Origin of the sequence: Bacillus cereus group sp. BfR-BA-01311 (assembly GCF_022664295.1) — a bacterium.
GTDB lineage: Bacteria > Bacillota > Bacilli > Bacillales > Bacillaceae_G > Bacillus_A > Bacillus_A cereus.
Map to the genome: position 1 here is coordinate 1 of NZ_JAKUHC010000010.1, position 115,343 is coordinate 115,343.

The window sequence follows — 115,343 nt, forward strand, 5'->3', positions numbered from 1 at the left end:
CACAAAAGAATTAAGGCAAAACTAAAAGGCATGAGTCCGGTACAATATCGAACTCATGCCCTAAAGGCTGCCTAATGAAACGACCTGTCTAACTTTATGGGGTCAGTTCAATGGATAGCTGTCTTTTTATTATTTGTGTTGACTTGACTACTTATATATATTCACAAGCAAAACAACATAATATTAATACGGAAAAATATATTAATATGAATTTTTGCATATTTTAAAATTCAATATATCCCTTGAAAACTTTTAATTGTATAATATATTTTGTCATATTTTTAGATTTTTCGACATAAACCAACAAAAATAGAGAACGTATTGGGAGAAGACATTATGTACACAAAACTATTAAAATCAATTACATCATTATCACTGATTGGTGGTGCGTTGTTATATACAAATGGCAGCGATGTAAAAGCTGCTGAAGTGGGTGTTTTTTCTGATGTGCCGACATCACATTGGTCATATCCTGCAATTAAAGATTTAGCGAGTAAAAATATTATTTCCGGTTATGGAAATGGGATATTTGGTTTTGGAGATGTTGCGACAAGGGAGCAAGTTGCGGCTTTAATTTATCGAGTGTTAGTACCGAATAAACAAGGCGGTTCGTTTAGTAATGATGGAACTCGTTACGTATTAAAGGATGGATCTACGTTTAAAAATCCTTACGGTGATATTAATCAAAGTTCTACAATGTTCCCAGAAGAGGTGTTAACTTTAACGAATTTAGGAGTTTTTAAAGGTGATGAAAATGGCCAATTTAGACCGAAAGCTTCTGTGAGTCGTGCGGAAATGGCACAAATTCTTACAAATGCTTTCCATCTTGCGGCAAAACAAAAACATACCTTTAAGGATGTTCCAAATCCATTTTGGGCAGAAAATGCAATTAGTGCGGTGCAGTCAAATGGAATCGCAGATGGCACAGGGAACGGGAATTTTGAACCGTATGGCACAGTAACACGTGAACAGTATGCGCAGTTTTTATATAAAACTTTGAAATATAAAAATGCCGATGTGAAAGACACAGGAGATGCGGCATTATTAACAGCTTTTAAAGAGGAAGTACAAAAGCGTATTAATACATACGAGACAAATATTACACTTCCATATAAAACGAAAAATAATAATACAGAAGAAGTGATGAATACACTTTTTAACGCATATAAAGAAGTTGCAAGTAAAAATGAGTATACAAATAATAATAGATCGAATGTTTCATATGGACTTTCTGGATCACCTGGAAATTATACGTTTACGCTTAAGATTACATATCGTGAAACGAAAGAACAGACGGAATATGTCATGAAACAAGCGAAAGCAATCGTTTCTTCTATTACTCAAGTTGGAATGGATGATCACGAAAAAGTGAAGGCGATTCATGATTACGTAGTAAAGCATGTTTCTTATGATACGTCTTATAAAGCTTACACAGCATATGAAGCACTTGTAAATCGTTCTGCGGTTTGCCAAGGTTACGCACTATTAACTTATCAATTATTAAAAGAAGCAGGAATTGAAAATCATTTTGTGACAGGAACTGGGGACGGACAACCTCATGCTTGGAATTTAGTGAAAATCGAAAACAAATGGTATCATCTTGATACAACATTCGATGATCCGGTTCCAGATGAGCAGGGCCGCGTAACGTATTCGTATTTCAATTTATCAGATGAACAAATCGCAAGAAATCATGAGTGGAACCGCGGAGACTACCCGCAAGCTACAACAAATTATTATAGTACACTGACAAACAAAATTGCGGCAGGTAGTACGAAAACGCCTGCATATCAGCAAATATTAAAAGATACAAAGTTAAACTATTTAGGAACTGAATATATCGCAAACAACTATACCGAATTAAAAAATAAAATGCAGCAACGCTATAGTGCAAAACCAGAGAAAATTGAAGTGCTATACAAGCAATCAATGAATGGTGCACTGCAAGATGTGAAGAAGGCAATTGGCGAAATCGATTATCCGCAAGGGGCAAATCGAGTTTCTTATAAAGCGGAGCCTTACAATGCGAAAGAAGGGTATTCTTTAGTAACAATTACGTTTACGTATTAAGAATGAGAAAAAGCATCTGTTTCAGATGCTTTTTTTTATTGTATTGATTCGACAAAATATGACAGGAGAAAGCGAATTGGTCTGTTATGATAATTTTTGAAATTTTACATTTTGGATGATTAATCATGAACAAAAAGAAGATTTTCGGTGCGTTAATAGGAATTGTAGCCTTATTTGTAATTATTAATGTAGTTGTTATGAAAGAGAAAACGACATCAACTAGTGAAAAAATGTACTCTGAGAAAGAATATAATAAATTAGTAGATGAACATTTTGAAGAAACGCAAAAGTTGAAAAGTGATATGAGTGTGTTAGAAACTGAAAAAAAATCTCTTGATGAGCAAGTGAAGAAGTTAAAAGATGAGTTAGCGAAAAAAGAGCAACAAGTAGCGCAGCAGCCGGTTCAACAAGAACAACCAAAGCAGGAACCACAACAACCAGCACCAGCGCAACAGCCGGAAAAGAAAGAAGAGCCAAAACCAGAACAACCTACTGGAGCATTCGAAAATCCAATGAAAAGCATAAACAAAACAGAGGCAATGAATAAAGTAAAAGAAAAGGCGAAGAAAGACTTCCAAGATGATTATATGACACAAAACTTTGTTGCGGAGGAACAATCAAAAGCATTTGATTTCTTAAACAGTATTGAAATTAAATCACAAGAAGAATTAAATGTAATGAAGAATGCATTGAAAGATTTTTCTAACGACTTTATGACCGCGAAGTTTGTTTATGAAGAGCAAATGAAGGCGAAGAATAAGCAAGGGTAAAACAAAAACGCTATCTTTTAAAAAGGTAGCGTTTTTGTTTTGGGTTATAAAGTTATTCCTACATTTGACAAATACAGTCTAACTGTATATAGTTAAACTATACAGTTTAACTATATATTTATCGTTACATTGGAGGTCTTTATGAATAGAGATAAAAATTTACCATTAACGGAAACAACGTATTACGTTCTTTTAGCTTTATTAGAGCCAGCTCATGGATATTTAATTATGCAAAAGGTGGAGGAACTGAGTAATCATCAAGTGAAAATCGCAGCGGGTACATTGTATGGTGCGGTTGAAAATTTATTAAAACAAGGGTTAATTGAATCGGTAAAAAGTGAAGATAAACGAAGAAAAGTGTATGTCATTACGGAACGCGGGAAAGAAGTATTGCATTTAGATTTTATGAGAATGCAGCATATTATTGCGGTTACAAAGAGTTTATTACGCGTATAGTTAGGGGGAAACGATGATGTGGAGATTGAAATTCTTTTTAGATTTTGAGAAAGAGGAAAAATGGTTAGAAGAGATGGCTTGGAAAGGCTATCAACTGAAAAGCACTACATTTGGTTATACATTTAGATATACAGAGCCGGAAGATGCGACGATTAGAATAGACCATAGAGTATTTAGTAGAAAAAGTGAATTTATTAATTACTGCACGTTATTTGAAGATAGTGGTTGGGAGCATATAGCCGGTAATCGTTGGTCAGGTACGTACTATTTTAAAAAGGTAAATGAAGAAAGTGAAGATGACATTTTTTCAGATCCAATGTCACGAGCAGGGAAGTATAAGCGTCTATCTAAAACATTTTTAGAATTAGCGATCTGTTATTTGCCGATATTATTTTTATTTGTGTATAGTAATACAATGAATTTAGGAGCCTTTGTAAATCCGAAAGAACTATACTTGACGCCAGGATTATGGGATAAGCAAGGTGCATCATTTCTATGGTCATTCTTATTTGAAACGCCATTTGCATTAATGAGAGGACTTTTTTTGACATTTATCCCCGTTGCGACATGTATGTTTTTCGTTTGCTCGTATAAAGCAAATCGATTGTATGAAGAGAGAAGATGATAGGATGGGGTCTCTTAAAGCTGATGCTTTGAGGGGCTTTTTTGAATTTAAAAATGCAACATCTGGGTTATATTGTAAAATATTTACTTTATAAACATTTGAATGTGATATAACTTTAATAATAATATTACTTAGGAGGATGATCATCATTCATACACTTTTAGGTATTATTGGAGTAATTGTTTTACTAGCTTTTGTTATCCACCCCGGCGTCCCAGACAAGCGTGTCCCTCTAAAAAATAAACTCGCAGTAATCCTTCCATTGATTGTTATAGCCGGTTTCATTTCCTTTTATATATGATTAAAATAAGAACTTATCAAGTAGAAAGAAGTATATATATTTTTCTACCAATGTGTAGTTCCACTAGGAGGTTGCTTATAATGAAATTTCATAAATACACAGTAACGCTTATGTTTCTAGCCATCAGCTCAAGCAATGACTTTTAGGTGTCATCACTGCTATTGTCCTCTTGTTAATCGCTGCATGGACCATACAGACGACCAACATAAATAAATTATTGTATTTCTCAATAAACAAAAATAACTTAACATAGTAAAATAATAGTTGGATGGGAGTCTAATACATATTATTAAAATTAAAGTGGTTCAAGTCGGAGGAAGGCACCTTAGGGTGTCTTTTCTTTATTTTGCTAATGAATAGCTTGTCCTCTTCTATATAACTCTTTAAAATATAAAATGTGCCATCTTTGCCCTTCCCTTATGAAGGGAGGGACAGGAATGAAAAAACGTAAAAAAAAGGCGACCAAAAAGACAGAATCCCAGTCTTTCGTAAGTAATCTAGCATCGTGGACGACAGTACTGAGAAATATTCATTACTTCTTCACGCAAAGCCAGTTTGTAAAACATATAATTCAATTCATCAAAGAACAAATTGGAATGTAAAAAAGTGCTGCTATGATTAGCAACACTCAACTCAAAAACTAAAGTAGATCGAACACTGAGCTGAAAGTACTGACCATACTTTCTTCGCACAAGACCAAAGTGATTTAGAAGCGGTAAAGATGTCAGTGTTCTATCTTCTACTAAGATTATATTTTATTTTGTCCATAATAGACCTATATATACGTTAATAAAAAAGAAATACCCTAGCGACCAACCGGGGTATTTCATGACCGATAGGAATGAAAAAACTTGGCGACCAAACCTAGCTTTTGTGTTATTCCCATAAAATTTAAAAACTAAGCAACATCTTGTTGCACTTTTATTTTATCATTATCTTTCTCTTATTGGAATACATTAGATTATTTTTTAGATAAGAGTCCAATACATATTATTAAAATTAAAGAGGTTCAAGTCGGAGGAATGAACTTTAGGGTGTCTTTTTTTTTCTAAAAGAGAGTTTTGCTTTCAAGAAGATACATTTTCAATGGATTACTGCCATGAGTATATAGATAAAGTCCATCAAAACATGTATTTTTATGAATATGTATAATTACATGAAATTTCAGTGAAAAAGAGAGTATACTTTCGTATTGTGTAATAAAGATAAAGCCCGCCTACGGAAATAGGCGGGCTTTTTTTACTTATAAAGAAAAGACAACCTTTAAGGTGTCTTCCTTCGATTTGAAACATTTTACTAGGTTAAGTTTTTGTGATAATAAACTTTTTTAATTGGAATGAACCTACGCAGTACATCACTTTATTCTTAAGCATCATTCTCAACAAAAGTGAATATTTTCATTATCCTTTTCACTACAAAGGGTAGTAATTTAGAAGCTAAAAATGCAAGTACGAAAGCAATTGCCCATGTTTTTATCCATGATTTGAGAAATAAAGCTGTATATCCAACATTCATTGAAACCATGACGAAAGAGATAATACTAGATATACCTAAAATCATAAAGAAATTAAAAATTATCGGTTCAAATTTTTTATTGATTTTCAAAAATAACACCTATTTTCTATATATACTTTGCTGCCCAATTTCACCAACATCTAATCTTACAGTTTGAAATCTAGGTTGTCCAGTTTGTTTTACTTTGGTGCAATAGCGATATTGTTTGGAATAAAGTTTCACTTTATTATTTAAGAGCGAATAAATAAAATATCCAAAAATATAGATAGAAATCCGCTTTTATACCGTTCAATAAAAGAATACTAGCATTATATATTATAAGGAATACTTGTCCTTAATTGTAAATGAAAGGGGGGAATTGGTATGAGTTATGGCTATGGTCACCCTCCAAAAAAATGCTTTGAACATCATAATGAAACTTTATCAACGGGTGTATTACGTAGACATCCCGCTACGTTATTTCTTACTGTTGAAGCTATGAATGTTGATCCAGATGATACTCGTAGAGTAACAGTTGAAATGTTTGATTGGTCATCGGGTTTTCCGGTATTGTTACCATTAATAGACCCTTCAACACAAACATTGCAACCTAATCGATATGTTACTTTTCGTTCAGCAGCTCTTCCTCCAGCACTCTTTGCTTATGAAGTAAGAATCATTCGTCCGAAAGATAGAGATGTTGTTACAAATGTTTTTGGTCTTAGTGCAATCGTATTTAACCCACAAGAAGGAAATAATGTTTTACAACATGATTTAGCAAAATTAGACCTTAAATAGATTTTATAAAGGTCTATTTATTGAGCATGATTAAACAAAAGAGTAGGGTGTAATCCTACTCTTTTTTTAACGTTAACTAGAATTTTAAAAGAAATCCTTCATCATTTTAGCATCTTTAATATTTACTATCACACCTTCTACCTTATCTTTCTTCTCATCTTTAGCAATTGTAATTTGTTCCTTATTATCAACCCAAACAAGAAACTCTTCTTTTGCGTCATCTTTATATGTAACGGTAATAGTAGAATGTGCAGATTCTCTCTTTTTTTGATCTAAAGTAATTGTTGTAGGTGTTCCATTTTGAACTGCTGAAACGATAGATTGTATCATTTCTTTGTTATCTGTTTGAGATTTGGAAGTAGTATGATTTGTTGTTTTCAGTATTTCAATGTCTGTAATATTTGCGGAGTTTAATTGAAAGGTATTTTGTGTATGTTCTTGCTTAGCTTGTGAAGCTTTATCTGTAGCTGAGGTGCTTGTACAGCCTATTAAAGTGAAAGATAGAGCGGTTAGAGCGCATATAGATATGATTTTTTTCATAGTATCCCTCCTTAAGTTTAATTATAGAAATTTTCTGTTAATTTAGGTAGTTATTGTAAGGTGGGTGAGGTGTGTTGAAGTGGTAAATCACGCTATTCTTTCTCTATCAAAAACAAAATTTAGATATTTTTTTAGATTTTATGTTTAACATTTCGAGAATAGGTGTACTACATATAATATAACAAATAATTCATTTTAAAGGAGGAAGTTAAAGATGGAAACGAAGTATAGTAAACCTTTTGTATATGAATTTATTACGGAGAAAGAGGTCATGAATGCGGCGAATGATCTAGTGAAGAAAGGGATAGACCAAAAAGATATTTACGTATTAACACACGAGAAAGAAAGGACAGATAGAATCGCAGACAATGCAGACTTGAATACAATTGGTATACAAGAGGAGGGACTTGGGACAAGTATTATTAACGTCTTTCAAAAAACGGGAGATCAGTTAAGAAATAAGATGCAGGAGTTAGGGCTTAATGAGGAAGAAGCGAACTTCTACGAAGAAAAGCTAGATGAAGGAAAAATCTTGTTATTCGTTAAAGATTTAGAGAGAGTCGGTGAATGGTTACAAGAAAGAAGATGCATGTATTCTATTTAAATTTGTATCCTGTAAATCTATAAATCTATTACGAAAAGGAGATGGGAAATATGAGTGAGAACGGACTAAAAGAACAAATTACGGGTAAAGTGGAAAAGACAAAGGGACAAGTAAAAGAAGGAATTGGTGAGGTTACAGAAGATAGAAAGTTGAAAAATGAAGGGAAGTGGGACAAGACGAAGGGAACGATAAAAGAAAAAGTCGGAAAAGTGAAACAAAAGATAAGTGATGGGTTGGATAATAAAGAATAATACATGTTTATCAAGCTTTGGTTACATACTAAAGCTTGATAAATACAATATAAAACGAATATAGGAGGGTTAATTGTGGGACTTATTATTACGTGTATTGTAGGTGGACTTATTGGTGCGTTAGCTGGAATGATTACGGGAAAAGACTTTCCTTTAGGTATAGTTGGTAATGTGATTGCCGGATTAATCGGATCTTGGGTAGGTAGTGCATTATTTGGACATTGGGGTCCTGAATGGGGAGGCATCTTTGTTCTTCCAGCGTTATTAGGTGCAATCGTCTTTATTTTAATCGTAACATTTTTCTCTAGAATGCTGCGGAAAGCGTAAGTATGATCATGAATAGTAATCTTAAGTTTTTTATATATAGCTATAAGGTTAATAGAGTGATAAATATACATAAAAAAGCATCCAATTAAACTAATTTGGATGCTTTTTTAATGTAATCTACATAGGAATAAGCGGGGGATGAAGGCCCCCACTCATTGAAATTACAATTTCTATTATGTATTAAACCATCGTTACTTTTTTACAATTATTTATTCTTACGACCTGCCTTGGTTCTATATGAGATAAGTCCTCGTTATTACCTATATCCACTACAATTGTATTCGTTAGTATATTAATAATGGAACCAACTAATTTTGTAGCATGATCGTGTCGATAAGAAAATTGAACAAAATCTCCCTTTTTAAAGCTGTGCTCTTCCATAGATAGATCCCCCTAAAAATAATGTTTATACATTATATATACACAAATTTATAAGGTTTAAACATTTGGTAGTATTTTTTACGTGTTAAGCCGAGAAAGCTGTAGAAAATTTATTTATAATAAAAATAAAAAAATATGTTTAAAACTAATTTTTATGGGTAATTAACATAGTAGTAGTTCGAGATAAGGGGGCGGAAATGATGAATTTGGCAATAAATATTTTGCAAAATGATGTAGGTTATACGGTACAACTTAATGGTGAAATTGATGCATATACGGCATCAGATTTAAAAAATAAGATTATGCCTATTACAAGCGAAAAAGAGGTTCATATTGTAGTAGATTTTCATAACGTAGATTATATGGATAGCACCGGTTTAGGTGTTTTTATAGCGCTATTAAAAGCGGTTAAGAAAAATGATGGAAAACTAGAGTTTATTGGTGTATCTAAAAGGTTAAAAAGATTATTTGATATTACAGGGTTAACAGAAATATTAAATTTGAATTCCGATTTTGAAAAAGTAGAAAGAAGGTGACTAGGGATGATGGAGAGATTTGAAAAGATAGAAATGAAAATTCCTGCAAAGGCAGAATATGTGGCTATTATTCGTTTAACAATGGCTGGTGTTGCGAATCGAATGGGCTTTGCTTATGACGATATAGAAGATATGAAAATTGCTATTAGTGAAGCATGTACAAATATTGTACAACATGCATATAAAGAAGACGTTGGAGAAATTGCAATTGTCTTTGGACTATATGAAAATCGATTAGAAATTATGGTTGCGGATAATGGGGTTAGCTTTGATTTTAATAACTTAAAAAGGAAAGTTGGTCCGTATGATATTAGTAAACCAGTAGAACATTTGCCGGAAAATGGTTTAGGTTTATATTTAATTAATACGTTAATGGATGATATACAAATCATGCATGATGAGGGCATGACAGTTTTAATGACAAAATATATACAAAGAGAGCAGGTGGAGAATGATGGAAATCCAATCTCAACCTACGAATCTTACTAAAGAAGACGTTATTAAACTAATTGCAGACTTCCAACAAAACCAATGTGATGAAGCGCAGGAAAGGTTAGTTGAGCATTATAAAAATCTTGTCTATTCCATTGCATATCGCTATTCAAAAGGCGGACCGATGCATGAGGATATTATACAAGTAGGCATGTTAGGGCTCTTAGGCGCAATAAGAAGGTATGATTATTCGATAGGGAATGCCTTTGAGCCTTTTGCAATACCTACAATAGTAGGCGAAATAAAGAAGTATTTACGTGATAAAACTTGGGGCATTCACGTTCCAAGGCGAATTAAAGATTTAGGCGGAAAAATTAAACTTGCGATAGAGGAGTTAACAGATCATCTGCAACGTTCACCGAAGATAATAGAAATTGCAAATCATTTAGGACTATCGGAAGAGGAAGTTCTAGAGATTATGGATGCGAAAAATAATTATCGAGTATCTTCCTTAGATGATGTAGTTGAAAATTCATCTGATGGAAGTTCGGTAGCGAGAATTGAATCTGTAGGTGAAGTAGAGCAAGGATATGAAGAGACAGAAAGGCGTCTCGTTTTAAAGGATATTTTTAACGTATTAAATGATACGGAAAAGAGTGTTATTCATTATATATTTAGAGAAAATTTAAATCAAAAAGATACAGGGGAACGGTTAGGTATTTCACAAATGCACGTTTCTCGTATTAAAAGACAAGCGATAAGTAAATTGAAGCAAGCCGCATTTTTAGATACATAAAAAATTTAAAATAATGATGTTTAAAACATGAGAAAAGGGGTACTTATTAAGTATAGGAGGAGATATGAAAATGTCACACGATGTGAAAGAACTAATCGAAGGATTGAATGAAGATTTAGCAGGAGAATACTCAGCAATTATTATGTATAACCATAATGCAGCTACAGTTTCTGGTATATATAGACAAGTGTTAAAGCCTTTCTTTGAATCTGAAATTAGTGATGAACAAAGACATGCCCTATATTTAGCGGAGAAAATTAAGACGCTAGGTGGTACCCCCACTACGATCCCTTTACCAGTGAAACAAGTAGAAGACGTTAGAGAAATGTTAGAATCCGCTAGACAATCAGAATATGAAACAATTAAGCGTTATGAAACGAGAAAAGAACAGGCAACGAAATTAAATATGACAGAGTTAGTTGTAAAACTAGAAGATATGATTGCCGATGAAACAAATCATATGGAAGAATTAGATCGTCTTTTAAATGATAAAGCAATGGTGTTAAATTAAAAGTAGAAATTTATAGAGTGAAAGAACAAATTCCTATTTCTAGGGGTTTGTTCTTTTGTTGTATAAATATGTTTGAGTAAGAAATTTTCATTTTGTAACTGAGTATGTAATACTAGAAAAATAGAAAATGATAATAGATTTACATTTTAAATAAGAAAAGGGGAAATAACTTGTGTCCATTTTAATTGTTGATGATAATCCGGTTAACATATTTGTAATTGAGAAGATTTTAAAACAAGCCGGATATCATGATCTTGTATCACTCAATTCTGCACAAGAGCTCTTCGAATACATACATTTTGGAAAAGATTCTTCCAGGCATAATGAAATTGATTTAATATTATTAGATATTATGATGCCTGAAATTGATGGACTTGAAGTTTGTAGGCGATTACAAAAAGAGGAGAAGTTTAAAGATATTCCTATTATTTTTGTTACAGCTTTAGAGGATGCAAATAAATTGGCCGAAGCTCTTGATATGGGGGCAATGGATTATATTACGAAACCTATAAATAAAGTTGAATTATTAGCACGTATGCGTGTAGCGTTACGCTTGAAATCAGAATTAAATTGGCATAAAGAACAAGAAGAAAATCTTCGGAATGAACTAGATTTAGCTACGCAAGTACAAAGAAACTTATTAAGTAGCCCATTAAGAGAAGATCATATAAAAATTGAAGCAAGTTACTTACCTTCATTTAAACTAGCTGGAGATATGTATTATTGGTATAAAATCGATGAAAATCGCTACGGTATTATATTATTAGATGTGATGGGACATGGTGTATCTGCTTCATTAGTTTGTATGTTTATTTCGTCTGTATTACGTGAAACAATTAAATGTTTAATTGATCCAGAACTCGTTATTAAAGAATTAAATAAATATATGACCCTTTTACATAATGAAAATGATAATATTCCCTATTATTTTACGGCCATATACTTAGTTGTTAATACAGAAGATAGAACAGTTGAATATGTCAATGCAGGGCATCCTTCTGGATATGTTTTAGTTGATGAAACAAATGTAGTTGAACTAGATCGCGGGAGTTGTGCGGTAGGATTTTTTGATGAAATAAAAGTTAAAAAGACAGTTATACCTTTTGAGAAAAATGCTCAAATTGTATTATTTACAGATGGTGTTCTTGAAGCAATTGCAAATGATGAATTTGAGTCTGAAGAGAAATTACGTACTTTTACAGAAAGAAAATGGGGAGATTTAGAAGGCGAGATAGAAGGGTTTTACAAGGAAGAACAAAAGAAAGCGCAATCAGATGATATGTGTCTAATTATGATACAAACGAATGCGAAATAAAAAGCGTATGAAATCCAAACAGAGGATTTCATACGCTTTTTATTGTATTTTTTGATAAATTTGTTCGCTAGGATTAAATTGCGTATAATGCGGCATTATATTTGAAAAACGAAGAGTTTCTTTATTTCCTAAACATAGAAATCCATTGTGACTTAAACTTTCATAAAATAGTTGCTGCACTTGATTTTGAAGTTTACTTGTAAAGTAAATTAAGACGTTACGACAAAGTATAATATGAAACTCGTTAAAAGATTGATCGGTTACTAAATTATGCTGTGCAAAAATAATGTTTTGTAAAAGTGATGGATTAAAATAAGCAAAACGATTATCTGTTGAATAATAGTTAGAAAACGCTTGTGTACCGCCAGCTTGTAAATAGTTTTTCGTATAAGTTTGCATTTTATTTAACGGGAGGATACCTTGTTTTGCTTTTTCTAACACATTTGTATTCATATCTGTTGCGTAAATAACCGACTTTTCACTTAATCCTTCTTCGTGAAGTAAGATGGACATTGATAATACTTCTTCACCAGTTGCGCATCCAGCATGCCAAATTCTAATTTCGGGATGCTTTTTTAATTCAGGAATAACATGCTCTCTAAGCGCTTTAAAAAAGGCAGGGTTACGGAACATCTCAGTTACATTAATCGAGAAATCATTTAATAACTGTTCTAAAACCCCTTCCTCGTGAATTACTTTTTCAATCAATTTTGAAATGGTTGGGATATTAGAGAGCTGCATTCGATTACAAATCCTTCTATAAATAGATGTGCGAGCATATTGGCGAAAATCAAATCCTGATAGTTTAAATACCGCTTCCAATAGTAATTCAATTTCTAAGTTCGTGCGCTCATCTGTATCTACTGATGGATCAAAATTATAATACTTATTTTCCACTCCAACTAAACCTCACTTATTTTATTAACCATACACTCATTACCGAATAGAGTTGATGTAGATTTAATGGTTTACTTATATAATCTGAAGCGCCAGCAGATAAACATTTTTCCTTATCATTTGGCATTGCTTTAGCAGTTAATGCGATAATAGGTATTTCATGTAACCCTAAGTTCATTCGGATATTTTCCATCGTTTCATAACCGTCCATATTCGGCATCATAATATCCATTAAAATAAGGTCGATATTTGTATTGCTTTTTAGTATTTCTAAACACTCTATGCCGTTTTGGGCAGTAATAATGTTGGCATTTTGTTTTTTTAATGCATTTTGTAACGCAAATATATTTCGATGATCATCATCGACAATTAAAATGGTTTTCTCTTGGAAGACGTTATTTGTTTCGGTAGTAACGATAGTTTCTTCAACAACTTTAGCAGGAATAACATCTTCTATCGTTGCTGCGACTTCTAAATTGGATAACTGTATATCATGTAATCCATTTGGAAGGTTAGGAATATATACGGTGAAAGTACTACCTTCTCCTACATTACTCTCTAACGTAATCCAACCACCTAATAATCTCGCAAACTCTTTACAAATAGATAAACCTAACCCTGTACCACCATACTTTCGAATCGTTGCTCCATCTGCCTGTTGAAAGGCTTCGAAAATAAGTTGATGCTGTTCTTTAGCGATACCAATACCAGTATCTTTTACTGAAATTGTAATCCAATCTTTACTGATAGACTGCATATCATGACTTAAATTGGTTGTTTCTATCGAATCAAAATGTAAAGAAACGGATCCTTTTTCTGTGAATTTAAATGCATTGGATAATAAGTTTTTAATAATTTGCTCAATCCGTTTTGCATCTGTATAAAACAGATCAGGAATCGTAACACTGTCCTCAATAGTAAATTCGACATTTTTTTGTGCAGCTATATGTAAAAAGTTTTGATGCATATTGGCTGCCATGTCACTTATGTTCGTTGCCTCAAAAATGATGTCTAGTTTGCCTGCTTCTACTTTAGATAAATCTAGTATGTCATTAATTAAAGTAAGTAAGTCTTTCCCTGATGAATGAATGACAGTTGCTAATTCAATCTCATCGTCGGATAAATTGTTATCATGATTTTCTCTTAACATTTCAGATAATAGTAAAATACTATTTAATGGTGTGCGTAATTCATGTGACATATTTGCTAGGAATTCTGATTTGTATTTTGAGCTACGTAACAACTCGCTTGCTTTTTCTTCTAATTCTAATTTAGTAATTTGTAAGTCAGCTGTCTTCTGCTCAGCCTCTTCAGTTCTAGACTCTAATTGTTCATTCGTTGTTCGTAATTCTTCGGCTTGCATTTGTAGTTCTTCCGCTTGTGTTTGCAATTCTTCTGATTGAACTTGCAACTCTTCTGTCATTGCTTGTGATTCATGTAAAAGAGTTTGAATTCGCATACGTCCCATAATACTATGGATTGTTAAACCTAAATTATCAACAGTTTGGTGAATTAAATCTTGATGTAAATCTGAAATCTCAGTTACACTTACTAACTCCATTACTGCAATCACTTCATCTTCAAATAAGATAGGGATGACTAGTATATTTTTAGGACGTATTTCTAATAATCCAGTAGTAACGTAACGAAACTCTTCAGGTATGTCCCTCAGAATAAAACTTTTCTTTTCTAAAGCAGACTGTCCAATGAAACCTTCACCCATTTTAATGGATTGTTTTCCAACATCAGCACCTTGATCGGCGAAAGAAGCTTTTTTCACATAGTAGACAGTTTCTTCATATTCTTCACGTACATAAAATGCACCACAAGAAGTTTGCGTTTTTTGTATAATTCCACTAAGAAGTTTTTTACCTAACATCTCAATAGAAGATACACCTTGATACAGTAAAATTAATTCTGCAAGCTCAGTTTGTAACCACTCTCTTTTCGATATTTCGTCTAGTAGGTGATTTGTTGTATGAGCAAGATCTTTTATTTCATCATGTGTATTTACGTGAATTCTCTCCGTAATTTTTTCTTTAGAAGAAATGGATTTAATAGCTTGAATTACATTTTTAATCGTTTTTGTAATGGAATTCGAAATATAGAGTGAAACGATAATGGCAACACAAGAAAGTAAGAACAGTAAACTGTATAACCAAATCTCTAATTTATTATTTTCAATATCTAATTGTGCAGCTCTTTTTTTCGTTAGTTGCTCCTCAGTGCTCCGGAAGTTAGTTAGCTGTGATTGTAATGACTGAATTTGAGTCGTGTCGATTGTTTGTACATTATTACTATTATTATTTGTAATTAACGGGTGAATCTCTTTATTAATCCAACTAGTAATGTTTTCGTTAATCTGTTTTAATTTTTCTTGCTGAGAGGGGTTATCCTCTAATAAAGCAAAAAGATCTTGATAATGTTTTTCGTAATCTTTTTCCGCAGAGTTAAGGGATTGCACGTAATTAGGGTTATTAGAAATGATAAACCCTTTTGCTTTATTTTCAATTGTTAGTAACTCTTTCTCCACTTGATTCGTTAAATTGAGAACTTTAAAATCGTGATCAATAATAAAATTACGAGATTTTTGTAAGCTGGAAATCTCATTGTTTAACATAATGAAAGAAACAAGTAAGAACAAAATGATAACTAAATAACCAGCCATAATTTTGTAGCGAATACTAAATTTTGCTTTCGAGTTCATTAAAAATTCCTACCTTCAAGGTTATTAAAACTTTTCTATTTTAAAGAATGAAAAACGTAATATATATTATATCAGTTTTCATAAGGTCAAACTAGAAATCCCCCTATTGTATTAGGGGGTTCTTTTTTAATAGAGGAAATCATTTTGAAATATAAAAACATATATGAAAGGTAGTAAACGAGGGAATAGAGGATAACAAACATTCTAAGAAGGGAAGAGTGTTCTTAAAGCTCTTTTTGCATCTATTCCTTCAAAAATAAATAATACAAGATCTCTCTTTTTTACAGTAAGGAAAAAGGATACTAGAGTGCTTAAATTTTTGATTGATGTCATTGTTCCATGTTTACTTATAAATAAATTAGCTTGAAATGTTGTCATTAAAGCATAAAAATGATGAATCTGAGTTATTGTAGGTGTTTCATTATAAGAAATAGTAGTAGAGTGAATGGCGTTCATCGTAATATTCCTTTCCATATAGTAAGCATAACAATATAAACATACCCGTTTAAAAAAATGTTAAACATATAAATAAGAAAAAATATAATTATAGTTTTTTACGTTTAGAAAAGGTTAGGAAGGGTATACATATACTACAAAGAGATTAACTGAAGATGAATTGTAAGATGTCTATGTTTAGTAGATTAGTCTATCAAAATATACTTTTACTTTAAATAAAAAGGAGCCTGGTATACATGAATGAAATGATGATTAATATTACATTTGATTTAATTTACTTGTTAAGTAGTTCACTTGTAGTGCTTTTACTATTCGCTTTTTTCGTAAATGGTTATGTTAATAAGAAGATTAGTGTATACAGAAATGAAGAAAAATAAAGATACATTATATAAAACTTTAGGAGGTTAATAGTTATGAATGTAGATAGAAAAATAGTAGGTGTTTTTAGAACAATTGATGATGCGGCACTCGTTATTAAGGAATTAAATGAAAAAGGATACTCAGCAGATAACATTTCAGCTATTGCGAAAGATCAAAAGGAAATTGAACATCTGGAAGAAAAATCGGGTGAAAAAGTGAATAGCGAAACTGCACATAAAGCAGATATCTTTTCAGCGACAGGGCTTGTAGCTGGAGGAGTAGCAGGCGGACTCGGTGGTTTATTAACAGGTCTTGGTATACTTGCCGTTTCTGGAATGGGTCCAATCGTAGCAGCGGGACCGATCGCAGCAGCTATTGGAGGAGCTGGTATTGGCGGAGGAGCTGGAAGTTTAATAGGAGCATTTATAGGATTAGGAATTCCAGAAGAACATGCTAAAAAGTATGAAGAATATATTTACGATGGAAATATATTAATTTTAGTAGATGCAAAATTAGATAATAAGTTAGAAATCTATAAAATCTTTGATAAGCATCATGCTTATAACTCTGATTTCTTTAAATAAAATGTAAACAAAGTAAATATCGTTTTTTGATCTTACAAATTTGGCGCGGCCGAGGAGTCGTATGACTATAAGAGAGGAAGGGCTTATAGTAAAAGATCAAGTTCTATCATGCTATTTAAAAGGGAAGAGGTGTCTTTTCGTGATTGTAAAAATATTAAAGGATAGCAGTAATAGTTTCCTTTGTACAGTTCAAAATAAAAATGGAGACCAGTATGTGAAGAAGTGGTTTCGTAAACATGAAAATAACAAAGAATTAGGGCGACCAACTTTTAAAGAAGTAGAAAAGGATTGGAAAGAAAATAAAGAGTCGTTTATGTATCCTAATTTTAAAGCGCTTTATTAAAATGAAACATAATGCGCGTTTCATTCTTACAAAACTGTCACATTCCTGTAAGGTAATTCAATAGATTAGTTGTTTGTTCCATGTCATAATAAAGACATAAGAAAGCTAATTAAAACTACAACTTATTAGGAGAGTGTCAGTCATGATTGTAACAACAACGTCTGGAATTCAAGGTAAAGAAATTATTGAGTATATCGATATTGTAAATGGTGAAGCTATTATGGGTGCAAATATTGTCCGCGATTTATTCGCTTCTGTTCGTGATGTTGTCGGTGGTCGTGCTGGTTCTTATGAAAGTAAGCTAAAAGAAGCTCGTGATATCGCAATGGACGAAATGAAAGAACTTGCAAAACAAAAAGGTGCGAACGCTATCGTTGGTGTTGACGTAGATTACGAAGTAGTTCGTGATGGAATGTTAATGGTTGCTGTAAGTGGTACAGCTGTACGTATATAAGTAAATAAAAAACAGGCTCACCCCTTGAAGTTTATGCTTTGAGGGGGTTTTTTATTTTTCTTTTGTTCATGACTAAAGTTAAAATAGAGAAGGGCCGATGTACTAGCTCGCTTATTTCAAATGTAGTATATTATTTCTTAAGAAAAAGCAAGTGAATGGAAGTTTTTGTATTTAAAGAAGGTGTTAATTTTATGACAAATAATAAAACTGCTATTTGAGGTACGAAGAGAATTAGTGGTATGAATAATTTTAGAAAGTGTATAGTTAATAGAAATAAACGATGGAGTATGTAAAGAGTTATATTACATAAAATTTATTATGAATGGAGGCGGTTACACTATGTTTTGGTTAGGATGTTTTTTAGGATACATTGTAGGTTCTATTATTACATGTGCGCTACTTTACTTTGGATATAGATCCAATGAAAATAAAAAAGCGGATATGCAAAAAGGGGAGGAGAGAAAAATCAATAAAAGAGGTGTATAGTAGGCGAAAGGTAAGGTGATAACATTGATGCAAAAATAAAGGACAGTTACATATTTCATATGATTACTATGTACTGTCCCGCTTATTCCTTTTGGATTAGGAAAAATTGTTTCCTGTCTTGCTGTAAAATTCATAGGCGAAATATCCAAATAAATAGCCTATTCCAGCTCCTAAACTAACTGAAAGCAGGGCGAAGTTCGGGAAAAATATACCGAAAATCAAACCGATCATACAGCCAACAAGCATTCCTATAGGTATTAAACTGTCTAATAACAGTTGAGCCTCTTTTGATTTTTTCTTACCTAATGTGCCGTTGTCATATTTATGTTTAAGCCTTCCGATTACATAGACTACAATTCCCCCGACTATTAAAACAGGCGCAATTGCCGTGAGTAACCACATGTTAGAATCTCCTTTCGCTTTTTTAATTAAATTACATAAGCTACTTAAAATTCTATGCTACTAAATGGATTGATAGTTGAATGTACTCAATTTAATAACTCGTCAAAAATACTTTCCCTTTCGTTTTCTCCGCAGATTGCACAACATCAACCGCCGTTTTCACATCCGCTAAGTCATATGTAGAATGTACTTTCATAAAACGTAATTGCTTATTTTCTACTAAGTGAATTAAATGACGAAACGTCTCTTGCCATTTATATGGTGACACTTCTTTATTCCAATGTCGTAAATGAAATATGTTCGCGCGCACTTTTGCTTTCGTGACAATCTCTGCCCAGTTTACTTGTACACCTGATAGAAGACCGATCGTTAAAAAGTGCCCGTTTGGACGTAAGGAGAAAGCTAATTCATTTCCATCCGGTCCCCCAATAGAATCAATCGCAGCGTCTGCACCTCTGCCGTTTGTTAATGTCATAACTGTTTCATAAAGCGGGGCAGTCGAAGTATCAATTACATGATGAGCGCCAAGCTGAAGTAATTCCTCTGTATGTTTACTATTTCTTGTCACGGCAATGAGTTGGAAATTTAAAATTTGTGATAACTGCGCAAAAAGATGACCAATTGCGGATCCACAAGCATTCACTAATAAAACATCATTACGTTGTAAGTTTAGCGTTTCTGTACATGTAACCCACGCCGTAAGAGGATTAATATACATTTGTGCCGCTGTGAAATCATCGATGGAATCAGGAATAGGAACTACAAAGTCAGCTGATGTTTTCACATATTCTTGCCAAGTACCTTCCCCACGTAACGGTAACACACGTTTACCGATAAGCTCTCTAGAAACAAAAGCTCCTACATCTTCTACAATACCAACACCTTCATAACCAGGTATGTTAGGTAAAGTGATTCTATGTGCGTACGCTCCGGTTATTGGAATTAAGTCAGATGGATTAATCGGTCTAACTAGCATACGGACGAAAACTTCATTATCTTTCAGTGGTTCTATATTTTTATATTCAACTTGTAATACGTCTTTTGGATTGCCAAACTTATGAAATTGAATGTGTTTTCCACGCAAGATAGATGTTCCCCCTTAGTTTGATTGAGTTTATTATAGCATTTTTGGTTTGGTTGGTTATTTTGTTAATGATAAATAGGGTTTGTACAATGGTAAGTAAAATAGATTTTAATTTACGTATTTATCAGAATTTTATAAAATGTGTATATAACTATGAAATGGGGGAGATTTCTTCATGTGTACTAGTTTGACGTTACAAACTAAAAATTTCCAACATCTTTTTGCGAGAACAATGGATTTCACATTAGATATGAATCAGGAAGTAATAATCATTCCTCGGCGTTATCAGTGGAACAATATAACTGGTGAAACAATCCGAACGAAAAAGGCTGTTGTCGGAATGGGAATTAATTTTGGAGGAAGGGTCATGATGGCAGATGGAGTAAATGAAGCTGGTATGACATGTGCAACTCTCTATTTCCCAGGATTCGCTACTTATAGTAATCATATAGATAGCAATAAAACGAATGTAGCACCATTTGATTTTGTGACTTGGAGCCTCACGCAGTTCAATTCTGTTGAAGAATTAAGAAAATCTATTGATAGCATTGCCTTTATAGATGTGCCATTACCAATTTTAGGGGTTACTCCACCGCTACATTGGATTTTAGCAGATAAATCGGGAGAATGTATTGTACTTGAGCCGACAGCTGATGGAATAAAAGTGTATGACAATCCAATAGGAGTGATGACTAATAGTCCGGAGTTTAGTTGGCATTTACAAAATTTAAGACAATATATTGGTCTTAAATCGCAGCCATTTGCGCCAACGGAGTGGGGCGATGTACCATTAAGTGCTTTTGGCCAAGGTTCAGGATCGATGGGACTTCCTGGAGATTTCACACCGCCATCAAGATTTGTACGGGCAGCGTATGGCAAACAAAACATTCAAGGTATAGAGAACGAAGAAGAGGGTATATCGGCTATTTTTCATATTTTATCGAATTGTGAGGTTCCTAAGGGGGCAGTAATAACAGAAGACGGTATATTAGATAATACGATCTATACAAGTGCAATGTGTATGGAGTCTGGAACATATTATTACCATACTTACGATTGTAGACAAATTATAGCCATTCATTTATTCAATGAAGATTTAGATACAGCTGAGATTAAAACGTATCCGTTTCAGCGGAAACAAAAAATATTTTATGAAAACTGAAGCGCCCCTGAAAAAGTGAGACTAATAAAAACACCTCCATTTAATTTGCATACTTAGTATGCGAATTTAGGAGGTGTTTTTTATCATTTACCAATATTCAGGTTTACTTCTTGCTATTCTATTAAGCCGAAGCTCTCTTCATTCTCTCAAGTAAACTAGACAACACATGCGTACGATAAGATTCTAGTTTTTTACCTTCATAAGTACGGATACCTAATTTTTTAAGTTCTTTTACATACCAACCTTTGCTTCCGAAATACATGTGATCGCTCCCCTTCAACTTTGTTTTTATTTATCCTGATTGCATATGGAGGTACAGGAATTATAATGAAGGAAATGAATTTCGCGCGAAAATGGTTAACTTTGTTGCAAAAGACATATATACTAAAGATAGTATACAACGAGGTGGACAAGACGTGATTATAGAGAAGCACGAAATTCAAATTGACCAAATTACTAGCGGTAAAGTGAATATCTTTACTTTCTATAGAAATAGAAAGCAAATTGATGATCATTTTTTACGATTGCAAGAACCATCGCTTACAGCAAACTACTTCTTCCATTTTCATTTTGATGCAGAGAGCTTGCATCTACTGCAGAAAGAGTTTCCGAGCGTATATCCGTACGACGGTAGTGAAACGATTCACGACTGGACGGAAAAGATGAAAGCTGAATTGCAACATCAGATCCAAACAGGAAAATGGAATAAACGCGTACGTATCGGTAATCGCATTCTAGATGTGGTGTTTACGTGGTGTGACGAAGATATAGTAGAGTGAAAAAGAAGCGGATGACGCTTCTTTTTTTTAGCGCTGGAATAAAACGAGCTTACCTGCAGTAGATGTACAGCGATGTGTTTTTTCATACAATCCTTTTTCTTGTAAGATAGATTCACCTTTTGCTTTTGCTTCTTTTTCAGTTGCCGCCTCGAATGATTCGTCTAATGCTTTTGAACCATCTTTTTCAAAGACTGTTAGAACGTATACTCCCATGAAAATTCCCTCCAATAATTAAAATCAGAATCTTATAATTATTTTGACATAAAACGCTACAATATGCAAAGAAATATATGACATTGCGTGGTAAAATAGAATGAAACTTTACTCATCGAGAATATTTTTATTCTCGATGAGTATTAGTTTTCAGCAATTTTAATTTTAATAAAATGAAACTTTTGAAAGATAGAAAGGATCGTTATTTGTGAAACAAGTAAAGTTTATACATGCGGCTGATTTGCATTTGGATAGTCCGTTTAAAGGGATGGAGATGAATGTTGCGCAGTCTGTTTGGGAGAGAATGAAGCAAAGTACGTTTGAATCATTTGAGCGTATTGTTGATAAAGCAATTCAAGAGCGCGTTGATTTCGTATTACTAGCTGGGGATTTGTATGATGCGGAGACGAGAAGTTTGAGGGCGCAAGTGTTTGTGCGTGAGCAAATGAAGAGACTTTCGCAGTACGATATCCCTGTTTTTATTATTCACGGTAACCATGATCATTTAGGAGGAAGCTGGGCAGCAATTGAGTTTCCGGAAAATGTTCATGTATTTACTGAGCCTTATGTAGAAGAGAAATCATTTTATAAAAATGGTGAGCTATTAGCTTCTATTTATGGGTTTAGTTATTTGCAGCAAGCGGTAACGGATAATATGACAGCGCAGTATACGAAAATGAGTGATGCGCCTTTTCATATTGGCATGCTTCACGGAAGTGTGGAAGGAGATGCAGAGCATAATCGCTATGCACCGTTTCAAATTCGTGAGTTGAAAGAAAAACAGTTTGACTATTGGGCTCTTGGCCATATACATAAACGTGAAATTTTATCAGAAGAGCCATACATTATTTATCCAGGGAACATACAAGGTCGTCATCGTAAGGAAACAGGCGAGAAGGGTGCGTACCTTATTGAACTTACGAAACAAGGAACGCAGTGTTCATTTTTCCATACGGCAGATGTTGTATGGGATGAGATTGAAGTTTGTATTGATGGACTTGAAACTGTTGATGAACTTATGACGAGCCTATCTGCTGCGATGAATGAATGCAGAAGAGAAGAGGAAGGGACGCTTTTAACTGTCGTATTCACAGGGCAGGGCCCACTTTCTCCTTATTTGCGTGACGAAAAGCGTGTGGAAGAGATTTTTCACATTTTAGCATCTAGCGAAGAGCGAAAAGATTTTGTATATGCGATGAAGTGGAAAAATGAGACAGTTTCTTTTGCGGAAATCGAACGTTTGAAAGCGGAAAATCATTTCGTAGGTAGTGTGCTAAAGGAGTTAGAAGCTTTCAGCAATATGGACGGCGTATTGCGCACTATTTGGACATCTCCTGTAGCGCGTAATAGTATTGAATCTTTTACAGAAGAAGAGAAGAAAGAGATTCAAAAGGAAGCAGAAAATATTATTTTAGAGCAATTATTCCAGCAAGAGAGGGATAAAAAATGAGAATTGAAAAACTCCATATTTATGGGTACGGAAAATTAGAAAATGTGGAAATGGATCTTTCATTGCTGACGGTGTTATACGGTGAAAATGAAGCGGGGAAATCGACAATTCGCTCATTTATGAAAAGTATTTTGTTCGGTTTTCCGACGAGAGGACAGCGCCGTTATGAGCCGAAAGAAGGCGGGAAGTATGGCGGCGCGATGACTGTGCAAACAGAGCAGTACGGTCGTTTGAAAATTGAGCGATTGCCAAAGACGGCAGCTGGCGAGGTGACCGTTTATTTTGAAGACGGGAAAACGGGCGGAGAAGAAATTTTAAACGATATATTAAGCGGGATGAATGAAAGTTTATTTGAATCTGTCTTTTCATTTGATATGCATGGTCTTCAAAATATTCATCGGCTAGGCGAAGCGGATATTGGCAATTATTTATTTTCGGCAAGTGCAGTCGGAAGTGATGCGCTATTGCAGTTAGATAAAAAGCTAGAAAAAGAAATGGATCAGCGCTTTAAGCCGAGCGGGCGTAAACCAGAAATTAACGTGTCACTGCAAGAGATGAAGAAACTTGAAGAGAAGATGAAAGAGTGGCAAGGAAAAATTGGCACGTATGAAAAACAAGTAGAGCAGTTAAAAGAAAGTGAAGAGAAGCTTGCTTCTGTTCGCGTGGAGAAAGAGAGTGCAGAAAAAAGAAAGCAAGATTATGAAATATTAGCAGCGCTTGAGCCACTCGTTATTGAAAAACGTGCGCATGAGAAAGTGTTAGAGAACGAGAGCGGGCAGTTTCCTGTAAACGGAATGGCGCGTTATGAAGCAATGAAGGCGAAGATGGAGCCGCTTCAATTACAAGTTGATTCGCTCCACAAGAAAATTGAGACAGTGCAGTCGGAAATTGCCTCGATTCAAATAGATGAAGAGTTTTTACAAAAAGAAAGTTATGTAGAAGAACTTCGTATGCAGCATATGTCTTACGAAAATGCACGCCAAGAAATGCGTGATATGAGCGGGAATATTACGAATATAAAAGAAGAAATCGCAGAACTAGAACAGCAAATTGGTACTACTTTTGAAAAGGAAACAGTTCTTTCATTTGATATGAGTTTGGCAACGAAAGAGTTAATTACGCAAACGGTGCAAAAGGCGCGCGAATTAGAAACGCAAAAAGCACAGCTCGATGATCGTTTTAAAGTAGCGCAAGAGCAATTAGAAGAACAAGAAGAAAATATAAGACAGATTAAGAAACAAATGTTAGTGGATGAAGAGAGAAATGTGTTAGTTGAGAAAGAGAAATCGTTCCAAGATGCGGCGTTTATCGGTATGGGCGCAGAGAGAATGAAGCGCAAGTATGAGGAAAAAGCAGGAGTAGCTAAGCAAAAGAAAAAGCAGTGGCAAAGGGTTTGTCTTCTGTTACTTCTTATTAACACAGGCGTTTTATTCACAAGCTTATTTATAGATAACCGAGCGCTCTTATTTATTAGTGTCATTGTTTTTGTAGGGATTGTTCTCGCCCTTGTTTTATATAAAGATCCATCAAATGGATTACAAGAAGAGCTCCTTACACTTCAGCAAAGTGCCGGCGGGAGACAAAGTGAAGAAGCGATGTCTGTTCGCTATCAGTTAGAAAAAGATGAAGAGATACGTAAATTATTTGAGCGCGAGTCTTATAAGTTACAGCAGTTGGAACGAGCGTATGATAAAGTCGTTTCATCGTATGAGGAATGGGAGAGAGAAACGTTCCAGGCGGGAGAACAAGTCGATGCATATAAAACGCGCTATATGTTTCCTGAATTTTATACGTATGCACACATATTGCCGGCGTTTGAGCGTATTGAAAAAATGCAGCAATTATATCGTGAATTAGAGAAACAAGGCACGCGAAAATCTTCATTATATGAAATGATTTCGCAATTTGAACATAAACTAGAAACTGTTATCGGTAGTGCGGAGTATAGTAAGCTACACGAGGCACAAAGCCGTATGCAAAATGAGAAAGAGAAGCGCCAAACTTGTAAGCAGTTAAAAGAAAAACTGGCGGAATGGCAAGAAGAATATGAGTTTATGCAAGAACAATTAAAGCAATTACTAATAGAACGAGATGGTTTATGGCATATTGCAGCGTCTACAGATGAAGAGATGTTTTTAGAAGCGGGTAAACTAGCGGAAAAACGTGAAGATGCAGAGAAACAAGTGGGGCGTTTATTACCGCAAATTGATCTGTTAGAACAGCGTTTAATGAGTTTATCATTAGCTGAACATTACGAAGCTGACGGTTATGACGGAAAATTAAAGCAAGAACTGACAGTCGTGCAAAACTGTCTGGCGCAAGAGAAAGAACTGACAGAGCGTATTGCGAAACATCGTATGGAAATTGCGAATTTAGAAGAAGGTAGTACGTACGGCGATTTAATGCATGAATGGGAAATGAAAAAAGCGCAAGTGCGTGAACAAGTGAAGAAGTGGGCTGCTTATGCGGCCGCAAAAACGGTGTTAACGAAAACGAAGCAATATTATCATGAAGTACATCTTCCTCGTATTTTACAAAAGTCAGAAGAGTATTTCGTCTATTTAACAGGCGGACGATATAGTAAAATTTTTTCACCGTCAGAGTCAGAGCCGTTTATTGTAGAGCGTAACGATGGTATGCGTTTTTACAGTCATGAACTAAGCCAAGCGACAGCGGAGCAGTTATATTTATCGCTGAGATTTGCACTAGCAAAAACATTTGAGCATGATTATCCATTTATTATTGATGATAGTTTCGTGCACTTTGACGCGGTAAGGACGAATCGAACGATTGAACTTATAAAGGAAATTGCAAAGGATAGACAAGTCATATTCTTTACATGTCATGCGCATTTACTCGCCTATTTTACAGAAAAACAGATTATAAAATTAACACATATGCGTAAAGAAAATGAGTTGTAGTGTGCTATACTAAAAGTAACTGATTTGGTGGAGGAATTCGAATGAAAAAGAAAATTGCAGAGTATGAAGTTGGTGAACAAGTCGATATTTTCTTGTTAATTAAAACAGCGACAAAAGGTATCGCAAGCAATGGAAAGCCATTTTTAACAGTAATCTTACAAGATCCAAGTGGAGATATTGAAGCAAAATTGTGGGACGTATCACCAGAAGTTGAGAAACAATATGTAGCGGAAACAATCGTGAAAGTAGCTGGAGATATTTTAAACTACAAAGGACGTATTCAATTACGTGTGAAACAAATCCGTGTTGCTAATGAAAATGAAGTAACAGACATCTCAGACTTCGTAGAAAAAGCACCAGTGAAAAAAGAAGATATGGTTGAGAAAATTACGCAATACATATTTGAAATGAGAAACCCGAACATTCAACGTCTAACAAGACATTTATTAAATAAGCATCAAAACGAATTTTTAGACTATCCAGCAGCGACAAAGAACCATCACGAGTTCGTATCTGGACTAGCTTATCACGTCGTATCAATGCTTGATTTAGCGAAAGCTATCTCAAATCTATACCCATCGTTAGATAAAGACTTACTATATGCAGGCGTTATTTTACATGACCTTGGTAAAGTAATCGAACTATCTGGCCCAATTTCTACAACGTATACGTTAGAAGGAAATTTACTAGGCCACATTTCTATTATGGTGAACGAAATTGGTAAAGCGGCAGACGAATTGCAAATCGATGCAGAAGAAGTATTAATTCTTCAACACATCGTCCTTTCTCACCACGGAAAAGCAGAATGGGGTAGTCCAAAACCACCATTAGTAAAAGAAGCAGAAATTCTGCATTACATCGATAACTTAGATGCAAAAATGAACATGATGGACCGCGCATTAGGACGCACAAAACCAGGCGAATATACAGAACGTGTCTTTGCTCTTGATAATCGTTCGTTCTATAAACCGTCGTTCCATAATTAATAGTGTGAATAAAGTGGCCTCATTAAGTTTTAAAAGCTTAGTGAGGCTATTTTTATAGGAAGTAAATAATATGATACAAAAAATATCTCGAATTTGAGATAAATCTCTTACTTTTTAATCACTTGAGGTGTAAAGTGATAGTAACGAAAGCGATTGAGTCATATGAAAACATACACTCAGTTGTTTTTGATTAAAACAAAGTAACTTATACAGTAAAAACTAAGATGAATTTACAAAAATATAATTAAGAATAAATTGAAAAGCTAAAAACCATATTAGTTGTGGGAAATGTTATTTTTTTAGTTGTCACTTGACTAGTAAAACGAAACGGAGGAATAACCAATGTATGAAATTAAAGGGCATCATCACATTTCAATGGTTACGAAAAATGCAAATGAAAATAATCACTTTTATAAAAACGTGCTTGGCTTACGTCGTGTGAAAATGACAGTAAACCAAGATGATCCGTCAATGTACCACTTATTTTATGGAGATAAAACAGGAAGTCCAGGTACGGAATTATCATTTTTTGAAATTCCATTAGTAGGAAGAACATATCGCGGTACGAATGCGATTACTCGAATTGGATTACTCGTTCCTTCAGAGGAAAGCTTACATTACTGGAAAGAACGATTTGAGAAATTTGATGTGAAACATAGTGAAATGACAACATATGCAAATCGTCCTGCTTTACAATTTGAGGATGCTGAAGGTCTTCGCTTAGTACTACTCGTTTCAAACGGAGAAAAAGTAGAGCACTGGGAAACTTGGGAGAAATCAGAAGTTCCTGCAGAGCATCAAATTCAAGGAATGGGTTCTGTAGAAATGACCGTTCGTAGACTTGATAAAATGGCGAGTACACTTACAGAAATGTTTGGTTATACAGAGGTTAGCCGCAGCGAAGAGGAAGCAATTTTCCAGTCCATTAAAGGAGAGGCTTTTGGAGAAATCGTTGTGAAATATTTAGATGGTCCTACTGAAAAACCGGGCCGAGGCAGCATTCACCATTTAGCAATTCGCGTGAAAAACGATGCAGAGCTTGCCTATTGGGAAGAACAAGTGAAACAAAGAGGCTTCCATTCTTCAGGAATCATCGACCGTTTCTACTTTAAAAGCTTATATTTCCGTGAATCAAACGGAATCCTATTTGAAATTGCGACAGATGGACCAGGGTTTACAGTTGATGGAGATGTAGAACATTTAGGAGAAAAACTTGATTTACCACCGTTCTTAGAAGATCAGCGAGCAGAAATTGAAGCGAATTTAGCACCGCTTGAAGAGAAGTAATAGAAGAAAATATACAACTTTAACATATAAATGAAACCCATTGGAGGAATATAAAATGAACCAATTAAAAGGAATTCACCACGTTACAGCGATTACAAGTAGTGCAGAAAAGAACTATGAGTTTTTCACTCACATTTTAGGAATGCGTTTAGTTAAAAAAACAGTAAACCAAGATGATATTCAAACGTATCATTTATTCTTTGCAGATGATAAAGGTAGTGCAGGAACAGATATGACATTCTTTGACTTCCCAGGTATTCCAAAAGGAGTACACGGTACGAATGAAATTTCAAAAACTTCATTCCGAGTGCCAACTGATGCAGCGTTAGCATATTGGGTGAAACGTTTTGACCGTCTTGAAGTAGAACATACAGGAATTAAAGAGCAATTTGGTAAGAAAACTCTTTCTTTCGTTGACTTTGATGACCAACACTATCAATTAATCTCAGATGAACTTGATAAAGGGATCGAATCAGGTACACCATGGCAAAACGGACCAGTTCCATTAGAATATGCAATTACTGGTTTAGGACCTGTATTCATTCGTATCGCAAACTTTAGTTTCTTCAAAGAAGTGTTAGAAAAAGTTTTATTATTTAAAGAGGTTGCGCAAGAAGGAGAATTCTATTTATTTGAAGTGAACAAAGGCGGAAACGGTGCCTCTGTCATCGTAGAACATAATACGATTCTTCCAGAAGCACGACAAGGTTTTGGTACAGTGCACCATGCTGCATTCCGCGTAGAAAATCGCGCTGTATTAGAAGAATGGATCGAGAGAATCAGTAGTGTTGGTCTTCCTTCATCTGGTTACGTAGACCGTCATTTCTTTGAATCATTATATACAAGAGTTGCACCACAAATTTTATTTGAATTTGCAACAGATGGCCCAGGATTTATGGGAGATGAGCCATACGAAACACTTGGCGAAAAATTATCTTTACCTCCATTCCTAGAGCCAAAACGTGAAGAAATCGAAAAATTAGTTCGTCCAATTGATACAGTAAGAAGCACGAAGGAATTTATTAAAGAGTAAAAATAGAGCAAGTAGTTTTAGCGGAGTGCTGGAACTGCTTGCTTTTTTATTTATTCTAGTAAGTTTTCTGACAATTGTTTCTCAAGTTATTAAAAAGGAAAACTTTGGTATAATTAATTAAAATATTAAATTTTCTGATAATTATTTTTCAATGCATAGAAAAGGAGTGGTAATATACAATTTTGATAATTGTATAAAAATCCTAATTTTGTAATTTTGGAGAAAAGGGGATGCGAGTGTATGGGAGCAGATGTAGTAACAAGGGAGCAAATGAAACATTCTTTAGATGATTGGTATCGTGTAATGTTGCAGCAAAATATAGAGAAAGCTACGGAAATGAAAGAGGAGATTGAAAGTAAGATTAGTGGTTTGGACGTGGATCAGGATGTATTGCTTTATCATGCGTTGTTGAATTTTAGATATGATGCATTAGTGGATTGGATTGGGGTTAGAGAAGATAGTTTTGATAAAGTGGAATCTTTTGAAATCCCGGCAGAAGGTGTTCTAGCTTATTACTATCACTTTTTTAAAGGGTTTCATTGCACATTAATTTCAAATTATAACGAAGCGAAAGAACAGTATGAGCAAGCTGAGAAGTTATTGAAATATATTGCAGATCCGATAGAACATGCGGAGTTTAATTATCGGATGGGGAATTTCTATTATCAAAAATATGACCAAGTTCATGCAATAGATTACTTGAATAGGGCAAAAGCAGCATTTTTACAATATCCAGGTTATGAAATAAAAGTAGGATTATGTGAAAATGCTTTTGGACTATGTTGTGTAGACATAGATCACTATGAATTAGCGGAAGAAAACTTTAATTCTGCTATGGAAGTATTGCAAAAAGCAGATCAAAAAAAATATATGCTAATGGTTCGGCATAATTTAGCTTGGCTTTATGCTAGTCAAAATCTTTCAGAATTAGCAATTCGTCATATATCTGAGGTGACCAAAAACTACCCAGAACACTTTAAAGCCTTATTTGTAGAAGCGCGTGAACATTACAAATTAGGACAATATAATTTAGCGAATCCAATCGTTGAAAAAGGTTTAAATATTTGTGTTGATTTAGGAGAAAAAGAATTTCAACATCGGTTTAAAATTTTGAAAGAACTCAATGGAAAATCTTCAGTATCAATTATTGAAGATGTAATTTTAGAAGGACTTTCTTATTTTGAGAGAGAAAGATTATGGGATTGTATTCAAGAATACACTGAAATTTTAGCACTGAAATTTTATGAATTTGATGATCATGTTAAGGCAAGTAAATATTTTTATATGAATAATAAGGCTCAAAAAAATATATTGGAAAAGGGAGCGTTAAAATAATGAAGAAATTTCGTTTGGCTATTGTTGGGACTGCATTAGTAGGGGTATTATCAATTGGGTTCAATAGTTCTTTTACAAATCAAGCTGTAAATATTGGTGACACAGGAGGGGCACCAGCAAGACCAGACTACGTTAATATTGGTGACACAGGAGGAGCACCAGCAAGACCAGACTACGTTAACATTGGCGACACGGGCGGAGCACCAGCAGATAATAAAGGCGGTGGCGGTATTAGCAAGCAAGACTCACACGCTGATCATTTTTAAATTAAATAATAACAAAGAAAGGGATCTCACAACGAGGTCCTTTTCTTTGTTATTAGGCCATGTAGAGAAAAGAATTGACTTACTTTAAATATGTAACTATAATAGTTACAGGATAACCATTAGTAATAGAAATGAGTTATATTTTTTTAGTTTAATTGTAACTGTATTAGTTACAATTAAAAAGAGAACATAAAATAACCAAAAAATGTAAAAACTTTTAAATAGCAACAAGAGAAAGGAGACGGGAACTTTGAAACGGTTTAAGTTTTATATGATTAGCGGTATTGTGCTCGTTTTGTTAATTGTTTGTAACTTCGTTGATAAGCCGATTGCGAAGGTTGGAGAAGTGAAAGATACTGTTATGATGAAGCTGAATACGAAAGAGAGTATGGCGCAAATTGATGGGCAGACGATTTATTTTAAACAAATTGGTGAGGGGAAACCTCCTTTACTTATGCTGCATGGGTTTGGTGGTTCTTCTGATGGGTTTAGTGATATTTATCCGGAACTAGCGCGAGACCATACGATTATTGCGGTTGATATTTTAGGGTTTGGGCGTTCTTCTAAGCCAGTTGATTTTCAGTATTCGTTTCCTGCGCAAGTGAATTTATATTATAAGTTAATGAAGAAGCTCGGATACGATCAGTTTGCGGTGCTCGGCCATTCAATGGGCGGAGAGATGTCCCTCAATTTAGCGTATTTATATCCAGACGCAGTGACGCATCTCATCTTGGCGGATGCTACAGGGATAGAGTCTTTCCAGCAAAAAGAAAGTTATGAAGTACCACCGCTATCGACGGACTTACAAACTGTAACTGAGATTACGAAGTATAATAAAAATGAAGTGAAAAATAGTCGTGATGATAAAGAGCATTATGATCAGCTTACGAAAATGAGAGAGCGCCGCATTGCGATGGAAGCTGATAAAATTAAGGTACCGACTTTAATTATATGGGGACGACATGATAAGAGTGTTTCTTGGAAAAATGGTGAACTGTATCATGGGCTATTTGCGAATAGTACGTTTCATATTATTGAAAAAGGATACCACGCACCGTTTCGTCAAGAACCAATTGAGTTTATGGAATATGTACAAGCATTTTTCGCGAAGCATCCACAATAAAAATTTTAAGCATAAATCCACTTCTTTCCTCATAGAGTGAAACTAATAAGGCTTGTCTAAGGAAAGGAATGAAGTGATTTGGAAACTTTACCATGGTGGGTGTATCTTGTAATTGTCGGGATTGTACTAAGTGGCTACATGGTTTTATATACTTCGAAAAAAGAGCAAGATATGGATAATGAGTTTATCGAAAAAGAAGGCGAAGTATATATGAAGCGCTTAGAAGAAGAGCGCGAGAAACGTAATCAGGATAGTGATAAGGATTCTGTATTGCTTTAATAGAAATTTTGAAAGGCTACCACCTAGTAGAATTTTACAACTAGGTGGTAGCTTTTTTTCTTCTGGGGGAGCAGTATATGTTCATCAAGCTAAGGTTATATTAGTTTAATTTTACATGTATAAGAGAGTCATCATAAACTTTTATTGATGGTATTTATATATATTTTTCCTCATAAGAATGGAACTAGCGGGGATTTTACTGGGGGGGATTAACAATGCATAGGGATGAAACTTCATTACATCCTGATACAGGCGTTACGTCTGTAATGTTTGTTGAGCGTTCATTAAATGAAATTCGTTTTTGGTCTAGAATCATGAAAGAGCATTCTTTTTTTCTTCGCTTGGGATTTAGGTGCGAGGATACTCAATTAATCGAAGAGGCGAATCAATTTTATCGATTGTTTGAACATATTGAACAAATAGCGCATTCCTATACAAATGAAACAGATCCTGAGCAAATAAAAAGATTTAATGCAGAAGTACAACAAGCCGCAACTAATATTTGGGGATTTAAACGAAAAATTTTAGGATTAATTCTCACATGTAAATTGCCAGGACAAAATAACTTTCCACTTTTAGTTGACCATACAAGTAGGGAAGCTGATTATTTTAGAAAACGTTTAATACAATTAAATGAAGGTAAATTAGATGCCCTTCCTGATGCTATTATTAAAGAAAATGTTTTCTTTTTACGGATTATGGCAGACCATGCTAAATTTATTGGCCATCTTCTTGATCCGTCGGAAAGAAAGCTTGTAGATACAGCACGAAATTTTAGCAATGATTTTGATGAATTGATGTATCAAGCAATTGACTTAGAATCTATGAAACCACAATCCCAAACAGCCCCTCTTTTAGATCAATTTTTAGATCAAAATCGTGTGTCGGTTGCATCTCTTCGGGATTTTAAGAAAACAGCACGTGATTTAATTGAGCAATGTAAAATAAAGAGTATCATTCATCCATTATTGGCAGACCATGTTTTCCGTGAAGCTGATAGATTTCTTGAAATCATTGATATGTATGATGTTCATCTTACAAATATTCAATCACAACCTAGATATTAGAAGATAAGGAAAGATACTATTTTTCCTTAAGCGGAGAAGTTAGCAATTTATTGTTAGCTTCTTTTCTTTGTCATTAAAATTTCCTTTTAAGGACTACATAAATCCCTTTGACCAAATATGTAATTCTTTGTAAAATGTTATATATGGAAAGATTATGAATATACAGGAAATCTATGGGTAGTAGATTTTAATAAATTACTCGGGGAAAATTTATTAATTAAGTATATTAACTTTTTCACACTAAATTTTACAACTAAAGGGGTAGTAGTAATCATGAAAGCAAAGAAATTAGTAAGTTTAGCATTACCAGTTATGTTATTGAGCGGTTGTATTACAATTGAAACGGATGGTAAGAAAGCTGATGAACCAAAGAAAGAAGAAACACAACAGGTAGAGAAAGAGAATAAGGCTTCTGAAAAAGAGAGTAAGTCAACTGATAGCAAGAAAGAAGATAGCTTATCTGTAGCGAAAGGTGAAGGTACAAACAGTAGTTCATCAAGTAGTCAACCAAGTTCTTCTTCAAATAATTCAACTTCTTCACCTGGTAAGGTAACTGGTTCAGATGTTGAAAGGTACAAGGCAGATATCATAAATAGTGCTACTCAAATTGAAGATACAATGAAATTAATTGAAGGAATAGCAGATTCAGACGTAAAATCATACAAACAAAAGAAAAGTGAAGTACAACTAAGTTTAGGTGGAGCAAAGGCAACAACGAAGAAACTGAAGAATTTACAAGCGCCCCCTGAGTTACAGGGAGAACAGGCGAAGATAAAGCAATCGATGGAACTGTATGCGGATTGTTTTCAACTTCTTTTTGATGCATTGGACCAAGAAGACGAGAGTAAAATGCATCAATCATTAAGTAAAGCACAAGAAGGTTCAAAACTGTTTGAAGAAGCAGCGAAGAGTATTGGTAGTAAAACCAACTAAAAATAAAGTATTTAAAGGGGTATTTGTAAGTGCAGTTGGTGCAAGTGAAGAGTTAGGAATTAGTTATGGAAACACATTACAAATTTATCAAATGGACGATAATGTTCGTATTCGATATGTAAAACAATAAATAATTGGTGAAAAACTCTGTAATAAATTTTACAGGGTTTTTTATTAGTTTTAATTTAATTTCTTCATTATCTTTCCAGACGCTGTCCATACTAGTATAAGTTGAGAAATGAACAAAACGATAATGATAGGAAGATAATGTAACTCCATAGTAACTGTAACCATCTAAAGCCCAATTCATACACTATGATGGAGGATTTTTACTTCATAACCGGATGAAAAAGGAGTGTAATCATGAAGAAACGTACTGTTAATGAAGCGGGAGGGAATGTGCCGCAACCAATCCGTAGCGATGGAGCAGGTGCGATTGATTCTGGACCTCGTAATGTTATGAGGGATATTCAAAATCCGAATATGCTTGTTCCGCCTATAACGGATGCAGGGTTAGTTCCTAACTTGAAGTTTTCATTCTCGGACACTTCTATGATTTTGAAACAAGGCGGGTGGTCTCGGGAGATTACTGCTCGGGAACTACCGGTTTCGACGACGATTGCCGGAGTAAATATGAGTTTAATGGCCGGTGGAGTACGAGAACTACATTGGCATAAAGAAGCAGAATGGGCGTATATGCTTTTAGGACGGGCACGCATAACGGCTGTTGATCAAAATGGACGGAATTTTATTGCTGATGTTGGACCAGGTGATCTTTGGTATTTTCCTCCTGGTATTCCGCATTCCATTCAAGGATTGGAACATTGTGAATTTCTACTCGTTTTCGATGATGGGCATTTTTCAGATTTATCTACTTTAGCTATTTCTGATTGGTTTGCACATACGCCGAAAGAAGTGCTATCGGCTAACTTCGGAGTGCCGGAAAGTGCTTTTCATTCCATTCCTTCAGAGCAAGTGTATATTTATCAGGGAGAGGTACCAGGTTCGCTTGAGAGTCAGGAAGTTCAGTCGCCGAAAGGAGAAGTTCCTTTAACGTTCAAGTACGAACTTTTAAAACAAAAACCGATTAAGACTCCTGGTGGGAGCGTTCGAATTGTTGACTCTACGAATTTTCCTATTTCAAAAACAATCGCAGCAGCGCTCGTTGAGGTTGAGCCTGGTGGAATGAGAGAACTTCATTGGCACCCGAATAATGATGAATGGCAATATTATTTGACAGGGGAAGCGAGAATGACTGTGTTTCTTGGAAATGGTACCGCTCGTACATTTGATTATAGAGCTGGCGATGTCGGATATGTACCGTTTGCGACGGGGCATTATATTCAAAATACAGGTACCGAAACATTATGGTTTTTAGAGATGTTCAGAAGCAATCGTTTTGAAGATGTATCGTTAAATCAATGGATGGCACTGACTCCTAAAGAAATAGTGGAGAGTAATATACATGTTGGCCCGCAAGTAATGGATTCTCTGCGTAAGGAGAAGTGGCCTGTTGTGAAATATCCGGGGTTTTCATATAGTCCGAAAAATGATGAGTAAAATGAAAATTTGCGTTATTCTTTCTGGAGACTGACAAGAAGGGATGGCGTATTTTTTATGCCTAATCTAGTCTTTATCCCGCTATTTGCCGGGCAGTAAGACCCACCTCAAAATTCAGCGGAATCAAAGAAGTTAGGTGGGGCGCGGGCTGTCCGTAAAAGCCCGATTAGTGAGGGCTGATTAAAGTTTCACTTTATTAGTATCCGTCCCTTGTATTATTGTTCGGGAAATTATTATTGGAGCATAGTATAGGGAAGATACATATAAAATAGCGCCATTATAAGCTGTAACGCATAAGTTGCGCAGGAAATGCAACGATAACTAGCTTTACTCTTCATCATTTATTTGAACATAATGGGCATAGAGAGGTGATAAACACAGTATGATTTTTAGTGAGCGTTTAAAAGAAGAAAGGGAAAAAAGAAATTGGTCGCAAAATGATTTGGCTGAAAAAATTTATGTAAGTAGGCAGTCGGTTTCGAAATGGGAGACGGGAAAGAACTATCCGAGCATTGAAATTATTATTCATTTAAGTGATTTATTCAGTATTACGATTGATGAATTGTTAAGGAGTGACGAAGAGTTGACGCAAAAAGTAATTGAAGATAGTAAACAATTAGCATATCCAAAATGGAAGGTGTTTTTCGATAGTCTATTCACGCTTGGAGTATTTTTGTTTCTTATCAAAATCGTTGTATGGATGCTAAATAAGTTTGCAGGAGCAAGTATTACAATTGTAGCAGATGCGCCATATGTAATGAATCTTTTGCCCCTTGTATTCATGATTATAGGTGGTATAGGTTCCGATAAGTTGAAGAAAATATATAAATAGAGGAAAGATTTGAAAGAAATCCCCAACACTGGCTGTTCTTTTCACTTAAATTGTGTACTATAAAGGATAGGATGACATAAAGAAGGGGACATTTAGAATGGAATTTCATGAACAGAAGATTTTGCCGGCAGTGAGGCAAATTAAAGATTTGGAAAAGCTATTACATAGTTCGTATGAATATATCGTTATTTTAGATATTCATGTCGGTCAATTGAAGAGTGTTATATCACTTGCGAAGCAATATTGTAAAAAGGTATTTTTACATGTGGATTTAATTCATGGTTTGCAGAGTGATGGGCATGCGACGGAATATTTATGTCAGGAGTTTAGACCGTACGGGTTACTTTCAACAAAGGCGAGCGTTATTATGAAGGCGAAGCAAAAAGGTGTTGTGGCAATACAACGCATCTTTTTAATCGATTCGAGTGCGATGGAGAAGAGCTGCAATCTTTTAGATAAGACGAAACCGGATTATATTGAGGTACTTCCTGGAGCATTAACGGATGTTATCGCTGAAGTGAAAGAGCGTACTGGTGTACCGATTTTAGCAGGTGGTTTTATTCGTACTGTAGAAGATGTGGAAAGAGCATTAAACGCTGGTGCGACAGCAATTACGACATCAAAACGTGAACTATGGAAACATTACCAAAAAAAGTGACGAAAATGTGAATTTTTCGTTGACACCGCTTTCATTTACGGTTAACATTATAGACAAGTTAATAAACGTGACGGAGAAAAGTAGAGATCCACATTTCATTGTTTCTATATAAATTTATATAGAAGCGTGCAAGCTGTGGGTCTTTTTCTTTTGACAAAAACGAATGGCCATTCATTTTACCTCTATCACATTTGAAAGCGTTTAAATTGATTGTGGAGGGATACTATGTCAGCATTTTTAGGAGAGTTAATAGGGACTGCGTTGTTAATCGTACTTGGTGGCGGCGTTTGTGCTGGTGTAAGTTTAAAGAAATCGTTTGCGAAAGATTCAGGTTGGATTGTTATTACAATGGGCTGGGGCTTAGCAGTAGCGGTTGCAGCGTATGCGGTTGGATCAATTAGTGGGGCACATTTGAATCCAGCTTTAACGATAGGATTAGCATTTAAGGGAGCGTTCCCATGGAGTGACGTACCAGGTTATATCGTAGCACAAATGATTGGGGCAATTATCGGGGCAGTTATCGTATATTTACATTACTTACCACACTGGAAAGAAACAGAAGATCCAGGAACAAAGTTAGGTGTATTTGCAACAGGTCCAGCAATTCCGAACACATTTGCAAACCTTTTAAGTGAAATGATTGGAACATTCGTTTTAGTATTTGGTATATTAGCAATTGGTGCAAATAAATTTGCAGATGGATTAAATCCATTTATCGTAGGTTTCTTAATTGTAAGTATTGGTTTATCATTAGGTGGGACAACAGGATACGCAATTAACCCAGCGCGTGATTTAGGTCCGCGTATCGCACACTTCTTCCTTCCGATTGCAGGAAAAGGCGGTTCAAACTGGAAGTATGCATGGATTCCAGTAGTTGGTCCAATTTTAGGTGGATCACTTGCAGGTTTATTCCATCAAGTTGTATTTGAAGGAAAACAAAATTCAGCACTTATTTATGTGATTATCGCAACTGTGATTGTACTAGCAATCTCTTATATGACAAGTAAAAAAAGCGGAAGCAATACAAATAGTAGAAAAGTAGCATAAGGGGGAAACCGATATGAAAAAATATATTCTTTCATTAGACCAAGGAACAACAAGCTCACGCGCAATTCTTTTCAATAAAAAAGGTGAAATTGTTCATTCAGCTCAAAAAGAGTTTACACAACATTTTCCAAAGCCGGGCTGGGTAGAGCATAATGCACAAGAAATTTGGGGATCTATTTTAGCAGTTATCGCAACTTGCTTAAGCGAAGCAGATGTAAAACCAGAACAAATCGCAGGTATCGGTATTACGAACCAACGTGAAACAACGGTTGTCTGGGATAAAACGACTAGTAAACCAATTTACAACGCAATCGTATGGCAATCTCGCCAAACAGCTGAAATTTGTGATGAGTTAAAAGAAAAAGGTTATAGCGAAATGGTTCGCGAAAAAACAGGTCTTTTAATTGATGCATACTTCTCTGGAACGAAAGTAAAATGGATTTTAGATAACGTTGAAGGTGCAAGAGAAAAAGCAGAAAACGGCGATCTATTATTCGGAACAATTGATTCGTGGCTTGTATGGAAACTATCTGGTGGTAAAGCACACGTAACAGATTACTCAAACGCATCACGTACGTTAATGTTTAACATTCACGACTTACAGTGGGATGATGAGCTTCTAGAAATGTTAACAGTACCAAAGAGCATGCTTCCAGAAGTACGCCCATCATCTGAAATTTACGGAGAAACAATTGATTACCACTTCTTCGGCCAAAATGTACCGATTGCAGGTGTAGCTGGTGACCAACAAGCAGCATTATTTGGACAAGCTTGTTTCGGTGAGGGTATGGCGAAAAACACTTACGGAACTGGTTGCTTTATGTTAATGAACACTGGTGAAAAAGCAGTAGCGTCTGAGCACGGTCTATTAACAACAATTGCATGGGGAATAGATGGTAAAGTAAACTACGCATTAGAAGGAAGTATTTTCGTAGCAGGTTCTGCAATTCAGTGGTTACGCGACGGAATGCGCATGTTTAAAGATGCAAGTGAGAGTGAAGTATATGCCTCTCGCGTTGAATCAACTGACGGTGTATACGTTGTACCAGCATTCGTTGGACTAGGAACACCTTATTGGGATAGTGAAGTACGCGGCGCTATGTTTGGTGTAACGCGCGGTACGACGAAAGAGCATTTCATTCGTGCAACGCTAGAATCTTTAGCTTACCAAACGAAAGATGTATTATGCGCAATGGAAGCAGATTCAGGTATTGAGCTGAAAACATTACGCGTTGATGGCGGAGCGGTTAAAAATAACTTCTTAATGAAGTTCCAAAGTGATATTTTAGATGTTCCTGTAGAGCGTCCAGTAATCAACGAAACAACGGCTCTAGGTGCAGCATACTTAGCTGGTCTTGCGGTTGGATATTGGAAAAACCAAGATGAAATTAAAGAACAGTGGCATATGGACAAACGCTTTGAACCAACGATGGAAGCGAAAACAAGCGAAGAGCTATATGCTGGATGGAAAAAAGCAATTGAAGCAACAAAAGCTTTCAAATAATCATAAACAGTGTTATAATGGTGACAAGTTAATAATTCGGTAGGAGATTTGGAGAGACCACAACGCGCTATAGAGGCGAAATCTATAGCGGAGTTTGTGGTCTCTTTTTTCGTTATCAAAGGGAGGAATTACCATGAAATTTTCAAGTAAACAACGTAAAGACGTATTAAACGGAGTAAATAAACAAGAGTTAGATGTGATCGTAATTGGTGGAGGTATTACTGGTTCTGGTATTGCATTAGATGGAGCAACACGCGGGTTATCAACAATTGTGTTTGAAATGCAGGACTTTGCAGCAGGTACATCAAGTCGTTCAACGAAGCTTGTACACGGTGGTCTACGTTATTTAAAACAACTTGAAGTGAAAATGGTAGCAGAGGTGGGGAAAGAGCGTGCGATCGTATATGAGAACGGTCCCCATGTAACAACACCAGAGTGGATGTTACTTCCGTTCCATACAGGCGGTACGTTCGGATCATTTAGTACATCAATTGGTCTTCGTGTATACGACTTCTTAGCAGGTGTAAAACGAAGCGAGCGCAGAAAGATGTTTAACCGTGAAGAAACATTAAACAAAGAGCCTCTTGTAAAAAAAGAAGGATTAAAAGGCGGCGGTTACTACGTAGAATATCGTACAGATGATGCGCGTCTTACAATTGAAGTAATGAAAGAAGCAATTGAGCACGGCGCAAAAGCTGTTAACTACGCAAAAGTAGATAGTTTCTTATATAAAGATGGAAAAGTATGTGGTGTACGTGTAATCGATTTACTAGACGGAGAAGTATACGAAGTTTACGGTAAGAAAATTGTAAACGCAGCTGGCCCTTGGGTAGATACACTTCGTGAAAAAGATAACTCGAAAAAAGGAAAAGTACTTCAGTTATCAAAAGGTGTTCACTTAGTAATTGATCAAAAACGTTTCCCATTAGGTCAAGCGATTTACTTCGATACACCAGATAAACGTATGGTATTCGCGATTCCACGCGGCGGAAAAACATATGTAGGTACAACAGATACGTTCTATGATAAAGACGCAGCTGTACCACAAATGACAACAGAAGATCGCACGTACATTATTAATGCGATTAACTACATGTTCCCAAGCGTGAAAATTACAGAGAAAGACATCGAATCAAGCTGGGCTGGTGTACGTCCGTTAATTTACGAAGAAGGTAAGAGTGCATCTGAAATTTCTCGTAAAGACGAAATTTGGACTTCTGAATCTGGTTTAATTACAATCGCAGGTGGTAAATTAACTGGATACCGCAAAATGGCTGAAATGGTAGTAGACTACGTAACGAACTTACTACAAAAAGAAGGTCATAGCGCATATCCGAAGAGCGACACGAAACATATGCCAATCTCTGGTGGACATGTAGATGGTTCACACGGATTCCCAGCATTCGTTGCGAAAAAAGCAGGAGAAGGTACGAAATACGGTTTAACGACAGCACAAGCAGAAGAATTCGCAAAATTCTATGGCTCTAACGTTGATGTACTATTCGACTTAGCGAAAAAACATAAAGACGAAGCGAAAGAATATAACATGCCGCTAGACGTTCTAATCCCACTTGTATACGCAATGGATTACGAAATGACAGCAAAACCAGTCGACTTCTTCGTACGCCGCAGAGGCGCTGTATTCTTCAACATCCACTGGGTATACGAGTGGAAAGAAGCAGTAATTAACTACATGGCTGCGAAACTAGGCTGGAGTAAAGAAGAGCAAATGAAATACACAGCTGAATTAGAAAAAGCATTAACAGACGCTGTAATTCCTGTAGATCAACAAGAACAGGCAGCTGCGTTAGCGTAAGATAGGGAACCACCTGAAGGGGGAGCCTTTAGGTGGTTTTTTCTCTTGACTAAAAATAAATAAAATGTGTTACAATGATGATAGAGTATTTAGTGTGAATTTTGCATAAAATAAAGAAGACAGAAGCCTGAGAAACTTCTGCCTTTGTAACCTAACTTGCTATTGTGGTGGTAGTAGGTGCGGTTATAAGACAATTACATTAACGTTTTAGCCGAGAACCGCCCTTACCTTTTCCACGAAGCAGGGTGGTTCTCGCTTTTTTGTATACAGAAATTAGCCATGGACCGACGTATCTTCTACCGATGACAACGCCAGCTCCGGTTAGGATACCATACACTAATTTAATGACAAACATCGCGATCATTTTATCACCTCCCCCTTTTTTCAAAATGGAAGAGATGATTACCACACCTACTAGTTATAGTTTATTAAGTTACATTTTAATTGTATTATGTTTTAAAATAGGGAACAAGACATATAGATAAAAAGCCCTAGCGTTCAAACTCAAACCCCCACTGAAAGGCTTTGACTCCTTGTTAAATAAACATAACTAAAAAAATAAAGATACTGATAACAATATCCAAATGAAATACACGGCAGAACTAGAAAAAGCAATAAATCAACAAGAACAAACAGCTGCGTTATGTATAGAACTTCAAATACTACACTTGTATGAAGAATGTATCGGTTTTGATATTATCGATCCATCTTTGTATGGCCATGAAATATTAGATTCTTTAAGTGAGTGTTGGAAAGAAGGAGGACTCGATTAAATCGGTTCTCTTTTTCATTTAGCGATAGGAAACGAAGACGCCCCTCTTATTGCAAACTTAAAGAGCGCCGTGGGAGAAAGACGCTCTTTAGGTGAATGCATTGTAACGACTATTCGGTTTATTATATGTAATTTACTGAGGAAGTGCTTTATAAAAAATGTGATTGCCGATCATATTTTTTTATACATTTATAAAACTTTTCCATACAGTGCGTCGTCTAATATATGGGAAGGAGGAAATGATGTGGATGAATTAACGATAGAAGCGTTTGAAATAGAAGATAAGGAGGACCTTATCGACGAAATAATGAACAAGTATGGACAAGAAGTTCTGCAGCTTGTGTATTCGTATGTGAATAATAAAGAGGTTGCGGAGGATGTAACGCAAGATATATTTGTGAAATGCTATAAATCTCTTCATACATATAAAGGAAAATCGGATGTGAAAACATGGTTATGGAGAATTGCGATCAATCAATGTAAGGACTATATAAAAAGTTGGTATAACAAAAAGGTAATCGTTACAGAGGATGAATTTGCGTATATTGGGATTCAAAATGATAGTGTCGAACAAACTGTCATTCAAAATGCTGAGGATAGTAGGTTAGCTTCTGCAGTAATGAATTTACCGATAAAATATCGAGAAGTCATTTATCTATTTTATTATGAAGAATTATCAATTAAAGAGATTACTATGGTAATAGACGTAAAGGAAAACACGATAAAAACGAGACTGAAAAAAGCGAAGGAACTTTTGAAGGAAGGATTGGAGGAATAATCAAATGGAAGATCGATTAAAAGGCTTGCGAAAATCAATGGAGAACACAACGTTTAAACATTTGAGTTTTTCTGATCAGCACCAGAAGCAGGTGCGCGAAAAAATTAAGCAATCGTCCGAAAAGGAAGAAGATATCCTTTTAGCAGTGTTACAACTTCTTATGAATGAAAAAACAGGTTATGAATTGATGCAGTTACTAAGAGGAAGAGGGATTCAAAAATTCGAAGGTGATGAAGGGTCTCTATACACTTTATTACATCGTCTAGAACAGAATCGCTTTATCCAATCTAGCTGGGATCACGCAGGAGCTAAATATTATCAATTAAATGATAAAGGAAACAAGATGCTGCGAAAGGCAGAGAAAAATGCTACAAAGGCACGATTTATATTAAAAGGCTTAGTACAGGGGTGAGAAAAAAATGAACAAAAAAGGAGAGCGTTTTTTAAAAGAAGTTACGAACCATATTAAATCAAAAGAAGCGAAGGACTTAGTAGCAACGGAACTAGATTTTCACTTGAAACAGACGAAGAATATGTGGATGGATAAAGGATTAAGTGAGGAAGTTGCTGAAGATAAGGCTGTTGAACAAATGGGAAGTCCAATTAAGCTTGGCCAGGAACTTAATAAACTACATAAGCCAAAGGTTGATTGGTTCTTAATTGGTTTATTAGTGGCTGCGATGGGGCTAGGGTTTTTGCCAGTTATAGCGCTTGGACATGCTGACTTATTAATGAATAAGGTGATATTTGTAATTCTCGGTGTTACAACAGCGATTGGGATGATGCTATTTGATTATCGGAAGTTAGAGAGAATCGGGTGGCTGTTTTATACAATTGGTGTACTTATCTTGTTAATAATAAAGTGTTTTCCTACTGCTTTTTTGAATGGTGAGCCATTAATGAAAATTGGTTCCATCATAATTGACTGTCTAATGACAATACCATTCTTCCTTCTAGCCTGGGCTTCTTTTTTCAATAACAGTAGATTAAAGTTTATACATCTTCTCATGTTGTATTTATTTTCTTTATATTTATTTCTAACTACATCAACTCTTTTACCACTGTTCATCTATATCACGATGGTATTTGTTATGCTTTGGTGGAGTAGGCTAGGAAAGAAAACGGCATGGCTCATTACAATGTTACCGATTTGTTTCTTTATTATTAGGGATTTATTTTCCTGGTCTGCCGTAAAAGAATACCGGATAGCTAGAATTTTAGGTTTTTTAAACCCAGAACATGATCAATGGTATTTACGTTTAAAAGAGGCAATGGCATCGGCAGGTTGGTTTGGTACATATGGAAATATAAAGTCTATCCCTGCTACCCATACTGATTTTGTATTTGCAAGTTTGACTTACTATTATGGATATGTACTTGCGCTAGTTCTTGTCGTGATTCTTTCTCTTTTTGCAGTAAGAATAATGACCATATCTTATAAAATAAACGATCGATATGGTAAATTGCTACTCGTTGGTGGAGTAACTCTTTTTGTATTCCATTTCATTTATAACGTGGGCATGATTTTAGGATTATTACCACGCGTTTCTATATCATTACCTTTTATTAGTTATGGATTAGTACCAACTCTGTTTCACGCATTTATAATTGGAATCGTGCTAAGTGTATATCGGCGTAAAGATATGTCGTTTAGAATGAGAAAAACACCTTGAATCATCAAGGTGTTTTCGTTATAAGCTCAAAACTCTCCGAATCAGCCCCAAGCACAAAAGGACTAACCTCGCCAACACTATAAAGTTGCAACTCATGCATCGCGCGCGTACAAGCAGTGTAGAACAATCTACGAACGCTCTCATCCCTGTACACATCTTCAGAAGCATCGTAAATAATAACAGCATCAAATTCGATACCTTTCGCTAAGTAAGCAGGGATCACGACAATACCTTGCTCATACTCGGCTGAGTTACTTTTCACAAGTTTAATATTCTCGATATGATTAAGTGCTTCGTAGGCAGCGGCGCTTTCAGTTGCAGATTTACATATAATTGCGATCGTATTGTGCTGCTCTTTTTGTAGTTCAGCAACTTTAGCAGTAATATGTTCGTGTAGTTCGTTGTGATTAGCTACTTTCGTCACTGTAGGTTTCGCGCCGTCACGTTCAAAGGCGTGAATGTTCTTCCCTTCCGGTACGAGAGCACGTGTAAATTCAATAATCGGTTTTGTTGAGCGATAGCTACGAGTTAAGTTAATGCCGTTTGTTTCGTCTGGCCCGTATAAATTCGTAAGTGTATCGAAATTCACCGTTTCACTCGCATGGGCAAATATCGCTTGGTTAAAGTCTCCGAGTACCGTCATTTTTGCGGCAGGGAAGAGACGTTTTAAAAACTCGAACTGGAACGGAGAGTAATCTTGTGCTTCATCTACGAGTACGTGTTTAATCGATCTGTTCGTTTGGAAGCCTTCAATTAATTCTTTTAAAAGTAAAAATGGAGTCGCATCCTCGTAATATAATTTTCCTTCATCAAGCATGTTTACTGTTAATGAGCAAATGTCATCCCATTCTTTCGGTTTTTCCCCAGTAACCCATGATGCATCTGTGAAAAGTTGTTTATATATGCCTGTAAAATTGATGAAACGCAATGTTTGAACGCCTTTACGAAGTGGCTTCATTTTTTTACGGACAATCATACGTCCGAGTACTCTTGTTTCTTTCTCAAAGTCTTGAAAGGAGTTATCGTCAAACTCGCCTTTTTTCTGCAAGTATTTATAAGCCTTTTGATATTCATCTTTACTAAGTAGTTCAATTTCTTCTTCTACCCAAGGCTTTTTCAGTTCTGCTTTTTCAAGTGCATCTATTTGCTTATTTAGCCAATCCGTTAACTTTTCAATTCTATTATTGAAACGAAGGGAGGAGTCTGTATTGTAAAATTGCTCTGTAATTTCTTTAGCTGAGGCGATTAGTTTCCCTCTAAATTTCATTCCTCTAAATAGCATGCCTGAAGATTCAAGAGATTGTCTGTACGCTCTAATCATCTCGAAAAATTGAGTGGATGCTTTAAATCGGATGCTCGCATTTCTCGTTTTATAGGTAGGGCTATTCGTTTCAGTTAGCATATATTCTAATTGCTCATAAGGGTCTTCAACGTCAAATGACTTACTCAGTCTATGATTTAAATATTCTTGGAATGTCACTTGCTGCATATTTTCTTCACCGAGTTCAGGTAGTACGTTAGAAACGTAGCTATTGAACATAGAGTTAGGGGAGAAGAGAATAATTTGATCCGCTTTTAGCCATTCGCGATATTTATATAGTAAGTAGGCGATTCGCTGCAGGGCAGCTGACGTTTTACCACTACCAGCAGCTCCTTGCACGATAAGGAGTCGGCCTTCATCGTGACGAATAATTTCATTTTGTTCACGCTGAATTGTAGCGACGATACTTTGCATATGTTTGTTCGTACCTTTTCCGAGCGCTTGTTGCAAGATTTCATCGCCAATTGTAAGGCTCGTATCGAACATAGAATCAATCTCGCCATTTTGAATAATGTATTGTAATTTTTTCTCCACATTGCCGTGAATTACGCCTTCTGGTGTACTGTATTCAGCCGGTCCTGGTGGATAATCGTAGTATACACTCGAAATGGGTGCGCGCCAGTCATATATAAGAAAGTTTTCTCCGCTAGCATCAGTAAGTGTAGCAACACCGATATAAATTTGATCCGCAGCAGATTCGCCTTCTTCTTTGAAATCAATTCGTCCGAAATAAGGTGCTTTATGCATGCGTTTTAGTGCGGCAAGTCGATTAAAGGTGTGCTTATGGGTAATTTGTGTGACAGCTAGTGACTGAGCTTGTTGTCTTAAGTTGATAACTGTTTCAAGATAATCATCAAAAGTATCCGTGTTCACTTTCACATCATCCCAAAAGTGTTTACGAATATTGATTACTTCTGCCCGGCGTCTGCTAGTTTCGTTTTCCAGTTTATCAATTTGCTCCTTAATCGTTTCGATTACGGTATCCAATCTTTTTTGCTCTAAATCAAGTTTTTTGTTCATACGGTAGCACTCCTTTAAAAGTGAAAAATAGAGGTTGACTGAAGATGTGTTTTGGTGTACAATTAAGATACGGATAAATACGTTCCTTTCGTTTTAGAAAACGTGTTTCTGTACTAATTTAACATAGTTTTTGAATTTAATCAATGATAATAAGATAAACCTTGGTTCTGCGTGGCGTGGATCAAGGTTTTTTTGTGTTTTTCTTTAAGGAAGAATTGCAATTTTATTGAGGAGAATGTAAGTAAAGCAAAGAAGAAAATCAGGAATAGGGGGATACTGATGCAAAAATATTTTGAGGAAGCACATCGTTTTTGTTCTCGTAATAGAAAGCACTTAGAAAAGGATGTTATATGTGGTTGTTTCTATTGTTTAGAAATTTTCCATCCAGAAAAAATTACAGAGTGGTGGGATGATGATAACACAGCAGTTTGTCCGCATTGCGGGATTGACTCTATTATAGGAGAAAATTCTGGATTTAAAATTACAGAAATGTTTTTAAGTGAAATGCATAAAAGATGGTTTTAGTTAAACGAATGAAAAAATAAACTTTCATTAACGAAGAGGATACATAAAAAAGCTCGGGCCGAAGCCCAAGCTTTTTTTTTACTTCATTATTTCTTTTCTTCTTTTTTATCGTCAGCTTTTTTCTCTTCGAAAAGATCTTTTAAATCTTTATCGTCAACTTTTACGTCAGCTTTTTTGATTTCTTTCATCATAAGATCGTTCATGAATGCGCCATCTTGCACTTTCTTCGCAACAAGTTCTTTTTTGATGTCAGCTTTAGATTGTTCGAATGATTTTTCTGGCTCTTTAATGTCTGTAACTTTAATGATGTGGTAACCGAATTGTGATTTTACAGGCTCACTTACTTCATCTTTTTTCAGTTTATAAGCAGCATCTTCGAATTCTTTAACCATTTTACCAGGTCCGAAGAATCCTAAGTCTCCACCTTTTTCTTTTGAGCCAGTATCTTCAGAGTATTGTTTCGCTAACTCTTCGAAAGATTTACCTTGTCCAAGTTCTTCTTTTACCTTTTTCGCAGTAGCTTCATCTTTTACAAGAATGTGGCTTGCTTTAATTTCAGGCTTGTAGTTGTCTTTTAATTCTTTATCAGTGATTGTTTTTTCAATTGCTTTTTCTTGAGCTAATTGAGCACGTAACATATTTTTAAATGTTTCTTCTTTCAGACCTTGTTGTTTTAACAGTGTATCGAATTGATCACCAACTTGTTTTTTCGTTTCATCGAACTTTTTATCTACTTCTTTGTCGTCTACTTTGTAGTTTTTAATAAGTACTTTTTCCATAACCATGTTGTTTAGTACTTGTTTACCAGCTTGTGTCTTCATTTGATTGTAAAATTCTTCTTTTGTAATGTCACCAGCTTTAGATGTAACAATTTTGTCTGATGATGATGTTCCACATGCTGATAATGCGATTACACTTGTTGCGGCTAAGGCAAGCATAGCTTTCTTCATTCGATAAACACTCCTACTATTATGTATTTTTAATTTATCCTACACCAATGAATTTTGATTCATAAGAGCCCGATTAAGTCTCACTGATACTTTTGCTTTTTTATATTGGTAAAGCGCGCTTAACAGGGCTTACCGAGGCTGAGGATAAAGTTTTGATGAATGTTTTGTTCTATAGTATAAGCAATATGTACAAAATTTAATATATCATATTTCGAACCGTTTTCATATTGATAAAGAAAAATTAACCAGCACGTGTCAGATTTTGAAAGTGTGCCATATTGGGCGTATGCCGCATATACAGAATAGAGGAGGGGATGGGGATGAATTCTCAACTTATTTTATTACTTGTACTGTTTATTTTATTGGTTATTGTAGGTATAATTTGCTTATAGAGGAAAAAAGTGAGGAAGGGGCTTTCCTTCCTCACTTTCCATGAAATATAATTTCTATATAACTAGAAATTAATAAAATTGTTATACATACATTAATAACCCGAAAGACACCGGGCTGGCGGCTCGCAGCTATTTGTTTTCGTTCACACAGTGTATGTGTCATGAAATTCGTGTAAAATATAACAAGAAGTGCGAATGCGACAAAAACAACTGTTATAAGTGTCATGAGGCGAGACCTCCTTTTGGCTAAAATACATATACATATATTGTATCACACGATATTTTGTTCGTGTTACAAAATTCAGAAATAGAAGACTTTGTGTTAGAAAGTGAGGGAGAAAATGGACGTTGTTAGAAGATTAGAACAAGCTGAATACTATGTAGACCTACTATTTAAAATGATTGATGAAGAGAAGTGTCCATTTTATTCTTTGATCATAAAGAAAAAAGCTCGTAAAAAAGATATTGAACGTATACTAAATCTTTGTGAAAAACTGAACGAGCAATATGTAGTAGAGAAAGCAGAAGGGCTTCTTTTGTTCGATGCGCTGTTAGATCAATTTGAAAAAGCGCTTCCACATCAGCTCGAAGTACACGAAACTGCGGAAGCGCTAGCAAAACAAGGTTTATTTAAGCCGCTTATGAATGAATTCTTAAGCATGATTGCGAAAAAATAAATAGATTATTTCTTAACTAACTTTTGATCGGATTCTGTAAAGTTCTCTTCAATATCTTCTAATGATTTCTCAAAAATATCGATAAAGTCTTGTCCGTAAATATTACGCAGGATTGCAATCAGTTCGATATTTTCTGGGAACTTCCCATAAAAATTACGAAGTGCAAGAGCCCCATTAAACACTGAATTATTTTCAGGATCATACTCCTCCATTAAGCGAAGTAGTAATTCTTCCCCTTTGTCTGTAATTTCAATGTACGTATTTCGTTTATCATCTTCCTTTTTTGAGAATACAAGATAGCCGCGTTCTTCCAGCTTTTTAGAGAAGTTAAACGCCGTTGATACGTGCATAACTCCAAACTTAGCAATCTCAGAAATAGAAGCCCCTTTTAAATGATAAGCGATAGTTAAAATATGATGTTCATTAATATTTAAATCGTAAGGTTTAATCCACTGCTGCCAATCTTTCTCTACACATTTCCATAACGCTTTCGATAATTGAGCAATGCGTTGGCTGAAAATCATCGCTTCTTTTACCGAGTAATCTTTTTCTCCACTTTTCATTTACTCACCCACTTTAACATTCTTTTTTCATTACTATCTATTATGCCAGTAAAATAAAAATTAATAAAGTCTTTTTGTGAGAATTGTGAAAATTTTTCGGAAAAATGACATTCTATACAAATCATGCATAACTATGGAAGCGTTTTATGAGTCGTGAATACATACGTTGTCCTTACATGTTAAGTGATAACATATATTGTAAATGCATAAAAACACGGCATATCTATATGACATGCCGTGTCAAGGTCAATTTATATAAAAAATATTTGTTATATGCAAAAAACTAAGCAGGAATTTGTTTACGCTTTTTCTGGAACAGCTTCTTGTAGTTTCTCAATTGACTTTTGGATGTCCAAAATTTCTTTCTCAATATGGCGCTTGTTTTGAGAAATATCTTGCTTCCAGTTAGAAAGTGTATCGTGCATATCGTCTTTTAATTCTTGGAACACTTCTTTACCTTCTGAAGCAGTTTCAACGATTTGACGTTTTAATAATTTCGTATCAGCTGTAATATCAGCTAAAGTCTTTTTAATATCATTTCCTTTTTCTTTTAACTTGCCGCGCATGTCTTTACCGGAAGAAGGAGTTGAGAAAAGAACAGCTAGTCCAGCAACTGCTCCGCCGCAAATAACACCTGTAATAAAGGATTTAGCTTTTGACATAAAAGGAGACCTCCTTATTTTTTGTTCGTATTCATGATGGGAAAATATGCATCTCTTTCTTATATGTGCTATGCACAAACAATCATCCCTGAGCATTTTAAGTAAAGAAACAAGCCATGCGGAATTTGATGACTTCAGGGAAGTGGCTTGTTATGTATTACGCCTTCTTATAGTGTCATTATTTCACACTATTTGCAATTGTACTTGCGATGTTTTGTAAATTTTCCATAGTGTATTCATTTTGGTGTGATTTCCAAACAGCACCGAAACCATCTTTTTCACCGTAGCGTGGAATTAAATGAAGGTGGAAGTGGAACACAGTTTGTCCAGCTTTTTCACCGTTATTGTTAAGTAGGTTAAAGCCAACTGGATTAAACTCTGCTTTAATCGCATTTGCGATTTTTGGAACGACAGAAAAAATGTGTGATGCGATTTCTGGCGTTAACGCAAAAATGTCTTGTTTGTGAACTTTCGGAATAACAAGAGTATGTCCTTTTGTTACTTGACTAATATCTAAAAATGCAAGCACATGTTCATCTTCGTATACTTTTGAGCAAGGGATTTGCCCGTCAATGATTTTACAAAAAATACAATTGTCTGCTGTATGATTCATTGATCTCATCCTTTCAAATATCCTTAGCCGTATTTTACCATAATTACATAAGAGAACAAACACGAAAAACAGGAAGCTGACTCAGCTTCCTGTTTTCTGAAGAGGGATTGAAAAAGCATTATCGTAATTTACGTTTCGCAGACACCTCATTTATTTAAGAAATGCACGGTAAATCGGCTAAAGTTTCTGCCGTAGACACCCCATTTTCAAGTGAAATGAATTGCAATCTTTTTTTAAATGAAATTGTTTATTTTTTAAAACAGTATATGCTCTTTCAGAGACACCCCGTTTCGAAAATGAAACAAATGATCTGGTTATGTGTAAATTTCATTGTCCAACTTGGACACCCCATTTCATGATGACTTCACTATGTTGTTGTACTCATCAATTGGTGGTTGCTTTTTCAATGTGTTCCTTCTTCAATAATTATGATGTCCGCTTTCGGGAAATTATATGCTAATAAATTTAAAAATTTTTTTTGAGTACATGGATACTATGTAGTACAGCATAATTTTTGGTAAGATGAATATAGAATGAATACTAATGAAGAAAGTGGTGTCGTATGAGCGAGTTATTGCGTGTAGAAAATGTTACAGGAGGATATACGAAACGACCTGTATTAAAAGACGTTTCGTTCTCTGTTAATAAAGGCGAACTTGTCGGCTTAATCGGTTTAAATGGAGCTGGTAAAAGTACGACGATTAAACATATTATCGGTTTAATGGAACCGAAAAAAGGAACTGTCACAATTAATGGGAAAACAATTCGTGATGATATGACAGCGTACCGTTCTAGCTTTTCATTTATTCCGGAAACGCCGGTATTATATGATGAATTAACGTTAGAAGAGCATTTGAAATTAACAGCTATGGCGTACGGCGTGGATGAAAAACAATATGAAGAACGTGTAGGACAACTACTACAAGAGTTTCGTATGAAAAATCGTTTAAAATGGTTTCCATCTCATTTCTCAAAAGGGATGAAACAAAAAGTAATGATTATGAGCGCATTTTTAGTGGAGCCATCTCTTTATATAGTAGATGAACCTTTCGTTGGATTAGATCCGTTAGCGATTCAATCCCTTCTTCAAATGATGGACCAAATGAAAAAGAGTGGTGCCGGTATTTTAATGAGCACACATATTTTAGCGACGGCAGAGCGTTATTGTGATTCGTTCATTATTTTGCATCAAGGTGAAGTAAGAGCGAAGGGAACGCTATCTGAACTGCAATCACAGTTTAATATGCCAGGTGCAACGTTAGATGATATTTACATCGCGCTAACGAAGGAAGAAGATTATGAATAGCACAGCGTTATGGAAAGAACGATTTCGTCACTTTCTAAAAGAAGTTCGTACATATAGTAAATACGTATTTAATGATCATTTGAAATTTATTTTCGTGTTCATCATCGGTGCGGGAGCGTATTATTACCAGCAATGGTTACAAACGTTAACAACTTCGTTTCCAACTGCGCTCGTAATGGCAGTATTAATTGGACTCGTGTTAACGGCTGAATCCATTCAAACGTTATTAAAAGAAGCGGATCTCGTTTACTTACTGCCAGTTGAAGAAAAGTTAAAACCTTACTTCACAAAGGCATTTCTTTTTACATTTATGATTCAGTTATACATAATCGCAATCGTAGCAGCTGCGCTTGCTCCGTTATACTTCCAACAAATGAAGCAAACAGGAGCTGGCTACATATGGATCGTACTCGCATTTGTCATTGTAAAAGCGTGGAATTTATTTGTAGCGTGGGAAAAGTCATTTTTAACAGATCAAAATATACAAAGGGCTGATTGGTTTATTCGTTTTATCCTAAACGGTTTATTTGTATATTGCCTTGTAGAACGTACTTCAGTTCTTTTCATTGGTGGAATCGTCCTTCTCATGGTGTTATACCTTGCTATCATGCATCAAATGGTCAAAGGAAAGCCACTAAACTGGGAGTATTTAATTTCCGAAGAAGGTAAGAAGATGATGCTGCTGTACCGCATTGCGAATATGTTCGTTGATGTACCAGCATTAAAAGAAAGAGTAGCCCGCAGAAAATGGCTAGATTTCATTCTGTCGATGATAGGCGAAAAGCGTACATATTTATACTTATATACGAGAACGTTCTTAAGATCTGGTAATTATTTTGGCTTATATGTGCGCCTGCTCGCTCTAGGCGGAGTTATTCTTTACTTCATTCCGTTTTTATATGGACGATTTATCGTAAGCCTTATCTTCCTATACTTAATCGGTTATCAGCTATTAACTTTATGGAAACATCACCGCATGAAAATTTGGCTTGATTTGTACCCAGTAGGCGGAGAAGAGAAGAAGAAAGATTTTCTTACTTTATTAAATGCAATTCTTATTACAGGTAGCGTTATATTTACAATTATATTTGCACTAGCAACGAAAGATTTCATGATGACAGGAATTTTACTTATCGTAAGCATATTATTTAGTATCGGTTTCGTTTACCAATACGGGGCGAAGCGCATTGAGCGTTTAAATTGAAAGGAATGAACCTATGATTACATACGAAGAGAAGGTTATAAAAGAATTGGAGCAGTGGAAAGCTACATTCATGAAAGATTCTTCTATGATGACACGGTTCTCCAAAAAAGTGCAGACGAAGGTGCAACAGCTCATTCCGGCGAAAGTACAAAAGGTACTAACAGAGACGATTCGTATGATGGTGCAAACGATTAGCGCCGGGTCAAACTTTATAAAGCCGAAGCTAAAAGAGACGACATGGTCACTGCAAAGACGTGACGATGAAGTTCGTAAAAAAATGGATGAGTACAAAAAAATAGCAGCGGCAGAAGGAGCAGGGACTGGAGCTGGTGGTATTCTCCTCGGTCTTGCTGACTTTCCGCTTTTACTTACAATTAAAATTAAATTTTTATTCGATGCAGCGACATTGTACGGATTTGATACGAGTAAACAAGAAGAGCGTCTTTTTATCCTTCACGTTTTCCAACTTGCCTTTTCAAGTGACGATCACAGAAAAGAAATATGGAAAGCAATCGAAACGTGGGATACAGAAAAAGAAAATCATATGGACTGGGAAAAGTTCCAAACAGAGTACCGAGACTATATCGATTTAGCGAAAATGCTTCAGCTCGTACCAGTAATCGGTGCCCCAGTCGGCGCATATGCGAACTATCAATTACTGCAAAGGCTTGGAGAAGTGACGATGAATTGTTATCGTATGCGATTGCTGAATAGAGATTAAAAACAAGGCGTCCTACATATGTAATGTAGGACGCCTTTTCTTAGAAGCTAAGTCCGATATAGCTAATTCCAGCTATAATCAATACGATAAAAAGTACAATGATTAATGAAAATCCGCTCTTACCAGCTTGTCCCGCTTCACCGCCGCCATTACCACCACTACCGCCATTACCACCAAGTCCCATATGATATCCTCCTTATTCTTATATGTTGCTTTTACTTTATAACTTTCTTTATTTTCCAATAAATACCTTCTGTAGTGCTAACTAAATTGAAAATCATTTCGTTTTGTTTTATAATTTACTTACCGAACGGTAAGTAAAAATAAGTGAGGTACAGTATGACGAAGAATTTACAAACATCGCAGAACATTGTAGAGGCATCATTTAAACTTATGGCAGAACACGGCATTGAGAAGATGAGTCTTTCCATGATTGCGAAAGAGGTAGGTATTTCAAAACCGGCTATTTACTATCATTTTTCTTCTAAAGAAGCGTTAGTTGATTTTTTATTTGAAGAGATTTTTTCTGATTATCATTTTACAAAATACTTTAATGAAGAGCGGTATACGAAAGAAAACTTTGCAGAAAAGCTAATCGCAGATGGTTTACATATGCTCTCTGAGTATGAAGGGCAAGAAGGAATACTACGCGTTATCAATGAATTTATCGTAACTGCATCGCGAAATGAAAAGTATCAGAAACGTTTATTTGAAATACAAGAGGATTTTTTGCATGGTTTCCACGATTTATTGAAGAAAGGCGCGAGACTGGGCGTTGTGTCACAACATGAAACGGAAGAAAATGCTCATACGCTAGCGCTTGTGATCGATAATATGAGCAACTATATGCTCATGGGATTCCATTTAAAGTATAAAGAAATTTGGATTCGAAATGTGAAAAACGTCATGAAGGAGGAGTAAAGATGAAAATGCAAAAAAACTGGTGGCTCGGTTTTCTTGGATTTATTGGGATTTATAAAATACCAGGTATGATTGAAGCTTTTCAAGCGGATGGAAGTTGGATGAAGTTAATCGGTTTCATTTGGTTACTTTGGTTCGGATATTTTATTCCTGAGAAGAAAGAAGATTAAATTTCAATTTTCTGTAAAGTTATGTAAAATGTAGATTAAGAGTATTCATATATTAGATTACTAGATTTGGAGTGGTTACATGGATCCATTGAAAAATGAAATTCACCCTGACATGGTCAAGGTGTGGAAAGTTCGTGCTGTAATTGAAGAAGGGATCGGTATACTCGTCATTTTAGCTTACCTTTTCCTCATGATAAAGTTTGATTGGTGGGCGTGGATTTTGTATGTAATGATTGGGCTGACAGTTGTGTTCGCACCATTTTCGTACTTCTTATTCCCGAAACTACGTCAACGTTATTACAGCTACCAACTAAATGAAGAAGAACTTGAAATTCAGCATGGCCTTTTCGTTGTTAAGCGCGTATTAGTGCCGATGATTCGTGTACAGCACGTAACGATTGAACAAGGGCCAATTATGAGAAAATACGGATTAGCAGAATTACACATTTCAACAGCAGCAACTTCTCATAGCATCCCAGGTTTAACGATGTATGAAGCTGAAATGTTGAAAACGAAAATCGCAGAATTAGCGAAAGTGAGTGATGAGGATGTATAAGAGGCAGCATCCAATCACGATGTTATTAGAATTAAAAATAACAGATTTTATACCACTCATTATTTTCATGTTTAGCTTAAACGGAAAATTCCCGTTTTGGTATTTAATTCCTGCAGCATTTGGTTTACTCACCGTTTTTTCAGCGTTTGAAAAATGGTATTACACAACATATTGGGTTGAAAATAACGTATTGCATGTGAAAAAAGGTCTCTTCGTGAAAAAGGAGAGCTACTTAAATAAAGAACGTGTTCAAACGATTAATACAAGTTCTAACGTACTATATCAAATGCTCGGTTTGAAAAAAATTCAGATTGAAACAGCTGGCGGAGGCGATGGAGCAGAAGTTAGCTTAGCTGGAATTACGGTAGAAGAAGCGACAGAGCTTATCGCAATGTTAAATGAGTCGGCTTCAGAATTGAAAGTAGAAAAAACATTAGAAGAAGTAGAAGTAAAAGAAATTATTACAGAGGAAAAACAAGCGAGAGAATACAAATTAACGTGGAAAGAGATTTTAATAGCCTCTGTTACATCTGGTCAATTTGGATTATTATTCTCATTAATCTTTTTTGTGTATCACCAAGTAGATGAGTACATTCCGAAATGGATAGAGAATAGCGTAAAGTCGTATGTAATGGAACATGATATATATGGCTGGATTTTGATGATAGCCATTTTGCTCGTCCTTTCGTGGATTATATCGACAATTGGTTATGCGCTAAAACATGGAGATTTCACAGTGAATCGAAGAAATGACGAAGTCCGTATTTCGCAAGGATTACTGGAGAAAAAAGAACTCGTACTAAAATTGCACCGTATTCAAGGGATTACGATAAAAGAAGGTATTTTACGCCAACCGTTCGGTTATTGTGCTGTGCAAGTAGAAGTCATTCAAAGTAAGGGAACGGGTGACGAAAAAGAAAAAGTTACACTGCACCCTATCATTCGAAAAGATCGAGTGCAACAGTTACTCGCGCATTTACAATTACCATACGAACTGAATGCAAATATTACTTCGTTACCAAAAGCAGCATTGCGCCGTTATCTCATTGATAGTTTCATCTTTTTCGCTATGCTCGCAATCCCGCTTACTGGAATAAGCATATACTTTGAAAAGTATTACATCATGTGGGCATTATTACCGCTCGCAATCCTTATCTTTACACTTGGATACGCAACATTTAAAACAAATGGTTACAGTGTTAACGGAGAACAAATTACACTTGTCTATCGTAGCGTCGGAAAATATACAGGACTTATTAGAAGAAGACACGTCCAATCAATGGAGAAGACACAATCATATTTCCAGCGCCGTGCGGATTTATGTACGTATAAGTTTTCGAGTGCATCATCTAGTTACAAAATAGAGCATACGAGAGTAGAAGATGCGGAGAGAATGCAGGATTGGTATAAGAAGAAGTTAAGTGAGAATTAAGTGGAACGGCTCGTCTTTCGCGGAAGACGGGCTATTTTTTTATGCGAAAATAATGAATAATATATGTAAAGAAAAAAGCGAGGTGAATGAGAGTGAGCAAATTTTTAATACCGTATTCATTTTCTATATTAAGTTTCTTTATTTTAGCAACAGCACTTGATTTATATGATAGGATGGGAAACAATAGTGAGCTGGTTTCGCCGAACATAATTGGAAAGATAATTCAATCTACTGCGCAAATGGGAGTCCTTACATTGTATTTCGGAGTACCTATTATTTTAGGTGGCTGTCTACTTGGTGAGCTATTGTTTAGAGGTATCATTTTACGATTTAGACTCAGCTATATTATATCTTTATTATTATATCTACTTTTAGCTTTTAGTATTGTTTTCGTAACGGTTGGAATTCCAACTACATATGAGGATTCTAATACTACTTTCATGGTAATAACTATGATTTGCGCTGTTACATTCTTTATGGGCCGGAATATATGGGAGAAAAAAGAAATGAATAATGGAGTGACAGAATGAAATATACATGTCCGTGCTGCGGGTATAGAACAATAGAAGAAGAACCACCAGGTACATATGAAATTTGTAATATATGTTACTGGGAAGATGATGAGGTACAGTTTAACAATCCTGACTTTGAAGGCGGTGCAAATGAAGTCTCGTTAAGACAAGCACAGAAAAATTTTATTGTATTTGGTGCTTACGAGGAATGTTTTATTGGATTAGTTAGAAAACCGACTAGTGAAGATGTGAAGGATGCTAGTTGGCAGCGAATTTGTTAAGTAAAATGTTATTACTCAATTCAATGGGAGTAATAACATTTTTTATTTAGTGCTGAAAGAATTACTGCCGTCTTATAAGGTAATAAGAAGGACTAAATTGGTAAATTTTATTAATGGATATATTTTCAATAAATACAAAAGTATAGATGTATAGTCAGCTTTGTGTGTTTAATGTTATCATATTGAATGATATGGAAATTTTTAATAGAATAAGTAACTAAAAATTCAAAGGTAATGAAGCTTTTGTTGTATAAAGAAAATACTTAGTAGTAATCAACAATATTAAAAATAAGATTCGTATTTATATAAATTTAGTAGAAATGGGGTTTTAAAAAGGAATGAGTATAAGCATAACGCGGCAAAAGATTTTGGCGGCCGCTTCTCAAATTGTGCAATGTAAAGGGGTTGCTAAATTAACCTTAGAAGCAGTGGCAAAAGAGGCGGGTGTAAGTAAAGGTGGATTATTGTATCACTTTTCAAATAAAGAAGCTTTAATAGAAGGTATGATAGTCAGAGGGGTAGAGGATTATGAGGGAGCCATTTACAATAAAGTAGCGGAAGACGCAGAGAAGAAAGGGAGATGGGTTCGCTCTTTTGTAGAGGAAAGATTAAATAATGAGAGAAGAACAGAAGAGTTATCTAGTAGTATGATGGCAGCATTCATGTTAAAACCTGAATTACTTGAGCCATTACAACAATCATTTCAGCAACTGCAAAAGAATATAGAAAACGATGAGATAGATGCAGTTTGTGCAACAATTATTAGATTAGCAGCAGATGGATTATGGTATTCGGAATATTTAGGGGTTGGAAGACTAAGCCCCGAGTTAAGAGAAAAAGTGATTCAAGCTCTTATTAGGAATTCATATAAATAGAATATACGAACTATATAATGTGAAAATAATTCACCGTTGCTTCTTTAATGTAGTGGTGAATTGTTTTTTTTATTAGAAAAATAGAACAATTTTATAGAGTATTGAATTATAACCGTCCAGACGGTATAGTAATATTTGGTTTAAGAGGAAAATGAAACAAAAAAAGAATAAAAGATATTTTTAGCACACTATTCGAAAGGATAGGCCGCAAAGCTTAGAGTCTACGGTAATACATATTGGTTACTAAGATCGTCTGGTTGCACATTTTTGATGCAACCGGACGGTCTTTTTTTGTTATATAAATATAAAAAATAGGAGGGAACTATGCAAATGAAAAGTACTAAAAGACATATTTCAATGGTTTCATTAGTTTTTCTAGTATTATTTTCAGTGCTGAATGTGTGGGCTCCAGTTATTCAAGCTGCTGTGATGAAAAGTCCAGTGGACGAAATTAATATTTCCCGTACTGATGGCACGACATCTGAACCGTATCAAGCCTCAGATGGTATGAAAGTAGAAGTGAAGTGGTCAGCTAAAGAAAAAATAAAAAGTGGAGATCAATTCACAATTGATATGCCAAAAGAGTTTCGAAAAGACCTTATGAATATGAGTTTTCCTTTAAAAGATGCTGAAGGAAAAACAGTTGGTACATGTGAGATGAAAAAGGGTCTATTAACGTGTACTATGGGTGATTACGTAGAAGGAAAGAATAACATTAAAGGTTCTTTATTCGTAGAATTCTACTTTGGTCTAGAAGCATATGATGGTGTTAAAGAAATTCCATTAGAATTTAACGTTGATGGTCAAATCGTCAATAAAGAAGTAAATGTAAGTAATACGACAGAGAGACCGAAGCCACAGCCCAATACAGATAATCTATTGAAATGGGGTTCTTATAATCAAGAAGATCCTTCGGTTGCTGATTGGCTTGTATATGTAAATGCAACTGGAACAGAAATGCAAGATCTTAAATTAACAGATACATTAGGACCTGGGCATGAGTTAATTACAGACAGCGTAGTATTAGAAGAGGCTGTATTTGAAGATGGTTATGCACCAACAAATATTAAGCCAGCAGATTTATCTAACATTAAAATTAATGCAACAAAGGCTGGATTTACAATTGAGTTTCCAGACAGTTCAAAAGGTTATATTTTAAGATATAAAACAAAGATTACTAATCCTGCTGCAAAGCCTCATAAAAATACTGTGAAATTAGAAGGTAAAAATATTAAAACTGAAGAAAAAGTAGGACAAGTATTCGTAAGTGGTGGAGGGGGAACCGGTTCAGGTGACGATAATCCACCTAGTATTGAAAAAAATATAGTTGATGAGAATGGCAAGCTTGTAGAGAATGAGCAGCTAACACAAATGGATCAAGTGATTCAATACCAAGTTGGTACACATATACCGAACGATCCTCCTAAATACACATCAATGGTAATTCGTGATGATTTAGAAGATGTTTTAGAAGTATTAGAGGCAAAAGTATATGATCAAAATGGCCAAGATATTACTTCTAAAGGGACGTTAAAGATAGATAAGCAAAGAAGTGAAGTAACATTTACGTTTGGTGAGAGTTTTGACTATAAGTCATATGAAGACCAGAGAATCAATCTTAGTATCAAGGCGAAAATTAAAAATAATGCAGACTTATCTTCTTACGTAGATAAGAAGATTCCTAATAAAGCGGAATTACATTTTGATGATAAAACATTAACATCAAAAGAAGTAACTATTACGCCGCCTGAAGCTCCAAAAGACGGTACAGTATCGATTCATAAAATAGATTCTGAGGATCTGAACAAAGGGTTAAAAGGTGCCGAATTTGAAGTTCGAAATAGTGCAAATGAAGTTGTTGCAAAACTGAAAACGGACGAAAAAGGTTTTTCAGTACCTCAAACTTTAGCTCCTGGAACGTATAAAGTTTATGAAACAGTAGCACCAGAAGGATATCAAAAATTAAAAGAACCAGTAGAGGTTACACTTCAAGCTGGAGAAACAAAAACAATTGAAATTAAAAATACTATGCAAAAGGGTCAAATTGAAGTAAAGAAAATTGATTCGGAAAATGGTGAAAAACCATTAGCAAATGCAGAGTTTGATATAGTAAAAGACGGTGTAGTAGTCGAACATATTGTTACAGATAAAGATGGTAAGGCAATCTCTAAACCGTTAGCACCAGGAAAATATATTTTAAAAGAAACGAAAGCGCCTGAAGGCTACCAATTAAAAGAAACAGAGTTCGAAGTAAATGTAACAGGGGACGGCATATTCCCAATACAAGTGGAAAATGCAATGGTAGACAAAGGTAATATAGAAATTACAAAATTGGACAAAGAAAACGGAGCAGTATTAGCGGGTGTCGAATTTGAAGTCCAAGATGAGAAAGATGAAGTAGTAAGAAAAGTAGTAACAGATAAAGAAGGAAAAGCAAACGTTTCAGATTTATCAGTAGGAAAGTACAAATTAGTAGAGACGAAAAGTTTACCAGGTTATAAAAAGCTAACAGAACCAGTACCATTTGAAATAAAAAAAGGTATGACAAAAGCTTTAGCAATAAAAGTAGAAAATGAGCAGTTAGACAAAGGCTCAGTAGAAATTACAAAAATAGATAAAGATAGTCAAAAAGTATTAGAAGGCGTAGTCTTCGAAGTGCAAGATGAGCAAGGCAAAGTAGTAACAGAAGTAAAAACAGATAAAGATGGTAAAGCAAAAATCTCTGATTTATCAGTAGGGAAGTACAAATTAGTAGAGACGAAAAGTTTACCAGGCTACAAAAAGCTAACAGATTCAGTATCATTCGAAATTACAAAAGGTATGACAACAGTCCTATCGTTGAAAGTAGAAAATGAACAGTTAGATAAAGGTTCAGTAGAAATTACAAAAATAGATAAAGACAGCAAAAAAGCATTAAAAGGCGTAGTCTTTGAAGTGCAAGATGAAGCTGGAACAGTAGTAAAGGAAGTAAAAACAGATAAAGATGGTAAAGCAAAAATCTCAGATCTATCAGTAGGAAAGTACAAATTAGTAGAGAAAGAAAGTTTACCAGGCTATAAGAAATTAACAGAGCCAGTATCGTTTGAAATTACAAAAGGTATGACCGAGATCTTATTATTAAAAATAGAAAATGAAATGGTAGATACGGGAAATATAGAGATAACAAAGATAGATAAAGATAATAAAGCACCGTTAGCGGGAGTAACATTCATCGTACAAGATGAAAAGGGTAAGGAAGTTACGAAAGTAACGACAGATAAAGAAGGAAAAGCAAATGTTTCAGATTTACCTGTAGGAAAGTATGAATTAGTAGAGGTAGAAAGTTTACCTGGTTATAAAAAGTTAGAAAAACCAGTATCATTTGAAATTAAAAAAGGCATGACTGAGGTTCTATCATTAAAAGTAGAAAATGAAATGGTGGATACAGGGAATGTAGAGATAACAAAAATAGATAAAGATAGTAAAGCTCCATTAGAAAATGTTGTATTTGAAGTACGTGATTCAAAAGGAAAAGTAGTTGCGAAAGTAAAAACGGATAAAGAAGGAAAAGCAAACGTTTCAGATTTATCTATTGGAAAGTATGAGTTGGTAGAAGTAGAAACACCGGCAGGATACAAACCACTAGAAAAGCCAATTTCATTCGAAATTGAAAAGGGTAGAGTAACAGCGCTAAAGCTAACAGTAGAAAATGAATTAGTGGATACAGGAAATGTAGAAATTACAAAAGTAGATAAAGAAAATAAAGATGCTTTAGCTGATGCAGTCTTTGAAATTCAAGATGAAGCAGGACAAGTAGTCGCTAAAATAACGACAGATAAAAAAGGACAAGCACAAGTTACTAATTTATCAGTCGGCACATACAAGTTAGTAGAAGTAAAAGCACCAAAAGGATATAAACAATTAGTAGATCCGATTACTTTCCAAATTGAAAAAGGTATGACAAAATCTCTTGCTTTAACAGTAGAAAACGAAATGTTAGACAAGGGAAATGTGGAAGTAACAAAAGTAGATAAAGATAGTCAAAAAGTATTAGAAGGCGTAGTCTTCGAAGTACAAGATGAGCAAGGCAAAGTAGTAACAGAAGTACAAACAGATAAAAATGGTAAAGCAAAAATCTCAGACTTATCTGTAGGAAAGTACAAATTAGTAGAGAAAGAAAGCTTACCAGGCTACAAACAATTAACAGAACCAGTATCGTTTGAAATTAAAAAAGGTATGACAAAAGTCTTATCATTGAAAGTAGAGAACGAACAGTTAGATAAAGGTTCAGTAGAGATTACAAAAGTGGACAAAGAAAGTGGCGCAGTATTAGCGGGCGTAACATTCGAAGTGCAAGATGAAAAAGGCAAAGTAGTAACAAAAGTAACGACAGATAAAGAAGGACAAGCAACAATTTCAGATTTACCAGTAGGAAAATATAAGCTAGTAGAGGTAGAAAGCTTACCAGGATATAAAAAACTAGCGAAACCAGTATCATTCGAAATCAAAAAAGGTATGACAGAAGTCTTATCACTAAAAGTAGAGAATGAACTAGTAGATAAAGGTTCAGTAGAAATTACAAAAGTAGATAAAGATAGTCAAAAAGCATTAGAAGGCGTAGTCTTTGAAATCCAAGATGCAGCAGGAAAAGTAGTAACAAAAGTAACAACAGATAAAGAAGGAAAAGCGAAAATTTCAGATCTATCTGTAGGGAATTACAAACTAGTAGAAGTAGAAAGCTTACCAGGCTATAAAAAGCTAACAGAGCCAGTATCATTCGAAATTAAAAAAGGTATGACAGAAGTCTTATCATTAAAAGTAGAGAATGAACAGTTAGATAAAGGTTCAGTAGAAATTACAAAAGTAGATAAAGATAGTCAAAAAGTATTAGAAGGCGTAGTCTTCGAAGTTCAAGACGACAAAGGCAAAGTAGTAACAGAAGTAACGACAGATAAAGAAGGAAAAGCAAACGTTTCAGATCTATCAGTAGGAAAATACAATTTAGTAGAGACGAAGAGCTTACCAGGTTACAAAAAATTAACGGAACCAGTATCATTCGAAATCAAAAAAGGTATGACGAAAGTTTTATCATTGAAAGTAGAGAACGAACTGTTAGATAAAGGTTCAGTAGAAATTACAAAAGTAGACAAAGAAAGTGGCGCAGTATTAGCGGGCGTAACATTCGAAGTGCAAGATGCAGCAGGAAAAGTAGTAACAAAAGTAACGACAGATAAAGAAGGACAAGCAACAATTTCAGATTTACCAGTAGGAAAATATAAGCTAGTAGAGGTAGAAAGCTTACCAGGATATAAAAAACTAGCGAAACCAGTATTATTCGAAATCAAAAAAGGTATGACAGAAGTTTTATCACTAAAAGTAGAGAACGAATTAGTAGATAAAGGCTCAGTAGAAATTACAAAAGTGGACAAAGAAAGTGGCGCGTTATTAAAAGGCGTAACATTCGAAGTGCAAGATGAAAAAGGCAAAGTAGTAACGAAAGTAAAAACAGATAAAGAAGGAAAAGCGAAAATTTCAGATCTATCTGTAGGGAATTACAAACTAGTAGAAGTAGAAAGCTTACCAGGCTACAAAAAGCTAACAGAGCCAGTATCATTCGAAATTAAAAAAGGTATGATAGAAGTCTTATCATTAAAAGTAGAGAATGAACAGTTAGACAAAGGTTCAGTAGAAATCACAAAAGTAGATAAAGATAGTCAAAAAGCATTAGAAGGCGTAGTCTTCGAAGTACAAGACGACAAAGGCAAAGTAGTAACAGAAGTACAAACAGATAAAAATGGTAAAGCAAAAATCTCAGACTTATCTGTAGGAAAGTACAAATTAGTAGAGAAAGAAAGCTTACCAGGCTACAAACAATTAACAGAACCAGTATCGTTTGAAATTAAAAAAGGTATGATAGAAGTCTTATCATTAAAAGTAGAGAATGAACAGTTAGACAAAGGTTCAGTAGAAATTACAAAAGTAGATAAAGATAGTCAAAAAGTATTAGAAGGCGTAGTCTTCGAAGTACAAGACGACAAAGGCAAAGTAGTAACAGAAGTACAAACAGATAAAAATGGTAAAGCAAAAATCTCAGACTTATCTGTAGGAAAGTACAAATTAGTAGAGAAAGAAAGCTTACCAGGCTACAAAAAGCTAACAGAGCCAGTATCATTCGAAATTAAAAAGGGTATGACAGAAGTCTTATCATTAAAAATAGAAAATGAAATGGTAGATACGGGAAATGTAGAAATTACAAAAATAGATAAAGATAATAAGGCACCGTTAGCAGGTGTAGTCTTTGAAGTACAAGACGACAAAGGCAAGGTAGTAACGAAATTAACGACAGATAAAGCTGGAAAAGCAACAGTTTCAGATTTATCAGTAGGAAAGTACAAGCTAGTAGAAGTAGAGAGTTTACCAGGCTACAAAAAATTAGAAAAGCCTGTACCATTTGAAATTACAAAAGGTATGACAAAATCTTTAGCGTTCACTGTAGAAAATGAAATGGTAGATACGGGGAATGTAGAAATCACAAAAATAGATAAAGACAGTAAAGCACCATTAGAAAATGTTGTATTTGAAGTACGTGACTCAAAAGGCAAAGTAGTTGCGAAAGTAACGACGGATAAAGAAGGAAAAGCAAACGTTTCAGATCTATCAGTAGGAAAATACAAATTAGTAGAGACGAAGAGCTTACCAGGTTACAAAAAGTTAACGGAACCAGTATCATTCGAAATTACAAAAGGTATGACAAAAGTCTTATCATTGAAAGTAGAGAACGAACAGTTAGACAAAGGTTCAGTGGAGATTACAAAAATGGCCGCTGAAAGCAAGGAAGTCTTATCAGGAGCTGTGTTTGAAGTTCATGATGAAAAGGGAAAAGTAGTAGTGAAAGTAACAACAGATAAAGATGGAAAGGCAAAAATCACAGATCTATCTGTAGGTAACTACACACTAGTAGAAGTAGAAGCACCAAAAGGATATGAAAAATTAACTAATCCAATTCCATTTGAAATTACAAATGGAATGATAAATGCAGTTCAATTAGAAGTATTAAACAAATTGAATCATTTAGCACCACCAGGTCCAGAAAAACCAGATCCAGAAAAGCCTGGAACACCAGATCCGGAGAAACCTGGAACACCGAATCCAGAAAAGCCTGGAACACCAGATCCAGAAAAACCTGGAACACCAGATCCAGAAAAACCTGGAACACCAGATCCAGAAAAACCTGGAACACCAGATCCAGAAAAACCTGGAACACCGAATCCAGAAAAACCTGGAACACCAGATCCAGAAAAGCCAGGGACACCGAATCCAGAGAAACCTGAAAAAGAATTACCGAAGACAGGGCAGAAAATGCCTGTGGAACCATATATGGGAGCACTTCTTGTAATGATGAGTTTTGGGTTACTCGTATTAGGTAGAAAACAGCAGAGATAATAAAGGTGAAAAGGTATCCTCAAAGTATTTGAGGATACCTTTTTTAGCATAAAAAAAAGCATCTAGCAAAAGTACTAGATGCAAATAAAAACACAAGGGAAGACAAAATTCTTCCCTTTTCCCGTATGTAATTATATCAAAAAATTTATAAAAAACTAGCTATATTTAAAATATAATTTTTAAAAAAGTTATATACATAAATAATTGCAATACGCGCAGTTTTATCTTTCTGAAAAATCCATTTCTTTAATTTCGAATATTAAGACTAATGTTGATAAATCTTCAGATAATTAGAAAAAATAACCAAAAGGATATATAATATTGCTTAATAAATAATTTTAATGAATTACATATATTTCATTTGGTGTATTAATTGAATATCATAATTTAAAATTTTATTAAGCAAGAATCTCGGTTACTTATTGCATTTCTAACATAGGGTGAGATAGAAAAATACAATAGTGTGGAGGTTTTTATAATGACGTTTGTTCTTAGTAAAATGAATGGGTTTAGCATAGAAGAAAAGGTACATGAATTTGAATCTAAAGGATTCCTTGAAATCTCAAATGAAATCTTTTTACAAGAGGAAGAGAATCATCGTTTATTAACACAAGCACAGTTAGATTATTATAATTTGGAAGATGATGCGTACGGTGAATGCCGTGCTAGATCTTATTCAAGGTATATAAAGTATGTTGATTCACCAGATTATATTTTAGATAATAGTAATGATTACTTCCAATCTAAAGAATATAACTATGACGATGGCGGGAAAGTTAGACAGTTCAATAGCATAAATGATAGCTTTTTATGCAATCCTTTAATTCAAAATATCGTGCGTTTCGATACTGAATTTGCATTTAAAACAAATATAATAGATACAAGTAAAGACTTAATTATAGGTTTACATCAAGTAAGATATAAAGCTACTAAAGAAAGACCATCTTTTAGTTCACCTATTTGGTTACATAAAGATGATGAACCAGTAGTATTTTTACACCTTATGAATTTAAGTAATACAGCTATTGGTGGAGATAATTTAATAGCTAATTCTCCTCGAGAAATTAATCAGTTTATAAGTTTGAAGGAGCCTTTAGAAACTTTAGTATTTGGACAAAAGGTCTTCCATGCCGTAACGCCACTTGGAACAGAATGTAGTACGGAGGCTTTTCGTGATATTTTATTAGTAACATTTTCTTATAAGGAGACAAAATGAGAGAGAATAAAATAATTATGATTTCTGGAGCCAATAGCGGTATAGGTCATGCTTGTATAAAATACTTTTTAGAAAAATCATTTTATGTAATAGCGCTTGATATTAATAATAATAATTTAATAGATTATATGAAAACAGATATGCCTTTGAAAGTAGTGCAAATTGATTTAAGTAATAGCGAAGCGATTCATAATCTTTTTACTCAATTAGATTTAGAAAAGCTTTCTCCTGATATATTAATAAATGCAGCTGGTATTCGAGAGATAACACCTGTTTTACATTTATCCGATGATATGTTTAAAAAAGTAATTGATATAAATTTAGTAGCCCCATTTATCCTTTCTAGGGAAGTAGCTAAGCGATGGTGTGAATCGAAAATAAAAGGTTGTATTGTGAATATAGCATCGGTTTCTGGATTAATGGCTGAACCAGAGCGAGCTGCTTATGTTGCATCAAAGCATGCTTTAATCGGATTGACTAAACAGATGGCTATGGAATTTGGGAAGCAAAATATAAGGGTAAATAGTATTTCTCCCGGTGTTATTAGAACTGAACTTACAGAAGAATACTTTAGTAATAAAGCCTTGATGTCTATGATAAAAAGTAATCAATCTTTAGATACTTGGGGGTTGCCGCAGGATATTGTTTCATGTATTGAGTACTTGATTTCTGATCAGGCCCGCTTTATTACTGGTTCTAATTTTGTAATTGATGGTGGTTGGACTGCTGGGAAAAATTTATAATTGAGTGTTTTTGAGGAAAAGCACCTGTCCTTTTTTTAGGCTGGTGTTTTTCTCACTATAAACCGAGTTTTTATTGGAGGGGGATTAATTTGCTTCAAAAGAGTTTTAAGCAAGAGAAAACGGTACCGGCCTTAAAGATGATAGCATCAATGGTTATCTTTGGATCAGTTGGATTTTTTTCGGTTCAAACAAACTTACCTTCGTTTGAATTAGTGTTTGTAAGGTGTATTTTTGCGACAATATTTTTAAGTGTATGCTGGTTGCTTACAGGGCAATATAAACAAGATAAATGGGAACGAAAAGAAGTTATTCAAGTTTTAATATGTGGCTTTTTCTTAGTATTTAATTGGGTTTTCTTATTTAAAGCCTTTGAAAATATGTCAGTTACAATTGCTATATCAGTTTATCATCTTGCACCAGTAATTGTACTGTTAATTGGAAGTATCGTCTTTAAAGAAAAATTAACATTCATATCTATCATTTCAATAATTGTGTGTTTTGCAGGAGCTTTATTAATTGCTGGTATTGATGGAAGCTTCTCTGTCGGCTCATTAATGTCTTCAGGTATGATATGGGGATTTCTTGCGGCTCTCTTTTATGCATTTACAACTTTATTTGGTAAAGGGATTAACAAAATGAGTGCGTATGCAATGACATTTTTACAAACATTCTTGGGGATATTTCTTTTAATACCATTTATAGATTTAGATGCTTTTAGTGGCCTCACTCAAAGTAATTGGACATATATTATAGCTACTGGTTTTATTCACACAGGGATAGTATATTATCTGTTTTTTGATAGTTTACGCTATTTATCTACAAAAACCATCTCAATATTAGTTTTTTTAGATCCGGCAGTGGCAATATTATTAGATACTGTACTTACTGGATTCCGTCCAACTTTAATGCAAATAACAGGAATTCTTTTTATTTTTATTGGCATGACTTTAACATTAAAAAAATCTAAAGATAAAAAACTAAGCCAAAAAGAAAAGCGAATTGAAAGCGATGCTAGTATATCTCAACAATAATGAAATATATTGTGTATAAAACGATAAACCTTGCATGAATCATGTAAGGTTTATTTTAGTTCAATATAATTCATATTTATAATACATAATTTTCAAAACTGAGGTATGTGTTTCTTTAATATGCTTTGGATTCAACTATTTTTATTTGACTATAAATTTACAAAAATGTATATAAAACCTTATTTTTTGATAATATATAAGTAATAAATTCATAGAATTGGAGTGATGAGATGCAGCCGTTAGAAAGGGAGATTCATTCTAATATGCTGAAAGTGTGGAGGATGCACGCTTTAATTGGGGCGGTAGTTATACTAACAGTCGTAATTGCGTATTTCTTTTTTATGATTAACTTTAACTGGTGGGGCTGGTTGTTCGGACTATTAGTAACAGGAGCTATTACATTTATTCCCCTTGATTATTTTGTGTTTCCAAATTTACGTCAACGCTATTATAGTTACAGATTAAATGAAGAAGAGATTGAGATTCAAAAGGGAATGTTTGTTGTAAAACGCGTACTTATTCCGATGATCCGTGTGCAGCACGTAACGATTGAGCAAGGGCCAATCATGAGAAAGTATAATTTAGCAGAATTACATATTTCAACAGCCGCAACTTCTCATAGTATTCCAGGTTTAACGAAAGAAGAAGCAGAACAGCTGAAAAGACAAATTGGAGAACTTGCGAAAGTGAGTGATAAGGATGTATAAGAGGCAACATCCGATTACGATATTGTTAGGTATTAGGATTGCGAGTTTGTTGCCACTTATTATTCTTGTTTTATTTAAACCTGATGAACAAGTGGAACCTTGGTATTTATTTTATCTTTTTCTTCTGGTTGTTTTATTCATCATGGCTATTTTTTCAGCAATTAAATGGTATTTTAAAGTGTACTGGATTGAGAATAATATTTTACATATAAAGCACGGTGTTTTTGTAAAGAAGGAAAGCTATTTAAATAAAGAGCGTGTACAAAATATTAGTACGTCTTCTAACATCATTTATCAAATGCTCGGACTTATGAAGTTAAATATAGAAGTAGCCGGTGGTGGTAATGAACCAGAAGTGATGTTGGCTGGTATTAAAGAAGACGAGGCAAAACATTTAATTTCTTTATTACATAAGAAAGAAACTACTGTAAAAGAAGAAATAGAAGAGGAAGAAAGCAAGACGGTTTATCAGTTAACAGCGAAAGAGGTTTTAGCCGCAGCGATTACATCTGGTCGGTTCGGACTAGTGTTCTCTGGGCTAGTACTTCTTTACACAAAGTTTGATTTTGTTCTTCCTGAAGGATTCACAAGTAAAGTAGAAGCGTATGTGATGGGAAACGGTGTTTATAAACTAATTGTAATTGCATTAATTTTAATGGCAATTTCGTGGATTATTTCCACGGCTGGATATGTGTTGAAATATGCAAACTTTAAAATTGAGCGAAAAGGGGAAGAGATTCGTATCGTTCAAGGATTATTTGAAAAGAAAGAGTTTGTCTTAAAATTGCACCGCATTCAAGCGATTACTGTAAAAGAAGGTATGCTTCGCCAGCCGTTTGGCTATTGTGCTGTTGAAGTGGAAGCAATTCAAAGTATTGGAGCAGCAAGTAACGAAGTAATGTTGCATCCATTTATGAAGAAAAAAGATGTACAGCACCTGATCACATATTTAGAGTTACCATATGAAATCGAAGCGGAGATCGTTCACTTACCAAAAACAGCGTTGCGTCGTTATTTCATTATGGGCTGGTTAATAAGTATCATACTCACAGTTCTAATTGCCAGCGTGAGTATATATTTTAAACAATATATTGCGTTGTTTGTTATTTTACCGTTATTTATCGTGTTTTCGTTACTTGCGTATGCTAGATATAAAAGTGGCGGTTATGAATTAAGAGAAAATCAACTAACGGTTGTATATCGTAATTTTTCGAAATATACAGGAATAATGCGAAGAAGACATGTTCAAGCAGTAGGTTATAATCAATCGTATTTTCAAAGAAAAGATGAATTATGTACAACTCTTGTAGCGGTAGCTGGGCGCGGTTATGAAGTAAAGCATATGAGAAAAAAAGATTCACTTCGTATATATAATTGGTACAAAGAAAAAGGAAACACCGGTGTGTAATGGTGTTTCCTTTTTGTCATTAAATTGATATCTTTAGTCGAATCGTTGATATATTTCAAGATATGATAGATATATTCGGAAAATCGTTGATATATTTCAAGATATGATAGATATATTCGGAAAATCGTTAATATAATTTCACGTACTGTTAGTGTTGTATTATGTTTTAATTAAACTAACACATCAAAAGTAGTCACAAAAGATGGACGAGAGAAAATACTCTTTTGCTGTTCCGCATGTGGATGCGCTGGAGCTTGTCCTTCTGCTTGCGTGGGACGTTTTTTATGAGCGTTTTCGAATGAACGTGATTCTGTCCAGTCTTTAAAGTTTTGCTCTGTTTCCCACATCGTTAAGATGACGTATGTATCGTTACTTAATGGGCGTAGAACACGGATCGCTTGGAATCCTGGTTCGTTTTCAATAAGGCCTGCGCGGTTTTTAAAACGGTTTTCAAATACAGGTCGACCTTCGTCTGTGACAGAAATGTTGTTACAAACGATATAGCCAGGTTGTCCTTTAAATTCACCGACAGCATCTAGTACATCATATTGAAGTGAACCTTCTACAGATTCTTCTGTATGTTCTTTATAAAACATATTTTTTTCATCATTTTTTGCAGTGAAATGTGCTTGTTCTAGAGGTGTTTCGTATGAAATAATAGCCTTCATTTTAATGCCCCCCTTAATAGTTTGTTTCTATTATATCAACTCTCTTAAAAAACTTCGAAGATTATATACATAAAGATACTTCTTTTTCAAATAATAAATGTACCATCATTTGGAAAGAAGGACGATGTATGAAGAAAGTAAAGTGGACTTTATTAGGCGGCGTCGCAACGTTCGTAGTAGCGATTGTAATCTATAAACTTATCGTGTTAGCTGGTGGCTATATGATGGATGAAAAGCAGCTCGTTTTCCACTCTTCATCACGTATCGTTGACCAGAAAGGGAAAGAAATTACGAAATTATACGTAGAAAATAGAGAGCTCGTACCGATCGAGCAAATTCCGAAGTATGTGCAGCAGGCGTTTGTTGCGGTGGAAGATTCTCGTTTTTATGAGCATCAAGGGATTGATTATCCGTCTATATTCCGTGCTCTTTATAAAGATACGTTAGCTAGAGAGAAGGTAGAGGGCGGTAGTACCATTACGCAGCAACTCGCTAAAAACGTCTTTTTAACTCGTGAAAAAACATTTACGCGCAAATTGAAGGAAGTCGCAATTTCTCTTCAATTAGAGCAAAAATATACGAAGCAACAAATTCTTGAAATGTATATGAATCATATTTATTTTGGTCATGGGGCTTACGGCATTCAAGCGGCAGCAAAGTTGTATTTTAATAAAAATGTTGAGGATTTAACAGTAGAGGAAGGGGCAATGCTTGCAGGCCTTCCGAAGTCACCAAACGGATATTCACCGTACTATTCTGCAGAGAAGAGTAAGGAACGCCGTGATCTAGTGTTGTCACTTATGCATAAACAAGGCTATTTGACTGCAGAAGAAAGCGTTCGTTATCAAGGGAAGACAATTGCTCTATATAAAAATTTAGATGAGAATGAGCTTGCATATATGCCGTATATTGATATGGTCATAGATGAAGCCGCTCGTTTATACGGATTGTCTCATCAAGAAGTACTTCGCGGAGGATATACGTTTGTCGTACCTATGGATGAAAAGATTCAAAAGGTAGCATATAACCAGTTTCAAGATGCAAGGAATTTCCCTGGGAAAGAAGAGGGGGCGCAAGGTGCTTTCTTATTAATGGATAATCGTACGGGAGGGATTAAAGCGGCGATTGGGGGAAGAAAGTACGTCCCGAGAGGATTTAATCGTGTTTTTGCCAAAAGGCAGCCTGGATCTGTTTTAAAACCACTTATCGTTTATGCACCAGCACTAGAAACGAAAAAGTATAATCCGTATTCTTTATTAACGAATGAAAGAAATTCTTTTGAAGGGTATGAACCTCGAAATTATAATCATGAGTATTCAAAAGAAATGACGATGTATGATGCGATTTTAGAGTCGGCAAACGTACCGGCAGTTTCTTTATTAAATGAGTTAGGGGTAGAAGAAGGAAAGCAATATTTAGAAAAAGGGAATGTTCATATTGCAGATGCCGGTTTAAGTACAGCGCTTGGCGGATTGAAAAATGGCGTTTCAACATTTGATCTTGTAAAAATGTACCGTTCATTTTTAGCAAATGGAAATATTATCGAGCCGCACGTTATTGATAAAGTATTAAATAGACACGGTGCAGTCATTGGGGAATCTCCAAAAGTAGAGACAAAAATCTTCTCGAAGCAGACAGCATGGTATATGACGAAAATGTTAGAAGGAGTTGTCAAGGAAGGAACAGCAAGAGTTGGTGTATATAACGGTGCGTTAGCTGGAAAAACGGGTACAACTTCATTGCCAAATGACGATAAGGGAGCAAGAGATATGTGGTTCGTTGGTTATACACCGAACTTAGTAGGCGCTGTTTGGATTGGTTATGACCGTACGGATAAGGAGCATCAGTTGCAAGGAGAAAGTGCATCTGCGACAAAATTGTTTAAGAAAATTTTAACGAAGGCTAATGTAGAACATAAAGAGAAGTTTATGAAGCCTGAAGGTGTGGAAACAATCGGCGCTCCGATTCGGCTGCGCAAAATTGAAGATGTAAAAATGAAACTATCATTTAGCCCTTTCGGTTTATTTAAAGCAAAATTAAGCTGGACGCCACTTCCAGATAACAGAATTATGTACCGAATCTATAGAGTGGAGAACGGAATTCATACGCATGTTAGCACTGTAAATGGTGCTGGGGAATATGAGGAAAAATTCGTTAACATATTTTCAAAACCGAGCTTTTACGTTGTACCATATAATACACAAACGAATCGTGAAGGAGAAAAGTCGAAAGTAGCTAAACCATAGTTTTTCTCTGTGTTATAATAAGAATGTTGTGAAAATAGTAAGCGTTTTTAAGAGTGTTTGTGTCAATTTAATGAACAACGTACATAATATTATGCATTTTGTTTTTACAAGCTGTATAGTAAAAAAAGATAAATATCGAACGTATTCGAAGCATTGGTAAGGAAGGGAGCAAGGGTCTTGGTAAGAACTATAAATGAGACATTTTTAAAAGCATGTAGGGGGGAACGTACCGATTATGTACCAGCATGGTATATGCGTCAAGCAGGTCGTTCACAGCCGGAATATAGAAAGATTAAAGAAAAGTATTCTTTATTTGAAATTACACACAATCCGGAGTTATGTGCTTACGTTACAAAATTGCCGGTTGATCAGTATAACGTAGACGCAGCAATTCTTTATAAAGATATTATGTCACCACTACCTGCAATTGGTGTGGACGTAGAAATTAAATCAGGTATTGGCCCAGTTATTGATAATCCAATCCGTTCTTTACAAGACGTAGAAAAACTAGGGGAAATCAATCCAGAAGATGACGTACCGTACATACTAGATACAATTCGTTTATTAACGACAGAAATGTTAGACGTACCGTTAATCGGTTTTTCAGGAGCTCCATTTACATTAGCGAGCTATATGATTGAAGGCGGTCCATCTCGTAACTACCATAATACGAAAGCGTTCATGTATGCAGAGCCGAAAGCTTGGTTCGCTTTAATGGATAAACTAGCAGATATGGTTATTACATATTTAAAAGCGCAAATTAACGCAGGAGCAAAAGCAGTTCAAATTTTCGATTCTTGGGTTGGAACAGTAAATGTAGCAGATTATCGCGTATTTATTAAACCAGCAATGGAGCGTATTTTTGCAGAAGTTCGTAAGATGGGTGTTCCAATGATTATGCACGGCGTAGGAGCTGCACACTTAGTGAATGAGTGGCACGACTTACCGCTTGATGTAGTCGGCTTAGACTGGCGCTTACCGATTGAAGAAGCACGTGCACGGGGCGTTCATAAGGCGGTACAAGGTAATATGGACCCTTCATTCTTACTTGCACCATGGTCTGTTATTGAAGAACATGTAAAAGGTATTTTAGATCAAGGGATGAAACAGCCGGGTTATATCTTTAACCTAGGTCACGGTGTATTCCCAGAAGTAAATCCAGATATATTAAAACGTTTAACTACATTTATTCATGAATACTCTAAAGGGCAGTTAGCGAAGTAAAGGAGCATTGCTGTATGAAAAAGAAAATTGGTTTGCTTGTAATGGCATACGGAACGCCATATAAAGAAGAAGATATTGAACGTTACTATACACATATTCGCAGAGGAAGAAAGCCAAGTCCTGAAATGCTGGAAGATTTAACAGAGCGTTACCGTGCAATTGGTGGTATTTCTCCTTTAGCTACTATTACATTAGAGCAAGCTAAGAAGTTAGAGAAGCGTTTAAATGAAGTACAAGATGAAGTAGAGTACCATATGTATCTTGGCTTAAAACATATTGAACCGTTTATTGAAGATGCGGTGAAAGATATGCATAACGACGGAATACAAGATGCAATCGCACTTGTTCTTGCACCTCACTATTCTACGTTTAGCGTGAAATCGTACGTTGGACGAGCACAAGAAGAAGCTGAGAAACTTGGAAACTTAACAATTCACGGCATTGATAGCTGGTATAAAGAGCCGAAATTCATCCAGTACTGGGTTGATGCAGTGAAAGGTATATATAACGGTATGTCAGATGCAGAGCGTGAAAAAGCAGTATTAATCGTATCTGCACATAGCTTACCAGAGAAAATTATTGCAATGGGCGATCCATATCCAGATCAATTAAATGAAACAGCGGATTATATCGCGCGCGGAGCTGAAGTAGCAAACTATGCAGTAGGCTGGCAAAGTGCAGGAAACACACCAGATCCTTGGATTGGTCCAGATGTACAAGATTTAACGAGAGAACTAAATGAAAAGCACGGTTATACTTCATTCGTATATGCACCAGTTGGATTTGTTGCGGAACATTTAGAAGTTTTATATGACAACGACTTTGAGTGTAAAGTTGTAACGGATGAAATTGGTGCAAAATATTATCGTCCAGAAATGCCAAATGCATCGGAGGCATTTATTGATTGTTTAACAGATGTTGTATTAAAGAAAAAAGAATCTGTACTGTAAGAAGAAAGGAGGAGCCTGCTTGAGGAAAAAAGTTGTGATCGTCGGCGGAGGCATCACTGGATTAACAGCAATGTATAACTTACAAAAAAATATTCATGAAAAAAACTTGCCGATTGATACATTACTTATAGAAGCATCGGGTAAACTTGGCGGAAAAATTCAAACCGTTCGAAAAGATGGATTTACAATTGAGCGCGGACCAGATTCTTTCTTAGCACGAAAAGAAAGTGCAGCTAGATTAGTGAAAGAATTAGGTCTTGGCGATGAACTTGTAAATAATCAAGCCGGTCAATCATTTATCCTTGTAAACAATCGGTTACATAAAATGCCGAATGGATCAATGATGGGAATTCCAACGCAAATTACGCCGTTTCTATTTTCCGGGCTGTTCTCCCCAATTGGTAAACTAAGAGCTGGATTTGATCTATTAATGCCGAGGTCAAAGCCAGTATCTGACCAATCACTCGGACAATTTTTCAGACATCGTCTTGGAAACGAAGTGGTTGAAAACTTAATAGAGCCGTTACTATCGGGTATTTATGCAGGGGATATTGATGAAATGAGCTTAATGTCAACATTCCCGCAAATGTATCAAATTGAGCAGAAACATCGCAGTATTTCACTCGGTATGCGTACGCTCGCTCCGAAAGAAGAGAAAGCTGAACCGAAAAAGGGAATGTTCCAAACAGTGAAAACAGGTTTAGAATCTATCGTAAAATCTCTCGAAGCAAAGATGCATGAAGGTACGATAATAAAGGGAACTCGCATTGAAAAAGTTGCGAAACAGGGTGATGGTTATACGATTACTCTTAGTAACGGAAAAGAAATAGAAGCGGACGCCATCGTAGTGGCAACTTCGCATAAAGTATTGCCGTCCATGTTTGCTCAGTACAAGCAGTTTCGTTTCTTCCGTAATATTCCATCCACATCCGTTGCGAATGTGGCACTTGCTTTCCAAAAGTCTGCAATCCAGCGCGATATTAATGGTACAGGATTTGTCGTATCACGAAATAGCGATTACACCATTACAGCATGTACGTGGACGCATAAAAAATGGCCACATACAACGCCAGAAGGAAAAACACTCCTTCGCTGTTACGTTGGACGTACTGGTGATGAAGCGGTTGTAGAACAAACTGAAGAAGAACTCGTTCAGCTCGTACTAGAAGATTTAAGGAAGACGATGGATATTACAGAGGATCCAGAGTTTACAATCGTAAGTCGCTGGAAAGAAGCGATGCCTCAATATACAGTAGGCCATAACGAGCGAATGAAGAAACTAACAACATTTATGGAAAAAGAGTTGCCAGGTATATACTTGGCAGGTAGTTCTTACGCTGGTTCTGGTCTTCCGGACTGTATTGATCAAGGTGAGAAAGCAGCAAAGCGTGTGCTAGCTCATTTGGAGAAAGTAATGGATACGGAATTAATCGCACAGTAAAGTGAAACGCCTTCAATCACATTGAAGGCGTTTTGTTACTTATTCACCAATAAACATATATAAGTTATTTGGCTTTATAACGGCATCTCCTGCATAAATAACCCACTCTGTTAAGTTATCAAAATCTAAATGATAACTATTTCCTTCACTCATATCTTCTATAAAATATGGTTCATTAATGAGTATTCCTTGAATGAAATCTTCCGTAATGTTTTGCATTTCAAACCACATATGTTCACTTTTTCCTTCTTCGTAGGAGACACCAAACTTAGCAAGGAAACGAAAATCTTCATTTGATTGTTCAATGTGAAAAATGTTGCTGAAATACCCGAAAGTATTTTTCGCATTGTAAGCCATACGAGCCGTTTCACTATTTGTTTTATAGAACATGAGCCCTGTAGCTTCCTCGTGTTCTTTGAAAAAACTTTCAATATATTCTTCTGAAGTATTAAATTTGAATAAGAGAACGGATGGAGATTGATGGTATTCATCTCGGGCATCCATTCCGCCTAAGAATGTATTTTGTGCATCTATTGGTTGTAGTTTCACTTCTTCATCCTCGATTGAAGATAATTGGTCCATACTCGTTTTATGCCCTATATAAGATAATCCTTTTTCCCACGGAACAGCGACTGTATGTATAGAACCTTGCTGACTATGCGCGATAATGATAGGCTCATTCATAGGGACTTGTCCATTCTCAACGGCATTATTAGCAAATGTTTGAAAGAGATCGCCAATGCCGTAGTAGGAAGAAATACGATTTGGAATAATTAACTCTATTTCAGTTACGCCCGCTCTTAAAAGGCCGTGTGTATGAAACCAATATTGCGTAGGCTCGCCTTCTTTATCGTCTTCATAAACGGAATGAATAACGTATAAGTCAGGAATGTCAGGTAATAATTCATTTTCAACGTGATATTCAATATAGTTTCTAGATATCACTTTCATTGCTGCACTTGAATCGATTACAAATAACAAATCTGGGGCGAGGTTCCATAAAAATTGTATTTGCTGGAAAAAGCAGTCGAGTACATCGCCTACAAATAGCGTACGAGTGAAAATTTCAGTACCGAAAGCCGCATCTTCAAAATTACGATCTACAATTGTAGAATCTTGTCTATTGTACATTTTATATTCTTCTGGGTCATTCGCCTCATCAATATGCAGTTCATACGGTATGATTGTTTCATCCATATGTAACTCAACAATAAGGCTTGTCTCATCACTATAAACAATTTTTAACTCATCAACTTTAGTAGCGATATTTTCTAGCCGTTGTTTTAACTGCTCAATTGTAATTCTAGTTGGTATAACAGCAATCATATCTGAAAAATGACGTTCTAATGTTCCATTCATAGCTGCGCGGTATGTTTCTGTTTGCACTTCCATCCAATCACTCCTATTCAAATGAATCCATTTTACATGCCAATCAAATGTCGATATTTTCTGTTTTCTCTCTCTAACATTATAGAGTGCATTTGTAGAAGGTGTAAAATTATTATTTTGTATTATAGTTTGAAAGCTTGTAAATTAAATAAATCTTTTGTAAAACTTGTCGAAAAATAGTTCTATATAACGAATCATTTGTTATGATAGAAATGCTGAGAAAATATGAAATAGGGAGAGGAAAATGGCTGTGAAGAAATTGTTAAGCGTCTTTTTATCATTCTTGCTATTGCTTTCATTTACTGGAACTTTAGCGCAAGCAGAAGAAACTGCTTCTATGTCAGTAGAAAAAGCAATTCAAGTATTTAAGCAGCAAGGGAAAACGAAGGGGATTGTGGAAGGATATATTGTCGGATATACGCAAAGTTCTTCTAAATATACGAAGGATCCAGCTAAGTTTGATGATACAAACGTAGCAATTGCAGATTCGCCAAACGAAACGAATCCAGACAAAATCATGCCCGTTCAGTTGCCAAAAGGTGATGTGAGAACGGCAGTGAATGTAAAAGATCACCCTGAAAATATCGGGAAGAAAGTTAGTTTGACTGGGACTCTTGAATTATATTTTAGTAACCCAGGTCTAAAATCAGTAACAGCTTATAAGTTTCAAGGTGAAGGACAAAACCGTGTTAGCGATGTAGTAGCTTCACCGAACGGCGGAGAAGTTGCTAAAGGAACAGCGGTAACATTAACGACGAATACAGAAGGTGCAACAATTTACTATACGTTAGATGGCTCTAATCCTACTAACAAAAGTGTTCGTTATAATGGACAGATTATAGTGAATGAAAATAGTGTAGTGAAAGCAATCGCAGAAAAAGAAGGACTTACTTCTTCAGCAATTTCGACATTTTCATTTATTATCGTAAATAATGAACAGGTTCGTATTCATGACATTCAAGGAAAATCACATATGTCTCCTTACAACGGGAAGAAAGTAAACAATGTGGAAGGCGTTGTCACAGCGCTTGATAAAAACGGCTTTTATATAGAAGACAATCAGCCAGATAATGATCCAGCTACTTCAGAAGGTATGTACGTATATAAAAAAGATGCGAATGTAGCAGTAGGAGATCTTATTCAAGTTGATGGAGTAGTAGAAGAATATGTTGGACCAGGATATGCAGAGCGATTTGAAACAGACTTAACGACGACAGAAATTAAGGCGAGTCGTGTTGCTGTAATCGCAAAAGATCAATCTTTGCCAGCACCCATTGTACTTGGGGAAAACGGTGTGAAAATCCCGGACCAGATTATTGATAATGATGCATTCGGTTTATTTGATCCAAATGAAGATGCAATCGACTTTTATGAAAGTATAGAAGGCATGCGTGTTACGATGCCAACACCAAAAATTATTGCACCTCAGAAAAATGGAAATTTATATGTAACAGTAAAAAATGGTGGAGATAAAATAGTAACACAATATGGCACACCTCTATTAGATGAAAACCAATTAAACCCAGAGCGTCTTTCTGTGAAAGTACCTCGTGATTATGTAGCAAAAGTAGGAGATATTTTTACTGGAGATATAACAGGGGTAGTAGGATATGATTACGGTTCTTTCCGTATTTCGCCAATAACAGAACTGCCAGCTGTAGTGGATGGTGGATTTAAGCAAGTAGGCGCAAATATTCAGCCACGTCTTGATAAGTTAACGGTTGCTACATATAACATTGAAAACTTCTCAGCGAATAAAAAAGAAACAACAGATGAAAAGGTAAAAGCGTTAGCGTATTCTATTAAATACAACTTAAAAATGCCAGATATTATCGGTGTAGAGGAAATGCAAGATAATAACGGATCAATTAATGACGGTACAACAGATGCGTCATTAAGCGCAAAACGTATCATTGATGCAGTGCTAGAAATTCGTGGACCGAAGTATGAGTATGTAGAAATCGCTCCAAACAATAATCAAGACGGAGGAGCACCAGGAGCGAATATTCGCGTCGGCTTCTTCTATAATCCATCACGCGTGAAATTAGCGACGGTACCAAAGTTACTTGATAAAAATGTTGTTCGTATTGGAGACGAAAATCCATTATTTGAAAGTACACGTAAACCGTTAGCGGCAGAATTTACGTTCCAAGGACAAAACATTGTTGTCGTTGCAAATCACTTAAACTCAAAACTAGGAGATGCAACGCCATTTGGAAAAGTGCAGCCGCTCGTATTAAAAAGTGAAGACAAACGAATTCAGTTAGCACAAGAGGTAAATCATTTCGTGCAAGGAATTCAGAAAAAGAATACGAATGCACCAGTTGTCGTGTTAGGTGATATGAACGATTTCGAATTCTCTAAACCACTAAAAACACTAGAGGGAACAATCTTAAAAGATATGTTAAACACAGTGCCAAAAGAGAATCGTTACACGTACATTCACGAAGGAAATGCACAAGTGTTAGATCATATTTTAGTAACAAATAATATCGCACCACACACAATTGTAGATCCAGTGCACTTAAACTCAAATATAATGAAAGAGCACGGACGTGTAAGCGACCATGACCCAGTACTTGCTCAAATTGATTTGAAGAAAGCTTCTTAAAGAAAGGAACGCTTAGGTGACTAAGCGTTCTTTGTTTGCATCGTTATAGAATAGTATAAAGAGATGATTCCTTTTTTTGTAATCTAATGATAAAATTGATTGAATATTTAGTTTTTAATAAGGAGGACAACAATGCAGTTACAAATAAATGGAAAGGTAATGAATCAGTTTGCAATTTTTTTTAGTACGATCATCATGCTTCAGTTTGTAGCGGATATAACAGGACTTACAAGCAATCTAGATATTACGTATAACTTAATACATACAGCAGCTTCTTATATAACATTTAGTTTGGCGGTTATTTTCACTTTAATAGGTGCAAGAAGAGAATTAAGTAAATATGCAATTGTTTCATTATGTTTAGTAATAGCGATTAAAGCGATTTATTTTGTAGCGGTTGTTATTTTATGGGGATTGGCAGGTACACCGTAAGTGAATAGTAAATAAAACCCTAATTTCCAATATAGTAAGGAAATTAGGGTTTTATTATACTTGAAACGCTTTTCTGCACCGCTCTCTTTTTTGCAACCTTCTTCTATATTTTTTTCTATCACGTTTTACTCCTTGTATATACATGATTAAGCTAACGAGGAGGAAGAAGGCACATTGTATTGTCAAAATATATGGTGACATGCCATGCAGCGGCTGCCTTGGATCATATAAATGAATAGGTGCTCCGCCTATTGTAGGGAGTACCGTATTTAGCAGGACGTAAGGAATAGAGGTAGTTGCAAATGGAAATAGAAGCGCCATATAGTCCTTTTGGGACCATGCAGATGCAGCAAGTCCTAAAAGAGCCATCAAACCTGCAAATAAAAAATTAATTCCGATATATACAGCAATGTAAGTGATGGGAGAAGTTTCATATAAGTTTGCGAACATCCCGTTATCATTTATAATGCCTGAACCAGCCGTTGGTACTCCGTCTGGAATGGTTAATTTGCAAAATAATAACGATAAGATGAATGGAAATGTATAAAGAAGTCCGCCGCAAAAAAATGTAACGATATATTTCGTTACTGAATAAGAAAATAAAGAAATTTCTTTACTGACAAACGGTTTAAAACCATCGGACTTATCCGAGTTATAACTTGTACTAAAGGGAAGACTTGCAATAACTGGCATTAATAATAAATAAACATCCATTTCATTTCCACGAAATCCAATCCATTTAATATCCGTCGATATAGGTCCATTCGCAGCGTCTCCTAAATAACGAATTACATAATAATAATGATAAATACAAATAAGAACAAATCCACTAAACATAATAATTAAAGAAACACGATTACAAAAAGCTTGCTTTATATTTAAACGAAGCGCACGCATCATGACTGAAAAAGCCTCCACTATTTTGATAAACTTGTCTATTTTCTATATTACTATTAATTGTAAAGATTTTCTTGTTTTTTTATTTGATTATTTGAAAAAGAGGAATTTTGTTGTTGTGAAGTAAGGTTTAGCTGAAATTAATTTTTCTAAAATATGGTTGACAATTAAGTATTACATTTGTAATCTTAATTATAGATTACAAATGTAATACTTAGGAGTGAAACATACGATGACAAATCAATTACCTAAAATATCTGAAGCGGAATTAGAAATTATGAAAGTACTTTGGTCGAGTTCTCCGCAAACAGCGAATGAAATTATAGAAGAACTGGAAGATGCAATGGACTGGAAACCGAAAACAATCCGCACATTAATTAATCGATTAGTACAAAAGGAAGCCGTTTCTTACCATCAAGATAAAGGGCGTATGTACGCTTATTATCCGTTAGTATCACAACATAATTATTTGCAAGTGGAAACGAAATCTTTACTAAAACGTTTTTGCGGTGCAGCGTTTAAGCCATTACTTGTTAACTTCTTAAAAGAGGAGAAATTATCTTCAGAAGATATTAATGAATTAAAACGCATTTTAGATGAGAAGACAGAGGAGAATAAGAGGAAGGATCGATAAAAATGATAAACACGCTTATAAATGTATACCTTCCTCATTTTTTTGATTGGCTTATAGAAACGTCACTTATGGCTAGCATATTAGTCGGATTTATTTTATGTATAAAAGTTCTATTTAGAAATAAATTAACCCCCCGGTGGCAATATATGCTGTGGATCGTATTAATGATAAGACTCCTTTTACCGTGGTCGCCAGATAGCTCTTATAGCATTTACTCATTACTTTCTTATAGTTCTAGCGTATCGGAAGTTATTCCAAAAAATATGCCGGCTACTGAGAATATAGTGAACATAGAAAGCGACCGAAAAGTGGAATTGGAATCAAATTCTAAAATGGTGACAAAAACTAGCGAACCGGAAGTAAAAGTCAGTTCGGAAAAACAGACTACATTTTCTTTATACAAACTTGCTTTGTATGTGTGGCTAGCTGGGGTAATCATAGTAGCAGCCATCACGTTTCTTACAAATAGACGTTTATATTCTTACATAAAGAAACAACCGGATATTACGGACGAACAGGTCACTACAGTGTTTAATCGCTGTAAGCAGTCTATGAAAATGAAGAAGGCAGTTTCGTTACGTCTAGCGGGAAAGATTGCGAGCCCAACTGTGTTTAGTTTCTTTCGTCCGAAAGTATTACTATCAAAAAAACATATGAAAGTATTAAATAAACAACAATTACAATATGTCTTTTACCATGAGTTAGCTCATATTAAGAGAAACGATGTAGCTGTAAATTGGATTATGTACAGTTTAATCCTATTAAATTGGTTCAATCCGATTCTTTGGTACGCCTATTTTTGTATGCGAGAAGATCAAGAATTAGCCTGTGATGCATATGCACTTACTTTTATAGATAAAGAGGAACAAATTGCATACGGTCATACAATTATTACCCTTCTACAACACTATTCCTATCAAGTACCAAGCCTAGCAAATTTAAGTAGAAATAAACGAACACTAAAAAGGAGAATCGTTATGATTAAAAAGTTTCAAAAGAAATCGTATCGCCTTTCTTTACTTGGAGTGATTGCGATAGCAGCTATAGCAGGCGGATTTTTATTAAATGCAAGGATAACTGAGGGAGATGAAAGACAGGAAGAAAAGATTGTAGAAAAAAAGCAACATAAAGCGGCTTTTGAAGAAGCGATAGAAACAGTATTAGGTACACCAGAGAATGCAAGTAGAGAATGGGGTATGTCGATAAAGTCATATAAAATGAATACAGATTTTTTGTATTTGGCAGAAAAGAATTTTACGAAAGAAGAATTTGAGCAGTATGTTCAATTATTTAAGGAAGCGCAAGAAATTCATAAGAAAGCAATGGTTAAGAAAAATGTGCCTGAGAATTATGATGGAGATACAAAGGAATATAAACCTGAACGCTTGAAGAAAGCTGATCAAGAAAGACTAGCTACTATTGAGAAGACATTAAAGCCGCTTGAAGATAAGCTGGAGAAGTCTTTAACATATACTATAGAAGAAGCAAAAGAACATGTACCGTATCAAATTAAGCAGCCGACTTATATACCAGAAGGTTATGAGCTAAAGAGAGAATGGGCTGACTCATATTTTGGAAGAGATGTAGAATTAGTTATTAAATCAGAATATACAAAAGGGAAATATGGTTTTACGATTTATCAGTCAAGGATGTATATGGATGGTAATGGTAATGGTGGTAAGGATCCACTACACTATATGATGCCTGGAGAAGAGAATTTAGAAAGTTATAGTTTAGACGGGAAAGGAATGGTCTATAATAAATCTTCTCATGGAGAGGGGAAGTTAAGAGGCCTTAAAATGTTTGTACCAGCACAAGGTAAGAATAGTGATTATCAAATTGTCATAGTGAATGATATTTTTACAAGAGATACAAAGATATACGAAGAGATAATCGATGATGAGCTAACTAAGAAAGAAATGGAGAAAATATTACTTTCTATGTCAAAATAATAGACAGTGTTCTTAAACCTTTGGTTTTAAGAACACTGTCTATTTTATTAAATTTCTAGTGGGATCTAGTCAGCAATTATTTACGAATATATTCTAGCTTTCCATACAAGTATACTTTTTGATAAACTATGGACAGTATGATATACACTGACTGGAATTTTTTTATACTGGAAATAATAAAAAGAGAACTTGTATAGAATGTAAGCGTGTGGTAATATCAAAGATGTACTGATTGACTATATTATCCAATTGGTCATTTTTGGAGGTGACAATGTGGCGATAGATCGAAAACGTTCTATTATTGAAGCTGCAACAAAGTCTTTTTCAGCGTTCGGTTATAAAGCAACAACGATGGATCAAGTAGCGAAGTTAGCGAATGTAGGAAAAGGAACGATTTATACTTTTTTCAAAAATAAAGAAGAGCTATTTGGTGAAATTATTTCTAATTTAATTACAGAAATGAAGCAAGTTGCAGAAAGTGCAATTCGTTCAGATGTTTCATTTTTTGAAAATGTACATAGAGCATTATATAGCATCTTGGAATTTAGAAAAGAACATCAGCTCATGATTAAATTAATTCAAGAAGAGCGCGATATGGGAACGAAAGAAGTACAAGAAGTTATGCAACAAGTTGATGTGGAAATCGTTTCTGTTATTCAATCGTATTTAAAGATTGCGATTGAAAAAGGTGAAATTAGCAAATGTGATCCAGAAATTACAGCATTTATTATGCTGCGTCTATATGTATCGCTTATTTTTGATTGGGAAAAAAATCACGAACCGCTAGAAAAAGAAAAAATTGCAGAGTTATTTGAACTTTATTTATTAAAAGGATTGTCAAACTAAGATAATCCTTTTAATTTTATAAAAAATGACCAAATGAACAATGCGGTCATATATTTAAGTTAAGGGGGGATATAGAAAAATTATAATCATAATAAGAAAAAGTTGCATAGTAATAAATTCAGGGATAAGGCATATGTATGAACAAGTATAGCCTTTTTGTTTGGGTAAAAATGACTATATGAACATTTTGGTCATTTTATAAAAAGGGGGAGAAATTATGAAAGGGAATCAGTTACTTCGGAAAGAGTTCACGGAAATTATAAAAAGTAAAAAAATATTAATTCCAATTATTGCGGTCTTATTCGTACCGATTTTATATGCAGGGATGTTTTTGTGGGCTTTTTGGGATCCGTATAAACAGTTAGATGACTTACCAGTTGCAGTAGTCAATTTAGATAAAGGCGCAGTATTTGATGGGAAACCAATTGAGGTCGGAAAAGGGCTCGTTGATAATTTAAAAGATAATAAAAGTTTTAAATGGGAGTTCGTAAGTGAAAAAGAAGCGAAGAAAGGAATGGAAGGTAGAAAGTATTACATGTTAGTGCGCATTCCAGATGACTTCTCAAGTAACGCTACAACGTTACTAAAAGACAATCCAAAGCCATTAAACTTAGAGTACATTCCAAACGAAAGTTTAAACTTCTTATCTTCACAAATTGGAGGAACAGCCATTGAAAAGATTAAAACTGAAGTATCAAGCACGTTAACGAAAACATATGCAGAGAAAATGTTCGATTCTATTAAAGACGTCTCAAAAGGATTAGCAGATGGAGCGGAAGGGGCAAGTAAACTACACGACGGATCAAGTGAATTGCATGATGGTTCAAGTAAAGTGACGGATGGCCTTCATACACTTCAAGGGAAATCTGGGGAGATGAAGGATGGAGTTGGTAGGTTAATAGATGGCTCTGGAAAAGTGACAGATGGCCTTTATACGTTGCAAGGAAAATCAGGGGAAATGACAGTTGGTATTAATAAACTGTTAGATGGCTCAGGTCAGGTAACAGATGGCTCAAGTAAAGTAACCAATGGTTTAAATGTATTAAACGGTAAAACAGGAGAAATGAAGAGTGGAATTACTGAACTAGTAAATGGAGCAGGGCAGCTTTACGGTGGTTCTAGTCAAGTTAATAGTGGTTTAAATTTACTTGTTAATAAATCGGGTGAGTTACAAAAAGGGATAGGAAATCTTTCTGATGGATCAGGGCAATTGTATGGTGGTTTAAAAGAATTAGAGGATAAATCTATTGAATTAAATAATGGCTTGAAAAGTGTGTCTGCAGGCTCTAACAAATTAGAAAAAGGTACAGGCGAACTTTCAAGTGGTTTAGAGAAACTAGATGGTACAAAAAATCAATTAGAAGAAGGCGCACAAAAAATTCAGCAAGGTTTGCAAGATTTAAATAATCAAGTACACAGTGTTGTAACGAATCAATCAAATGAACAGAAATCATCCAATACAGTACAGCAAGTAAATGCAGAGATAAATAAAACAGTGGAAAGCGTTGGGCAACTAAAAGAAGATTCGCTATCTAATGTAGAGAATGCAAATCAAATGACAAAAGATGTTGCAGCTTTGAAAGAACAAATCGCAAGTCTCCCACAAGAATATCAAGATAAGTTAGAACCATTTATAGCAAATGTTAAGAAAAGCACAGAGGCAGTTCAAAAGAAATCAACAGAACTTGTAGGGACAACAAATACAGCAAATAAAAATGTATTAGAGTTAAAAAGTGTAATGAGTGAGGAGAGAGAGGGAGCACAAATAAAGGTATCAAGTCCAGAAAATCTAAATGGTTTAGTAGCTGGTATCGAAAAATTAGCAAAAGAGCAAAATAAATTTCTTGCTAATTTCCAAGGATTTGGTCAAGGATTAGGGGTAGCAAAACTTGGAGCAAATAATGTAACAGAGGGAAGTAAAGAATTAAATGTTGGTGTTAGCAAATTGGCTGAAAATGGGCCGAAGCTTGTAAGTGGAGTTAATGAATTGAAAAATGGTGCAGGTAAGCTAAGTGGTGGCTTAGGTGAATTATCTACAGGATCCAATCAATTAATTACAGGTGTAAATCAATTAGCGGATGGCTCTGGAAAAGTGACAAATGGTTTAGAAAAACTAAATGGTGGTTTAGGTGAATTATCTATCGGCGCCAATCAAATGGCAGTGGGGATAAATCAGTTAGCAGGGGGAGCTAGTCAAGTCACAGAAGGCTCCGGCCAAGTAACAACAGGCTTAGGCACATTATCAGGGGGAACAGGTCAACTAGTTGATGGAGTAAACAAGTTAGCAAACGGTTCCGGTCAAGTAACAACAGGCTTAGGCACATTATCAGGAGGAACAGGTCAATTAGTTGATGGAGTAAACAAGTTAGCAAACGGTTCCGGTCAAGTAACAACAGGCTTAGGCACATTATCAAATGGCTCAACCCAGCTAATCGACGGAGTAAATAAACTAGCAGACGGATCAGGAAAAGTAACTGATGGACTAGTGAAAGTAAACGATGGTTCAAGTGAACTTGCAGAGAAACTTGGCGAAGGAGCAGAAAAAACTGGTGAAGTAAAAGGGACGGATAAAACGTATGATATGTTTGCAAGTCCTGTAAAAGTGAAGACGGAGAAAATGGCGGAAGTTCCTAACTACGGAACTGGATTTACGCCGTATTTCCTATCACTCGGTTTATTCGTTGGGGCATTACTATTATCAATCGTATATCCATTACGTGATACAGTAGGAGTTCCAAAATCAGGATTTAGTTGGTTTATTAGTAAGTTCGGTGTTTTACTATCAGTTGGTATTATTCAAGCGATAGTAGCAGATGTTATATTACTGTTCGGATTGGGTGTAGAAGTACAAAGCATTCCATACTTCATACTCTTTAGTATCATTACAAGTTTAGCATTTATCGCATTAATTCAATGTTTAGTAACAGCATTCGGTGATGCAGGCCGTTTTATTGCCATTATCACATTAATTATGCAGCTTACAACGAGTGCCGGAACATTCCCGCTAGAATTGATTCCGAAGTTTTTACAACCATTCAATGCTTGGTTACCGATGACATACTCTGTATCAGGATTGAAAGCAGTCGTATCGAGTGGAGACTTTGACTTCATGTGGCAAAACATAGGAATGCTCATGATCTTTATCGTTATATTATCACTTGGAACGATCGCTTCCTTAACTTTGATGCACAAACGACAATTTAAAAATGTTGCTGAAAATCAATCGGTTGAAGCGTAGATAAAAGCACCTTTTTGGTGCTTTTTTATTTTAATAGAGGGCACATCTTTTCCTTAGTTGATCTATAAATCTTTCTAAAAGCTATAGAAACGAAAGAAAAGGAATTACAACAATTTACAGAGAAACATAGGGTAGAGGAGTTGATATGATGAAAGGCAATCTTACTTATTATTTTATCGTAAATCCGCTAATAATCTTTCTTGTTTATGCCCTTTCACCTATATTGTTTGATAAAGAAGTATATACAAGTATGAAAGATGCATTTGGAATACTTACGTTTTATTATGTGTTAATGGGTGGATATTACTTTATTGATATTTTAAGTGAAAAGATAAAGAAAAAAAGTGATGGAGGACAACAAAATGACTGAAAGTGAAATGAAATTTAGGGATACGACCATTCGTAACTTTTTTGATAAAGAGGACCGTCTAAAATCGATTCCAGGTCAAAAGAAGAAAAAACTAGTATTGTTAGAGCATTTAATTAGCAAGTTAAATGCTGAAAATCAATATACAGAAAAAGAAATTAATACATTTATAAAACAATATCATGATGATTTTTGTACAATTAGACGTGAATTTATTGTACAGGGGTTTATGAATAGAGAGGATAATATGTACTGTATAAACGGGAGAGAAGTTTGGACGAAGTGGGAGGAGTTAAAATAATGAATCAGCGAGGGGATCCCCGCTGATTATAAGCCTGTGCTAGTCTTGCTGTTTCTTTGTAGTAAGTCTATGAACGCTTCAACATTCGAACTTGTAATGTATCCAAGCGTTATATATTCATCTTCATAGTAAAATATTATTTTTCTGTCAAAGATTCTTCTCTTCGTTTCTATGGATAGAATTTTTTCATAATCAAATTCGGCAATGAATGTGTTTTTATATTGGCTAAAAAAGAGAAGTCTTTGATTAGTAGCAAGTAACATGCCAGGATACGGGACTTTATGCGTAATCATATAGCCAGTAAGTGAACATTTTAAAGTAGATAAAATCTTTTCTTCTTTATGTAATAGTTGTTTTGCAGCTGTTAAGATTGGATTCATTGCATACATTCCTTTTATTTTGATGTATGAATATTGTATCAAGAGTAAAAAGATTCTCAATATGTAATATTGCATATTGGCCGTTTTATAGTTGTAATATTATTTTTAAAAAGAAAAAGTACGAGGTGATTCAATGATACGGTTAGTAAAAGAGACTGATGCAGAAGCAATTATGAATATTAGAAAAGAAATTATATTATCGGAAACTACTACAAAATTTTTCATAGTATCCCCAAAGAAGTTAAAGAATGATATGAATGCAGAAAGAGAAAAGATACGGAAAAGTAATGAGAAAGGTAATCTTTATATCGTGTATGAAGTAGATGGGAAGGTAGTTGGCTTTTTACTTTTCAACCGATATGAACTAGAACGGTTACAACACGCAGGCACAATGGGAATGGGGATTAAAGAGGCGTATTGTAATCAAGGCATAGGCACGAAATTAATTGAATTTCTTATTAGTTGGGCGAAAGGGCAGAAAGGTTTAGAAAAAATTTGTTTAGGTGTAGTTTCTGTTAATGATCGGGCAATTAAAGTGTACAAACGTATGGGCTTTGTAGAAGAAGGCAGACAACGAAAGCAAATTAAATATGAAGATGGATCATATGGAGATGACGTATTGATGGGGTTTTATATTGAATGAAACAAAGGAGTTTTCTATTGATAGCACGTGGGATTTTATGAGTAATTGTATAGGCGATGCATACGTTAGTGAAGAGACTGCCAATATTGGCAGTCTCTTTTTAGTGGAAATGTTAACACTTAGCAAACCTTAAGCTCCAATCTTTCTTTCTGACGAAGATGATGAGCAAAATGCATAGAAATAAGTTGAAACCATTCTGCTGCATTTAAGTAACCAAGCCCAGGATGTTCGACTTTACAATCACTTGGAATAGAAGAAAGTGTTGGCTCAATGTCTTTAACAACTGTAATTAATTCTAGCATACGTTTTTGTATTTCTTCTTTATTAGAGGGATTTTCAGGTGTATATCCAGGATGATTTGGTACTTTGATTTGTATATCCGGGAAAGCACCAAGTTTATATACTTTTTCACCCATATCCGTTTTCTTGTTAGTTGCTGATGGTGTTTCAGTTTTACATTTCGCGATTGCATCTAACTGCATATATGTAGAGGCAATTAAATGACTATACATTTGACCGAGGGACCATTCTTCGCTAGACGGCTTCGTCCTAAATTGTTCTATAGAGTACCTTTCTAATTCCTCTATGTAATACGTAGCTAATTCCTCAAATTTCTTCATATTGCTAACTCCTTTTTATGAAAATGTATTTGTTAATACCTACTATAAAGGAGGGCTACTGACAGCATTATGTCAGTAGTGAAATTAAAGTTTTAACATTTTTTTTGCTTCATCACGGATTTTCTCAGAAAGAATTTTTGGCTCAAGTACTTGCACTTGGCTTCCCCAGCTCAATACCCATTGAAACACTTCGTCTATGTTTCTTGATTTCAAAAAGACGTGAAAATCGTTATCTCTATGTTCATATGAATCTATAAAAAAATATCGTGATTCAATAATTTTATGTGCAATATGAGATGGAAACAATAAATGGATTGTAACAGTACGATTGCTTTCAGGCTTATAGTTTTGTAAAGAAAAGTCTTTCGGTTTTGTGAAAAATTCTTGTTCTTGCTGTAACGTATCCATACGATCTAAGCGGAAATTGCGTATTTGTTTTCGAAGTAAACAGTGGGCAACGATGTACCAAATTCCTGAAATATTGACTAAGCCATAAGGATGAACGGTCCGCTTTATTTTTGTAGTTTCTCTCGGTTTCCGATAAGAAAAAGAGATAGCTTGTTCTTTTTGAATAGATTCTTGCAATAGGAGAAGTTGATTTTCTAGTTTTTCTTGTTCAGATTGCTGATGTGAAAATATAGGAGAAAGGAAACGAAAAGTTTCTCGTAATTCCTGGGCTTTCTTTTGTTGATCAGCAGGGAGAACAATTTCAAGTTTCTCTTTTGCTGATCGTGCATGTACAGAAAAAGAAGAAGTGAAAGTTTTCTCGATATAATCACCGCCTAGTAAAAGAGTAACAGCCTCTTCAGGCGTAAGCTGAATGGGGGGCAAGAAATAACCATCCATTAATGAATAACCGTGACCAGGCATTGAATAAATAGGAACACCTGATTCGTTAAGTGCATCCATGTCTCGATAAATAGTCCTTATACTTGTTTCGAATTTTTCAGCTAAGCTTTTTGCTGTAACAGTTTGTCTTCTTTGTAATTCAATTAATATGGCTAATAAACGATCTGTCCGATTCATGAAATATCACCTTCAAATTTTTATAAATATGCTTACTATAAACTTCTAAAAGCAGTATGTTTTCCCCTCCCATTAACAGACTTTTACCTATGTATAATATTAATATAGTAAAATCATAACAACCGATATTGCAGTTTCCAATAATATACTATATAATCAATTTAAGAAAACGTTTTCATGCAAAGGGGGAGAATTTCGTGTCGACTATAGAGGACGTGGCGAAATTAGCGGGGTTATCAAGGACAACGGTTTCTAGGGTGATTAATAATCATCCATATGTTTCAGATGAGAAGAAAAAAAGGGTTCAATTAGCAATGAAGCATTTAGGCTTCGTTCCTAATTCTGCGGCGAGAAGGCTTCGTAAACAAAAAACAGAAACAATTGCGGTGCTCGTTCCAAGGATTACAAATCCTTTCTTCAGTAGATTTATCGAAGCAATCGAGATTGCTGCTTCTGAACATAAATATAAACTGATTATTTGTCAAACAAGATATTTACCGGAAAAAGAGATGGAGTATTTACAATTATTATCTACGAAGCAAGTAGATGGGATTATTCTATGTTCACTAGAAAATCCGTGGGAAGATGTAGAGCCATACTTACAGCACGGTCCAATCGTGTTGTGTAATGAATATATTGAGGAAGCAAATATTCCAACAGTGAAGTTTGATCATGCGCAAGGAGCATACATAGCTGCGAAGCATGTGTTAGATCAAGGATATCGTAATCTTATTTTTTGCCGTGGTAACGAAACCAAAGTCGTTAGCCAGCAGCGAAAAATGGGCTTTTTACGTGCAATAACTGAGAAGAGCCGCCAAGTAGAAGCGATTGACTTTCTTGAAAACGCTTTCTCTTGGGAGGATGGAAAACGAATATTCCATGAAGTATTAAAGGACAAAAAAAATCCTACCGCGATTTTGGCAGGAGGCGATGAGGTAGCAGCTGGAATTATCTCAGAGGCGAAACGCCATAACTGGAGCATTCCAGATGATCTCGCTGTTATCGGTTTTGATAATCAAATATTATCGCAGATTACAGAACCAGGTATTACGACTATTGAACAGCCAATTGATGAAATGGCCCGAAAAGTTGTCGACCTGATGATGGATAAAATCCATACGAAAAATTATCGAAAAAAAGAATTGTATGAGTTTGAACTGGAGCTCTTGGTGAAAGGTTCAACGATGAAGGATAAGATGTTATTAGCCTAGTAGACTATGTCTGCTAGGTTTTTTTATGTTCACAAACTACTATTCTTCGTGAACGCAATCGTCACATTTGTTATGGTATGCTTCGTGTTGCTCATCAATTTCTTTCCCACAGTGCGCACAAGTTTTCGTCGGTAAATTTCTGAAAAACTCCATTGGTTGATCGATCATGTCAATCCCTCCATTTCCATTTCTTACTATCATTGTATTAGTACAAAAAATAAAAGTCAACAACTGTTTTATAACAAAATTGAAAATTAATGAAAAAGTTTAGGAAATGGATTATAGTTAACAATGTAGGATGTAAGTAAAACATGCATTCCTACTCGGTTTTAGAAAGGATGGATACATATGAAAATGACTGTTGTCGGCTTTTGGGGCGGCTTTCCAGAAGCGGGAGAAGCAACGTCGGGGTATTTGTTTGAACACGATGGTTTTCGTTTACTTGTAGACTGTGGTAGTGGTGTACTAGCACAGCTTCAAAAATATATAACACCATCTGATATAGATGCAGTTGTACTATCGCACTATCATCACGATCATGTTGCAGATATTGGGGTATTGCAATATGCGAGATTAATTACGAGCGCGACAACAAGGCAACTACCAGAACTACCAATATACGGTCATACGTTTGATGAGAATGGTTTCCATTCTTTAACACATGAACCGCATACGAAAGGAATCGCGTACAATCCAGAAGAAACACTTCAAATTGGACCGTTCTCGATTTCATTCTTAAAAACTGTTCATCCTGTTACATGCTTTGCGATGCGCATTACAGCAGGTAGTGATATCGTAGTATACAGCGCTGATTCCAGTTATATTCCTGAGTTTATTCCATTCACGAAAGATGCTGATCTTTTCATTTGTGAGTGTAATATGTATGCACATCAAGAGACTGCAAAAGCAGGGCATATGAATAGTACAGAAGTAGCAAGTATTGCAAAAGATGCGAATGTAAAAGAACTTTTATTAACGCACTTACCGCATACAGGCAACCCATCTGATTTAGTAACAGAAGCAAAACAAATTTTCAGTGGCCATATTACGCTAGCGCATAGTGGTTACGTATGGAACTCATGAGGTGATACGATGTTATTTATTGATAATAAAGGAATTACAGATCCTAGAATAAACTTAGCGATCGAAGAATATTGTGTGAAAAATTTAGATATTAACGAAACATATTTACTGTTCTACATTAATGAGCCTTCGATTATCATTGGTAAAAATCAAAACACAGTAGAAGAAATTAATGCAGATTACGTAAAAGAAAAAGGTATTCATGTCGTTCGTCGTCTATCAGGCGGAGGCGCAGTATATCATGATTTAGGAAACTTAAACTTCAGTTTTATTACGAAAGATGATGGAGACAGTTTCAGCAACTTTAAAAAATTCACAGAGCCTGTAACGAAAGCGCTTAGTAAATTAGGTGTAAAGGCAGAACTAAGTGGTCGTAACGACATTTTAGCTGAAGGTAGAAAAATTTCAGGTAACGCGCAGTTCTCAACGAAAGGTCGTATGTTCAGCCACGGTACGTTACTATTTGACTCTGAAATCGATCACGTCGTATCAGCGTTAAAAGTAAAAATGGATAAGATTCAATCAAAAGGTATTAAATCAATCCGTAGCCGCGTTGCGAACATTACAGAGTTCCTAAACGAAGAAATGACGACAGAAGAGTTTAGACAACTTCTTCTAGAAACAATTTTCGAAGGAGAAACAGAAATCCCAACGTACGAATTAACAGAAAATGATTGGAAAGAGATCCATAAACTTTCTGAAGAACGTTACCAAAATTGGGATTGGAACTATGGAAAATCACCGAAGTTCAACTTACAACATTCACACCGCTTCCCAGTTGGACAAGTTGATGTTCGTCTTGAAGTGAAAAAAGGAACAGTAACAGAATGTAAAATTTACGGCGACTTCTTCGGTTCACTAGATGTTCATGATATCGAAGAGCGTCTAACAGGCGTTCAGTTCGATAAAGATGCATTCACTGCAGCTTTAGAAGGCGTAGATATCGCACGCTACTTCGGTAACATTACAACAGAAGATTTCTTACATTTATTCTTCTAAAAATGAGGGAGGCTGCCATAAAGGCAGCCTCTTTCTTTTTGTAGTTTTGTCGATATAATTCCATTTACCACAAAATGTATACTTACAGGACATCTGCCTCTTATAAAGGAATATATATATGAAAAGGAGGCGAATCGAAATGAAAAGAGTAATGTACGTTATATTATTGCTCAGCTTCGTCATCGGAATGACAGCGTGTAACAGTGGATTGCCCTCAAGTCGTACAATTTTGTCTATCGGAAAACCGGCTGAGGATAATGTTATATATTTTACGCATACAGATAACAAACGAAAGATACATGATATACAAGACATGTTTCAAAATAAGAAGTGGAAAAGAAATGAAACATTCAGCACTGTTAATAAAACGCCAGATGTCGTCTTATCAATAGATGAAAACAACAAAGGGTTACCGACGTTATATGTTACGGTGTATTTTCATGAAGATGGAGCGGACGCTCTTAACTTGCACGGCGAGCATACGACGTTAAATAAAGAGGAACTTAATAAACTTAGAGAAAAGATGAATGCATATTATCCTAAAATGATTTCTGGTCTAGTTTCATAAATTACTTACAAATAAAATCCCCGTATTCTTCCAAAGTAAACTAAGAGTAGGTAGTCTGTCTATATGCAGTTAATAGAATATCACTTGCCACTTTAATTTTCTTTTAATATAATTAATTTAGAATTTTTAAATATTCTAAATTTTATAAAGGTGGGGTTTTTGTGAATCTCGTTCAATCTTTGGCTGAAACGGCAAAAAAGAAGGGGGATAAACCGGCTTATATATTTATGGATCAGTCGGTCTCATATGACCAATTAAACAAAATGGTCACAAGGTTTTCTGGCAATTTAGCAGAAATGGGCATTGGAAAAGGGGACAATGTCGCATTAGTTGTTGGGAACTCACCACATTTTTTGGTCGGTTTATACGGAACAATGAAAGCCGGAGCAACTGTTATTCCAGTTAATCCAATTTATACAGCAGACGAAATGCATTATATTTTACAAAATGGAGATGTAAAAACAATCATCGTACTCGACGTCCTTCTACCTGTTATACAATCTCTTACAACAAGACTTCCTTCATTAGAAAACATCATCATATGCGAAACCTCATCAGATTTTAACCATACAGAAACCGAAAAAATGAAAACGTTTACTAGTTTTGTGGGGACTGGAGATACAACTTACGAAGGTCCTGAACTAGATGAAGAAGATGTAGCGGTTATCCTATACACTTCGGGCACAACTGGAAAACCGAAAGGCGCTATGCTTACACATAAAAATTTATATAGTAATGCAAGCGATGTGGCTTCGTATTTACAATATACGGCTGATGACCGTGTTGTTGCGGCACTGCCTATGTTCCATGTATTCTGTTTAACAGTTGCGGTAAATGCACCGATTGTGAACGGGGCAACGATTTTAATGTTACCGAAATTTAGTCCGAAAGAAGTATTCCGTATTTGTCGTACGTACGAACCAACGATCTTTGCTGGCGTACCGACGATGTACAATTATTTATATTTATTTGAAGAAGCAAGCGCAGAAGATGTGAAGACGCTTCGTCTTTGTATTTCCGGTGGTGCATCGATGCCTGTTGCTCTTCTACAAAACTTTGAAAAACGTTTTAATGTTATTGTTTCAGAAGGATACGGTTTATCAGAAGCATCACCAGTTACTTGTTTCAATCCGCTAGATCGTCCTCGTAAACCAGGGTCGATTGGCACAAATATTTGGCATGTAGAAAATAAAATTGTAAATGAACTTGGGGAAGAAGTACCTGTCGGCGCAGTCGGTGAATTAATCGTTCGCGGACCTAACGTTATGAAAGGATACTATAATGCACCAGAAGATACAGCTGCGACATTGAAAGACGGCTGGCTATATACAGGTGACTTGGCGAAAATGGATGAAGAAGGTTACTTCTATATCGTTGATCGTAAAAAAGATATCGTCTTAGTTGGCGGTTATAACGTATACCCTCGTGAAGTAGAAGAAGTATTATATACGCACGAATCAGTAGCGGAAGTTGTCGTAATCGGTGTTCCTGATGAAAACTTAGGAGAAGCTGTGCGAGCGTACGTCGTTTTGAAGCAAGCAAACGTAACAGAAGAAGAACTAATGCATTACTGTACGTTACATTTAGCGAAATATAAAGTGCCGAAAAGCATTGAGTTTTTAATAGAATTACCGAAGAATACGACTGGTAAGTTGTTAAGAAGAGCATTGAGAGAGAAAGCGATGCAAGTGTAATGAAGAAAAGGTCTCCTAAAAGATATTTTAGGAGACCTTTTCTTTGTTTATCGTAATAACTTTTTCTCATATGAAATGTAGTCGGAAGTTTGCATATATAATAGCGGAGCGTGTTCACACAACTATTTGGTACGAGTAGTAATGAAGAGATTCTTCTTACTTTCTTACATAAAATTTTTAATTTTGGATATTTGTATCATATGTTTCTGCGACAAACACAAAGTCTACACGCTCTTTATCAATAAAAATACTTGTTTTAGATGGAAGACCTGTTATGGTAGAAACAATATCAACCTCAACAAGGTCAAATCCTACACGATAAGCATCTTCAATTTCAATTCCACCAGTTAGAAAATGCAATCCATCCCCAAATGACTTAAATACAAATACATTTTCTTTCAAACTTTTATTATCCATTTCAATCCATTCTTCGTTAATATAAATCTTAAATGTTGTGCACTTTGGAACACACTCGATGTGATGTATCCCTTTATAACTATTAAGCGAAAACATATAGGTATGAGTTTCTTTAAAGTTAATATCTATCCCGTATTTAAAAGCAAAGGTTTTATATACCATTTCATAAAACAATGGCATTACAATATCATCCCATGCGTCATAGGCAAAAGCATGAATTGGTATTAGATGAGGATATAAACTTACAATCGCCTTTTGAAAATTAAGTAAGATGGTTGTATCTGTAATTTCTTTTAAAGAATCATCTATTTCATGATCATAATCTTTCGAAATTCTGTTATCAATCATATGACAAACTCCTTACATAGTCTTCTATATATTACGTTTTTCCGCATCATCAGTTACGTTCCTTCTTCAACTAAATTGCAAGTTTAACCGATGATTCCAAAAAGGCCCTTGTCTTATTTTATCAATCGTTAAATGGGGTGGGGATACTACAAGGATTAATGAGATAAGAAATCGTCTTTTCTTTTTTATGATAGATGTATTTATTTTTAAACTTCAATTTAAATCAAAACATTCGCGTGACAGACGGTTCGCAAACGTATCGCTTTGATTATGATGATCAAGGAAATGTTCGTACGTATACAGCCGGAAATGGTTCAGGTTCTACCTTTAACTATGACCATGCGAACAAAATTAAAGATTTAGTAGTAGGTACATCGAGTGGTAATCTTCTATCTGAACGATATGAATATGACCAAGCAGGTAACCGTACGAAGATTAAACATGAAGGTACGGGCGGAAAAGTAACAGAAACAAACTTTGTATATGACCCGATTAACCAATTATTAAATGAAGTATTACCAAACGGAACAAGTAAATCATACACATATGATGGATTTGGAAACCGTACGAGTGTGAAAGTTGTAGAGAATGGAAAAGAAACAAAATCTATAGCGGCAACATTTAATGACGGAAATCAGCTTGTGAAATTCGGAAACGAATCGTTAACGTATGATGCGAATGGAAATCGTACATCTGATGGAAAGTACAAATATACATGGAATGAAGATGACCAACTTGTAGCTATCACAAAACAAGGTGAGAGTAATGCATTCGCAACTTATAAGTATGATGAGGATAATCGTCGTATTGAAAAGAGTGTAAATGGTCAAGTAACACGTTATTTTTATGATGGAGACAGCATTAATCCGTTATATGAGACGGATGGTAGTGGAAATGTTCTTCGTCAATATGTATACTCAACAAGTGGCGCGCGTCTAGCGATGAAATCAAAAGGACAAACGTTATACTACCACTACAACCCTCGTGGTGATGTCATTGCGATGACAGATCAAAATAGAGAAGTTGTAGCAACGTATGAATATGATTCATGGGGTAACGTATTAAAGAGCGACGCAAAAGGTATCGCAGCAGATAATCCATTTGGATATGCGGGATACATGTATGATAAAGAGATTGGCATGTATTATCTAATTGCGCGTTATTATAATCCAGATCATGGTGTGTTCTTATCGGTGGATCCAGATCCGGGTGATGAAGACGATCCGGTTACAATGAATGGGTATACTTATGCGGATAATAATCCGGTTATGATGACGGATCCAGATGGTAAGTGGGCATGGTTAGTACCGGTTGCAATTGCAGGTGGAATGATAGCAGCTAGGTATGGTGCGAAATATGCAATCCGTGCTGGTGTTAAATATGGTAAACAGGCAGGGAAGTGGGTAGGCAACAAGGTAAAGGCAGCTTATAATAATTATAAACACTCTAGGGCTGTGAACAAAGAATTAAAAAATATAGGGAAGCAAACTAATAAAGTACAGCATATTTTAGCTCCAAAGCACAATTGGAATAAAGTTACAAAAAAACCAGGTGATTTTAAATCTGTTTCTAAAGTTATGGGGAAGGTAATGAGGAAAGGAAAGGAAACTCCATATAAAAAATCAAGTTATCAAAGAACTATGAAGGTGAAAGGACAACAAGTAACGGTTACGTATGCTAAAAAGAACGGGAAGATATATATATCAAATGGGTGGGTAAAATAATGAATGATTTGTTAAAAGATGCAATTTATCGAGGAGACATTGGAAATGCGATAGCATATGCAAATAAAATAAGTATTGAGGAATTAGAGGATTTATTAATAGAATGGTCTTTTAATGAACCCAATATTATTATATACACTTTCTTGACTAGTTATTTAGAGAGTCGAAATGATGCTAGATTACATTCACTAGCATCAGATATTTTATGTCATCCACTATGTCATTTAGAGGGGGCATACCTAGCTGCTTTTTATCATGCAAAGAAGTGTATCGAATTGGAGCCTAATAATATGCAATATAGGGAGTTTTTATTGTTTTTTGCTAGTGTTCCAGATGATGTTTTTGAAGAAAAATCAGCTATGAATTGGGCAAAGGATATATTAAAAGATGACCCAAACAATGAGGTAGCTAAAAATTATATTGAAGAAAATTTATGAACAATGGATAGTAAATTCGTTATTTGAATTGTAAATATATGATGTAGAAGAAGTGAAAGAGGAAAAATAAACAGAGAAGTAATTGAAAGAGAGAAGAGCTAAATTAGCCTCTTCTCTCTTTGTGTATACATTAATTTTTATTGATTATAAAATCATAAGAAGAAACGCTATACTATCATTACAACCTTCGTGGTGATGTAGTTACGATGACGAATCAAAACAAAGAAGTTGTAGCAACGTACGAATATGATTCGTGGGGTAACGTATTAAAGAGCGAAGTAAAAGGTATCGCAGCAGATAATCCGTTTGGATATGCGGGATACATGTATGATAAAGAAATTGGCATGTATTAATTGATTGCGCGTTATTATAATCCAGAGCATGGTGTGTTCTTATCGGTGGATCCTGATCCAGGTGATGAAGATGATCCTGTGACACAAAATGTATATACGTATGTAGATAATAATCCAGTAATGTTAATCGATCCAGATGGTAATATACCTGTTGCTCCACTTGTAGTGGCTGGAGCGAGAATGGCTGCCCCTCATGTAGCTCGCTATGCAGCTAAAAAGCTAGGCACTATATATATAGATATACTAGAGGTCGAGGTTTTGAAAAGAAAGTATTAAAAGAGCTTGGATTAGCGAAAAATACTAAAAAGGTAATGGGCCGGATTCCTGATAGTTTATCTAAAGGGAGAATTACAGAAATTAAAGATGTCCGAAAGATATCATATTCCAAGCAGTTTAAACAATATGCGAAGTCAGGTAAGCGGATTGATTTGATAGTTTCTAAACATTCTAAAGTTTCCAAGCCGTTAATAAATGCGATTAACAAATCTGGTGGGAAAATAAAAGTACGCTATGGAAAAAATAAATATTATACTTATAGATAATATTTATAAATTTAAAAAATGGAGGTTTTTATGTCTATACAATTAGATATTTATACGAAGGAAGATATTTCTTCGCATGAATATGCAAAATTTTTCTTTGAAGCAATCGAAAAAATGGGATTGAAATTTACAAAAATGGCACAATATGAACCAATTAATAAAGTATTTACAATTGAACAGGCTTTGAAGATGTGGATGCATGAAGAACCAGGTTGCTATGATTTTGAGTTAGATGAGATGATGGGTACAGCCGGTGGAATGCTTGGGAGAGGAAATGGCTTTTGGTTTAATGTAGCGTGGTGGAAAGATTCTAGGGGGAAGAGTATCAATTATTTAACTATATCGTTCACAAAGAAAATTTTTACTAAATACCAAAAAGAAATACTAAGTTTTTTTGAAGGAGCATTGGTTGAATTTGATGCTATATACGGATATATCAGTGATGAAAAAATGGTAGATAGACAACATATAACAGGAACAATAAAGAATAGAATACTCGGAATATTTGAATATAATTATTTCGGGAAATCATTTGTTGATTTTATAGGGAAGGATAAGCTTCAATCTCTTCCATGGTCTAATTCTTTTCCGCTAAACGAAGGACTATTAACAGTTTTAAATGATAAGAAGGAAGAAGAATTTTTACTGTTAGAACAGCGAACGAAGGAGCTCATTGGATTGGACCTTTTTAATGGGAAATCAAGTGATTATCCAGATGTTTTGAAGGGATAGAAAAAGATTCATGTCTTTTTGAGAACTATTTTTAGAAAGAAGAGCTTATATAAGCTCTTCTTTCTTTGTATATATTAAGGTAGCTTAGTGGTAAAAACATATATGGTGTGTGGGATAATCTTATTAAAAAGTGATGCAAAAAGAATCATGATAGACAAACTTTGTATATGACCCGATCAACCAACTATTAAATGAAGCATTGCCAAACGGAACAAGTAAATCATACACATATGACGGATTTGGTAACCGTACGAGTGTGAAAGTTGTAGAGAATGGAAAAGAAACAAAATCTATAGCGGCAACATTCAATGATGGGAATCAACTTGTAAAATTCGGAAACGAATCTTTAACGTATGACGCGAATGGCAATCGTACATCTGATAGAAAGTTCCGTTAATTACAGAATGAAAGATTATATAATTTTTAACAATGCGCTTAATACGAGCGTAGTTATGATTAGAGAGTTTTGCATGTGTAGAATAACTCCAAAAATATAAGGATATATTCTGAGGGCGTATGATTATATAGTATATTTATTGATTCGAATCTTTAAAAGGAGAGGAAACATGGAGAAAATAATAGGGATTATTCTGATTATAGGTGGTATGATTCCATTAATTTATGCAATGATACAAATCTATCGGCAATGGAAAGAAAAAGGACCTTCTTTTGCCCTTAAATCAATAATTTTCCTAGCCGTAAGCATTTTGCTAGATACTGCAACAACTATTATATTGTGTATAGTAACAGTATTCATTGGTATTTGTTTAATTATCTACACATAATAAGTTCAAGAAGGCTAACTTATCGATTGTTACTAATTGGAGGGATTGAATGAACTTCATTTTACATGGATCTAAATATACAGTTTTGGCTTCCGTTTTTGACTCATTTCAAGGTAGGGAAAAAGAGTTTAATTGGCTTATAACAGACATGGAGATTGTCGCACAGCAGGAAGAGAAACTTATCCGAGATTATCCTAAAATGTCGCATCCAATAGTTTGGATAGCAGGTGAAGATCTTTCAAATCTCGTAAAGAAATATAATCCTCAATTTATTTGGGGCGTACTATCTGCGTTTGATAAATCTATAAACATTGATATTAATAATTTGCTTGTAGAGCCCTATGCAAATGGAAACGAAGGGCTCTGGGTACCAAGTCCAAATATTCAGCACCCTCAAGCAAAACTTGAAATTGTTTGTTGGGATTCCAGTTTGATGTTGTTATTAAGTAACGATATAAATATTGATGATAAATTTAGAAATTACTTTAAAGAAGCTAGGGATTTAAATGGCTATAATTCGGAATTTTGATTTAAATGGAGACAACATTAATCCGTTATACGAAACAGATATGGAAAAGGGAATGGTATGCATACTCTACAAGTAGCGTATTATAAGGTGAAAAGCGGATTCTCTGTGAGGAGAATTAGATTATTATTGATTTATAAAAACAAATAGGAATAGATAAACTTAATATTATTAAATGAGAATAGTGGGATGGAATAGGGATAAATATAACTTTGAGAGAAAAGAAGGTGTATTATGGAGTTTACATTCGAAAAGGTTCAACGTATTGAAGATGCAAATATATACCGTGTTAGTAATATAACTGATATTTATGAAACAGATTTATTTGATGATTATAATCGTAATGTTGATAATTTAAGTTTACTTGTTCAAGAGAGGATTAATCAGTTTATTGTACATGTAGATAAATCTGAGGAAAAAAATGTGAAAGAAGAAATAGAGTCTAAAAACATTTCCTACACAGTTTTTGATTCGGGAAGAAGGAACATTTTCTTTGTTTTTGATTCTATACCAAGGACAGAAGTATCATATATAATCAAGTATTTTTATGGTGTAAGTATAGAAAATACTTTTGCTATTATCAGTTTAGGAAATAGCGTTGGTATTAAACTAGAGGAAATAAATCAAAGTAAATTGATGAAGTGTTTAATGGGAGAATGTGTTGTACCACAAATCGAATTAGTTCCATCATCGGCGTGTGCATTTATTCAATATGATGGTGCGCTTTTAACAATTGCTAGTAATAATTTCGATATTTATGCAACATGAAAATAATAAGAGGTAATTAAATGATTTTTTTAGCGCAAGGAGATACTGGAGATATCCAAAGTTAATTAATATGTATATGTCGCACCACTTATATTTTTCAGAAAAGGTAACTTTAAGAATATAGGAGGATAAAAGATACATGGATAAAGAATATGAAGAACTCATAGTTAGGAGTTTTTTTTAAAAAAAATCCAGGATAGAATTATTTTTGAACTAACTTCACCTAAAAAAAGAGTGAAGGCATTAGGGCGTTTGGCGCATAACCATGACACTATCTTAAATTCTATGTATTTTGAATCTATCCCAAAAAATATGGTGTATGCTGAAGGAATATCAACGCAATTAAAAAAATATGGAGCAAAGGATTCTTGTTACGTAATGTCCCTTATTAGTGAAATTGATGGGAGTTTTATGGGATTAGAATGTGCAATAGAAAAAGTTATTTGGTGTGGTTTACCTTGTTTAATTTCATGCATACCGAGTAAATTATTATATTTTCAAGCTGAGCAGGGGAGCGGCCCACCTGAAAGATATATTCTACGTAAAATTTAAAAGCATATCCCTATAAAAAGATATATAAGGTAGGAGAAAGAGTGGCACCATCAATCCATTATATGAAACAGATGGAAAGCGTTCCCCGCTAAATAAAAGTAATAATTGAAAAGGATGAGTGATTATGAGGTTTTTTTTGAGTGGTGAATTAGAAGGTGACATTGCTGAGGAATTTATAAATATAATTTCAGAAATCGGTAGTGACCTTGAAAAATTAAATAGTAATAATTATGGTAGCGAAGTAGAAGAAATAGCTATAATCCCTATAGTAGTTAACATAACTCCGGAATATGAAGATGCGGGTTTTCATAAAGAAAGAAAGCTCTTGAAAAGGAAGAGTAAAGAAGCAGATTTTAGATTAAGGATTGACTATGAAGCATTTTTATCTGCAGATTATGCTACGAGGAAAATATTGATAATTGGAAATATTGTTCAATCTATTAGACTGTTAGGGGAAAAGGCTACGTCGGACTTTAATGCAATAAAGTTAGAACAAGATATTTTACAAGTTTTTGATATGAAAGAGGGGATATAGTAGATACTCATATCGAAGTATTAAATGAAAATAGTAAGATGAAATGGGAATAAAATAATTATGACCTTGAGAGAAAAGAAGGTGTATTATGGATTTTACATTCGAAAAGGTCCAATATGATAGTGTACTTTTAACAATTGTTAGTTTTTCCCTTCAGGAAAGAATGAAGGGATGTTGGATGTAAATAGTCTGTGAAGGAGAGAATTTAATGTTTCCAATAGGTGAACAGCCACGCATTCTTAAAGATTTGGCTGGAATAAATGAAGATGTACAAGAGTTAGCTATTAGCGGTAAAACAAAGAATATAGAACTATTAGGAGAATTGAAAATTGGGGATTTATGGATTTTCGCAGTAAATCAAACGCAGTTTGATAAAATTATGGAGTATGTTAATCCAGAGATACTCTATATCGATGAAATGAGGGTGGAGAATTTATCGAAACTACAAAAAATGTCTAATTTAAGAAGATTATATTTAGGTTGGAATCCTAAGAATACAGATTTATGGGATTTGAGTTATAATAACAACCTTTCTTATCTATTAATACAAGGTTTCTCTAAATTAGAAGATTTATCGCCAATAAAAGATGGAAAGAAGTTAGAAGGTCTTTTTTTGGGAGGAGCAATAATGAAAACTCTTAATGTAAAAACATTAGATCCAATCGGTGATTTAGTAGAATTAAATGAGTTAACTTTAATGAATATTAAAGTTCAAGATCGTTCTTTAGAGCCATTAATGAATTTGAAAAGACTTAAGAAATTAAATGTATCTAATCAATTCCCTATGGAAGAATACGCTAAATTATCGGTAGTATTACAAAATACAGAATGTGAATTTTTTAAACCATATGTACGCATGGAGTCCACAGAAGGAAAAGATATTATGATGATTGGTAGAAAAAGACCTTTCCTTAATTCGAAGATAGATGCTGAAAAAATAAGGAAATATGAGCAAGAATTTAAGACGGTGCAGGAAGAATTTAGAGATGGAATGAAATGAATGTAGTCCCTAAATAAGGGGCATGTGGAAGGAGTAATGATATGGATGTTTATGAGTTAATTAGTGATGTAGATTCAAAAGAAAAATTATTAGAGTTTTTGTTTCATCTTCAAAAAGATTTCAAAGAAAATCAGGATGAGTGGGAGAATATAACATTAGAGGATTACTTAGAATCAATGGAAGCATGGGTAAATGATTGTGAGGGATCCTACCAAAACAGAGGTGAAGAGATGCCTAAAAATATATCATGGGGCTTTATTGCACAGGTGTTATTGGCGGCAGCTCACTATGAATAAATTTAAATAGATTAATTTATTGAGGTCTAATTTAAAATAAAAGCGAAGAGTCTAAATAGCAGGTGAAGATCTCTCAGATCTCGTAAAGAAATATAATCCTCAATTTATTTGGGGCGTATTATCTGCTTTTGATAAGTCTATAAACATTGATATTAATAACTTGCTTGTAGAATCCTATGCAAATGGAAACGAAGAACTCTGGGTACCAAGTCCAAATATTCAGCATCCCCAAGCAACACTTGAGATTGTTTGTTGGGATTCGTATGTAACGCTTTTTTTAAGTAAAGATGAGGACATCGATGATAAATTTCAAGACTATTTCAAGTCTGTTAAAAAATTGGATTTTTAAATAGGTCGTCCTTGAGTAATAAAATGAATGTATGAATAATAATCTCTTTGATGATTATTGGAATATTAGCTAGTATTTTTGAAAAAGTAGCTTGTAAAATTTCGGAGTGAATTGTTAACTTTTGATGCGATAGGAAATCGCAAATAAATTTATGAAGGAGAATTTAGAGTTGGTAGAGTTTTTTGAATATTTATTAATTTTGGTTTTAAATATGCTAGTAGCATCTATCGTATTTTTACAAGAGTACTGCATAGGTAGTATAAGACTGTCTCATTATAGGAGAATCTTTGCTACGGTCATGGCTATACGTTCATTGGTGAGTATATGGATCATTTACCCTATGACAGCTACTCTGTTAGGGACGCTAAATATTTTAGTGATTCAATCAATTATATTACTTTTCCTTTGGGGGCTTATGCAGTGTGTAAAGAAGTACAGAGGAAAGTGGTATATTACAATGATTGCACTTATTATTTATGGTCTTAGCTGTTATTTTCATATTATGTATGCGAAAACTGTATAGATAATGAGAGGGTATTTGTAGACCTAGTTACATGATAGTAAGAATCTTTAATGAAAATTATAATAAAATGATGTCAAAAGGGAGGCTAAAAGTGCTTATAGAATTTTTAGAATTCATTTCTATCTTGGCTTTAGTAGTTGTATTAACATTAACTGTTATGTTGCAAGATATATTTTTTATAAATATAAATAAACAATATACTGAAACACGTATTGGGGCGATTATTTTTTGTATTCGGATGTTGTTCGGGACATGGGTAGTATTTGTTACAGAAACTACTATAATTGCTGTCTCAAAAGTGACTGCAATTCAATTAATTATTTTACTTCTTTTTTGGGCATGCTCGAAGTATGTACAAAAAAATCGTGAAAATTGGCTAATTACTATAGTTGCTTTTGTTATTTATGGTGTTGGTACATACATGTATATTCAGTTTGCTTTTAGAGGCTATTAATATATCATCAGAAAAGTTAGTGGTTAGAAAGATGCATTTATTAAATGTTTGTATGAAGGAAGAGCGAATATAGGCTCTTTTTTCTTTATATATAGGATAGGACATGTATCTAATCCTCGTGGGATAAATCAAAATAGAGAACGGGAAGGAATTATATGAACAAAAAAGAATTAAAATTAAAGCTACTGCAAGGTCTAATTGAAGATTTTTCTGCTATTTAATATTTAGAGGTCCTAAATATTTTTAGTTGTGGGGATGTAATTACAATAAGTTTTATAGAAACATTGTGTAGATTAAAGTAGTTCTCTTTTGCAGAAAGTAATGTTGTAGATGATGATTTTAGTGTCTGTAAAGGGATAGAATTTGGTAGCTTTATGGATAAGAGGCATTATTCGCATAAAAATAAGAGTTTTAATGGTATACAGGAGGGTATTATAATGAAATTCCCAAAAGATGAAGATGGACAAGTGTTAAATATGTTATACAAGCAAGGGATAGATTTTAATAAAAAACATATAGTAGATTTCTTTATTGCAATTCCTGATCAAGACAATGGGGAAAAAGTACTTGTTAGATTACAAGCATTGGGCTTAAATTGTGAATTAGATTATAATGAAGAATTTGAAGATTGGACATGTACTTGTTCTAAAGAAATGTTCTTAATTTATGAGGATATCGTAGAGATGCAAAAGGAATTGAATAAACTCGGTGAAGAGTTTAGTGGATATACAGATGGTTGGGGTGCATTTGTGTAATAGTGAATTTGATTATCGTGATAAAATAAATTAGATGTAGTAAAGAAACTATTTATGGAAAGAAGGGCTTATATAAGTTCTTCTTTCTTTGTATATATTAAGATATCTTAGTGGTAGAAAGGTATATGATATGTGGGCGGGGGGCTACCGGTAAAAGCCCGATTGGTAAGGACTAATTAAAGTTTCACTTTATATAGGTTTTGAGAGAGTAAGATATAAGATATATTGTTTGTAGCGGAAATCTTGAATGAAGGGAGCGTGTGATAATTGGCAATGACGGATGAACAATTCGAGAATTATCTTGTTATGTGTTATGACAAATTAGAAAGTAAACAGCAAAAATTCATTTCGGATTATAATATCTATAACTTTGATGAGTATTGGTATGATCAAGATCGATGTATATTACAGTTTAAAAAAAATGATCAAGTATTACTTGAATTTAGTGTTGTTTTTATAGGTTCTTGGTCTGAAAAGAGTAACAGTTGGATGTGGTCCTGGTCTAATGAGAATGCGGCTGATTATGCAAGAAGTAAGTCTAACTGTTTGAAAGGTTTACAAAAGATTACAGGAAGTGAGGTTTTTATAAATCCACTTTTTGAATGCGATCAAGAAATGGCGTATGAGCTAGCAGCCTTTTCCATTGAATATTTAGATGCAGAAGGAATGTATATGGCACCAGGTGAGAGAAGTGATATATTTATGGCTGTTATGTCACCGCGTGCATTGTGAGTAGAGGATATTAAAAATATAGATAAGGTAGAATGAAAAAGGAGTACAGTTTAATAAATTAATAAAAGGTATCATAGGTCCCCGATGCATGGTGATAAATTTAAAGGAGTGAATTATATTGCTTGAAGTAAAGTTTTACGATTGGAAAAAAAAACGTCCTAAAAAACATTATTTGCTTGTACATGAAATTAGAATTTTTGAGCTAATTTTCTCAAAGAAAGTTAGCGAGTTTGAGATGGGATTAAGAGAGATTGAAAAAGTAACTGTCTTTTGTTTAGCTAACGAAAACACTGATATTTCATATGAAGTGAATAGAGCTTTGGGTGAAATTCGTATATATGTTCCATATGATTTTATGGACTTTTTAGCATTAAATTCAGTTGAAGAGAAATATAAAGAGTTTTGCAAATTAGTACGCCAATATGTTGTCCTTGGACTTGAAGAAAACTCTACTCTTTCATCATCTGTTGTTAAAGGGTATATAGAGGAATCTTTAGATGAAATTGTGAAGCAAAACTATGAAGGAATATTTTTAGTTGGGAAGACACCTAAGAAAAGCCCAAGCCGTAAGAAGATAGCGATATTAAAAGGAATTCATCGTGTTAAAGGTTTCCAGCTACGATGTGAAGTGTATGATGAAAAGGGATTAAAGATTCGAGATCAACTATTGGTAGAAGAGGTAGGGAATGAAATGGTGTATGCAAGATTTTTGGGTACATTAAAATGGGAAAGTGAAAATCTAATAGTAGTTCAATCTAAATCCAGTAGTTGGAAAGAAGAAATCTATCTTTAATAACAAGGTTGTATAGTAGAAAGAGGGTTGTAGAGCATAAATGAATTTTTTTCGAAAAAATAAATTAAGTGACATTCAGAAAAAATACTATGAACATTTTGGAGAGCCGATTCAATTTGTTAATTATTATAGCCGCGGATCGGTTATGTATTTTCAAACGGATGATACGCTTTATTATGTTAATTTACTGAATGTATGAGGTGATAAATGTGAATGAACGTTTAAAGAAAATTGCAATGTTAAGAGAAAAGGTAGAGGAAAAGGCTACTAGAGAAAAGTTTTTAATGTTATGTCCGTCTATAAAAGAATTTCAGATTATTAGCGGGAAGAAAATTGCTTCATTAGTAAACATTTTAATTGATGAAACACCGAATCCTATCAAAGTTATGAGTGAATTAAATGCTGAACAAGTTATCAATGAAATAAAAGAATTTGAACGTGAATTAACTAGTTTATTGTCTAAGAAGATTATTGTATGGTATGCACTTGAAAATTGGGACTTTGGTGTGCAATTAGAATTAGAAGATTTCATGTTATATACAAAAGAAGTATTACATTTCATTGGATATGACGATGCTCAAAGAGGATTAATTTATTCTAGCCTTATTGTAGTAGATGAAGCAATGAGAAGTGCTTTTTCTTTTCTAAAGAATGAGTATAATGTCGAGATAGTACTATGGAAAGAAAGCTGAGTGTATTAGAGTGTTTTAAAACAAATTGGATGAATGGTTGAATTTATTATTAGAAGAAGTGGTGCGTGGTTTAGTGTGATAGAAAGAAAAAGAGAGTCTTCAAGGGATATGTATAAGAGAGTAAAGGAGAGAAAATATGTCTTTTTATAAAGAGGAAATAAAAGGGGATAAATTGATTATAAGTGATGAAAGCATTGATATTTTAATGGATGCTTTTCAAAATAAAGGTGAAGAGATGCCTAAAAATATATCATGGAATTTCATAGCGACGGTATTACTCGCGGGATCTTATTATGAATAAGTAAAAAAACGAAGAGTTTAAATAGCCCTTCGTTTTTTTTACTTTATTTTTTCTCTACTAACTTTTTATTCTTCCAATCTAGTGTGAACAATTTATTAAATGTTTTTTGATCAACGTCTTTTACGTTGTTTCCAACCCAGTTTGCAGTTCCGAATGTGAAGCCTGGACGAAGTTGGTAGTCATCGGCGTGTTTTGTATAAGCGACTTGTAAGTTAGATTGATCTGTATTTTTTTCAGAGATAACAACAGCAATCATACCAGGAGAGAAACCGCTATTTGTTAATGCTGGAAGTTGATCCATCGGTATTAAATTACCTTTTGCATCAGATTCATATAGGTATGTGCGAGAGTACATGAAAAGTTGGTTTCCATATAAAGAATGATAGGAGTCACGTGTGTAAATACCCCAGTTTTGATTGTTATATCCGTTAAAGAATACGTTCCATTTTACGTTTTTGTTCGTTTGGTCAATTAAATTTGTTTTATAACTAGTTTGTTTATAGCTTACAGAGTCAGACCAAGTGACTTGACCAGTTGCACCAGCTTCACCGCTAGGTCCATTAGGCGTTACAGAAGCTTTAACAGAGCCACCAAGTTGATAAGATACGCTAGATGTTACAGTCGTTTCTTCTACAGCATTTGTAGGCGCTACGTTAAAGAAACGAGCGCTGTTATCTTGAAGGTTAAATGCAACATCATATTGTGAAGGATAACGTAATGTTGCACTAGCACCAGGGATTGGGTAGTTATCAATAGGTGCATCACTTATAGTAGGATTTGCTTTTAGAAAACTACCAGTTGTATTAATAACGGCAATCTGTTTATCAGCGCTCGGGTCATCGATAAAAGTTACCTTTAAAGACATTGTCATATTATCAGCTTGATCATTATTAAATGTATTATAGCTCGTATGTGTTTTTGCATTTTGCCCGATATCTGTTACAACTTGTGACGTCGTTTGAGCGTAAGCAGCAGGTGTTGAAAGAGTTACAGCGCTACTAGCAAAAACAGCGGATAATGCTAAACATTTTAAGTAGGTTTTAGAACGTTTCATACAATCACTTCCTTTTATCTTTGTCGATATATGTCGTATTACATTTATATCGTAACATGAAAATAAGACGTAATGGATGGTTATGCATAATTGCATAGATGAGTTTTGAAGGATAACGATAATAGCATTTTATCAATCCTTATTAAGAAAATTGATGCGGTTTTATTTTATCCCCCTATTTGCTGGGTAGTATGACCCCCACCTCAAAATGCAGCGAAAGCAAAGAAGTTAGGTGGGGGATGAATAAATCCCCACTGATTAAAGTTTCATTTCATATATTCCTCCTAATCAACTCTCCAACTTGCGTCGCAACAAACGCAACATCACTATCAATTTCATCCAACACGTAAGACTCTAAAATGCCCATTACAGCTGTTCCTAAAAATTTTAAGACAATATGTTTATCAATGTTCTTATTCTGAAGATTGAAGCGCTTAATATTTACGTTATAAGTGCATAACAAGTTATAATAAAAGAAATCAATAAGGAGGCTGGCTGTGAAGAATCTTCGTTATCTCAATATATTTACCATATTAATTATATACACACTACTTATGTTTTACATCGGCTGGA

The 115,343-nt window shown here is 34.8% G+C and carries 124 protein-coding genes, 4 pseudogenes and 1 riboswitch (1 of these 129 running past the window's edge); of the genes and pseudogenes, 100 read left to right on the forward strand and 28 right to left on the reverse strand.

All coding sequences use genetic code 11. The features are described from left to right. Positions 1-336 precede the first annotated feature (336 nt). The 5 genes from MR136_RS20535 (at position 337) to MR136_RS20555 (ending at position 4,824) form a co-directional block, all read left to right on the forward strand. Positions 337-2,070 (forward strand): S-layer homology domain-containing protein, encoded by a 1,734-nt coding sequence (locus tag MR136_RS20535; protein WP_242259571.1) that lies wholly within the window; start codon positions 337-339, stop codon positions 2,068-2,070. A gap of 125 nt (positions 2,071-2,195) precedes the next feature. After that, positions 2,196-2,840 (forward strand): hypothetical protein, encoded by a 645-nt coding sequence (locus MR136_RS20540; protein WP_001035208.1) that lies wholly within the window; start codon positions 2,196-2,198, stop codon positions 2,838-2,840. 141 nt (positions 2,841-2,981) lie between these two features. Next, a complete protein-coding gene (locus MR136_RS20545) occupies positions 2,982-3,296 on the forward strand; it encodes a PadR family transcriptional regulator (RefSeq protein ID WP_017673390.1) in 315 nt (104 codons plus the stop codon). Positions 3,297-3,309: 13 nt separating this feature from the next. After that, entirely contained in the window at positions 3,310-3,921 is a 612-nt protein-coding gene (locus MR136_RS20550) for a DUF2812 domain-containing protein (RefSeq protein ID WP_025710240.1), read from the forward strand. A 738-nt stretch (positions 3,922-4,659) separates the two neighbouring features. After that, positions 4,660-4,824 (forward strand): hypothetical protein, encoded by a 165-nt coding sequence (locus tag MR136_RS20555; RefSeq protein WP_000746319.1) that lies wholly within the window; start codon positions 4,660-4,662, stop codon positions 4,822-4,824. A 763-nt stretch (positions 4,825-5,587) separates the two neighbouring features. Here the strand turns inward: MR136_RS20555 and MR136_RS20560 are convergent. Continuing rightward, a complete protein-coding gene (locus MR136_RS20560) occupies positions 5,588-5,827 on the reverse strand; it encodes a DUF2798 domain-containing protein (RefSeq protein WP_242259572.1) in 240 nt (79 codons plus the stop codon). Positions 5,828-6,100: 273 nt separating this feature from the next. Between MR136_RS20560 and MR136_RS20565 the strand changes: the two genes are divergently transcribed. After that, on the forward strand, positions 6,101-6,514 hold the full coding sequence (locus MR136_RS20565) for a hypothetical protein (protein WP_242259573.1): 414 nt from the start codon (positions 6,101-6,103) through the stop codon (positions 6,512-6,514). An 84-nt stretch (positions 6,515-6,598) separates the two neighbouring features. On the opposite strand, the gene MR136_RS20570 is transcribed toward MR136_RS20565, so the two are convergent. Next, the gene (locus tag MR136_RS20570; protein ID WP_000720851.1) at positions 6,599-7,054 is read right to left on the reverse strand and encodes a hypothetical protein; all 456 of its coding nucleotides are present in this window, start codon (positions 7,052-7,054) and stop codon (positions 6,599-6,601) included. 214 nt (positions 7,055-7,268) lie between these two features. Here MR136_RS20570 and MR136_RS20575 point away from each other — a divergent pair, with 214 nt between their 5' ends. The 3 genes from MR136_RS20575 (at position 7,269) to MR136_RS20585 (ending at position 8,236) form a co-directional block, all read left to right on the forward strand. Next, positions 7,269-7,658, forward strand: a complete 390-nt coding sequence (locus MR136_RS20575) for a YflT domain-containing protein (protein ID WP_000448804.1) — start codon at positions 7,269-7,271, stop codon at positions 7,656-7,658. A gap of 50 nt (positions 7,659-7,708) precedes the next feature. Then, on the forward strand, positions 7,709-7,909 hold the full coding sequence (locus MR136_RS20580; protein WP_001293465.1) for a CsbD family protein: 201 nt from the start codon (positions 7,709-7,711) through the stop codon (positions 7,907-7,909). A gap of 75 nt (positions 7,910-7,984) precedes the next feature. Beyond that, a complete protein-coding gene (locus MR136_RS20585) occupies positions 7,985-8,236 on the forward strand; it encodes a GlsB/YeaQ/YmgE family stress response membrane protein (protein ID WP_000522903.1) in 252 nt (83 codons plus the stop codon). A 180-nt stretch (positions 8,237-8,416) separates the two neighbouring features. Here the strand turns inward: MR136_RS20585 and MR136_RS20590 are convergent, their stop codons facing one another. Beyond that, positions 8,417-8,617 (reverse strand): hypothetical protein, encoded by a 201-nt coding sequence (locus tag MR136_RS20590; protein WP_000391018.1) that lies wholly within the window; start codon positions 8,615-8,617, stop codon positions 8,417-8,419. Between the two features lie 197 nt (positions 8,618-8,814). Here MR136_RS20590 and rsbV point away from each other — a divergent pair, with 197 nt between their 5' ends. The 5 genes from rsbV to MR136_RS20615 all read left to right on the forward strand — a co-directional run bounded on the left by rsbV (position 8,815) and on the right by MR136_RS20615 (position 12,207). Then, a complete protein-coding gene (rsbV, locus tag MR136_RS20595) occupies positions 8,815-9,153 on the forward strand; it encodes an anti sigma b factor antagonist RsbV (RefSeq protein WP_002040740.1) in 339 nt (112 codons plus the stop codon). A 6-nt stretch (positions 9,154-9,159) separates the two neighbouring features. Beyond that, positions 9,160-9,642, forward strand: a complete 483-nt coding sequence (rsbW, locus tag MR136_RS20600; RefSeq protein ID WP_000970576.1) for an anti-sigma B factor RsbW — start codon at positions 9,160-9,162, stop codon at positions 9,640-9,642. Beyond that, entirely contained in the window at positions 9,605-10,381 is a 777-nt protein-coding gene (gene sigB, locus MR136_RS20605; RefSeq protein ID WP_033665951.1) for an RNA polymerase sigma factor SigB, read from the forward strand. Before rsbW ends, sigB begins: the two co-directional genes overlap by 38 nt. A 70-nt stretch (positions 10,382-10,451) precedes the next feature. Beyond that, entirely contained in the window at positions 10,452-10,892 is a 441-nt protein-coding gene (locus tag MR136_RS20610; protein WP_078421127.1) for a ferritin-like domain-containing protein, read from the forward strand. Positions 10,893-11,064: 172 nt separating this feature from the next. Further along, positions 11,065-12,207, forward strand: coding sequence for a SpoIIE family protein phosphatase (locus MR136_RS20615; RefSeq protein WP_242259574.1), 1,143 nt, complete (start codon positions 11,065-11,067; stop codon positions 12,205-12,207). Positions 12,208-12,246: 39 nt separating this feature from the next. Here MR136_RS20615 and MR136_RS20620 read toward each other — a convergent pair whose 3' ends face one another. The 3 genes from MR136_RS20620 to MR136_RS20630 form a co-directional block, all read right to left on the reverse strand. Then, positions 12,247-13,104 carry a CheR family methyltransferase gene (locus tag MR136_RS20620; protein ID WP_046392424.1) on the reverse strand — a complete coding sequence of 286 codons (858 nt, stop codon included), beginning with the start codon at positions 13,102-13,104 and terminating at the stop codon, positions 12,247-12,249. A gap of 16 nt (positions 13,105-13,120) precedes the next feature. Next, on the reverse strand, positions 13,121-15,811 hold the full coding sequence (locus MR136_RS20625) for an ATP-binding protein (protein WP_242259575.1): 2,691 nt from the start codon (positions 15,809-15,811) through the stop codon (positions 13,121-13,123). A 204-nt stretch (positions 15,812-16,015) separates the two neighbouring features. Next, entirely contained in the window at positions 16,016-16,267 is a 252-nt protein-coding gene (locus MR136_RS20630) for a hypothetical protein (RefSeq protein ID WP_000991352.1), read from the reverse strand. A 236-nt stretch (positions 16,268-16,503) separates the two neighbouring features. On the opposite strand from MR136_RS20630, the gene MR136_RS20635 reads away from it, so the two are divergent. From MR136_RS20635 to MR136_RS20655, 5 genes are all read left to right on the forward strand, one after another. Beyond that, positions 16,504-16,644, forward strand: coding sequence for a hypothetical protein (locus MR136_RS20635; protein WP_001004571.1), 141 nt, complete (start codon positions 16,504-16,506; stop codon positions 16,642-16,644). A gap of 36 nt (positions 16,645-16,680) precedes the next feature. Then, complete coding sequence (locus tag MR136_RS20640) at positions 16,681-17,211, forward strand: general stress protein (protein ID WP_242259576.1); 531 nt, start codon at positions 16,681-16,683, stop codon at positions 17,209-17,211. A gap of 139 nt (positions 17,212-17,350) precedes the next feature. Then, complete coding sequence (locus MR136_RS20645) at positions 17,351-17,554, forward strand: DUF4028 family protein (RefSeq protein WP_031312203.1); 204 nt, start codon at positions 17,351-17,353, stop codon at positions 17,552-17,554. A gap of 142 nt (positions 17,555-17,696) precedes the next feature. After that, positions 17,697-18,008 carry a YbjQ family protein gene (locus tag MR136_RS20650; RefSeq protein ID WP_000637511.1) on the forward strand — a complete coding sequence of 104 codons (312 nt, stop codon included), beginning with the start codon at positions 17,697-17,699 and terminating at the stop codon, positions 18,006-18,008. Positions 18,009-18,347: 339 nt separating this feature from the next. After that, positions 18,348-18,494 (forward strand): hypothetical protein, encoded by a 147-nt coding sequence (locus tag MR136_RS20655; RefSeq protein WP_000498628.1) that lies wholly within the window; start codon positions 18,348-18,350, stop codon positions 18,492-18,494. A 96-nt stretch (positions 18,495-18,590) separates the two neighbouring features. On the opposite strand, the gene MR136_RS20660 is transcribed toward MR136_RS20655, so the two are convergent. After that, positions 18,591-18,896: a hypothetical protein gene (locus MR136_RS20660; RefSeq protein WP_000266566.1), complete on the reverse strand. Its 306-nt coding sequence runs from the start codon at positions 18,894-18,896 to the stop codon at positions 18,591-18,593. A gap of 91 nt (positions 18,897-18,987) precedes the next feature. Continuing rightward, positions 18,988-19,980 (reverse strand): zinc-dependent alcohol dehydrogenase family protein, encoded by a 993-nt coding sequence (locus tag MR136_RS20665; RefSeq protein WP_017673395.1) that lies wholly within the window; start codon positions 19,978-19,980, stop codon positions 18,988-18,990. Positions 19,981-20,155: 175 nt separating this feature from the next. Here MR136_RS20665 and bsh point away from each other — a divergent pair, with 175 nt between their 5' ends. Then, the gene (gene bsh, locus MR136_RS20670; protein WP_017673396.1) at positions 20,156-21,142 is read left to right on the forward strand and encodes a choloylglycine hydrolase; all 987 of its coding nucleotides are present in this window, start codon (positions 20,156-20,158) and stop codon (positions 21,140-21,142) included. Positions 21,143-21,263: 121 nt separating this feature from the next. Here bsh and MR136_RS20675 read toward each other — a convergent pair whose 3' ends face one another. Continuing rightward, positions 21,264-21,404, reverse strand: coding sequence for a YflJ family protein (locus MR136_RS20675; RefSeq protein WP_000273537.1), 141 nt, complete (start codon positions 21,402-21,404; stop codon positions 21,264-21,266). 154 nt (positions 21,405-21,558) lie between these two features. Between MR136_RS20675 and MR136_RS20680 the strand changes: the two genes are divergently transcribed. Next, the gene (locus MR136_RS20680; protein ID WP_000582785.1) at positions 21,559-21,921 is read left to right on the forward strand and encodes a hypothetical protein; all 363 of its coding nucleotides are present in this window, start codon (positions 21,559-21,561) and stop codon (positions 21,919-21,921) included. Positions 21,922-21,948: 27 nt separating this feature from the next. Here MR136_RS20680 and MR136_RS20685 read toward each other — a convergent pair whose 3' ends face one another. Beyond that, complete coding sequence (locus MR136_RS20685) at positions 21,949-22,134, reverse strand: YhzD family protein (RefSeq protein WP_000539552.1); 186 nt, start codon at positions 22,132-22,134, stop codon at positions 21,949-21,951. Positions 22,135-22,342: 208 nt separating this feature from the next. Between MR136_RS20685 and MR136_RS20690 the strand changes: the two genes are divergently transcribed. The 18 genes from MR136_RS20690 to glpD all read left to right on the forward strand — a co-directional run bounded on the left by MR136_RS20690 (position 22,343) and on the right by glpD (position 42,231). Next, positions 22,343-23,584: a metallophosphoesterase family protein gene (locus tag MR136_RS20690; RefSeq protein WP_017673397.1), complete on the forward strand. Its 1,242-nt coding sequence runs from the start codon at positions 22,343-22,345 to the stop codon at positions 23,582-23,584. Further along, a complete protein-coding gene (locus MR136_RS20695; RefSeq protein ID WP_017673398.1) occupies positions 23,581-26,505 on the forward strand; it encodes an ATP-binding protein in 2,925 nt (974 codons plus the stop codon). Before MR136_RS20690 ends, MR136_RS20695 begins: the two co-directional genes overlap by 4 nt. 41 nt (positions 26,506-26,546) lie before the next feature. After that, positions 26,547-27,491, forward strand: coding sequence for a 3'-5' exoribonuclease YhaM (yhaM, locus tag MR136_RS20700; RefSeq protein WP_000726638.1), 945 nt, complete (start codon positions 26,547-26,549; stop codon positions 27,489-27,491). A gap of 342 nt (positions 27,492-27,833) precedes the next feature. Continuing rightward, a complete protein-coding gene (locus MR136_RS20705; RefSeq protein WP_017673399.1) occupies positions 27,834-28,778 on the forward strand; it encodes a ring-cleaving dioxygenase in 945 nt (314 codons plus the stop codon). A gap of 55 nt (positions 28,779-28,833) precedes the next feature. Next, complete coding sequence (locus tag MR136_RS20710; RefSeq protein ID WP_017673400.1) at positions 28,834-29,811, forward strand: ring-cleaving dioxygenase; 978 nt, start codon at positions 28,834-28,836, stop codon at positions 29,809-29,811. Between the two features lie 240 nt (positions 29,812-30,051). Beyond that, positions 30,052-31,146 carry a response regulator aspartate phosphatase gene (locus MR136_RS20715; RefSeq protein ID WP_086385436.1) on the forward strand — a complete coding sequence of 365 codons (1,095 nt, stop codon included), beginning with the start codon at positions 30,052-30,054 and terminating at the stop codon, positions 31,144-31,146. Next, positions 31,146-31,412 carry a Phr family secreted Rap phosphatase inhibitor gene (locus MR136_RS20720; protein ID WP_016124231.1) on the forward strand — a complete coding sequence of 89 codons (267 nt, stop codon included), beginning with the start codon at positions 31,146-31,148 and terminating at the stop codon, positions 31,410-31,412. The genes MR136_RS20715 and MR136_RS20720 overlap by 1 nt, the downstream gene beginning before the upstream one ends. A 250-nt stretch (positions 31,413-31,662) precedes the next feature. Then, positions 31,663-32,535: an alpha/beta fold hydrolase gene (locus tag MR136_RS20725; RefSeq protein WP_070179910.1), complete on the forward strand. Its 873-nt coding sequence runs from the start codon at positions 31,663-31,665 to the stop codon at positions 32,533-32,535. A gap of 78 nt (positions 32,536-32,613) precedes the next feature. Further along, positions 32,614-32,814, forward strand: a complete 201-nt coding sequence (locus MR136_RS20730; protein WP_000449223.1) for a sporulation YhaL family protein — start codon at positions 32,614-32,616, stop codon at positions 32,812-32,814. Positions 32,815-33,029: 215 nt separating this feature from the next. Next, complete coding sequence (locus MR136_RS20735; protein ID WP_000554479.1) at positions 33,030-33,881, forward strand: DUF2935 domain-containing protein; 852 nt, start codon at positions 33,030-33,032, stop codon at positions 33,879-33,881. A gap of 273 nt (positions 33,882-34,154) precedes the next feature. Continuing rightward, positions 34,155-34,814, forward strand: coding sequence for a DUF7018 domain-containing (lipo)protein (locus tag MR136_RS20740; protein WP_000644828.1), 660 nt, complete (start codon positions 34,155-34,157; stop codon positions 34,812-34,814). After that, positions 34,795-34,944, forward strand: coding sequence for a hypothetical protein (locus tag MR136_RS20745; RefSeq protein ID WP_000260576.1), 150 nt, complete (start codon positions 34,795-34,797; stop codon positions 34,942-34,944). Before MR136_RS20740 ends, MR136_RS20745 begins: the two co-directional genes overlap by 20 nt. 233 nt (positions 34,945-35,177) lie before the next feature. Beyond that, positions 35,178-36,374, forward strand: coding sequence for an oxalate decarboxylase family bicupin (locus tag MR136_RS20750; RefSeq protein WP_016124234.1), 1,197 nt, complete (start codon positions 35,178-35,180; stop codon positions 36,372-36,374). A gap of 382 nt (positions 36,375-36,756) precedes the next feature. Beyond that, positions 36,757-37,206 (forward strand): helix-turn-helix domain-containing protein, encoded by a 450-nt coding sequence (locus MR136_RS20755; RefSeq protein WP_017673404.1) that lies wholly within the window; start codon positions 36,757-36,759, stop codon positions 37,204-37,206. Positions 37,207-37,303: 97 nt separating this feature from the next. Then, complete coding sequence (gene glpP, locus MR136_RS20760) at positions 37,304-37,864, forward strand: glycerol uptake operon antiterminator GlpP (RefSeq protein ID WP_000394285.1); 561 nt, start codon at positions 37,304-37,306, stop codon at positions 37,862-37,864. Between the two features lie 225 nt (positions 37,865-38,089). After that, positions 38,090-38,911: a glycerol uptake facilitator protein GlpF gene (glpF, locus tag MR136_RS20765; RefSeq protein WP_001272200.1), complete on the forward strand. Its 822-nt coding sequence runs from the start codon at positions 38,090-38,092 to the stop codon at positions 38,909-38,911. Positions 38,912-38,924: 13 nt separating this feature from the next. Then, a complete protein-coding gene (gene glpK / locus MR136_RS20770; protein WP_000760011.1) occupies positions 38,925-40,415 on the forward strand; it encodes a glycerol kinase GlpK in 1,491 nt (496 codons plus the stop codon). A 133-nt stretch (positions 40,416-40,548) separates the two neighbouring features. Then, entirely contained in the window at positions 40,549-42,231 is a 1,683-nt protein-coding gene (glpD, locus tag MR136_RS20775; RefSeq protein WP_000672831.1) for an aerobic glycerol-3-phosphate dehydrogenase, read from the forward strand. Positions 42,232-42,430: 199 nt separating this feature from the next. Here the strand turns inward: glpD and MR136_RS20780 are convergent, their stop codons facing one another. Next, positions 42,431-42,595 carry a hypothetical protein gene (locus MR136_RS20780; RefSeq protein ID WP_000561154.1) on the reverse strand — a complete coding sequence of 55 codons (165 nt, stop codon included), beginning with the start codon at positions 42,593-42,595 and terminating at the stop codon, positions 42,431-42,433. 220 nt (positions 42,596-42,815) lie between these two features. On the opposite strand from MR136_RS20780, the gene MR136_RS20785 reads away from it, so the two are divergent. The 4 genes from MR136_RS20785 (at position 42,816) to MR136_RS20800 (ending at position 45,454) form a co-directional block, all read left to right on the forward strand. Further along, the gene (locus MR136_RS20785) at positions 42,816-43,004 is read left to right on the forward strand and encodes a hypothetical protein (protein WP_000877816.1); all 189 of its coding nucleotides are present in this window, start codon (positions 42,816-42,818) and stop codon (positions 43,002-43,004) included. Between the two features lie 243 nt (positions 43,005-43,247). Next, entirely contained in the window at positions 43,248-43,781 is a 534-nt protein-coding gene (locus tag MR136_RS20790) for a sigma-70 family RNA polymerase sigma factor (RefSeq protein WP_016124237.1), read from the forward strand. Positions 43,782-43,785: 4 nt separating this feature from the next. After that, the gene (locus MR136_RS20795; RefSeq protein ID WP_016124238.1) at positions 43,786-44,193 is read left to right on the forward strand and encodes a PadR family transcriptional regulator; all 408 of its coding nucleotides are present in this window, start codon (positions 43,786-43,788) and stop codon (positions 44,191-44,193) included. A gap of 7 nt (positions 44,194-44,200) precedes the next feature. Beyond that, entirely contained in the window at positions 44,201-45,454 is a 1,254-nt protein-coding gene (locus tag MR136_RS20800) for an FtsW/RodA/SpoVE family cell cycle protein (protein ID WP_061456896.1), read from the forward strand. 4 nt (positions 45,455-45,458) lie between these two features. Here the strand turns inward: MR136_RS20800 and helD are convergent, their stop codons facing one another. Next, a complete protein-coding gene (gene helD, locus MR136_RS20805) occupies positions 45,459-47,795 on the reverse strand; it encodes an RNA polymerase recycling motor HelD (protein WP_242259577.1) in 2,337 nt (778 codons plus the stop codon). Positions 47,796-48,074: 279 nt separating this feature from the next. Between helD and MR136_RS20810 the strand changes: the two genes are divergently transcribed. Next, a complete protein-coding gene (locus MR136_RS20810) occupies positions 48,075-48,320 on the forward strand; it encodes a hypothetical protein (RefSeq protein WP_001174905.1) in 246 nt (81 codons plus the stop codon). Positions 48,321-48,406: 86 nt separating this feature from the next. Here the strand turns inward: MR136_RS20810 and prsA are convergent, their stop codons facing one another. Both prsA and MR136_RS20820 read right to left on the reverse strand, forming a co-directional pair. Further along, positions 48,407-49,270, reverse strand: a complete 864-nt coding sequence (gene prsA / locus MR136_RS20815) for a peptidylprolyl isomerase PrsA (RefSeq protein WP_000710074.1) — start codon at positions 49,268-49,270, stop codon at positions 48,407-48,409. Between the two features lie 423 nt (positions 49,271-49,693). Beyond that, positions 49,694-49,888 (reverse strand): hypothetical protein, encoded by a 195-nt coding sequence (locus MR136_RS20820; RefSeq protein WP_000172690.1) that lies wholly within the window; start codon positions 49,886-49,888, stop codon positions 49,694-49,696. A 115-nt stretch (positions 49,889-50,003) separates the two neighbouring features. On the opposite strand from MR136_RS20820, the gene MR136_RS20825 reads away from it, so the two are divergent. Next, a complete protein-coding gene (locus MR136_RS20825) occupies positions 50,004-50,339 on the forward strand; it encodes a DUF1878 family protein (protein ID WP_000383655.1) in 336 nt (111 codons plus the stop codon). 5 nt (positions 50,340-50,344) lie between these two features. Here MR136_RS20825 and MR136_RS20830 read toward each other — a convergent pair whose 3' ends face one another. The 3 genes from MR136_RS20830 to MR136_RS20840 form a co-directional block, all read right to left on the reverse strand. Continuing rightward, positions 50,345-50,902, reverse strand: coding sequence for an HTH-type transcriptional regulator Hpr (locus MR136_RS20830; RefSeq protein WP_000834924.1), 558 nt, complete (start codon positions 50,900-50,902; stop codon positions 50,345-50,347). A gap of 299 nt (positions 50,903-51,201) precedes the next feature. Next, positions 51,202-51,564, reverse strand: a complete 363-nt coding sequence (locus tag MR136_RS20835; RefSeq protein ID WP_000030300.1) for a YtxH domain-containing protein — start codon at positions 51,562-51,564, stop codon at positions 51,202-51,204. A 178-nt stretch (positions 51,565-51,742) separates the two neighbouring features. Further along, entirely contained in the window at positions 51,743-52,177 is a 435-nt protein-coding gene (locus MR136_RS20840) for an HIT family protein (protein WP_001016835.1), read from the reverse strand. 562 nt (positions 52,178-52,739) lie between these two features. Here MR136_RS20840 and ecsA point away from each other — a divergent pair. Genes ecsA through ecsC form a run of 3 tightly spaced genes read left to right on the forward strand, consistent with a single transcriptional unit; the run spans position 52,740 to position 55,408 of the window. Further along, the gene (gene ecsA / locus MR136_RS20845; RefSeq protein WP_001292603.1) at positions 52,740-53,483 is read left to right on the forward strand and encodes an ABC transporter ATP-binding protein EcsA; all 744 of its coding nucleotides are present in this window, start codon (positions 52,740-52,742) and stop codon (positions 53,481-53,483) included. Continuing rightward, entirely contained in the window at positions 53,476-54,687 is a 1,212-nt protein-coding gene (gene ecsB, locus MR136_RS20850; protein ID WP_242259578.1) for an ABC transporter permease EcsB, read from the forward strand. Before ecsA ends, ecsB begins: the two co-directional genes overlap by 8 nt. Before the next feature lie 13 nt (positions 54,688-54,700). Continuing rightward, positions 54,701-55,408: an ecs operon protein EcsC gene (gene ecsC, locus MR136_RS20855; protein ID WP_000634142.1), complete on the forward strand. Its 708-nt coding sequence runs from the start codon at positions 54,701-54,703 to the stop codon at positions 55,406-55,408. 40 nt (positions 55,409-55,448) lie between these two features. On the opposite strand, the gene MR136_RS20860 is transcribed toward ecsC, so the two are convergent. Further along, positions 55,449-55,592: a YjcZ family sporulation protein gene (locus MR136_RS20860; protein WP_000522758.1), complete on the reverse strand. Its 144-nt coding sequence runs from the start codon at positions 55,590-55,592 to the stop codon at positions 55,449-55,451. A gap of 155 nt (positions 55,593-55,747) precedes the next feature. On the opposite strand from MR136_RS20860, the gene MR136_RS20865 reads away from it, so the two are divergent. From MR136_RS20865 to MR136_RS20925, 13 genes are all read left to right on the forward strand, one after another. Then, on the forward strand, positions 55,748-56,329 hold the full coding sequence (locus MR136_RS20865) for a TetR/AcrR family transcriptional regulator (protein WP_000164837.1): 582 nt from the start codon (positions 55,748-55,750) through the stop codon (positions 56,327-56,329). A gap of 2 nt (positions 56,330-56,331) precedes the next feature. Continuing rightward, the gene (locus tag MR136_RS20870) at positions 56,332-56,499 is read left to right on the forward strand and encodes a hypothetical protein (protein WP_000783808.1); all 168 of its coding nucleotides are present in this window, start codon (positions 56,332-56,334) and stop codon (positions 56,497-56,499) included. Between the two features lie 79 nt (positions 56,500-56,578). Continuing rightward, positions 56,579-57,055, forward strand: a complete 477-nt coding sequence (locus MR136_RS20875; RefSeq protein WP_000371358.1) for a PH domain-containing protein — start codon at positions 56,579-56,581, stop codon at positions 57,053-57,055. Continuing rightward, positions 57,048-58,487, forward strand: a complete 1,440-nt coding sequence (locus tag MR136_RS20880; RefSeq protein WP_242259579.1) for a PH domain-containing protein — start codon at positions 57,048-57,050, stop codon at positions 58,485-58,487. The genes MR136_RS20875 and MR136_RS20880 overlap by 8 nt, the downstream gene beginning before the upstream one ends. An 86-nt stretch (positions 58,488-58,573) precedes the next feature. After that, positions 58,574-59,017 (forward strand): hypothetical protein, encoded by a 444-nt coding sequence (locus tag MR136_RS20885; RefSeq protein WP_242259580.1) that lies wholly within the window; start codon positions 58,574-58,576, stop codon positions 59,015-59,017. Further along, the gene (locus tag MR136_RS20890) at positions 59,014-59,280 is read left to right on the forward strand and encodes a CPCC family cysteine-rich protein (RefSeq protein ID WP_242259581.1); all 267 of its coding nucleotides are present in this window, start codon (positions 59,014-59,016) and stop codon (positions 59,278-59,280) included. Before MR136_RS20885 ends, MR136_RS20890 begins: the two co-directional genes overlap by 4 nt. Before the next feature lie 338 nt (positions 59,281-59,618). Further along, positions 59,619-60,155: a TetR/AcrR family transcriptional regulator gene (locus MR136_RS20895; protein ID WP_000028016.1), complete on the forward strand. Its 537-nt coding sequence runs from the start codon at positions 59,619-59,621 to the stop codon at positions 60,153-60,155. A gap of 172 nt (positions 60,156-60,327) precedes the next feature. Further along, positions 60,328-60,420: riboswitch (cyclic di-GMP riboswitch) on the forward strand. Positions 60,421-60,479: 59 nt separating this feature from the next. After that, entirely contained in the window at positions 60,480-67,577 is a 7,098-nt protein-coding gene (locus tag MR136_RS20900; RefSeq protein ID WP_242259582.1) for a SpaA isopeptide-forming pilin-related protein, read from the forward strand. 478 nt (positions 67,578-68,055) lie between these two features. Then, complete coding sequence (locus tag MR136_RS20905; protein ID WP_000144813.1) at positions 68,056-68,793, forward strand: 2OG-Fe dioxygenase family protein; 738 nt, start codon at positions 68,056-68,058, stop codon at positions 68,791-68,793. Then, the gene (locus MR136_RS20910) at positions 68,790-69,536 is read left to right on the forward strand and encodes an SDR family NAD(P)-dependent oxidoreductase (protein ID WP_001208948.1); all 747 of its coding nucleotides are present in this window, start codon (positions 68,790-68,792) and stop codon (positions 69,534-69,536) included. The genes MR136_RS20905 and MR136_RS20910 overlap by 4 nt, the downstream gene beginning before the upstream one ends. Before the next feature lie 89 nt (positions 69,537-69,625). After that, a complete protein-coding gene (locus tag MR136_RS20915; protein WP_000939625.1) occupies positions 69,626-70,567 on the forward strand; it encodes a DMT family transporter in 942 nt (313 codons plus the stop codon). Positions 70,568-70,797: 230 nt separating this feature from the next. After that, positions 70,798-71,274 carry a PH domain-containing protein gene (locus MR136_RS20920; RefSeq protein WP_001182728.1) on the forward strand — a complete coding sequence of 159 codons (477 nt, stop codon included), beginning with the start codon at positions 70,798-70,800 and terminating at the stop codon, positions 71,272-71,274. Continuing rightward, complete coding sequence (locus MR136_RS20925; protein WP_000278131.1) at positions 71,267-72,682, forward strand: PH domain-containing protein; 1,416 nt, start codon at positions 71,267-71,269, stop codon at positions 72,680-72,682. Before MR136_RS20920 ends, MR136_RS20925 begins: the two co-directional genes overlap by 8 nt. Positions 72,683-72,852: 170 nt before the next feature. Here MR136_RS20925 and hmoB read toward each other — a convergent pair whose 3' ends face one another. Further along, positions 72,853-73,350: a heme-degrading monooxygenase HmoB gene (gene hmoB, locus MR136_RS20930; RefSeq protein WP_061456902.1), complete on the reverse strand. Its 498-nt coding sequence runs from the start codon at positions 73,348-73,350 to the stop codon at positions 72,853-72,855. Between the two features lie 128 nt (positions 73,351-73,478). Between hmoB and MR136_RS20935 the strand changes: the two genes are divergently transcribed. From MR136_RS20935 to hemY, 4 genes are all read left to right on the forward strand, one after another. Next, positions 73,479-75,596, forward strand: a complete 2,118-nt coding sequence (locus MR136_RS20935; protein WP_000756288.1) for a transglycosylase domain-containing protein — start codon at positions 73,479-73,481, stop codon at positions 75,594-75,596. A gap of 177 nt (positions 75,597-75,773) precedes the next feature. After that, on the forward strand, positions 75,774-76,820 hold the full coding sequence (gene hemE, locus MR136_RS20940) for a uroporphyrinogen decarboxylase (protein WP_242259583.1): 1,047 nt from the start codon (positions 75,774-75,776) through the stop codon (positions 76,818-76,820). A 14-nt stretch (positions 76,821-76,834) separates the two neighbouring features. Beyond that, a complete protein-coding gene (gene hemH, locus MR136_RS20945) occupies positions 76,835-77,770 on the forward strand; it encodes a ferrochelatase (RefSeq protein WP_000726779.1) in 936 nt (311 codons plus the stop codon). Between the two features lie 19 nt (positions 77,771-77,789). After that, positions 77,790-79,211 (forward strand): protoporphyrinogen oxidase, encoded by a 1,422-nt coding sequence (hemY, locus tag MR136_RS20950; protein ID WP_242259584.1) that lies wholly within the window; start codon positions 77,790-77,792, stop codon positions 79,209-79,211. Positions 79,212-79,250: 39 nt separating this feature from the next. On the opposite strand, the gene MR136_RS20955 is transcribed toward hemY, so the two are convergent. Continuing rightward, complete coding sequence (locus MR136_RS20955; protein WP_000453702.1) at positions 79,251-80,603, reverse strand: DUF4026 domain-containing protein; 1,353 nt, start codon at positions 80,601-80,603, stop codon at positions 79,251-79,253. 241 nt (positions 80,604-80,844) lie between these two features. Here MR136_RS20955 and MR136_RS20960 point away from each other — a divergent pair, with 241 nt between their 5' ends. After that, positions 80,845-83,211 carry a DUF6359 domain-containing protein gene (locus MR136_RS20960; RefSeq protein ID WP_070179924.1) on the forward strand — a complete coding sequence of 789 codons (2,367 nt, stop codon included), beginning with the start codon at positions 80,845-80,847 and terminating at the stop codon, positions 83,209-83,211. A gap of 132 nt (positions 83,212-83,343) precedes the next feature. Next, positions 83,344-83,643, forward strand: coding sequence for a hypothetical protein (locus MR136_RS20965; protein ID WP_001176843.1), 300 nt, complete (start codon positions 83,344-83,346; stop codon positions 83,641-83,643). Positions 83,644-83,697: 54 nt separating this feature from the next. Here MR136_RS20965 and MR136_RS20970 read toward each other — a convergent pair whose 3' ends face one another. Then, complete coding sequence (locus MR136_RS20970) at positions 83,698-84,543, reverse strand: membrane protein (protein WP_000984146.1); 846 nt, start codon at positions 84,541-84,543, stop codon at positions 83,698-83,700. Positions 84,544-84,772: 229 nt separating this feature from the next. Here MR136_RS20970 and MR136_RS20975 point away from each other — a divergent pair, with 229 nt between their 5' ends. From MR136_RS20975 to MR136_RS21000, 6 genes are all read left to right on the forward strand, one after another. Continuing rightward, on the forward strand, positions 84,773-85,174 hold the full coding sequence (locus tag MR136_RS20975; protein ID WP_000184510.1) for a BlaI/MecI/CopY family transcriptional regulator: 402 nt from the start codon (positions 84,773-84,775) through the stop codon (positions 85,172-85,174). Positions 85,175-85,176: 2 nt separating this feature from the next. Then, positions 85,177-87,126 (forward strand): M56 family metallopeptidase, encoded by a 1,950-nt coding sequence (locus MR136_RS20980; RefSeq protein WP_242259585.1) that lies wholly within the window; start codon positions 85,177-85,179, stop codon positions 87,124-87,126. Between the two features lie 273 nt (positions 87,127-87,399). Beyond that, entirely contained in the window at positions 87,400-87,972 is a 573-nt protein-coding gene (locus tag MR136_RS20985; RefSeq protein WP_000963381.1) for a TetR/AcrR family transcriptional regulator, read from the forward strand. A 217-nt stretch (positions 87,973-88,189) separates the two neighbouring features. Next, positions 88,190-91,210 carry a YhgE/Pip family protein gene (locus MR136_RS20990; protein WP_242259586.1) on the forward strand — a complete coding sequence of 1,007 codons (3,021 nt, stop codon included), beginning with the start codon at positions 88,190-88,192 and terminating at the stop codon, positions 91,208-91,210. A 145-nt stretch (positions 91,211-91,355) separates the two neighbouring features. Further along, complete coding sequence (locus tag MR136_RS20995; RefSeq protein ID WP_002179344.1) at positions 91,356-91,580, forward strand: hypothetical protein; 225 nt, start codon at positions 91,356-91,358, stop codon at positions 91,578-91,580. Next, positions 91,573-91,878, forward strand: coding sequence for a DUF2087 domain-containing protein (locus tag MR136_RS21000; RefSeq protein ID WP_000140291.1), 306 nt, complete (start codon positions 91,573-91,575; stop codon positions 91,876-91,878). Before MR136_RS20995 ends, MR136_RS21000 begins: the two co-directional genes overlap by 8 nt. Before the next feature lie 26 nt (positions 91,879-91,904). Here the strand turns inward: MR136_RS21000 and MR136_RS21005 are convergent, their stop codons facing one another. Continuing rightward, a complete protein-coding gene (locus MR136_RS21005) occupies positions 91,905-92,258 on the reverse strand; it encodes a PH domain-containing protein (protein WP_017674290.1) in 354 nt (117 codons plus the stop codon). Between the two features lie 133 nt (positions 92,259-92,391). On the opposite strand from MR136_RS21005, the gene MR136_RS21010 reads away from it, so the two are divergent. Next, the gene (locus MR136_RS21010) at positions 92,392-92,901 is read left to right on the forward strand and encodes a GNAT family N-acetyltransferase (protein WP_017674289.1); all 510 of its coding nucleotides are present in this window, start codon (positions 92,392-92,394) and stop codon (positions 92,899-92,901) included. A 119-nt stretch (positions 92,902-93,020) separates the two neighbouring features. On the opposite strand, the gene MR136_RS21015 is transcribed toward MR136_RS21010, so the two are convergent. Next, the gene (locus MR136_RS21015) at positions 93,021-93,521 is read right to left on the reverse strand and encodes a DinB family protein (RefSeq protein ID WP_017674287.1); all 501 of its coding nucleotides are present in this window, start codon (positions 93,519-93,521) and stop codon (positions 93,021-93,023) included. 84 nt (positions 93,522-93,605) lie between these two features. Beyond that, positions 93,606-94,547, reverse strand: coding sequence for a helix-turn-helix transcriptional regulator (locus MR136_RS21020; RefSeq protein WP_001082260.1), 942 nt, complete (start codon positions 94,545-94,547; stop codon positions 93,606-93,608). Between the two features lie 197 nt (positions 94,548-94,744). Between MR136_RS21020 and MR136_RS21025 the strand changes: the two genes are divergently transcribed. Then, positions 94,745-95,758, forward strand: a complete 1,014-nt coding sequence (locus MR136_RS21025) for a LacI family DNA-binding transcriptional regulator (RefSeq protein WP_000103715.1) — start codon at positions 94,745-94,747, stop codon at positions 95,756-95,758. A gap of 39 nt (positions 95,759-95,797) precedes the next feature. Here the strand turns inward: MR136_RS21025 and yhfH are convergent, their stop codons facing one another. Continuing rightward, positions 95,798-95,926: a protein YhfH gene (gene yhfH, locus MR136_RS21030; protein ID WP_000567010.1), complete on the reverse strand. Its 129-nt coding sequence runs from the start codon at positions 95,924-95,926 to the stop codon at positions 95,798-95,800. Between the two features lie 180 nt (positions 95,927-96,106). On the opposite strand from yhfH, the gene MR136_RS21035 reads away from it, so the two are divergent. The 4 genes from MR136_RS21035 to MR136_RS21050 all read left to right on the forward strand — a co-directional run bounded on the left by MR136_RS21035 (position 96,107) and on the right by MR136_RS21050 (position 100,102). Then, positions 96,107-96,841 carry an MBL fold metallo-hydrolase gene (locus MR136_RS21035; RefSeq protein WP_017674285.1) on the forward strand — a complete coding sequence of 245 codons (735 nt, stop codon included), beginning with the start codon at positions 96,107-96,109 and terminating at the stop codon, positions 96,839-96,841. A 9-nt stretch (positions 96,842-96,850) separates the two neighbouring features. After that, positions 96,851-97,840 carry a lipoate--protein ligase gene (locus MR136_RS21040; protein ID WP_000897273.1) on the forward strand — a complete coding sequence of 330 codons (990 nt, stop codon included), beginning with the start codon at positions 96,851-96,853 and terminating at the stop codon, positions 97,838-97,840. 139 nt (positions 97,841-97,979) lie between these two features. Further along, on the forward strand, positions 97,980-98,408 hold the full coding sequence (locus MR136_RS21045; RefSeq protein WP_000832612.1) for a hypothetical protein: 429 nt from the start codon (positions 97,980-97,982) through the stop codon (positions 98,406-98,408). 161 nt (positions 98,409-98,569) lie between these two features. Next, complete coding sequence (locus MR136_RS21050; RefSeq protein WP_001055150.1) at positions 98,570-100,102, forward strand: fatty acid--CoA ligase family protein; 1,533 nt, start codon at positions 98,570-98,572, stop codon at positions 100,100-100,102. A 177-nt stretch (positions 100,103-100,279) separates the two neighbouring features. Here the strand turns inward: MR136_RS21050 and MR136_RS21055 are convergent, their stop codons facing one another. Next, entirely contained in the window at positions 100,280-100,867 is a 588-nt protein-coding gene (locus MR136_RS21055) for a hypothetical protein (protein WP_000566765.1), read from the reverse strand. A gap of 218 nt (positions 100,868-101,085) precedes the next feature. Between MR136_RS21055 and MR136_RS21060 the strand changes: the two are divergent. The 20 genes and pseudogenes from MR136_RS21060 to MR136_RS21155 all read left to right on the forward strand — a co-directional run. Continuing rightward, positions 101,086-102,591: pseudogene (locus tag MR136_RS21060) on the forward strand (RHS repeat-associated core domain-containing protein); the annotation flags it as partial. Continuing rightward, a complete protein-coding gene (locus MR136_RS21065) occupies positions 102,591-103,028 on the forward strand; it encodes a hypothetical protein (protein WP_000998883.1) in 438 nt (145 codons plus the stop codon). The pseudogene MR136_RS21060 and the gene MR136_RS21065, both read left to right, overlap by 1 nt. 161 nt (positions 103,029-103,189) lie before the next feature. Continuing rightward, positions 103,190-103,923 (forward strand): annotated as a pseudogene (locus MR136_RS28625) (RHS repeat-associated core domain-containing protein); the annotation flags it as partial. A 30-nt stretch (positions 103,924-103,953) separates the two neighbouring features. Continuing rightward, positions 103,954-104,655, forward strand: a complete 702-nt coding sequence (locus tag MR136_RS21080) for a hypothetical protein (protein ID WP_017674280.1) — start codon at positions 103,954-103,956, stop codon at positions 104,653-104,655. Between the two features lie 154 nt (positions 104,656-104,809). Continuing rightward, positions 104,810-105,049: pseudogene (locus MR136_RS21085) on the forward strand (RHS repeat domain-containing protein); the annotation flags it as partial. Positions 105,050-105,221: 172 nt separating this feature from the next. Next, a complete protein-coding gene (locus tag MR136_RS21090) occupies positions 105,222-105,440 on the forward strand; it encodes a hypothetical protein (RefSeq protein WP_000411162.1) in 219 nt (72 codons plus the stop codon). Positions 105,441-105,489: 49 nt separating this feature from the next. After that, complete coding sequence (locus MR136_RS21095; protein WP_017674279.1) at positions 105,490-105,969, forward strand: hypothetical protein; 480 nt, start codon at positions 105,490-105,492, stop codon at positions 105,967-105,969. Positions 105,970-106,200: 231 nt separating this feature from the next. Further along, entirely contained in the window at positions 106,201-106,734 is a 534-nt protein-coding gene (locus MR136_RS21100) for a hypothetical protein (RefSeq protein WP_000397230.1), read from the forward strand. Positions 106,735-107,410: 676 nt separating this feature from the next. Then, positions 107,411-107,821, forward strand: coding sequence for an Imm44 family immunity protein (locus tag MR136_RS21105; RefSeq protein ID WP_017674277.1), 411 nt, complete (start codon positions 107,411-107,413; stop codon positions 107,819-107,821). Positions 107,822-108,029: 208 nt separating this feature from the next. After that, complete coding sequence (locus MR136_RS21110; protein ID WP_017674275.1) at positions 108,030-108,821, forward strand: leucine-rich repeat domain-containing protein; 792 nt, start codon at positions 108,030-108,032, stop codon at positions 108,819-108,821. A 41-nt stretch (positions 108,822-108,862) separates the two neighbouring features. Then, entirely contained in the window at positions 108,863-109,117 is a 255-nt protein-coding gene (locus MR136_RS21115) for a DUF7660 family protein (RefSeq protein WP_000383678.1), read from the forward strand. 55 nt (positions 109,118-109,172) lie between these two features. Next, positions 109,173-109,466 (forward strand): annotated as a pseudogene (locus tag MR136_RS28630) (hypothetical protein); the annotation flags it as partial. Between the two features lie 169 nt (positions 109,467-109,635). Next, positions 109,636-109,989, forward strand: a complete 354-nt coding sequence (locus tag MR136_RS21120; RefSeq protein WP_000229075.1) for a hypothetical protein — start codon at positions 109,636-109,638, stop codon at positions 109,987-109,989. 91 nt (positions 109,990-110,080) lie between these two features. Next, the gene (locus MR136_RS21125; RefSeq protein ID WP_006916081.1) at positions 110,081-110,443 is read left to right on the forward strand and encodes a hypothetical protein; all 363 of its coding nucleotides are present in this window, start codon (positions 110,081-110,083) and stop codon (positions 110,441-110,443) included. Between the two features lie 437 nt (positions 110,444-110,880). Continuing rightward, on the forward strand, positions 110,881-111,198 hold the full coding sequence (locus MR136_RS21130) for a ribonuclease E inhibitor RraB (RefSeq protein ID WP_061456909.1): 318 nt from the start codon (positions 110,881-110,883) through the stop codon (positions 111,196-111,198). A gap of 267 nt (positions 111,199-111,465) precedes the next feature. Continuing rightward, a complete protein-coding gene (locus MR136_RS21135; protein WP_017674274.1) occupies positions 111,466-111,930 on the forward strand; it encodes a DUF6882 domain-containing protein in 465 nt (154 codons plus the stop codon). 118 nt (positions 111,931-112,048) lie between these two features. Next, positions 112,049-112,723: a hypothetical protein gene (locus MR136_RS21140; RefSeq protein ID WP_061456910.1), complete on the forward strand. Its 675-nt coding sequence runs from the start codon at positions 112,049-112,051 to the stop codon at positions 112,721-112,723. A gap of 40 nt (positions 112,724-112,763) precedes the next feature. Next, a complete protein-coding gene (locus MR136_RS21145) occupies positions 112,764-112,922 on the forward strand; it encodes a hypothetical protein (RefSeq protein WP_162871155.1) in 159 nt (52 codons plus the stop codon). 10 nt (positions 112,923-112,932) lie between these two features. Then, positions 112,933-113,415, forward strand: coding sequence for a YxiF family protein (locus tag MR136_RS21150; protein ID WP_017674272.1), 483 nt, complete (start codon positions 112,933-112,935; stop codon positions 113,413-113,415). Between the two features lie 136 nt (positions 113,416-113,551). After that, positions 113,552-113,716, forward strand: coding sequence for a hypothetical protein (locus MR136_RS21155; RefSeq protein ID WP_000011709.1), 165 nt, complete (start codon positions 113,552-113,554; stop codon positions 113,714-113,716). Between the two features lie 43 nt (positions 113,717-113,759). Here the strand turns inward: MR136_RS21155 and cytK2 are convergent, their stop codons facing one another. Together cytK2 and MR136_RS21165 are read right to left on the reverse strand one after the other, a co-directional pair. Then, positions 113,760-114,770, reverse strand: a complete 1,011-nt coding sequence (gene cytK2, locus MR136_RS21160) for a beta-channel forming cytolysin CytK2 (RefSeq protein WP_000830627.1) — start codon at positions 114,768-114,770, stop codon at positions 113,760-113,762. Between the two features lie 271 nt (positions 114,771-115,041). Further along, complete coding sequence (locus tag MR136_RS21165; RefSeq protein ID WP_004403519.1) at positions 115,042-115,233, reverse strand: hypothetical protein; 192 nt, start codon at positions 115,231-115,233, stop codon at positions 115,042-115,044. Positions 115,234-115,267: 34 nt separating this feature from the next. Between MR136_RS21165 and MR136_RS21170 the strand changes: the two genes are divergently transcribed. Further along, a protein-coding gene (locus MR136_RS21170; protein ID WP_000793729.1) for a metallophosphoesterase crosses the window boundary here: on the forward strand, positions 115,268-115,343 show its beginning. It continues 1,031 nt past the right edge of the window; the window shows 76 of its 1,107 coding nt (coding positions 1-76); it begins with the start codon at positions 115,268-115,270; the stop codon falls past the right edge of the window.

Coding starts and splice junctions, on each gene's coding strand:
- MR136_RS20925 (WP_000278131.1), top strand. CDS start 71,267: ATGTATAAGAGGCAACATCCGATTACGATATTGTTAGGTATTAGGATT.
- MR136_RS21115 (WP_000383678.1), top strand. CDS start 108,863: ATGGATGTTTATGAGTTAATTAGTGATGTAGATTCAAAAGAAAAATTA.
- glpF (WP_001272200.1), top strand. CDS start 38,090: ATGTCAGCATTTTTAGGAGAGTTAATAGGGACTGCGTTGTTAATCGTA.
- MR136_RS20650 (WP_000637511.1), top strand. CDS start 17,697: ATGATTGTAACAACAACGTCTGGAATTCAAGGTAAAGAAATTATTGAG.
- MR136_RS20870 (WP_000783808.1), top strand. CDS start 56,332: ATGAAAATGCAAAAAAACTGGTGGCTCGGTTTTCTTGGATTTATTGGG.
- cytK2 (WP_000830627.1), bottom strand. CDS start 114,770: ATGAAACGTTCTAAAACCTACTTAAAATGTTTAGCATTATCCGCTGTT.
- MR136_RS21145 (WP_162871155.1), top strand. CDS start 112,764: ATGAATTTTTTTCGAAAAAATAAATTAAGTGACATTCAGAAAAAATAC.
- MR136_RS21000 (WP_000140291.1), top strand. CDS start 91,573: ATGACTGAAAGTGAAATGAAATTTAGGGATACGACCATTCGTAACTTT.
- rsbW (WP_000970576.1), top strand. CDS start 9,160: ATGATGGAGAGATTTGAAAAGATAGAAATGAAAATTCCTGCAAAGGCA.
- MR136_RS20660 (WP_000266566.1), bottom strand. CDS start 18,896: ATGTGGTTACTCACGGCAATTGCGCCTGTTTTAATAGTCGGGGGAATT.
- MR136_RS20675 (WP_000273537.1), bottom strand. CDS start 21,404: ATGTATTTCGGAAGCAAAGGTTGGTATGTAAAAGAACTTAAAAAATTA.
- MR136_RS20780 (WP_000561154.1), bottom strand. CDS start 42,595: ATGATCGCGATGTTTGTCATTAAATTAGTGTATGGTATCCTAACCGGA.
- MR136_RS20715 (WP_086385436.1), top strand. CDS start 30,052: ATGGGAGCAGATGTAGTAACAAGGGAGCAAATGAAACATTCTTTAGAT.
- MR136_RS20540 (WP_001035208.1), top strand. CDS start 2,196: ATGAACAAAAAGAAGATTTTCGGTGCGTTAATAGGAATTGTAGCCTTA.
- MR136_RS21065 (WP_000998883.1), top strand. CDS start 102,591: ATGAATGATTTGTTAAAAGATGCAATTTATCGAGGAGACATTGGAAAT.
- bsh (WP_017673396.1), top strand. CDS start 20,156: ATGTGTACTAGTTTGACGTTACAAACTAAAAATTTCCAACATCTTTTT.
- MR136_RS20570 (WP_000720851.1), bottom strand. CDS start 7,054: ATGAAAAAAATCATATCTATATGCGCTCTAACCGCTCTATCTTTCACT.
- MR136_RS20640 (WP_242259576.1), top strand. CDS start 16,681: ATGAATGTAGATAGAAAAATAGTAGGTGTTTTTAGAACAATTGATGAT.
- MR136_RS20800 (WP_061456896.1), top strand. CDS start 44,201: ATGAACAAAAAAGGAGAGCGTTTTTTAAAAGAAGTTACGAACCATATT.
- MR136_RS20995 (WP_002179344.1), top strand. CDS start 91,356: ATGATGAAAGGCAATCTTACTTATTATTTTATCGTAAATCCGCTAATA.
- MR136_RS20920 (WP_001182728.1), top strand. CDS start 70,798: ATGCAGCCGTTAGAAAGGGAGATTCATTCTAATATGCTGAAAGTGTGG.
- MR136_RS21010 (WP_017674289.1), top strand. CDS start 92,392: ATGATACGGTTAGTAAAAGAGACTGATGCAGAAGCAATTATGAATATT.
- MR136_RS21110 (WP_017674275.1), top strand. CDS start 108,030: ATGTTTCCAATAGGTGAACAGCCACGCATTCTTAAAGATTTGGCTGGA.
- MR136_RS20935 (WP_000756288.1), top strand. CDS start 73,479: ATGAAGAAAGTAAAGTGGACTTTATTAGGCGGCGTCGCAACGTTCGTA.
- MR136_RS20535 (WP_242259571.1), top strand. CDS start 337: ATGTACACAAAACTATTAAAATCAATTACATCATTATCACTGATTGGT.
- MR136_RS20635 (WP_001004571.1), top strand. CDS start 16,504: ATGAATGAAATGATGATTAATATTACATTTGATTTAATTTACTTGTTA.
- MR136_RS21090 (WP_000411162.1), top strand. CDS start 105,222: ATGGAGAAAATAATAGGGATTATTCTGATTATAGGTGGTATGATTCCA.
- ecsA (WP_001292603.1), top strand. CDS start 52,740: ATGAGCGAGTTATTGCGTGTAGAAAATGTTACAGGAGGATATACGAAA.
- MR136_RS20955 (WP_000453702.1), bottom strand. CDS start 80,603: ATGGAAGTGCAAACAGAAACATACCGCGCAGCTATGAATGGAACATTA.
- MR136_RS20865 (WP_000164837.1), top strand. CDS start 55,748: ATGACGAAGAATTTACAAACATCGCAGAACATTGTAGAGGCATCATTT.
- MR136_RS20875 (WP_000371358.1), top strand. CDS start 56,579: ATGGATCCATTGAAAAATGAAATTCACCCTGACATGGTCAAGGTGTGG.
- MR136_RS20825 (WP_000383655.1), top strand. CDS start 50,004: ATGGACGTTGTTAGAAGATTAGAACAAGCTGAATACTATGTAGACCTA.
- MR136_RS20880 (WP_242259579.1), top strand. CDS start 57,048: ATGTATAAGAGGCAGCATCCAATCACGATGTTATTAGAATTAAAAATA.
- MR136_RS21155 (WP_000011709.1), top strand. CDS start 113,552: ATGTCTTTTTATAAAGAGGAAATAAAAGGGGATAAATTGATTATAAGT.
- glpD (WP_000672831.1), top strand. CDS start 40,549: ATGAAATTTTCAAGTAAACAACGTAAAGACGTATTAAACGGAGTAAAT.
- glpK (WP_000760011.1), top strand. CDS start 38,925: ATGAAAAAATATATTCTTTCATTAGACCAAGGAACAACAAGCTCACGC.
- MR136_RS21020 (WP_001082260.1), bottom strand. CDS start 94,547: ATGAATCGGACAGATCGTTTATTAGCCATATTAATTGAATTACAAAGA.
- MR136_RS20575 (WP_000448804.1), top strand. CDS start 7,269: ATGGAAACGAAGTATAGTAAACCTTTTGTATATGAATTTATTACGGAG.
- MR136_RS20980 (WP_242259585.1), top strand. CDS start 85,177: ATGATAAACACGCTTATAAATGTATACCTTCCTCATTTTTTTGATTGG.
- MR136_RS20965 (WP_001176843.1), top strand. CDS start 83,344: ATGCAGTTACAAATAAATGGAAAGGTAATGAATCAGTTTGCAATTTTT.
- MR136_RS20890 (WP_242259581.1), top strand. CDS start 59,014: ATGAAATATACATGTCCGTGCTGCGGGTATAGAACAATAGAAGAAGAA.
- MR136_RS21080 (WP_017674280.1), top strand. CDS start 103,954: ATGTCTATACAATTAGATATTTATACGAAGGAAGATATTTCTTCGCAT.
- MR136_RS20900 (WP_242259582.1), top strand. CDS start 60,480: ATGCAAATGAAAAGTACTAAAAGACATATTTCAATGGTTTCATTAGTT.
- MR136_RS20795 (WP_016124238.1), top strand. CDS start 43,786: ATGGAAGATCGATTAAAAGGCTTGCGAAAATCAATGGAGAACACAACG.
- MR136_RS20750 (WP_016124234.1), top strand. CDS start 35,178: ATGAAGAAACGTACTGTTAATGAAGCGGGAGGGAATGTGCCGCAACCA.
- helD (WP_242259577.1), bottom strand. CDS start 47,795: ATGAACAAAAAACTTGATTTAGAGCAAAAAAGATTGGATACCGTAATC.
- MR136_RS20975 (WP_000184510.1), top strand. CDS start 84,773: ATGACAAATCAATTACCTAAAATATCTGAAGCGGAATTAGAAATTATG.
- MR136_RS21130 (WP_061456909.1), top strand. CDS start 110,881: ATGAAATTCCCAAAAGATGAAGATGGACAAGTGTTAAATATGTTATAC.
- hemH (WP_000726779.1), top strand. CDS start 76,835: ATGAAAAAGAAAATTGGTTTGCTTGTAATGGCATACGGAACGCCATAT.
- MR136_RS20590 (WP_000391018.1), bottom strand. CDS start 8,617: ATGGAAGAGCACAGCTTTAAAAAGGGAGATTTTGTTCAATTTTCTTAT.
- MR136_RS20835 (WP_000030300.1), bottom strand. CDS start 51,564: ATGTCAAAAGCTAAATCCTTTATTACAGGTGTTATTTGCGGCGGAGCA.
- MR136_RS20885 (WP_242259580.1), top strand. CDS start 58,574: ATGAGAGTGAGCAAATTTTTAATACCGTATTCATTTTCTATATTAAGT.
- MR136_RS20610 (WP_078421127.1), top strand. CDS start 10,452: ATGTCACACGATGTGAAAGAACTAATCGAAGGATTGAATGAAGATTTA.
- prsA (WP_000710074.1), bottom strand. CDS start 49,270: ATGAAGAAAGCTATGCTTGCCTTAGCCGCAACAAGTGTAATCGCATTA.
- MR136_RS21005 (WP_017674290.1), bottom strand. CDS start 92,258: ATGAATCCAATCTTAACAGCTGCAAAACAACTATTACATAAAGAAGAA.
- MR136_RS20625 (WP_242259575.1), bottom strand. CDS start 15,811: ATGAACTCGAAAGCAAAATTTAGTATTCGCTACAAAATTATGGCTGGT.
- MR136_RS20630 (WP_000991352.1), bottom strand. CDS start 16,267: ATGAACGCCATTCACTCTACTACTATTTCTTATAATGAAACACCTACA.
- MR136_RS20735 (WP_000554479.1), top strand. CDS start 33,030: ATGCATAGGGATGAAACTTCATTACATCCTGATACAGGCGTTACGTCT.
- yhfH (WP_000567010.1), bottom strand. CDS start 95,926: ATGATCGATCAACCAATGGAGTTTTTCAGAAATTTACCGACGAAAACT.
- MR136_RS20565 (WP_242259573.1), top strand. CDS start 6,101: ATGAGTTATGGCTATGGTCACCCTCCAAAAAAATGCTTTGAACATCAT.
- MR136_RS20545 (WP_017673390.1), top strand. CDS start 2,982: ATGAATAGAGATAAAAATTTACCATTAACGGAAACAACGTATTACGTT.
- MR136_RS20695 (WP_017673398.1), top strand. CDS start 23,581: ATGAGAATTGAAAAACTCCATATTTATGGGTACGGAAAATTAGAAAAT.
- MR136_RS20820 (WP_000172690.1), bottom strand. CDS start 49,888: ATGACACTTATAACAGTTGTTTTTGTCGCATTCGCACTTCTTGTTATA.
- MR136_RS20860 (WP_000522758.1), bottom strand. CDS start 55,592: ATGGGACTTGGTGGTAATGGCGGTAGTGGTGGTAATGGCGGCGGTGAA.
- sigB (WP_033665951.1), top strand. CDS start 9,605: ATGATGGAAATCCAATCTCAACCTACGAATCTTACTAAAGAAGACGTT.
- MR136_RS20785 (WP_000877816.1), top strand. CDS start 42,816: ATGAAATACACGGCAGAACTAGAAAAAGCAATAAATCAACAAGAACAA.
- MR136_RS20905 (WP_000144813.1), top strand. CDS start 68,056: ATGACGTTTGTTCTTAGTAAAATGAATGGGTTTAGCATAGAAGAAAAG.
- MR136_RS20840 (WP_001016835.1), bottom strand. CDS start 52,177: ATGAATCATACAGCAGACAATTGTATTTTTTGTAAAATCATTGACGGG.
- ecsC (WP_000634142.1), top strand. CDS start 54,701: ATGATTACATACGAAGAGAAGGTTATAAAAGAATTGGAGCAGTGGAAA.
- MR136_RS21040 (WP_000897273.1), top strand. CDS start 96,851: ATGTTATTTATTGATAATAAAGGAATTACAGATCCTAGAATAAACTTA.
- MR136_RS20755 (WP_017673404.1), top strand. CDS start 36,757: ATGATTTTTAGTGAGCGTTTAAAAGAAGAAAGGGAAAAAAGAAATTGG.
- MR136_RS20990 (WP_242259586.1), top strand. CDS start 88,190: ATGAAAGGGAATCAGTTACTTCGGAAAGAGTTCACGGAAATTATAAAA.
- MR136_RS20710 (WP_017673400.1), top strand. CDS start 28,834: ATGAACCAATTAAAAGGAATTCACCACGTTACAGCGATTACAAGTAGT.
- MR136_RS21100 (WP_000397230.1), top strand. CDS start 106,201: ATGGAGTTTACATTCGAAAAGGTTCAACGTATTGAAGATGCAAATATA.
- MR136_RS20720 (WP_016124231.1), top strand. CDS start 31,146: ATGAAGAAATTTCGTTTGGCTATTGTTGGGACTGCATTAGTAGGGGTA.
- MR136_RS21035 (WP_017674285.1), top strand. CDS start 96,107: ATGAAAATGACTGTTGTCGGCTTTTGGGGCGGCTTTCCAGAAGCGGGA.
- MR136_RS21105 (WP_017674277.1), top strand. CDS start 107,411: ATGAGGTTTTTTTTGAGTGGTGAATTAGAAGGTGACATTGCTGAGGAA.
- MR136_RS20705 (WP_017673399.1), top strand. CDS start 27,834: ATGTATGAAATTAAAGGGCATCATCACATTTCAATGGTTACGAAAAAT.
- MR136_RS20555 (WP_000746319.1), top strand. CDS start 4,660: ATGAAAAAACGTAAAAAAAAGGCGACCAAAAAGACAGAATCCCAGTCT.
- MR136_RS20830 (WP_000834924.1), bottom strand. CDS start 50,902: ATGAAAAGTGGAGAAAAAGATTACTCGGTAAAAGAAGCGATGATTTTC.
- rsbV (WP_002040740.1), top strand. CDS start 8,815: ATGATGAATTTGGCAATAAATATTTTGCAAAATGATGTAGGTTATACG.
- MR136_RS20550 (WP_025710240.1), top strand. CDS start 3,310: ATGATGTGGAGATTGAAATTCTTTTTAGATTTTGAGAAAGAGGAAAAA.
- MR136_RS21095 (WP_017674279.1), top strand. CDS start 105,490: ATGAACTTCATTTTACATGGATCTAAATATACAGTTTTGGCTTCCGTT.
- yhaM (WP_000726638.1), top strand. CDS start 26,547: ATGAAAAAGAAAATTGCAGAGTATGAAGTTGGTGAACAAGTCGATATT.
- MR136_RS21015 (WP_017674287.1), bottom strand. CDS start 93,521: ATGAAGAAATTTGAGGAATTAGCTACGTATTACATAGAGGAATTAGAA.
- MR136_RS20685 (WP_000539552.1), bottom strand. CDS start 22,134: ATGGGAGTATACGTTCTAACAGTCTTTGAAAAAGATGGTTCAAAAGCA.
- MR136_RS20910 (WP_001208948.1), top strand. CDS start 68,790: ATGAGAGAGAATAAAATAATTATGATTTCTGGAGCCAATAGCGGTATA.
- MR136_RS20960 (WP_070179924.1), top strand. CDS start 80,845: ATGGCTGTGAAGAAATTGTTAAGCGTCTTTTTATCATTCTTGCTATTG.
- glpP (WP_000394285.1), top strand. CDS start 37,304: ATGGAATTTCATGAACAGAAGATTTTGCCGGCAGTGAGGCAAATTAAA.
- MR136_RS20580 (WP_001293465.1), top strand. CDS start 7,709: ATGAGTGAGAACGGACTAAAAGAACAAATTACGGGTAAAGTGGAAAAG.
- ecsB (WP_242259578.1), top strand. CDS start 53,476: ATGAATAGCACAGCGTTATGGAAAGAACGATTTCGTCACTTTCTAAAA.
- MR136_RS20740 (WP_000644828.1), top strand. CDS start 34,155: ATGAAAGCAAAGAAATTAGTAAGTTTAGCATTACCAGTTATGTTATTG.
- MR136_RS20970 (WP_000984146.1), bottom strand. CDS start 84,543: ATGATGCGTGCGCTTCGTTTAAATATAAAGCAAGCTTTTTGTAATCGT.
- MR136_RS20810 (WP_001174905.1), top strand. CDS start 48,075: ATGCAAAAATATTTTGAGGAAGCACATCGTTTTTGTTCTCGTAATAGA.
- MR136_RS20655 (WP_000498628.1), top strand. CDS start 18,348: ATGTTTTGGTTAGGATGTTTTTTAGGATACATTGTAGGTTCTATTATT.
- MR136_RS20895 (WP_000028016.1), top strand. CDS start 59,619: ATGAGTATAAGCATAACGCGGCAAAAGATTTTGGCGGCCGCTTCTCAA.
- MR136_RS21055 (WP_000566765.1), bottom strand. CDS start 100,867: ATGATTGATAACAGAATTTCGAAAGATTATGATCATGAAATAGATGAT.
- MR136_RS21045 (WP_000832612.1), top strand. CDS start 97,980: ATGAAAAGAGTAATGTACGTTATATTATTGCTCAGCTTCGTCATCGGA.
- hmoB (WP_061456902.1), bottom strand. CDS start 73,350: ATGAAGGCTATTATTTCATACGAAACACCTCTAGAACAAGCACATTTC.